This is a genomic window from Albibacterium profundi, assembly GCF_042159835.1.
Classification (GTDB): domain Bacteria; phylum Bacteroidota; class Bacteroidia; order Sphingobacteriales; family Sphingobacteriaceae; genus Albibacterium; species Albibacterium profundi.
On sequence record NZ_JBBVGT010000002.1, the window covers coordinates 57,672 to 173,014 of the forward strand.

At 41.2% G+C, this 115,343-nt stretch carries 97 protein-coding genes, 1 tRNA gene and 2 other RNA genes (1 of these 100 only partly in view); 50 read left to right on the forward strand and 50 right to left on the reverse strand.

The window, feature by feature from the left end:
* On the reverse strand, window positions 1-1,493 hold the 5' portion of the coding sequence (locus WKR92_RS01660; protein WP_375556094.1) for a glycoside hydrolase family 172 protein. The gene continues 433 nt to the left of window position 1, outside the view; 1,493 of the gene's 1,926 nt are visible here — the first part of the coding sequence; its start codon is at window positions 1,491-1,493; the stop codon falls past the left edge of the window.
* A gap of 755 nt (window positions 1,494-2,248) precedes the next feature.
* Window positions 2,249-2,324, reverse strand: a tRNA-His gene (locus WKR92_RS01665).
* 124 nt (window positions 2,325-2,448) lie between these two features.
* Here WKR92_RS01665 and xerD point away from each other — a divergent pair.
* The 4 genes from xerD to WKR92_RS01685 all read left to right on the forward strand — a co-directional run bounded on the left by xerD (window position 2,449) and on the right by WKR92_RS01685 (window position 6,769).
* Complete coding sequence (gene xerD, locus WKR92_RS01670; protein WP_375556095.1) at window positions 2,449-3,345, forward strand: site-specific tyrosine recombinase XerD; 897 nt, start codon at window positions 2,449-2,451, stop codon at window positions 3,343-3,345.
* Window positions 3,346-3,406: 61 nt separating this feature from the next.
* On the forward strand, window positions 3,407-3,742 hold the full coding sequence (locus WKR92_RS01675; RefSeq protein ID WP_375556096.1) for a hypothetical protein: 336 nt from the start codon (window positions 3,407-3,409) through the stop codon (window positions 3,740-3,742).
* Between the two features lie 74 nt (window positions 3,743-3,816).
* A complete protein-coding gene (locus WKR92_RS01680; RefSeq protein WP_375556097.1) occupies window positions 3,817-6,135 on the forward strand; it encodes a TonB-dependent receptor in 2,319 nt (772 codons plus the stop codon).
* Between the two features lie 46 nt (window positions 6,136-6,181).
* Window positions 6,182-6,769 (forward strand): hypothetical protein, encoded by a 588-nt coding sequence (locus tag WKR92_RS01685; protein ID WP_375556098.1) that lies wholly within the window; start codon window positions 6,182-6,184, stop codon window positions 6,767-6,769.
* Between the two features lie 65 nt (window positions 6,770-6,834).
* Here WKR92_RS01685 and WKR92_RS01690 read toward each other — a convergent pair whose 3' ends face one another.
* The gene (locus tag WKR92_RS01690) at window positions 6,835-7,407 is read right to left on the reverse strand and encodes a UbiX family flavin prenyltransferase (protein WP_375556099.1); all 573 of its coding nucleotides are present in this window, start codon (window positions 7,405-7,407) and stop codon (window positions 6,835-6,837) included.
* 40 nt (window positions 7,408-7,447) lie between these two features.
* Between WKR92_RS01690 and WKR92_RS01695 the strand changes: the two genes are divergently transcribed.
* A complete protein-coding gene (locus WKR92_RS01695) occupies window positions 7,448-8,272 on the forward strand; it encodes a sulfite exporter TauE/SafE family protein (protein WP_375556100.1) in 825 nt (274 codons plus the stop codon).
* 50 nt (window positions 8,273-8,322) lie between these two features.
* Window positions 8,323-8,973, forward strand: coding sequence for an ankyrin repeat domain-containing protein (locus tag WKR92_RS01700; protein ID WP_375556101.1), 651 nt, complete (start codon window positions 8,323-8,325; stop codon window positions 8,971-8,973).
* On the opposite strand, the gene WKR92_RS01705 is transcribed toward WKR92_RS01700, so the two are convergent.
* Together WKR92_RS01705 and WKR92_RS01710 are read right to left on the reverse strand one after the other, a co-directional pair.
* Window positions 8,970-9,188 (reverse strand): PspC domain-containing protein, encoded by a 219-nt coding sequence (locus tag WKR92_RS01705; RefSeq protein ID WP_375556102.1) that lies wholly within the window; start codon window positions 9,186-9,188, stop codon window positions 8,970-8,972. The two genes, WKR92_RS01700 and WKR92_RS01705, sit on opposite strands and share 4 nt — an antisense overlap.
* Before the next feature lie 27 nt (window positions 9,189-9,215).
* Entirely contained in the window at window positions 9,216-10,508 is a 1,293-nt protein-coding gene (locus WKR92_RS01710) for a DUF2851 family protein (protein ID WP_375556103.1), read from the reverse strand.
* Window positions 10,509-10,576: 68 nt separating this feature from the next.
* On the opposite strand from WKR92_RS01710, the gene WKR92_RS01715 reads away from it, so the two are divergent.
* Window positions 10,577-11,359, forward strand: coding sequence for a nitrilase family protein (locus WKR92_RS01715; RefSeq protein WP_375556104.1), 783 nt, complete (start codon window positions 10,577-10,579; stop codon window positions 11,357-11,359).
* A gap of 31 nt (window positions 11,360-11,390) precedes the next feature.
* Here the strand turns inward: WKR92_RS01715 and WKR92_RS01720 are convergent, their stop codons facing one another.
* Window positions 11,391-11,885 carry a hypothetical protein gene (locus WKR92_RS01720; RefSeq protein WP_375556105.1) on the reverse strand — a complete coding sequence of 165 codons (495 nt, stop codon included), beginning with the start codon at window positions 11,883-11,885 and terminating at the stop codon, window positions 11,391-11,393.
* A 79-nt stretch (window positions 11,886-11,964) separates the two neighbouring features.
* Here WKR92_RS01720 and smc point away from each other — a divergent pair, with 79 nt between their 5' ends.
* Window positions 11,965-15,492: a chromosome segregation protein SMC gene (gene smc / locus WKR92_RS01725; RefSeq protein ID WP_375556106.1), complete on the forward strand. Its 3,528-nt coding sequence runs from the start codon at window positions 11,965-11,967 to the stop codon at window positions 15,490-15,492.
* Here the strand turns inward: smc and WKR92_RS01730 are convergent.
* From WKR92_RS01730 to recR, 3 genes are all read right to left on the reverse strand, one after another.
* Window positions 15,489-15,767 carry a hypothetical protein gene (locus WKR92_RS01730; RefSeq protein ID WP_375556107.1) on the reverse strand — a complete coding sequence of 93 codons (279 nt, stop codon included), beginning with the start codon at window positions 15,765-15,767 and terminating at the stop codon, window positions 15,489-15,491. The genes smc and WKR92_RS01730 overlap by 4 nt on opposite strands.
* A gap of 64 nt (window positions 15,768-15,831) precedes the next feature.
* Window positions 15,832-16,650 carry an SDR family oxidoreductase gene (locus WKR92_RS01735; protein WP_375556108.1) on the reverse strand — a complete coding sequence of 273 codons (819 nt, stop codon included), beginning with the start codon at window positions 16,648-16,650 and terminating at the stop codon, window positions 15,832-15,834.
* A gap of 33 nt (window positions 16,651-16,683) precedes the next feature.
* Window positions 16,684-17,298: a recombination mediator RecR gene (recR, locus tag WKR92_RS01740; protein ID WP_375556109.1), complete on the reverse strand. Its 615-nt coding sequence runs from the start codon at window positions 17,296-17,298 to the stop codon at window positions 16,684-16,686.
* A gap of 108 nt (window positions 17,299-17,406) precedes the next feature.
* Between recR and WKR92_RS01745 the strand changes: the two genes are divergently transcribed.
* The 14 genes from WKR92_RS01745 (at window position 17,407) to queG (ending at window position 31,674) form a co-directional block, all read left to right on the forward strand.
* Window positions 17,407-18,117 (forward strand): LOG family protein, encoded by a 711-nt coding sequence (locus tag WKR92_RS01745; protein ID WP_375556110.1) that lies wholly within the window; start codon window positions 17,407-17,409, stop codon window positions 18,115-18,117.
* A gap of 18 nt (window positions 18,118-18,135) precedes the next feature.
* The gene (locus WKR92_RS01750; RefSeq protein WP_375556111.1) at window positions 18,136-19,332 is read left to right on the forward strand and encodes a PAS domain-containing sensor histidine kinase; all 1,197 of its coding nucleotides are present in this window, start codon (window positions 18,136-18,138) and stop codon (window positions 19,330-19,332) included.
* The gene (locus WKR92_RS01755; protein ID WP_375556112.1) at window positions 19,329-20,378 is read left to right on the forward strand and encodes a response regulator; all 1,050 of its coding nucleotides are present in this window, start codon (window positions 19,329-19,331) and stop codon (window positions 20,376-20,378) included. The genes WKR92_RS01750 and WKR92_RS01755 overlap by 4 nt, the downstream gene beginning before the upstream one ends.
* A gap of 75 nt (window positions 20,379-20,453) precedes the next feature.
* A complete protein-coding gene (locus WKR92_RS01760) occupies window positions 20,454-20,819 on the forward strand; it encodes a Rossmann-fold NAD(P)-binding domain-containing protein (RefSeq protein WP_375556113.1) in 366 nt (121 codons plus the stop codon).
* A complete protein-coding gene (gene hemN, locus WKR92_RS01765) occupies window positions 20,797-22,209 on the forward strand; it encodes an oxygen-independent coproporphyrinogen III oxidase (RefSeq protein WP_375556114.1) in 1,413 nt (470 codons plus the stop codon). Before WKR92_RS01760 ends, hemN begins: the two co-directional genes overlap by 23 nt.
* Before the next feature lie 11 nt (window positions 22,210-22,220).
* Window positions 22,221-24,617 (forward strand): heavy metal translocating P-type ATPase, encoded by a 2,397-nt coding sequence (locus tag WKR92_RS01770; RefSeq protein WP_375556115.1) that lies wholly within the window; start codon window positions 22,221-22,223, stop codon window positions 24,615-24,617.
* A 2-nt stretch (window positions 24,618-24,619) separates the two neighbouring features.
* Window positions 24,620-24,802: a cbb3-type cytochrome oxidase assembly protein CcoS gene (ccoS, locus tag WKR92_RS01775; protein ID WP_375556116.1), complete on the forward strand. Its 183-nt coding sequence runs from the start codon at window positions 24,620-24,622 to the stop codon at window positions 24,800-24,802.
* An 87-nt stretch (window positions 24,803-24,889) separates the two neighbouring features.
* Window positions 24,890-27,016: a cytochrome-c oxidase, cbb3-type subunit I gene (ccoN, locus tag WKR92_RS01780; protein ID WP_375556117.1), complete on the forward strand. Its 2,127-nt coding sequence runs from the start codon at window positions 24,890-24,892 to the stop codon at window positions 27,014-27,016.
* Window positions 27,017-27,044: 28 nt separating this feature from the next.
* Window positions 27,045-27,230, forward strand: a complete 186-nt coding sequence (locus WKR92_RS01785; RefSeq protein ID WP_375556118.1) for a hypothetical protein — start codon at window positions 27,045-27,047, stop codon at window positions 27,228-27,230.
* Between the two features lie 6 nt (window positions 27,231-27,236).
* The gene (locus WKR92_RS01790; protein WP_375556119.1) at window positions 27,237-28,163 is read left to right on the forward strand and encodes a cbb3-type cytochrome c oxidase N-terminal domain-containing protein; all 927 of its coding nucleotides are present in this window, start codon (window positions 27,237-27,239) and stop codon (window positions 28,161-28,163) included.
* Window positions 28,164-28,204: 41 nt separating this feature from the next.
* The gene (gene ccoG, locus WKR92_RS01795; protein ID WP_375556120.1) at window positions 28,205-29,581 is read left to right on the forward strand and encodes a cytochrome c oxidase accessory protein CcoG; all 1,377 of its coding nucleotides are present in this window, start codon (window positions 28,205-28,207) and stop codon (window positions 29,579-29,581) included.
* 1 nt (window position 29,582) lies between these two features.
* Window positions 29,583-30,011 (forward strand): FixH family protein, encoded by a 429-nt coding sequence (locus WKR92_RS01800; protein ID WP_375556121.1) that lies wholly within the window; start codon window positions 29,583-29,585, stop codon window positions 30,009-30,011.
* Entirely contained in the window at window positions 30,008-30,700 is a 693-nt protein-coding gene (locus WKR92_RS01805) for a sulfite exporter TauE/SafE family protein (RefSeq protein ID WP_375556122.1), read from the forward strand. The genes WKR92_RS01800 and WKR92_RS01805 overlap by 4 nt, the downstream gene beginning before the upstream one ends.
* Before the next feature lie 17 nt (window positions 30,701-30,717).
* Window positions 30,718-31,674, forward strand: coding sequence for a tRNA epoxyqueuosine(34) reductase QueG (gene queG / locus WKR92_RS01810; protein WP_375556123.1), 957 nt, complete (start codon window positions 30,718-30,720; stop codon window positions 31,672-31,674).
* A 6-nt stretch (window positions 31,675-31,680) separates the two neighbouring features.
* Here the strand turns inward: queG and WKR92_RS01815 are convergent, their stop codons facing one another.
* From WKR92_RS01815 to mtaB, 3 genes are all read right to left on the reverse strand, one after another.
* Window positions 31,681-32,724, reverse strand: coding sequence for an exonuclease domain-containing protein (locus tag WKR92_RS01815; RefSeq protein ID WP_375556124.1), 1,044 nt, complete (start codon window positions 32,722-32,724; stop codon window positions 31,681-31,683).
* A 200-nt stretch (window positions 32,725-32,924) separates the two neighbouring features.
* Window positions 32,925-33,500 carry a C40 family peptidase gene (locus WKR92_RS01820; RefSeq protein ID WP_375556125.1) on the reverse strand — a complete coding sequence of 192 codons (576 nt, stop codon included), beginning with the start codon at window positions 33,498-33,500 and terminating at the stop codon, window positions 32,925-32,927.
* Between the two features lie 2 nt (window positions 33,501-33,502).
* Window positions 33,503-34,822 carry a tRNA (N(6)-L-threonylcarbamoyladenosine(37)-C(2))-methylthiotransferase MtaB gene (mtaB, locus tag WKR92_RS01825; protein ID WP_375556126.1) on the reverse strand — a complete coding sequence of 440 codons (1,320 nt, stop codon included), beginning with the start codon at window positions 34,820-34,822 and terminating at the stop codon, window positions 33,503-33,505.
* A 61-nt stretch (window positions 34,823-34,883) separates the two neighbouring features.
* On the opposite strand from mtaB, the gene WKR92_RS01830 reads away from it, so the two are divergent.
* The 3 genes from WKR92_RS01830 (at window position 34,884) to WKR92_RS01840 (ending at window position 36,852) form a co-directional block, all read left to right on the forward strand.
* Window positions 34,884-36,008, forward strand: a complete 1,125-nt coding sequence (locus WKR92_RS01830; protein ID WP_375557946.1) for a CofH family radical SAM protein — start codon at window positions 34,884-34,886, stop codon at window positions 36,006-36,008.
* A 5-nt stretch (window positions 36,009-36,013) separates the two neighbouring features.
* A complete protein-coding gene (scpB, locus tag WKR92_RS01835) occupies window positions 36,014-36,577 on the forward strand; it encodes an SMC-Scp complex subunit ScpB (protein ID WP_375556127.1) in 564 nt (187 codons plus the stop codon).
* A 107-nt stretch (window positions 36,578-36,684) separates the two neighbouring features.
* Window positions 36,685-36,852, forward strand: coding sequence for a hypothetical protein (locus WKR92_RS01840; protein WP_375556128.1), 168 nt, complete (start codon window positions 36,685-36,687; stop codon window positions 36,850-36,852).
* 83 nt (window positions 36,853-36,935) lie between these two features.
* Here WKR92_RS01840 and WKR92_RS01845 read toward each other — a convergent pair whose 3' ends face one another.
* From WKR92_RS01845 to guaB, 11 genes are all read right to left on the reverse strand, one after another.
* Window positions 36,936-37,277 (reverse strand): helix-turn-helix domain-containing protein, encoded by a 342-nt coding sequence (locus WKR92_RS01845; protein WP_375556129.1) that lies wholly within the window; start codon window positions 37,275-37,277, stop codon window positions 36,936-36,938.
* A 62-nt stretch (window positions 37,278-37,339) separates the two neighbouring features.
* A complete protein-coding gene (locus tag WKR92_RS01850) occupies window positions 37,340-38,698 on the reverse strand; it encodes a UDP-N-acetylmuramate--L-alanine ligase (protein WP_375556130.1) in 1,359 nt (452 codons plus the stop codon).
* Window positions 38,699-38,700: 2 nt separating this feature from the next.
* The gene (gene prmA / locus WKR92_RS01855; protein ID WP_375556131.1) at window positions 38,701-39,552 is read right to left on the reverse strand and encodes a 50S ribosomal protein L11 methyltransferase; all 852 of its coding nucleotides are present in this window, start codon (window positions 39,550-39,552) and stop codon (window positions 38,701-38,703) included.
* A gap of 17 nt (window positions 39,553-39,569) precedes the next feature.
* The gene (tpiA, locus tag WKR92_RS01860) at window positions 39,570-40,334 is read right to left on the reverse strand and encodes a triose-phosphate isomerase (RefSeq protein ID WP_375556132.1); all 765 of its coding nucleotides are present in this window, start codon (window positions 40,332-40,334) and stop codon (window positions 39,570-39,572) included.
* 12 nt (window positions 40,335-40,346) lie between these two features.
* Window positions 40,347-41,552 carry a putative sugar nucleotidyl transferase gene (locus tag WKR92_RS01865; RefSeq protein ID WP_375556133.1) on the reverse strand — a complete coding sequence of 402 codons (1,206 nt, stop codon included), beginning with the start codon at window positions 41,550-41,552 and terminating at the stop codon, window positions 40,347-40,349.
* Window positions 41,553-41,645: 93 nt separating this feature from the next.
* Window positions 41,646-41,894, reverse strand: coding sequence for a type B 50S ribosomal protein L31 (locus WKR92_RS01870; protein WP_375556134.1), 249 nt, complete (start codon window positions 41,892-41,894; stop codon window positions 41,646-41,648).
* Window positions 41,895-42,010: 116 nt separating this feature from the next.
* Window positions 42,011-42,910: a histone deacetylase family protein gene (locus WKR92_RS01875; RefSeq protein WP_375556135.1), complete on the reverse strand. Its 900-nt coding sequence runs from the start codon at window positions 42,908-42,910 to the stop codon at window positions 42,011-42,013.
* 20 nt (window positions 42,911-42,930) lie between these two features.
* Window positions 42,931-43,404, reverse strand: a complete 474-nt coding sequence (gene msrC, locus WKR92_RS01880; RefSeq protein ID WP_375556136.1) for a free L-methionine (R)-S-oxide reductase MsrC — start codon at window positions 43,402-43,404, stop codon at window positions 42,931-42,933.
* Window positions 43,405-43,409: 5 nt separating this feature from the next.
* Window positions 43,410-44,381, reverse strand: coding sequence for a thioredoxin-disulfide reductase (gene trxB / locus WKR92_RS01885; protein ID WP_375556137.1), 972 nt, complete (start codon window positions 44,379-44,381; stop codon window positions 43,410-43,412).
* A gap of 84 nt (window positions 44,382-44,465) precedes the next feature.
* Window positions 44,466-46,094, reverse strand: a complete 1,629-nt coding sequence (locus WKR92_RS01890; protein ID WP_375556138.1) for an acyl-CoA carboxylase subunit beta — start codon at window positions 46,092-46,094, stop codon at window positions 44,466-44,468.
* Between the two features lie 36 nt (window positions 46,095-46,130).
* A complete protein-coding gene (gene guaB / locus WKR92_RS01895) occupies window positions 46,131-47,600 on the reverse strand; it encodes an IMP dehydrogenase (RefSeq protein WP_375556139.1) in 1,470 nt (489 codons plus the stop codon).
* Window positions 47,601-47,719: 119 nt separating this feature from the next.
* Here guaB and WKR92_RS01900 point away from each other — a divergent pair, with 119 nt between their 5' ends.
* Window positions 47,720-48,253: an RNA methyltransferase gene (locus WKR92_RS01900; protein ID WP_375556140.1), complete on the forward strand. Its 534-nt coding sequence runs from the start codon at window positions 47,720-47,722 to the stop codon at window positions 48,251-48,253.
* Between the two features lie 4 nt (window positions 48,254-48,257).
* On the opposite strand, the gene WKR92_RS01905 is transcribed toward WKR92_RS01900, so the two are convergent.
* From WKR92_RS01905 to gltB, 3 genes are all read right to left on the reverse strand, one after another.
* On the reverse strand, window positions 48,258-48,764 hold the full coding sequence (locus WKR92_RS01905) for a hypothetical protein (RefSeq protein ID WP_375556141.1): 507 nt from the start codon (window positions 48,762-48,764) through the stop codon (window positions 48,258-48,260).
* A 341-nt stretch (window positions 48,765-49,105) separates the two neighbouring features.
* Entirely contained in the window at window positions 49,106-50,569 is a 1,464-nt protein-coding gene (locus WKR92_RS01910; protein WP_375556142.1) for a glutamate synthase subunit beta, read from the reverse strand.
* A gap of 13 nt (window positions 50,570-50,582) precedes the next feature.
* Window positions 50,583-55,097: a glutamate synthase large subunit gene (gene gltB / locus WKR92_RS01915; protein WP_375556143.1), complete on the reverse strand. Its 4,515-nt coding sequence runs from the start codon at window positions 55,095-55,097 to the stop codon at window positions 50,583-50,585.
* Between the two features lie 313 nt (window positions 55,098-55,410).
* On the opposite strand from gltB, the gene ffs reads away from it, so the two are divergent.
* The 8 genes from ffs to WKR92_RS01955 all read left to right on the forward strand — a co-directional run bounded on the left by ffs (window position 55,411) and on the right by WKR92_RS01955 (window position 63,039).
* Window positions 55,411-55,509, forward strand: an RNA gene (gene ffs / locus WKR92_RS01920) — signal recognition particle sRNA small type.
* A 129-nt stretch (window positions 55,510-55,638) separates the two neighbouring features.
* On the forward strand, window positions 55,639-56,298 hold the full coding sequence (gene fsa / locus WKR92_RS01925) for a fructose-6-phosphate aldolase (RefSeq protein WP_375556144.1): 660 nt from the start codon (window positions 55,639-55,641) through the stop codon (window positions 56,296-56,298).
* A 15-nt stretch (window positions 56,299-56,313) separates the two neighbouring features.
* On the forward strand, window positions 56,314-57,285 hold the full coding sequence (locus WKR92_RS01930; protein ID WP_375556145.1) for a YpdA family putative bacillithiol disulfide reductase: 972 nt from the start codon (window positions 56,314-56,316) through the stop codon (window positions 57,283-57,285).
* 11 nt (window positions 57,286-57,296) lie between these two features.
* Window positions 57,297-58,439, forward strand: coding sequence for a 5-(carboxyamino)imidazole ribonucleotide synthase (locus WKR92_RS01935; protein WP_375556146.1), 1,143 nt, complete (start codon window positions 57,297-57,299; stop codon window positions 58,437-58,439).
* 10 nt (window positions 58,440-58,449) lie between these two features.
* Window positions 58,450-58,959, forward strand: a complete 510-nt coding sequence (gene purE / locus WKR92_RS01940; protein WP_375556147.1) for a 5-(carboxyamino)imidazole ribonucleotide mutase — start codon at window positions 58,450-58,452, stop codon at window positions 58,957-58,959.
* A 77-nt stretch (window positions 58,960-59,036) separates the two neighbouring features.
* A complete protein-coding gene (gene mnmA, locus WKR92_RS01945) occupies window positions 59,037-60,125 on the forward strand; it encodes a tRNA 2-thiouridine(34) synthase MnmA (protein WP_375556148.1) in 1,089 nt (362 codons plus the stop codon).
* A gap of 97 nt (window positions 60,126-60,222) precedes the next feature.
* Window positions 60,223-62,628, forward strand: a complete 2,406-nt coding sequence (topA, locus tag WKR92_RS01950; protein WP_375556149.1) for a type I DNA topoisomerase — start codon at window positions 60,223-60,225, stop codon at window positions 62,626-62,628.
* 6 nt (window positions 62,629-62,634) lie between these two features.
* On the forward strand, window positions 62,635-63,039 hold the full coding sequence (locus WKR92_RS01955) for a hypothetical protein (RefSeq protein WP_375556150.1): 405 nt from the start codon (window positions 62,635-62,637) through the stop codon (window positions 63,037-63,039).
* 5 nt (window positions 63,040-63,044) lie between these two features.
* On the opposite strand, the gene WKR92_RS01960 is transcribed toward WKR92_RS01955, so the two are convergent.
* The 6 genes from WKR92_RS01960 to hemF all read right to left on the reverse strand — a co-directional run bounded on the left by WKR92_RS01960 (window position 63,045) and on the right by hemF (window position 71,484).
* Window positions 63,045-64,091 (reverse strand): sialidase family protein, encoded by a 1,047-nt coding sequence (locus WKR92_RS01960; protein WP_375556151.1) that lies wholly within the window; start codon window positions 64,089-64,091, stop codon window positions 63,045-63,047.
* 15 nt (window positions 64,092-64,106) lie between these two features.
* Window positions 64,107-65,534: an alpha-L-fucosidase gene (locus WKR92_RS01965; protein WP_375556152.1), complete on the reverse strand. Its 1,428-nt coding sequence runs from the start codon at window positions 65,532-65,534 to the stop codon at window positions 64,107-64,109.
* Window positions 65,535-65,622: 88 nt separating this feature from the next.
* Window positions 65,623-66,798 (reverse strand): tetratricopeptide repeat protein, encoded by a 1,176-nt coding sequence (locus tag WKR92_RS01970; RefSeq protein WP_375556153.1) that lies wholly within the window; start codon window positions 66,796-66,798, stop codon window positions 65,623-65,625.
* A gap of 3 nt (window positions 66,799-66,801) precedes the next feature.
* Complete coding sequence (locus WKR92_RS01975; protein ID WP_375556154.1) at window positions 66,802-67,911, reverse strand: tetratricopeptide repeat protein; 1,110 nt, start codon at window positions 67,909-67,911, stop codon at window positions 66,802-66,804.
* A gap of 19 nt (window positions 67,912-67,930) precedes the next feature.
* Window positions 67,931-70,477 carry a DNA gyrase subunit A gene (gene gyrA / locus WKR92_RS01980; RefSeq protein WP_375556155.1) on the reverse strand — a complete coding sequence of 849 codons (2,547 nt, stop codon included), beginning with the start codon at window positions 70,475-70,477 and terminating at the stop codon, window positions 67,931-67,933.
* Between the two features lie 104 nt (window positions 70,478-70,581).
* Window positions 70,582-71,484 carry an oxygen-dependent coproporphyrinogen oxidase gene (gene hemF / locus WKR92_RS01985; RefSeq protein WP_375556156.1) on the reverse strand — a complete coding sequence of 301 codons (903 nt, stop codon included), beginning with the start codon at window positions 71,482-71,484 and terminating at the stop codon, window positions 70,582-70,584.
* 74 nt (window positions 71,485-71,558) lie between these two features.
* Here hemF and WKR92_RS01990 point away from each other — a divergent pair, with 74 nt between their 5' ends.
* Genes WKR92_RS01990 through WKR92_RS02010 form a run of 5 tightly spaced genes read left to right on the forward strand, consistent with a single transcriptional unit; the run spans window position 71,559 to window position 73,783 of the window.
* Window positions 71,559-72,029, forward strand: coding sequence for a DUF4442 domain-containing protein (locus WKR92_RS01990; RefSeq protein ID WP_375556157.1), 471 nt, complete (start codon window positions 71,559-71,561; stop codon window positions 72,027-72,029).
* 27 nt (window positions 72,030-72,056) lie between these two features.
* Window positions 72,057-72,491: a hypothetical protein gene (locus tag WKR92_RS01995; protein ID WP_375556158.1), complete on the forward strand. Its 435-nt coding sequence runs from the start codon at window positions 72,057-72,059 to the stop codon at window positions 72,489-72,491.
* Window positions 72,492-72,498: 7 nt separating this feature from the next.
* Complete coding sequence (locus tag WKR92_RS02000; RefSeq protein WP_375556159.1) at window positions 72,499-73,146, forward strand: SCO family protein; 648 nt, start codon at window positions 72,499-72,501, stop codon at window positions 73,144-73,146.
* Entirely contained in the window at window positions 73,136-73,567 is a 432-nt protein-coding gene (locus WKR92_RS02005) for a c-type cytochrome (protein WP_375556160.1), read from the forward strand. The genes WKR92_RS02000 and WKR92_RS02005 overlap by 11 nt, the downstream gene beginning before the upstream one ends.
* 42 nt (window positions 73,568-73,609) lie before the next feature.
* Window positions 73,610-73,783 (forward strand): hypothetical protein, encoded by a 174-nt coding sequence (locus WKR92_RS02010; RefSeq protein ID WP_375556161.1) that lies wholly within the window; start codon window positions 73,610-73,612, stop codon window positions 73,781-73,783.
* Between the two features lie 59 nt (window positions 73,784-73,842).
* On the opposite strand, the gene WKR92_RS02015 is transcribed toward WKR92_RS02010, so the two are convergent.
* Entirely contained in the window at window positions 73,843-75,078 is a 1,236-nt protein-coding gene (locus WKR92_RS02015; protein ID WP_375556162.1) for a BaiN/RdsA family NAD(P)/FAD-dependent oxidoreductase, read from the reverse strand.
* Between the two features lie 72 nt (window positions 75,079-75,150).
* Between WKR92_RS02015 and pncB the strand changes: the two genes are divergently transcribed.
* Together pncB and WKR92_RS02025 are read left to right on the forward strand one after the other, a co-directional pair.
* On the forward strand, window positions 75,151-76,329 hold the full coding sequence (gene pncB / locus WKR92_RS02020) for a nicotinate phosphoribosyltransferase (protein ID WP_375556163.1): 1,179 nt from the start codon (window positions 75,151-75,153) through the stop codon (window positions 76,327-76,329).
* Window positions 76,329-77,039, forward strand: a complete 711-nt coding sequence (locus WKR92_RS02025) for a class I SAM-dependent methyltransferase (protein ID WP_375556164.1) — start codon at window positions 76,329-76,331, stop codon at window positions 77,037-77,039. Before pncB ends, WKR92_RS02025 begins: the two co-directional genes overlap by 1 nt.
* Before the next feature lie 13 nt (window positions 77,040-77,052).
* On the opposite strand, the gene mutS is transcribed toward WKR92_RS02025, so the two are convergent.
* The 6 genes from mutS to WKR92_RS02055 all read right to left on the reverse strand — a co-directional run bounded on the left by mutS (window position 77,053) and on the right by WKR92_RS02055 (window position 88,152).
* Complete coding sequence (gene mutS / locus WKR92_RS02030) at window positions 77,053-79,662, reverse strand: DNA mismatch repair protein MutS (RefSeq protein ID WP_375556165.1); 2,610 nt, start codon at window positions 79,660-79,662, stop codon at window positions 77,053-77,055.
* Between the two features lie 44 nt (window positions 79,663-79,706).
* Entirely contained in the window at window positions 79,707-81,080 is a 1,374-nt protein-coding gene (locus WKR92_RS02035; RefSeq protein ID WP_375556166.1) for a sigma-54-dependent transcriptional regulator, read from the reverse strand.
* Window positions 81,081-81,110: 30 nt separating this feature from the next.
* Window positions 81,111-82,373, reverse strand: a complete 1,263-nt coding sequence (icd, locus tag WKR92_RS02040; RefSeq protein ID WP_375556167.1) for an NADP-dependent isocitrate dehydrogenase — start codon at window positions 82,371-82,373, stop codon at window positions 81,111-81,113.
* Between the two features lie 4 nt (window positions 82,374-82,377).
* On the reverse strand, window positions 82,378-84,519 hold the full coding sequence (locus WKR92_RS02045) for a cation:proton antiporter (RefSeq protein WP_375556168.1): 2,142 nt from the start codon (window positions 84,517-84,519) through the stop codon (window positions 82,378-82,380).
* A gap of 92 nt (window positions 84,520-84,611) precedes the next feature.
* Window positions 84,612-86,591 carry a polysaccharide biosynthesis protein gene (locus WKR92_RS02050; protein WP_375556169.1) on the reverse strand — a complete coding sequence of 660 codons (1,980 nt, stop codon included), beginning with the start codon at window positions 86,589-86,591 and terminating at the stop codon, window positions 84,612-84,614.
* 193 nt (window positions 86,592-86,784) lie between these two features.
* The gene (locus tag WKR92_RS02055) at window positions 86,785-88,152 is read right to left on the reverse strand and encodes a dipeptidase (RefSeq protein ID WP_375556170.1); all 1,368 of its coding nucleotides are present in this window, start codon (window positions 88,150-88,152) and stop codon (window positions 86,785-86,787) included.
* A gap of 107 nt (window positions 88,153-88,259) precedes the next feature.
* Here WKR92_RS02055 and WKR92_RS02060 point away from each other — a divergent pair, with 107 nt between their 5' ends.
* The 4 genes from WKR92_RS02060 to ssrA all read left to right on the forward strand — a co-directional run bounded on the left by WKR92_RS02060 (window position 88,260) and on the right by ssrA (window position 92,577).
* Window positions 88,260-89,489 carry an MFS transporter gene (locus WKR92_RS02060; protein ID WP_375556171.1) on the forward strand — a complete coding sequence of 410 codons (1,230 nt, stop codon included), beginning with the start codon at window positions 88,260-88,262 and terminating at the stop codon, window positions 89,487-89,489.
* A gap of 51 nt (window positions 89,490-89,540) precedes the next feature.
* A complete protein-coding gene (locus tag WKR92_RS02065) occupies window positions 89,541-89,882 on the forward strand; it encodes a hypothetical protein (protein WP_375556172.1) in 342 nt (113 codons plus the stop codon).
* 66 nt (window positions 89,883-89,948) lie between these two features.
* On the forward strand, window positions 89,949-92,099 hold the full coding sequence (locus WKR92_RS02070; RefSeq protein WP_375556173.1) for a S46 family peptidase: 2,151 nt from the start codon (window positions 89,949-89,951) through the stop codon (window positions 92,097-92,099).
* Window positions 92,100-92,210: 111 nt separating this feature from the next.
* Window positions 92,211-92,577: a transfer-messenger RNA gene (gene ssrA, locus WKR92_RS02075) on the forward strand.
* A 97-nt stretch (window positions 92,578-92,674) separates the two neighbouring features.
* Here the strand turns inward: ssrA and WKR92_RS02080 are convergent.
* The 10 genes from WKR92_RS02080 to WKR92_RS02125 form a co-directional block, all read right to left on the reverse strand.
* Complete coding sequence (locus WKR92_RS02080) at window positions 92,675-93,268, reverse strand: PDDEXK nuclease domain-containing protein (RefSeq protein ID WP_375556174.1); 594 nt, start codon at window positions 93,266-93,268, stop codon at window positions 92,675-92,677.
* Window positions 93,269-93,574: 306 nt separating this feature from the next.
* Entirely contained in the window at window positions 93,575-95,353 is a 1,779-nt protein-coding gene (locus WKR92_RS02085) for an SGNH/GDSL hydrolase family protein (RefSeq protein ID WP_375556175.1), read from the reverse strand.
* A gap of 15 nt (window positions 95,354-95,368) precedes the next feature.
* Complete coding sequence (locus WKR92_RS02090; RefSeq protein WP_375556176.1) at window positions 95,369-97,729, reverse strand: alpha/beta hydrolase family protein; 2,361 nt, start codon at window positions 97,727-97,729, stop codon at window positions 95,369-95,371.
* A 15-nt stretch (window positions 97,730-97,744) separates the two neighbouring features.
* Complete coding sequence (locus WKR92_RS02095) at window positions 97,745-98,602, reverse strand: phosphodiester glycosidase family protein (protein ID WP_375556177.1); 858 nt, start codon at window positions 98,600-98,602, stop codon at window positions 97,745-97,747.
* Window positions 98,603-98,644: 42 nt separating this feature from the next.
* A complete protein-coding gene (locus WKR92_RS02100; RefSeq protein WP_375556178.1) occupies window positions 98,645-100,060 on the reverse strand; it encodes a DUF4998 domain-containing protein in 1,416 nt (471 codons plus the stop codon).
* A 27-nt stretch (window positions 100,061-100,087) separates the two neighbouring features.
* Window positions 100,088-101,332, reverse strand: coding sequence for a DUF4998 domain-containing protein (locus WKR92_RS02105; RefSeq protein WP_375556179.1), 1,245 nt, complete (start codon window positions 101,330-101,332; stop codon window positions 100,088-100,090).
* A 32-nt stretch (window positions 101,333-101,364) separates the two neighbouring features.
* Window positions 101,365-102,552: a DUF5000 domain-containing lipoprotein gene (locus WKR92_RS02110; protein WP_375556180.1), complete on the reverse strand. Its 1,188-nt coding sequence runs from the start codon at window positions 102,550-102,552 to the stop codon at window positions 101,365-101,367.
* Between the two features lie 49 nt (window positions 102,553-102,601).
* Window positions 102,602-104,497 (reverse strand): RagB/SusD family nutrient uptake outer membrane protein, encoded by a 1,896-nt coding sequence (locus WKR92_RS02115; protein ID WP_375556181.1) that lies wholly within the window; start codon window positions 104,495-104,497, stop codon window positions 102,602-102,604.
* A gap of 11 nt (window positions 104,498-104,508) precedes the next feature.
* Window positions 104,509-107,703: a SusC/RagA family TonB-linked outer membrane protein gene (locus WKR92_RS02120; RefSeq protein WP_375556182.1), complete on the reverse strand. Its 3,195-nt coding sequence runs from the start codon at window positions 107,701-107,703 to the stop codon at window positions 104,509-104,511.
* Between the two features lie 404 nt (window positions 107,704-108,107).
* Window positions 108,108-109,523: a glycoside hydrolase family 140 protein gene (locus WKR92_RS02125; protein WP_375556183.1), complete on the reverse strand. Its 1,416-nt coding sequence runs from the start codon at window positions 109,521-109,523 to the stop codon at window positions 108,108-108,110.
* A 395-nt stretch (window positions 109,524-109,918) separates the two neighbouring features.
* On the opposite strand from WKR92_RS02125, the gene WKR92_RS02130 reads away from it, so the two are divergent.
* From WKR92_RS02130 to WKR92_RS02140, 3 genes are all read left to right on the forward strand, one after another.
* Entirely contained in the window at window positions 109,919-110,359 is a 441-nt protein-coding gene (locus WKR92_RS02130; RefSeq protein ID WP_375556184.1) for a lipocalin family protein, read from the forward strand.
* Between the two features lie 222 nt (window positions 110,360-110,581).
* On the forward strand, window positions 110,582-110,911 hold the full coding sequence (locus WKR92_RS02135) for a YegP family protein (protein ID WP_375556185.1): 330 nt from the start codon (window positions 110,582-110,584) through the stop codon (window positions 110,909-110,911).
* Window positions 110,908-112,044 carry a putative sensor domain DACNV-containing protein gene (locus WKR92_RS02140; protein WP_375556186.1) on the forward strand — a complete coding sequence of 379 codons (1,137 nt, stop codon included), beginning with the start codon at window positions 110,908-110,910 and terminating at the stop codon, window positions 112,042-112,044. Before WKR92_RS02135 ends, WKR92_RS02140 begins: the two co-directional genes overlap by 4 nt.
* 100 nt (window positions 112,045-112,144) lie before the next feature.
* On the opposite strand, the gene WKR92_RS02145 is transcribed toward WKR92_RS02140, so the two are convergent.
* Complete coding sequence (locus WKR92_RS02145) at window positions 112,145-112,621, reverse strand: hypothetical protein (RefSeq protein ID WP_375556187.1); 477 nt, start codon at window positions 112,619-112,621, stop codon at window positions 112,145-112,147.
* A 172-nt stretch (window positions 112,622-112,793) separates the two neighbouring features.
* Here WKR92_RS02145 and WKR92_RS02150 point away from each other — a divergent pair, with 172 nt between their 5' ends.
* Both WKR92_RS02150 and WKR92_RS02155 read left to right on the forward strand, forming a co-directional pair.
* On the forward strand, window positions 112,794-114,689 hold the full coding sequence (locus tag WKR92_RS02150; protein WP_375556188.1) for a tetratricopeptide repeat-containing sensor histidine kinase: 1,896 nt from the start codon (window positions 112,794-112,796) through the stop codon (window positions 114,687-114,689).
* Window positions 114,686-115,315 (forward strand): response regulator, encoded by a 630-nt coding sequence (locus WKR92_RS02155; RefSeq protein WP_375556189.1) that lies wholly within the window; start codon window positions 114,686-114,688, stop codon window positions 115,313-115,315. The genes WKR92_RS02150 and WKR92_RS02155 overlap by 4 nt, the downstream gene beginning before the upstream one ends.
* The last annotated feature ends 28 nt before the right edge of the window (window positions 115,316-115,343 follow it).

A 115,343-nucleotide genomic window follows, 5' to 3' on the forward strand; every position in this document is an offset into this window, starting at 1 on the left:
GCATAGTACATGGCAACCGATGTATAGTTTACTAATCGGTTGTTATCAGTCGGACCATGTTCTATATTATGTAGAATGTGATTCGAAAAAGGCATTTTATCACTAATAAACAGGCGATAACCACCGGTTCTTCCCATCGGTAAATTATATTCCAGACAACCGGTTAAAGGCGCACCTAAGCGCTCAACCCAACCACCGGGCTGAGCATACCAGCCTCCGTTAAAATAATCTTCGGAACCCGTACCATGCACAGTCATCTCACCGTCGATCTCTGTGTAGTCATCACCTTCAAAAAACTCTGTAAAGTGCGTGTAATCCGTTGCATGACCAATCATAACGGTGCCGACATAATGTCCCCTACCCCCTCCCTCCAAGAAGACATACGGTGAACCTAAAGCCGGCTCTTCATTCTTCCAGTATGCATAGAAGCGACCTTCATGCTCTGCGTCTCTTTTTTCATTATCATAGTACACAGTTGCCTGTATATCAATCGCATCTGCGTTGTGCCCATCACGATACACCAACTCAACCTTGGCGCTCTTATCAAAAGGCATTGGGATATAACTATATGCTTTCCCTGCGTCCGCTCCTATCAATAGACTTTCCATTGATGGAGAACCAAACGCAAAACCAAAGAAATCAGCGACAGGTACATATACCGCCGCCCGATCCTCATCATCCCAAGTAATCTTAAGGTCAATTTGCTTGTAAAGACCCGAAAATGCTTCCATAGGAGCTAGCTCAATGCCCAGCAAACGTCCTCCTTCATCGAGCTCTAAAATCGTTTCCGACGTGCCCGGTTGAAGTTTGATGTCATTTTCATCCGATTTAGTATTCGTTTCAGTAAAATCGGTTATCGAACGGCCATCTTTGCTCCATAGCTGAACGATTTTATCCAAAAGCTGTTGGTGTTGAGCAACCTGTTCTGGCTGATAACTCTCGACCTGATACTGTTTATCATAGGAACGAAATTGAATCTGATGAAAGAGGATTTTCTCCCCTCGGAAAACAATTTTACAACTCTCTTTATATGGGATAGGTAAATAGCTATAAAATCCGCCCACCTTTTGATCGGCAATTGGCGCTAAGAAAGGAGCTTGACTGTTATTAAATAAATCTCTAAAACGGATGGACATCGTAGGTTCCGTACTGCCGTCCAAATAAAAATCTAGCGTATCATCTGTCGGAGTAGGCGTCCAAATCCTTTCAATAATGCCCTGACCTTCTTCATCAAAAATCACCAGTCCACCAGTCGGTTCTTCGCGTATAAAGGAATAAGTGCCACCAAAACCGTCATCATTTCCGCCAGTGCGGTCATAGGATGAGATCTGTTTAACGACGGTCCCCTCCATATACTCAGGTAAGGATCCGACAGTATACAAGCGATTAAGTTCGCTCTCGAAGTTCACTGTTTTTTGTGCCGAGACTGAACAAGACGCCAGCGAGCAAACAACAAAAAAAACTGAAAATTTTCGTAGTAAAAATAGTTTCATAATCGATAGGTTAATTGTAGTTATCATAATGTTTTCAACACAACCCTATGTGCTTAATCGTTTAAGCATATAGGGTTAAAAAAAATAAAATTTGCTTCCTCTGATTTTTGAAGACCTCAATTTGATAAAATTTAGTTTTATTTGGCTTATACGTTTAAGCAAATTTAAAACATTCATTGATATAAACAAAAAAAATGTAACTTTTTAATATACATACTCAAACCTCAGCTCATTTGCTAAAAAGCCGGCTACATCCCTCACCCAGTTTCAGAACGTATCTAATCACCAATGGTGGCTACCAAGCATTTCTTTGGAAGCCACTGTAATCAACATTCAATATTCACGGCAAATGGCAACGAAAGCAACGAAAACCTCAAAGCACCGAGTATTACCTTCAAGGAAAAATATTAACTCAAATGAAACACGGACATCAGACGGATATTCGACGTATATAAATCGGATGCAGATGGTTAATATCCGTCGAATGTCCGTTGTATGTCCGTCCAATGTCCGTCTAAAGTTGACGTGTTAACATACGCTTAATTTGACAAAAAACTAAAAAATGAATTCGTTTTAATAGGGAAAATACCAGAGAACAAAAGATAATATGTTAACTATAAGGAAAGTTATCGTGCTCAGAAACAATATTTCATGCTTAGCATTTCATTTTATCCGAGAAAGTTTTGAGGACGATGAGAATTAGAGCTGAAAATAAAAAAGCCATTCACATATTCATGTAAATGGCTGATCATTAAGGGTGGAATACCGGGCTCGAACCGGCGACCTCCTGAACCACAATCAGGCGCTCTAACCAACTGAGCTAAAACCACCGTGTTTATTGGAATGCAAAAATAACTAATAATACTACATCTCCAAAATAATTTTTGCAGATCTATTAACAATTATTTCATCTAGAGCCATAAATAAAAGTTTATCCGTTAATTTGTAATAGCTTATGAATTGGAAGGTCGCCATAAATAATTTTAAACAGTACCTACAACTGGAGCGTTCACTTGCAAAAAACTCAGTGGAAGCTTATGTACGAGATATTGAAAAACTGGAATCTTACAGTCTAACGCAAGATATACTCAATCCACTTAAAGTTCAAACAACCGATATTCAACTATTTCTAAGATGGCTAGGAGAACTAGAGGTTCAAGCTACTTCGCAGGCTCGGATCCTCTCAGGTATTAAGGCTTTTTTCAACTTCCTCTTGCTTGAAGATGAGATTAAACAGAATCCTGCTGAATTGATAGAGGCTCCAAGATTGAGCCGAAAACTACCCGATTTTTTACGGGTAGATGAGATTGAGGAAATTATAAGTGCTATTGATCTTTCGAAACCTGAAGGAATGCGAAACAAGGCTATGATCGAGACTCTTTACAGCTGTGGCCTGCGGGTAAGCGAACTGATTAACCTAAAACTGTCGGACCTCTTTTTCGAAATCGATTTCATTAAAGTAGTAGGTAAGGGAAATAAAGAAAGACTGGTCCCTATTGGAAATGGCGCTAAGAAGTGTATTGATATATATGTCAATGAAGTTCGCAACCATCAGCCCATTAAAGCAAGTTTCGAAGACTTTGTATTTCTAAACCGAAGAGGTAGGGCACTCACACGTGTAATGATTTTTTTGATCATCAAAGAGTTGGTCGCAAAGACGACACTTACAAAAAACGTAAGTCCTCACACGTTCAGACACTCCTTCGCAACACACCTGATTGAGGGAGGCGCCGATTTAAGAGCTGTACAGGACATGTTGGGACATGAGAGTATCACGACAACTGAAATCTATACACACCTAGATAGAGCTTATCTTCAATCCGTCATAAAGTCCTATCACCCAAGACCTTAAACAGATAACACAAAAATTACTTGCAACTTAGTTTAATATACACAATATTTGTGGTGGTTATATGACAAAAGGCAGGATGTTCATACGTCAATTTTTTGCGTTGCTGGTTATTTTCACACTGGCATATGCGCAGACCTTGCTACTGATGCACGAAAAGCACAGTACGGAGCACCGTCATGACCTTTCTAATGAGGAGTCTTCTGCTCATGTATTAACTTTGAAGTGCGGTATCTGTGATTATATCTTTCATAAGCAATCAGATCCCGCTCTTATCTTAAGTCCCCAAAGCCTAACGATTACACTCCCAGCGATCGACCTCATAGTTGATCGTAGCTTTCCGGGAATCACACATCGACTTATTGGGCAACACCTCAATCGAGGACCTCCGCTAGCATAAGAAAAATCACTCTCATTATCAATGGCTTGCACTGCAATCACATTGACATTTCCTTATTGCTAGATATTACAACAATGATCTTACTAAAAAAGAGTTATATACTTTTTGCTATACTATTTATTCCATTTTTGTTATTCGCTCAAGATAAGTGCGAACTGACGATCAAAGGACGTGTACTCGACTCGGACACACAGCTTCCTTTGGCCGGCTCGTCGATCTATTTGGTCGAAAAAGAAGTGGCGACACAGGCCGACGGGCATGGATATTTTTCATTTCAAAATATCTGTACAGGCGACTACACGATTGAGATAACCAACTTAGGTTTCGAAACATCTGTGCAGACAATTCACGTTACAGCCAAAGACGAGTCTCATACATTCTTTATGGAACATGAAGGAGTTGTCCTGCATGACGTAAATGTTGTAGGCCATCAGCCAACACTTCGGACAACAGCAGCCAACACCACATTGGGACAAGAAGAATTGAACAAATCCAAAGGTGAAGTGCTCGCAGAAATCTTACAAGACATACCGGGCGTTACCATGATGCAAACCGGAGCAACAATTGCAAAACCGGTCATTCATGGCATGCACAGTAATCGTGTATTAATGGTAAACAATGGCATTAAACAGGAAGGACAGCAATGGGGTGCAGAGCATGCGCCGGAAATAGACCCCTTCATCGCGTCTGAAATTACCGTTATTAAAGGCGCAGAATCGGTTAAATATGGTGCAGAAGCTATTGGCGGAGTTATTTTGGTAGAACCTTCTCCTCTACCGATCAATGGTGGACTTTCAGGCAGTGTCGATTTGGTTGGAAGCACGAACGGTCGTGTTGGAACAGCTTCGGCTATGTTAGAGTCTGATTTTAAGCCATTACCTGGACTCTCATGGCGAGTCCAAGGAACTTTAAAGAAAGGTGGCAATTTGCAAACTGCCGACTATTATCTGAACAATACTGGTATTCGAGAAAGTAATTATTCCGCAGCTCTATCATACCGGAAAAGCAAGCTCCATTTGGATGCCTATTACAGTCATTTCAATACCGACCTTGGTATTTTTGAAGGTGCGCACGTGGGATCAGTCGACGACCTGAATGCGGCGATCGACCATGGCCGTCCCTTTACGGACGGTGCCTTTACGTATGATATCGACGTTCCTCGCCAGTCGGTTATCCATGATCTGGTGAAACTAAAAATACATAAGGACCTGAACGAAGGAACGCAATTGGATATCCAGTATGGATTTCAGCGCAATGCGCGACAGGAATATGATACTCGCAGAGGCGATCGAAGTTCTATACCAGCCCTCGACCTGGTACTGAATTCGCATAGTTTAGATGTTAGCTATGACCGGATCAATGCCAACAGCCTTCGCTCTCTATTCGGCATCAATGCTACGGCAATTATAAGCAACAACATCCCTGGTACGATGGCTACACCGATTATCCCTAATTACGACAGCTATGGATTTGGAGCTTTTGTTGTTGAACGATTGGTTAAGGAGAAATACGACCTAGAAGCAGGAATCCGCTATGACTTCAAAACGTTGGACGCCGCAGGATATCGCGGTAATGAGTTCTATGGCGGTCAACACGATTTTCATAATGTTTCCGGCTCTTTGGGTATACTTTGGCGTTTTCATCGGGACTGGAATTTGAAGAGCAATCTTGGATTATCTTGGCGTCCACCAACGGTCAACGAGCTGTATAGCGATGGCTTGCACCATGGTTCGGCATCGATTGAAGTCGGCGACAACAATCTAAAGAGCGAACAGGGTTATAAATGGATCAATACGCTGAGCTATTCGAAAGAAAAACTACGGATTGAACTCAACGGCTATGCGCATTATCTCAAAAACTATATCTACTTGAATCCTACGGGTGAGGTGGTGGAAAGTTTACGAGGCGCCTTCCCTGTTTTCCATTATGAGCAAACGGATGCACTTTTTATGGGTGCCGATCTCACAGCGTCATACCAACTCCCCTATGGTTTCCTGTACGGTCTAAAAGGGTCCTACTTATACGCGGATGATTTAGAGGCGACAGGAAACCTTCCGATGATCCCTTCTAACCGTTTAGATAACAAGCTACAGTATGCAAGAACCTTAGAAAGCAGTCGATTTTCTAATTTTTTCATTGAAGCCCAACTTCAAACGGTGTTTGAGCAAACAAGGTATAACAAAGAGAGTGATTTTACCCCAGCACCGGCAACTTACAATCTAGTTAACATAAATGCCGGCACAAAAATTAAATTGAATGAACAAACCGTTGGTATCCATGTATCAGCAAACAATTTACTGAACGTTTCTTATAAAGAATACATGAATCGCTTTCGGTATTACGCACATGATTTGGGCAGAAACATCAGCTTACGATTATCCTATAATTTTTAACTATTAACAGAAAAACAAAATGATTACCATTAAAAACACTTATACAATGAAAAAGAGTCAACTACTATCCATCCTCTCTTTAGCGCTGATCATCGCATTCAGCTTTTCTTCATGCTCAAAGGACGATCCTGTTCCAGAGATCGACCAAGAAGAATATGATGCAGCTGAATTAGAATTCGTTTCTTTGGAAACGATAAACGGTGAGCTAGTTGAAACCGACGAATCGGTAGTCATCACCTTTTCGCCGGATGGAAAATCGGCCCCTAGTCACTCCCACCTAACAGAAGGAGAAACTTATCGACTGAAAGTAACTTTATTTCATGACGGAGAATCGATTAACCAAGAGATCCTTGATGCAGGCGACGAACATCAGTTTTTCTTTGTCGGAGCACCTGATGGAGTATTCGACTATCGCTATGAAGATCAAAATGTTGGTTTGACCGGAGTCTTAACCGTGACAGGACACAGCGATGCGGCCTTCGATTGGAATATCGTTCTACGCCACGGCTTAAATAAAAATCACGCTGCCGCTCAAGAATGGGATAGTACCGACTACGTTCAAGCAGGTGGTGCTGATGATGTAAATGTTACAGCAGAATTGCATGTAACGGCGACTGGCGAACACGACCATTAATCACCTGATAAGAAATACCCAGAAGCAGGCACTATACTTAAGTCCTGCTTCTTTTTTTGTTTGTTTTATTGAGGTTCATCTCCCCACGCATAGCTTTTAATATCAAGACCGCTTAGCTTCAAAACCCGATCGATCACGGTAGCCGCCAATTCTTCAAAATTCGTGGGCAGACTATAAAATGAAGGGCTCGCCGGACAAATAACACCTCCCATTTCCGTAATCAGTTGCATGTTCTTTAAATGTACAAGGTTATACGGTGTTTCGCGTGCGACTAATATCAGCCGCCTACGCTCCTTTAGAATCACATCGGCCGCCCTACTTACCAAATCATTTGATATACCATTAGCAATACGACCAATGGTCCCCATGGAACAAGGACAGACAATTAGCGTATCAAAACCGGCAGATCCAGACGCAAATGGTGCGAAAAAATCGTTCTTCTGGTAGAATGTGAAACCATAGTTCTTATAATCCTGGTTTCCTAACTCAAGATTCCAGACCGCTTTAGCGTTATCAGACATGACAACTGCTACTTCCTCTATTTGCTGACTAATTTCCTTCAGACGATCAAACAATACCTTGGCATATATCGATCCACTCGCTCCGGTAACGGCTATTACAATCTTCTTTTTCTTCATCTAATTAAAATCTCGCATAAATATAGTTAGTTTTGTGAATATGACAGCCTTCCTATTGCTACTTCTCGGGTTAATAGTTGGCGGCTTCGGTACGATGGTCGGTGCGGGAGGTGGCTTTATCTTGGTACCAGTACTTCTTTTGCTTTATCCAGATAAAGATCCCGAGGTTATAACAAGTATTTCCCTCGCGGTTGTATTCCTAAATGCCTGTTCAGGTTCGATAGCCTATGCTTTTAAGAAGCGGATTGACTATAAATCGTCCTTGCTTTTTTGCATCACGGTACTGCCCGGATCAGTGATTGGCGCGATGTTGACCTCGTATATATCAAGAAACACCTTTAATGTTATATTTGGCTTAATGCTTTTGTCCTTGTCGATCATTCTGCTGATCAAACCGACCAAGAACCTTACGAAGCATAGTGATAAACGCAAGAAATCGTTTTGGTGGATGGCAAGATACCTAATTGATATTGACGGTGTTCGCCATTTATACCGCTATAACCTTCTCCTTGGCATTATCTTAAGCTTCTTTGTTGGTATCATTTCCAGTTTATTTGGAATTGGCGGGGGGGTGATCCATGTTCCGGCTATGGTTAACCTCCTGAACTTTCCGATCCACATCGCTACGGCAACTTCGCAATTTATTTTAAGTTTAATGAGTTTAAGCGGCACAGCAGTCCATTACGTAAAGGGCGATTTACATGAAGGTTTGTTTCAGGTGCTATACCTAGGTATTGGGGTCATTATCGGCGCGCAGATTGGGGCGCGGATATCCACAAAAATTAAAGGGAAGATAATTATCCAGAGCTTAGCTCTGACTTTGTTGATAGTTGCTCTGAGGATTTTATGGACGACTATATTTTAATATTTCTAAAAAACTATATTTTTGTTTGTATAAAAAAGTGAAAGAGCGTAATGAGTTTAAGTTTACTAGAAGAATATATTGAATCGGGAGATGCGGCGGCAATAGACAATCTACTGCATACCAATCCGACATTAGGTCGTCAGAACACCAGTCACGAAATCTCACCGCTGTTGTTAGCTTGTTATTATAACAAGCAAAAGATCATTAAAGTGTTGCTTAATCACATCCAGGATGTTGATATATATGAAGCGGCTGCAATTGGCTTAGAAGAACGAGTACAGGAGCTCATTGAACAAAACTCGAGTTTATTGTCATCTTATTCCCCCCATGGCTTTACAGCTTTGGGTATGGCCTGCCACTTTGGCAACGAGTCGGTCGTCAGGTATCTTCTTTTAAAAGGAGCAGATGCTAACCAAGCTTCAAACAATGGTTATTCTGTCAACCCACTCTATACGGCGATTAGTTCAAATTATGAAGCGATTGCCAAACTCTTAGTTGAAGGGGGCGCAGAGGTAAATGTTGTACAAGCCGGCAATCAAACACCATTGCACGCAGCTGCAGAAAACGGAAACATTGAAATGCTGATCTTATTATTGGAAAATGGTGCGTCTGTGGATGTAAAAAACGATAATGGCGACCGTCCTTCAGACGTGGCAGCCGGAAGAGGCCATCATGAAATAGCCAATATTTTACAGGTTTAAAAATCCCATAAACGGTTTCTAGTACGTTTTATATAATCGCGAATATCTAGTACAATACCCGCCAATAAATAAAATATAACTGGAAACCCTACAGCTAAAAATGAGCTATAAATAAAAAACAAGCGGATTTTTGATATAGAAATTCCCAAGCGCTCGCCGATATAAGAACATACCCCGAATGAACGCTGCTCTAAAAAAACCATTAATTTTTCCATTTTATCTATATTTATCTACGCGTAAATTTAAGCTTTATCGTGCTTTAAAATCTGGATGCCAACCTCACAATCTAAACAACGCTTAGCATTACAGTATACTGCATTAAGCTGCTTGATACCTTGCGTATCGGCAGCCGACTCGATGTCGATGCCTATACTCTGATAGTAGCGTACCAAACTGTTTCTCTCGGGACGCAGTTCTTCAAGGAATCGGATAGCCCTATCTGCATACTGTTCATCGTCAACGTAACGGCCATAGGCAAACAAGATTTGAACAATAGCATTCATTACAATCAGGTCAACCATTGAATCGCTCAACCCAGTCCGACGTAAAGACTTTGCTGGCTTCTGAAAATGAAAATGCTTCTCCCAATAGGGATTAACTTTCAGATTATCAAAGAGTGACCGCCACAAAAGTACATTTTCTGTTTCAATTATTTTAGTAAAAAATTGAGAAACCACACCGCACAGTCCGATAAATTGCGCTAATCTGACAGTCGGAAAATTGTGTGGTCGCATTCTAAGGAACCTCCACACCGTCGGAGCCATTGGCTTTAACTGGTGTATAGCTTTTAGATATTGATATTCTACTTTCAAGGATTGGAAATAGCTATCCCCTTTTTCCTCCTCCAACAAACCTGCCTGTCCAAACATCAGAGCTTCCAGACTGTGGATTTGATCTTTGTATTTTGACACCAACGTGAGCGGAACAGATCTGGCAAACTGTTCGAATGCATCGGCATTAATATTCAATCCAAAACTCCGAGCTAGCACAATAAAAGATGTGCGCTCCCAGTCGCCATTGGTTTCTTCCAATATCTGCAGTATATAGGAAGATTTAGACACCAGTCTTTCGACTAATACCCTACCGAGCCACTGTTGGATATAAAAGGGCTCTACAGACCTAATTAAGCCTTCGCAAGCTATTTTAAAACTATTTTCTGTTAATCCTCGATAGCGAAGCAGGGTTTCTGACGCGACTAATGGGCGTAAAACCAAAGTCTCAGGTATTGTGCCGTCATAGCGTCTAATCTCCACGTCATGATCGAAAACAACATGTAGGATCACGGAGTTAAAAGCAGCATCCGATTGGTGTTGATGACGATTCCAATCGGACGACTGAACGTGAATCTCAATGTTTCCGACCCAGTCTACCCCTTCTATCTCAATCAAGCTATTTTCGAAATCAGGGCCTTCATTTTTGTTGTGCTGCCCGATACGCCTTATTAGCAAACGCTTACCGGAAAGAGTATTGATATCGGTTTGTTTAAAAAGTCTATATTTCCAAATCAACTGAAGGACTTGTTCAGAAATCTTCATTTTAATAGTATTGCTCGTTTGGAGACTAAAATAGCAATTATCTGAATAATAAGAAGTACCTTTACATAATGGAACCATTAAAAATAACAACCTTTCAAGCTTATTTATTTTGGGAAAACACCGAAAAAAACCTTTCAAACCTTGGACTGAGATTATCGTCTCTTCAGACGTCTACCGATGTTATCATCTTACCTGAGATGTTCAATACTGGTTTCACCATGAATGTAGAGAAATGCAGTGAAGAAGTAGGTGGTACAACCATGAAATGGATGCTAGAACAGGCACAAAAATTTAATTGTGTGGTAACCGGGAGTCTGATCATTAAAGAGGATGATTTATATTACAATCGACTGATATGGATGCGTCCGGACGGCTCGTACGATCAATATAATAAACATCATTTATTCAGTTTATCGGGTGAAGAGAAAATATTTACGGCTGGAAACCAGAATATCACTTTAGAACTAAAAGGCTGGAAAATAAGACCTTTGATTTGCTATGATTTACGCTTCCCCGGCTGGTCACGAAATCATGCACCTTATTACGATATTTTGCTTTACATTGCTAGCTGGCCAGATTCCCGAATTGAACATTGGCAAAAACTAATACCTGCTCGGGCTATAGAGAATCAATCGTTTGTGATTGCTGTAAACCGGGTTGGTTACGACGGAAATGAAGTTTATCACTCCGGAGGGTCGATGTGTTTGTCTCCAACCGGCGAGGTGGTTTACTATAAACCCGAAAGCGAGGATCTATATACCTTTACCATCTACCCGAAAGATCTAATAAGTGCTCGGGAAAAGTTTCCCTTCTTAGAAGATGCCGATTCTTTTACAATTAAAAATTCTTAAGTTAAGTTATGTTTGATTTGATCAAAGTAACTCATGAGTAAGGGCGGTCTAAAATAGCTTTTGCTAAAACGGCTTCTCTTACGTCAAAGTCAAGTTCATAGTCTTGTAAGTTCAGATCGTCAAGCTCTTCCGTTTCCAATTGCACCAACTGCGGCGGCTTGCTTCGACCGTAACCTTGGCTTTTTAACACTTCTTTTTTCTCGGCCTTCAGCTTTTCCATCTCAGCATATTCACCTAGTTTCCGGTACTCGTCTAATAAACTCGGCGGCACTTCCGTTTTATATGGTTTTTTCTGATAATCTATAGGTTCAGAATAATCTGAGTAGTCAGTGTAGACCGGTTCGGGATTAACGGAAGCTTGTTGCGCAGGCGGCTGTGGTTTTGGTTCTGATGTTGTTTGTGCTGTAGGTTTACCTAGCTGTCGTTTAGCTGCCTTCTCTTTCTCTTTCTTAAAACCGGTATAAGCTTGAATAACAAAAAAAACGAGAGCTATGATAACGGGTATTAATTCTTCTACTATTCCCATGAATTAAAGATACAATTAATATTATTAAATTCGCAGTCCAATAGGTACACCTAAGAACTAGTTTAGTGAGAAATTATCCATGCAGCTGACGCGACTCGACATTAAAGGCTTTAAGAGCTTCGGCGACAAAACGACTATTCATTTCAATGATGGGGTAACGGCTATTGTCGGTCCAAACGGCTGCGGAAAATCAAATGTTGTCGATGCAATACGTTGGGTTTTGGGCGAACAGAGCACTAAGAATCTTCGTTCCGAGAAGATGGAGAATATTATTTTCAACGGAACCAAAACTAGAAAAGCAGCGCAGCTTGCTGAAGTTTCCTTGTCATTTAACAATAATAAAGACGTTCTTCCGACCTCCTACTCTCAGGTAACCATTACAAGAAAACTGTATCGTAGCGGCGAAAGCGAGTATCGACTCAATGATGTTCAGTGCCGATTGAAAGATATCACGGACCTATTCCTAGATACGGGTATTGGGTCGGATTCCTATGCAATCATCGAACTAAAGATGGTCGACGAGATAATCAACAATAAAGATAATTCCCGACGTGCACTATTTGAAGAGGCATCAGCAATATCAAAATATCGGATTCGTAAAAAACAAACCTTCAATCGCCTAAAGGATACGGAAGCCGATTTAAGTCGCATAGACGATTTACTAATCGAGATTGAAAAAAATCTAAAAAGTCTAGAATATCAAGCTAAGAAGACCGAGCGATATTACCGTCTGAGGGATCAATACAAGCAATTTAGTATCGCACTAGCTTCTTCTAAGATCAAGAATTATCACGACTCCCTTGGTCAACTGAAAAACAAGGAGAGCATCCAGATTAATCGAAATCAGGAGTTAACAAGCAGTCTATCGTCGCAAGAGGAAAAATTAAAATCATTAAAAGAAAAGCTGAACATAGAGGAAAAAAACCTGTCTGTTCAGCAGAAATCCTTAAACACACAAACGGCAACTATTCATCGCTATGAAACGGAGAAAAAGATCAAGAATGAACAGCTCCGTAATCTAAACGAAAAGAACGAGCGACTCAGTAAGGAATTAACCCAAGATAGGCAACAGCTCAACCATATCCAATATAGTCTCAAACGGGTCAACGAAGAGCTGTATACCGAAAGGGAAAAACTGAGCAGCCATGAAAACGACCTGCAGGCTAAGCTGAAGCTAGTGGACACCTTACGTGAACAGCAGAAAGTAGCTAAAAAAGACTTGGACCAAGTCATACACGAACGTAACGAAGCTCAGAACACCTTATACGAACTTGAAAAATCGGCCGCCGTCCTGCTCATTCAGATTGACGCACTACGAGAAGAAACGAAAGAGGCCAGCAGCGATCAACAAAGCAGAGAAAATGAACTCAACACATTTGAAAAAGCAATATCAGAACTTGAAGCCAAACTAGAAAGCCAGCAAAACAATTACGACTTTCTGGTACAGCAAGACCAAGGGCTTGAGCTTCAACTGGCTGCGTCAAAAGAACAGATAGAGACCTTAACCGGCCAATACAATCAGGAAAGCAGATTGCTGGATGCTAAAGAAAATGAGTACAACCTCTTAAAGTCCTTGGTCGACAACCTAGAAGGCTTTCCCGAGTCAATCCGCTTTTTAAAGAAAAATAAAAAATGGGATGTGAAAGCTCGTCTTTTTTCGGATATTTTATATTGTCAGGAAGCATACAGAATTGCCATCGAGAATTATCTGGAGCCTTATATGAGCTACTATGTGGTTGAAAGCTCTGAAGATGCACTTTCCGCGATTCAGTTGTTACATGATACGGCAAAAGGAAAGGCTGGTTTTTTTGTACTTGACCTTATTGACAAAGAAGATGCCAAGCAACCGAAGACTGATCAACTGGTATCGGCACTGACGGTAATCGATGTTGATTCAAAATACCAAGCTCTTTGCGCTTTACTTTTAAAGAATGTCTTTTTCGAACGAGAACATCATAAGTCAATATCTGATATCAGTTTACCGACTGATGACGCGGTTATATTAAGTAAAAGCGGTCAGATCGTTAAGAAAAAACACAGCCTGTATGGTGGATCGGTTGGTCTATTCGAAGGAAAGCGAATTGGACGGGCTAAAAACCTCAGTATTCTACAATCGGAAATTCAAAAAACAACTAAGAACCAAAAACTGATTGAAGGTTACCTAGCAAACGAAAAAGAGAAACTCAAGGCATTGACAGCTAACTTGCAAAAGGAGCAGATTCAAGAATTGTCAATACAAGTTAACCGGTTGAATAACGAATTGATTTCAATCAAGACCAAGCAAGAACAGTATCAAAGCTTTATAGCGCACAATCAGAGCCGCAAAGAAAGTATAGATAAAAAAATAAAAGAGTTGACGACTGAACTCGACGACCAGCGGATGAGACTAGAAAAACAGAAGAATGATGTAAGTCTTTTTGCCGGTCAGTTGGAGTATCTTCAAAAAGACTTTGATGAAGTTTCTGTCAACTACAATGAGCAGTCCAGTCAATACAATCAAGAAAATATAACTTTCCATCAACAGAAAAATCGCACTTCGAATCTGGAGAAAGATCTGGAATACCGGGAGATACAGCTGGAGAATATAGAAACACGAATTAAACAGCACGAGGAAGAACTGGAAAGAACTCAGCTTAGCTTGCGTGAATTGGTGAATAATGCAGACAATTCAGATGTGGACCTACAGGAGATGTACCAGCAACGAGAGCAACTAACCGAAGGACTCAATGAGCTGGAGAAAGCGTATTATTCACTTCGGAAGGAAATTAACGACGCGGAAGATCGACTGGCTCAAGAACGAAAAAATAAGGATCAGTCAGATTTGCTATTAAGTGAGTTTAAAGATAAAGTCAACGAAATCAATCTAGAGTTAAACGCACTGACAGAACGATTGTTGGTGGAATTCAATTTGGAAGCTGATGATTTAGAAGACCAAGAAACCATTGACTTAGACGAAGATCAGTTAAAGGAGAAAACCGCTCGTTTAAAAAGACAACTGGATGAATTTGGCGCCATTAATCCGCTCGCTATGGAGTCATTTAAGGAAATGGATGAGCGTTACCAATTTATCAAAGAGGAGAAGAACGATCTCTTAGAAGCAAAAAACACATTGCTAGAAACCATTAGGGAGATTGACAAAACGGCGAAGGAAAAATTTATGGTTGCATTTAACGAGGTGCGTGAAAACTTCATTACGGTCTTTCGATCGCTCTTCAGTGAAGAGGATACGTGCGACTTAGTGCTGAGCGATCCAGAACAACCTTTGGATTCTGACATTCAAATTATCGCCCGGCCGAAAGGGAAAAAACCCTTATCGATCAATCAGCTCTCTGGTGGGGAAAAAACGCTTACCGCCACAGCCCTGCTTTTCTCCTTATACTTACTGAAACCAGCACCCTTTTGTATATTTGACGAAGTGGACGCTCCTTTAGACGACACGAATATTGACAAGTTCAATAATATTATACGTAAGTTCTCAGATAGGTCGCAGTTTATCATTGTCTCACACAATAAGAAAACGATTGCCAGCACCGACATAATCTACGGTGTTACCATGGCGGAACAAGGTATTTCGAAGCTGGTAGCAGTTGACTTACAGGAGGTTTAATAGTCGATCGCTATTAGACTGCTAAGAGGCAAAAGAACTCCGGCCTTTATTTGTAAATATTTCTCGGTTAAAGACCACACAGTAGTTTCAATACGTTTAGGTCCATCATCTGTCATGAAGACAATATTGGCTTTCGACTTAAACTCGTTGCCTAAACGCAAGGCGTTCTCAAGTTTACGTCGTAAATCAGAGCTGTGATCAACAGGTGCATCAACAATATGATATTTATCTAAATCTTCTTTATTTATTAACTCTACAACTAATTCGTTCTCCATAATCAATATCTACTATCCTGTTTTTTTTGTTTTTTATTTATTAACCCTAAAATAACGAAAATTATTATTTTATTAAAGGATTTTTTTCCTTCGCAAATAAATCGAATACTTTCCTATCAACCCACGAAGGTATGATTTTGTTCATAAGAACGGCAAGTTTACCTTGCTGCGTCATAATCAGGGTTCTTTTCTTTTTGGATACGCCATTGACTATCACCGTGGCTACTTCTTCGGCCGTCATCATTTTCCCTTCTTCCATACTGGTTTCGCCATGCTGCTGCCCATTGACATCCAATGCTGTAGCTCGAATATTAGAAGCAGTAAAACCAGGACATGCAACCATTACATGTAATCCGGTTTTTAAGTTTTCTACCCGCAAAGACTCCATGAAACCGTTCATCGCGAATTTAGAAGCAGAATAGCCTGTGCGACCCGGAAGACCGCGGTAGCCTGCAATTGAGGAGACTCCGACTACTGACCCTTTGCTCTTTAGAAGCGCCGGCAGGGCGTATTTGGTACAGTATACGGTGCCCCAAAAATTAACATCCATGAGACTCCGTAAAACATCAAGATCCAGATCTTTGAAAAGGGCACGCATGCTGATACCCGCATTGTTCACTAACACGTCAATGCGATTGAATTCAGCTAGAGCTTGATCGACAAGTCGTTTACAATCTTCCTCGATGGACACATCACAGGCTACAGGGAGCACTCTCACTGAATACTGACTTTCAATTTCGGCGGCCAATTCATTTAGTGTCTGGTATTGTCTAGCAGCCAATACGATATCGGCGCCACGTGTAGCAAACTCAATAGCACAGGCTCTACCTATACCTGACGATGCACCCGTGACGATAACTACCTTGTTCTTAAAGTCTTCCAAGATTTAACAGTTTAGTATGTAATTTTAAAATGCTTAAGCGATGTTTCTTTCATACGGGATACGCGTTACAATGGAGCGCCCTAAGGTCACTTCATCCACGTATTCAAGTTCACCGCCAAATGCGATCCCTCTGGCGATGGTACTGATCTTAACACCTAGGTCTTTAATTTTCTTATATAGATAAAATATGGTCGTGTCCCCTTCCATGGTCGCACTGAGCGCTAAAATTATTTCAGAAACTTCTTCCTTTTGTACGCGCTGAATTAAAGCTTCTATACTCAAATCGGACGGCCCGACACCATCCATAGGAGATATCAATCCGCCAAGCACATGATAAAGGCCTCCGTACTGGTCAGTATTTTCAATAGCCATGACATCCCTTGTGTCTTCTACGACACAAATCAGGCTTCTATCGCGCTTTAATGAAGTGCATATCTCACATTGGTCCTGATCTGAAATATTATGACACTCTTTGCAATATTTAATTTGACTTTTCAGGTCAATAAGAGCATTGCTGAAACGTGTGACATCCTGTTCGGGTTGGTTGAGCAAGTGCAATACCAAGCGTAATGCGCTCTTTTGTCCCACACCGGGCAGGCGACTGAATTCGCTAACTGCATTCTCTAGAAGCTTCGAGGAAAAATTCATTTAACAAAGATATAAATTCTTGATAAAATCATTTTATTGAATTAGCACCGAAGTAGAGCCAGCAAATCAGAGGAAAATGATTAAATTAGCTCACTTTACAACATCATTATGACAGAACAAGGAGACGAAAGAATAAGAAGAGCATTTGAGAATAAAACTTGGCAAGAAATCAAGGTTACCGATTCATGGCAAATTTTCAAAATCATGGCTGAGTTTGTTGAAGGTTTTGAAAAGATGGCAAAGATTGGCCCTTGCGTGTCAATTTTTGGTTCTGCCAGAACTCCCCGAGATCATGTCTCGTATGAATTGGCTGAAAAATGTGCTCGGTTATTAACAGAACGAGGATATGGTGTAATTTCCGGAGGCGGTCCGGGTATTATGGAAGCCGCAAACAAAGGCGCTTATGAAGCCGGTGGAAAATCGGTGGGCTTGAATATCGATCTGCCATTCGAACAGTTTAATAATGAATTTATTGACAGAGACAAACTTATCGAGTTCAACTACTTCTTTGTCCGGAAAGTTATTTTCACTAAATACTCTCAAGGATATATCATTTTACCTGGTGGCTTTGGTACCATGGATGAGCTTTTCGAAGCAATCACACTGGTCCAAACCGGCAAAATGGCAAGGTTCCCCATTGTATTAGTCGGCAAGGAATATTATGGTGGTCTATTTGACTGGATTCAAAATACCATGTTAAAAGCCGGAAACATTAGTGAAGAGGACCTTAATCTATATCGGTTAGAAGACACGGCTGAAGATGCGGTTCAACATATCTTTAACTTCTACGAGAAATATCTATTGAAGCCTAACTTCTAAAGACTGATTATCTTTTACATGGAAAGTGCAAAACTGCTTAAAGCGATTATAGAAAATTCTAATGAAGGAATTATCACGATCGATGAAAACGGCATTGTAGAATCAATTAACCCAGGTGCATTGAAGCTATTTGGGTATAATAGTGGCGAGGTTATCGGAAATAACATTAGCATGCTAATGCCTGAGCCATACCGTTCGCAACACGATCATTATATACAACGCTATCTCAATACGGGTCAGAAGAAGATTATTGGGATTGGCCGAGACATCATCGCTCAGAAAAAAGATGGCACAACCTTCCCGATCTATCTGTCTGTTAGTGAAGTGGACTATGATGACAAAAAAATATTCACAGGCATCATACAAGACTTATCCAAGCAAAAAGAAGCGGAGGAAAAACTTAAAATCTATACAGAAGAGCTGGAAGAGATTGTAAAAGCCAGAACTGCAGACTTACAGCTATTGGTAGCCAAACTCGAAGATGCTAAAAATGATGTAAGTGATTCATTACAGAAAGAAAAAGAACTCAATCAGTTAAAATCCCGTTTCGTATCAATGGCTTCACATGAATTTAGGACACCTTTAAGTTCCATTCAGTTATCAGCCTCTTTGATCAACAAATATGCACTCAAAAATGATGTCAACGGCATTGATAAGCACACCACGAAGATTAAAAACTCAGTAGACCTACTTACGAGTATTTTAAACGACTTCTTGTCGATTGACCGTTTAGAAGGTGGAAAAATTGAGCCTACGTTTACGGAGTTCAACTTGGTGAAGTTTTCCGAAGAGATTATTGAAGAGATGCAGCCCATAGCCAAGCAAAACCAACATATTGTTTATCAACACAGTGGCGATAATGCAAATGTTACCCTCGATGCTAATTTACTGAAGAATGCTATTATTAACCTGATTTCAAATGCTATTAAATATTCAGGTGAAAATACATTCATCGAATTTAACACCTATACAAACAACGGAACGTGCATTATCGAGGTAAAAGATAATGGTATTGGGATACCGGATGAAGAACAAAAGCATCTCCTAGAACCGTTTTTCCGGGCGAACAACACAGGTAAGATTCCAGGCACTGGTCTGGGGTTAAATATTGTTAGACAATATGCGCAACTCATGAATGGTGATATTACATGGAAGAGCAAACTTGACGAAGGAACACTGTTTAGACTAACATTTAATCTACAAGGACAAGAATGAACAAAAGCAATAAAACGGTATTAGTTATTGAGGATCACGACGACATCAGAGAAAGCATCATTGAAATTCTAGAGATGGCTGATTACAATGTCATGAGCGCTGGAGATGGAAAGGCTGGCTTTGAGCTTGCGTTAAAACATACACCTGATCTGATTTTATGCGACATTATGATGCCGATTCTAGATGGTTACGGTGTTTTATATCTATTAGGAAAACATGAAGCGACTGCTCACATCCCCTTGATATTTTTGACAGCAAAGGTGGAACGAGCTGATATACGGAAAGCCATGGATATGGGCGCTGACGATTACCTTACGAAGCCTTTTGATGATATGGAACTCTTGAATGCGGTAGAATCCAGATTAAAAAAACGTCGTAATTACAATGTAGAGAGCGTTAAGCTAACAACCACCCAAGAACTTGAATCTGTTTTTGATGAGCTATCAGCTTCTGGAAAAACTAGAAAATACAAAAAGAAACAATTGGTTTACCAGGAATCAGACCCATCACTTTACCTCTATAAAGTTGTCAATGGTACATTAAGAAGCTTTCTTTTCTATGACGAAGGAAGAGAACTTACGACGGGCATATACACAAAAGGAGATTTCTTTGGTTATGATGCGATTTTAACAAACAACAAATATTACGAAAGCATCGAAACTATAGAAGACTGTGAATTGACTTTAATTAACGGTACTGACCTTCAGAATCTTGTTGCTAAACGCCCTGCATTAAATACTAAATTTGTTCACCTGCTAGCTAGCAATAATCAGCTTAAAAGTGAACGACTTTTGAGTTTCGCCTACAGTACGGTACGAAAACGAGTAGCAGAAACGCTTGTTTTCTATGCAGAAAAACTGAGCGACGATAAAAATCAAGATGAATTTAAAATCAGAGTTTTAAGAGACGATTTGGCTTCCATGGCTGGCACGGCGAATGAAACCGTTAGTCGTATTTTGGCAGACTTCAAAGATGAAAACCTGATTAAGAAAGAAGGAAACTCGATTCGCGTTATTGATATAAACCGGTTAAAGCAAGTAGTTTAAATAGTGATTAATATCACCTATTCATGTGACTAGTTCCATAAGAGATGTCCCCTTAGGGGTCTAACTTTGGGACAAATGAAAGCTATCGCTTATAGTATACAGAACCGGGAAAAAGTGTCTTTGGTAAAAGCTAACTCGAAAAGACACGAATTCCTTTTTATTTCTAATGATTTAAACGAAACGAACTTATACTTTGCTAGAGGTAAAGATGTACTTATTTTATTTAAGCTCGAAACCTTAAACTCTGATCTACTTAAACAGATAAAGCGGATTGGTATAAAACTCATTATAAGCAGAGACCATAATCCTTCATTGGAAATATTAGAACTTGCTAACCGGATCGGTATCCCGGTTAAGCACGTACAATGCAACTGGAGCGACGAAAAAAAAGCCCATCAAATCATCAATATTCTCGATTATGCATCAGACGGATTACCATGAGCCATCCAGCTCTAAGAAGAGTAGTGCCCTAAAAAACCTCGTAAGCAAATACAACATTGCGGCACCGCGTTATACGAGTTACCCAACCGTTCCCTACTGGGATATCGAAAACTGGGATAAAAACAGGTGGATCGATCGAGTGAAAATGACTCATGAAAAGTCTTCTAATGAAGGGATAAGCCTGTATATCCATCTCCCGTTTTGCGAAAGCCTGTGTACCTATTGTGGCTGCAATACCCGAATCACAAAAAACCATGGAGTTGAAATGCCCTATCTCATGGATGTTTTAAAAGAATGGGAGCTTTACAAGAGTCATTTAGGCGCCAATATTCTAATATCAGACATACATCTTGGTGGAGGAACACCTACATTCTTTAGTCCGGAAAATCTAAAATTCTTAATTGAAAACCTATTAGAGGACTGCAGAATTGGCAAGAACTCGGAATTTTCATTTGAAGCGCATCCAGCAAATACCACAGTTGAGCACTTACAAACTTTATACGACTTGGGGTTCAAAAGGCTAAGCTTAGGTATTCAAGATTTCGATCCCCTGATACAGTTTCTGATTAATCGCAAACAAACAGAAGCAGAAGTAGATTATGTGGTGAAAGAGGCGAGAAAAATTGGCTATACGTCGATTAACTTCGATTTGATTTACGGATTGCCCAAGCAGTCGTTAAAGACCATCCGTGACACGATAGAAAAAGTGGTTAATCTTAAACCAGATCGAATTTCGTATTACAGCTATGCACATGTACCATGGTTGAGACCCGGACAGCGCCATTATAACGAAAACGATTTACCTAAAAATGAAGAAAAGCTTCAGTTATACGAATTAGGGAAAGAAATCATTAGCCGAGCGGGATACAAAGATGTTGGCATGGACCACTTTGCGATAGCAACAGACTCCTTGTACCTAGCTTCACGAAATGGAAAACTGCATCGAAATTTCATGGGTTATACGGACCGCTATTCCCAATTAATGATCGGTTTGGGTGTTTCGTCAATTAGTGATTCGTGGCATGCATTTGCCCAAAACGTAAAAAAGAACGAAGAATACCATCGGTTATTGGCCGAAAATAAACTTCCTTTGATGAAAGGACATATTCATACGGAAGTGGATCTCATGTTGCGAAAACATATACTGGATATTATGTGTACGGGCGCTACAAATTGGAATCATTCTATATATTCTGATTATCGCACAATTATCTCAAAAATCGAAGAGGAATTATTATCTTTAAAGAACGATGGGTTGATCAATATCAGTGACTACGGTATTGAGGTTACGGAATTGGGACATTCGTTCCTAAGAAATATTTGTATGGCATTCGATAAGCGTCTGCATGATAACAGCCCAACTAAAGAACTTTTTAGCAGAGCTATTTGATCTACTAACGGATGGAAAAAAAAGTACTGTCAGAAAAATTAAGTTGTTATCATTGTGGAGACCCCGTCCGGACGACGCTTTACCAAGCCGATAATCATGCTTTCTGTTGTTTAGGATGCCAGACTGTTTATTCTATATTGAGCTCGAACAACCTTAAAAATTATTACAAATACAATCAACACCCGGGTAAAACTCAAAAGAAAAAGACAGAAAACCTAGCGTATCTTGACGAAGCTAAGATCATCCAGAAGCTGATTGATTATAAAGATGATGATTTTACGATCGTCACCTTTTACATTCCTGCTATCCATTGTAGTTCCTGTATTTGGTTGCTAGAGAATTTGTATAAGCTCAACTCGGCGATAAGCTATTCGAGAATTGACTTCACTAAAAAACAGGCTAATATTAAATTTAACCATCAGCAGGTTAGCCTCAAAAACTTAGTTCAATTATTGATTGAAATTGGCTATGAACCAATTATCACTCTACAGGACGTTGTTAAAGAAAAGAAAAAGATTAACCAAAACTCGCTGGTGAGAAAGATAGCGGTAGCCGGATTTTGTTTTGGTAACGTTATGCTATTCAGTCTGCCTGAATATTTTGGTTTAGGAAGAACAGGTCAAGAATACAGCCTCTTGTTCAACTATTTGAATCTGATTTTAGCATTACCTGTTTTACTTTATAGTGCTCGCGATTATTTCATCTCAGCATATCACAGCTTGAAAGTAAAGCAAGTCAACCTAGATGTACCTTTAGCACTCGGTATCCTTGTTCTATTTATACGATCAGCGATAGAAATTATCAGCAACAGTGGGCCAGGTTTTTCTGATACACTATGCGGGCTCGTTTTCTTTATCTTGATAGGTAAATGGATTCAAAACAGAACATTTTACCACCTCTCCTTCGAACGAGATTACCGGTCCTACTTTCCCGTAGCTGTAACTGTGATCAACAGCAACGAAGAGCGACCGGTTGAAATTTCAGGATTGGAAGTCGGTGATAGAATCTTAATTCGGAATAATGAGATTATCCCAGCCGACGCTATTGTTTTAAAAGGAAACGCAGCGATCGATTTCAGTTTTGTCACCGGTGAGAGCACACCGGTAAAGAAGGTATTGGGCGAAATTGCCTATGCTGGTGGACGACAGATTGGAGAGGCTATTGAGCTGGAAATTGTCAAACCCGTATCTCAAAGCCACCTGACACATCTATGGAATAATGAGAATGATAAACACTATGATCGGAAATTTCAGACATTCAGCAATTCAATAAGCAAGTATTTTACAACCGTATTGTTGTTAATAGCAACTAGTTCAGCTGTCTTCTGGTTGATTAACGAAGATGCGCCGAAGGCTTGGGCAGCATTTACGGCAGTTTTGATAATCGCTTGCCCCTGTGCATTAGCATTAAGCTCTCCTTTTACTCTTTCGGCGGCACTCAGTATCTTCGACAAGAACAAGCTATTTATAAAGAATACGGCGGCAATTGAACAGATGGCGAAAATAGATACCTTGGTATTCGATAAAACCGGTACGATTACTTCGCCAAACGCTCAACATATCCAGTTTGTTGGTAATCTGAATGAGAATGAACAAAAGAAAATAGCTTCCATCTGCCGAAATTCAAGTCACCCACTTAGCTTTCAAATCGTCAAGTGGTTACAAGTCGATGATTTCTCAAAAAATATATCGGACTTCCGAGAGACACCAGGCAAAGGCATTCAAGGAATTGTTGATGGAAAAGAGATTCTGGTTGGAAGCGCAAAGTTTACCGGTAACGAAGTAGTGGAAGATGGTGGAAGTCGGGTTTATATCTCAATCGACGGAGAGCGAAAGGGCTATTTTATAGTTAACCAACCATGGCGTGATGGCTTGTCGAAACTTGTTCATAAACTGAATGACAATTATGAATTACACCTTATTTCGGGAGATCAAGATAAGGACAGATTGGTCTTACATGATATCTTTCAACAAGAAAAGATGCACTTCAACCAATTACCAAAAAATAAATTGCGTTATGTAGCGGAATTGCAGCAACAAGATAAAGTGGTGAGCATGGTTGGCGATGGTCTGAATGATGCAGGAGCACTGAAAGCAGCAGACTTCGGCATTGCAATTAGTGATGACATTAATAGTTTTTCACCCGGCTGTGACGCCATTTTAGAAGGTAATGCATTGAAGCAGCTCCATCATTTTTTGGCATTCGCGAAAGATGCGATGAAGGTAATCTATTTGAGTTTCGCGATTTCACTACTTTATAATATAGTCGGCCTTTCCTTCGCAGTACGGGGAACGATGTCTCCCCTATTTGCAGCGATTTTAATGCCCTTAAGCACGATTACTATCATCAGCTTTACCAGCATCGCTACACATAGTTATGCAAGGAAAAATAAACTAAAGAACGGGTAACTATGGCAATAATATATTTTTTAATAGGATGTAGTATTCTGATTGCGTTGATATTTCTGGGAGCTTTCTTTTGGGCCAATAAGACCGGACAACATGATGATACTCACACTCCCGCGATCCGCATCCTCTTCGACGATGAAGTAGAAGAAGAACCGGACCTGCCCACTGAAGAGAAGAAAGAATGATAAATGTCACTTTCGCAAGCAATTTTAATCACCATAACATTTAGAACTTGACAATACTTTTACACAAATAATACAAAACACAGACTTATGCAAGTAGAAAAGTTCTCTTACGACAATAAGATCGTTAGAAATTTTGCGGTAGCAACCATTGTTTGGGGAATCACAGGTATGACCGTGGGTCTCCTTGCCGCTATTCAGCTCTTTTGGCCTTTTATGAACTTCGAGACGCAATACACTACCTTCGGTAGAATTCGTCCGATTCACACAAATGGTGTAATTTTCGCTTTTGTCGGGAACGCCATTTTCATGAGTGTTTACTATTCCATGCAGCGACTCCTAAAAACTAGGATGTTTAGTGACAAACTCAGTAAAATTCACTTCTGGGGTTGGCAGGCTATTATTGTTGCTTCAATTATCACACTTGCTCTAGGCTTTACAACCTCGCATGAGTATGCTGAAATGGAATGGCCGATAGATATTGCCGTAGTCGTTATTTGGGTCGTGTTTGGGATTAACATGTTTGGTACCATTCTTAAGCGACGAGAGCAGCATATGTATGTGGCCATTTGGTTTTTCATTGCCACATTTGTTACCATTGCAGTATTATACATTGTAAACTCTTTTCAGATTCCTGTTAGCGGATGGAAGAGCTATTATATCTATGCAGGAATACAAGATGCATTAGTCCAATGGTGGTATGGTCATAATGCAGTTGCATTTTTCCTTACAACACCATTCTTGGGAATGATGTATTATTTTCTTCCTAAAATGGCCAATAGACCGGTCTACTCATACAAATTAAGTATCCTCCATTTCTGGTCATTAATTTTTATTTACATATGGGCAGGTCCGCATCACCTTCTTTATACTGCTTTACCTGAATGGGTTCAGAACTTGGGTGTTGTGTTCTCAATCATGCTCATTGCACCTAGCTGGGGTGGTATGATCAACGGTTTACTTACGCTTCGTGGTGCGTGGGATAAAGTACGAAAGGACCCTAAGCTTAAATTCTTCGTCGTATCATTAACCTGTTATGGTATGGCCACGTTCGAAGGACCTATGCTGTCACTCAAGAGTGTGAACGCTATTGCGCACTTTACTGACTGGATTGTAGCACACGTGCACATCGGTGCACTCGGTTTTAATGGATTTATGGTTTTTGCCATATTGTATTGGTTGATCCCGAGAATCTATAAGACGGAGCTATATTCTGTCAAGTTAGCATCCATACACTTTTGGTTAGGAATCTTAGGTATTTTGTTTTATGCTGTGCCGTTGTATTGGGCAGCTGTGGTGCAAGGACTTATGTGGAAAGAGTTTACACCCGAGGGCACACTTCAATATGGAAATTTCCTAACAACGGTATTGCAGATCTTGCCGATGTATATGCTTCGCGCAGTTGGAGGTGCTTTATATTTAAGTGGTGTTATCTTAATGACCTTCAACCTCGTTAAAACGATTCGATCTGGCAAACTCGTGGCCAATGAACCTGCAGAAGCGATGCCTCTTCAGCCGGTGGTCAAAAAAGAACGTGGATTGCATAGACGATTGGAAAGAAAGCCGGCCTTATTCATGGTGTTATCACTTATTGCCATTCTAATTGGTGGTATGGTGGAAATGATGCCGACGTTTATGATCTCGTCTAACGTGCCGACGATCTCAAGTGTAAAACCGTATACGCCTTTAGAAATTCAGGGCCGAGACATTTACATACGCGAAGGATGTATGGGATGTCATACCCAGATGGTTAGGCCTTTCCGATCCGAAACAGTACGGTATGGTGAATATAGCAAAGCAGGAGAATATGTATACGACTATCCATACTTGTGGGGATCGAAAAGGACTGGACCAGATTTACATCGATTAGGCAATAAATACCCGAATAAATGGCACTTCGATCATATGCTTGACCCAACAATTACTTCCCCAGGAAGTGTTATGCCAGCTTATCCGTGGCTTATCGAACAGGACCTAGATTATGGTTCAACTCCTAATAAAATCAGGGCCTTGCAGAAGTTAGGCGTCCCTTATCCCGATGGCTATGCAGATATCTCGATTGAAGAGGCACGAAAGCAAGCTGATCAGATTACGGCCGACTTGAAAGCGAATCAGGTTCAAACCAGCAGCGATAAAGAAATCATTGCTCTAATTGCTTACTTACAACGCTTAGGTACGGATATCAAAGTGAATAGCAATGAGGTAACTGGAAATTAAGTAGAAAGACAACAAAACTAAATAGATCATGTTTAGACAAATAACAAACTTAAACGGTGACGAAAGGTATTTAATATTTTCATTATTAATCTTCCTGATATTTTTTATTGTCGTGGGCATTATGCTTATCCGAATGAAGAAAGACTATTCTGACCATATGAGCGAAATGCCATTGGAAGACAATGAGAATGAATTCACTAACCCGCAAGAATAATATACTATGAAATCAATTATTCTAGATTCAACAGCAGCAGCAACGGAGGCGGCATTGGAACCTATATTCGAGCTAAGTCCGATTAATCTCCTCATCATTGTAACATTAGTTCTTTTTGTTATTCTATTCGTCGGCGCGCTTGCCGTATTAAAATCACTGAAGACTTTGGTTCGGGTTACGATGCCGGAGTTAGAAGAAGAGCAAAAAGCACAAATTGCCTCAAAGTTGGAAAAAAAGAGAGACCGAAGAGCTTGGTGGAATAAAGTCGCCGGCCTAAATCCAATGGAGACTGAAGAGGAAATCATGATCGACCATGAGTATGATGGGATTAGAGAGTTAGACAACCCTACACCTCTCTGGTTTAATGCATTGTTTTATTCAACAATCGTCTTTGCAATAGGTTATATATTAGTATACGACGTATTCGGATGGGGAATGAATCAAGAAGAAGAATACTTGGCACAAATGGAGCTAGCAGAGGCAGAGCGACTAGCTTACTTAGAGGCGTCCGGTAGTAATGTTGATGAAAACTCGGTGACGGTAGATTTATCACCGGAGTTTGTCGCCGCTGGACAAGAGATTTATTTATTGAATTGCGGTATGTGTCACGGTAATCAGGGAGAGGGTATGATCGGACCAAACCTTACCGACGACTTCTGGATCCATGGTGGTGAAGTTGGTGATATTTTCAGAACGATCAAATATGGCGTCCCCGATAAAGGAATGGTGCCTTGGGAAGCTAACTTGACACCTGTACAGATTGCTCAAGTAGCAAACTATATCGTTTCCATCGTCGGCACCAACCCTCCGAACGCGAAACCTGCCGAAGGGGAAAAAATGGAGGGCCGTGCAAGCGACGCTGCTGGCGAAGCTAGCGCAGAAACGGAAGAAACCGTAGAAGAAACATCAACAGCACAAGAAACGTCGATTTAATTTGGCAATAAACATTAATTGGAAAGAGAGGGAAAGAGAAAATGGCAAGCTCGGAGTATCAGCCTACAATAAGCGAAAAAAGTTCACGTCCACTTTATGTTAAAAAACCAAGTGGAAAGCTCCTGAATTACAGGCAGTGGTTCGGCTATTTCTTAGTAATCATCTTTTTAATCATGCCATTTATTAAAGTAAATGGTGAGCCGTTTCTCCTATTCAATGTTATTGAACGAAAGTTTGTAATTTTCGGCACCGTATTTTGGCCTCAAGATCTACATATCTTCGTATTCGGCATGCTTATCGGCCTCGTATTCATCGTTCTTTTTACAGCAGTATATGGTAGAGTCTGGTGTGGATGGGCCTGTCCCCAGACTATTTTCTTAGAACTGATTTTTAGGAAAATCGAATATTGGATTGAAGGTGATGCTAATCAACAAAGAAAACGCGACCAAGGTCCGAACACGCCAGATAAGATATTCAAAAAGACGTTAAAACATATCATTTATTTTGTTATTTCATTTTTAATTTCAAATCTATTTCTGGCCTATGTAATAGGAGTTGATGCCTTATATCAAATCATTACCGAACCTGTGAGCCAACATATTGGCGGCCTCATATCAATGATTGTATTTACATTTATGTTTTACGGCGTATTTGCTTTTGTTCGCGAAATTGTCTGTACGCATATTTGTCCTTACGGGAGGCTACAAGGTGTTCTTCTTGATGATCAGAGCTTGGTGGTTGCCTATAATTATCAGCGCGGCGAACCCAGAGGTAAACTAAAGAAAGGTACAGAACAAGAACTGGGGGATTGCATAGATTGTACGCTATGCGTTCAGGTATGCCCTACGGGTATCGATATCCGGGACGGACTGCAGTTGGAATGCGTGAATTGCACAGCGTGTATTGATGCATGTGATAGCGTTATGGAAAAGATAGATCGTCCGAAACGCTTGATTGGCTTTTATTCTTCGAAACAAATTGAAGAAAACACATCAGAGAAGAACACACCCCGAATTATATCCTATTCGATTGTTCTTGTCGTTCTCCTAGCAATCTTTGGCTGGTTGATACTTTCAAGATCTGAGGTTGACGGCACTCTTTTAAGAGCCAAAGGAACGAGCTATCAGGTTAACCAAACTGAAGGAACCGTTAACAATTTGTATAATTTAGAGCTGATTAATAAATCTAATAACGTATTGCCTTTTGTCTTAGATACAGAAGATCCTAACTTTACCATTAAACTCGTTAATCCGAGGTCAGAGTTGAAACCGGGAGAGACCGCAAAATTTAGTTTTTTCCTGATCAACGAGTCTAAGAATATAACAACTTATAAAACAGATGTAAGAGTAAAAGTGCTTTCTGGTGATCGTACCTTGGAAACACTAAAAACAACTTTTATATCACCACCGGGAAACTAACATGAATTGGGGCGTAAAAATTTTCATTACCTTATTATTATTTGTCATTATCGCTGTCAGCACGGGGATCTATATGGTCAGCAACGACCACGATTCGCTCATCGAAGAGGACTATTACGAAAAGGGACTTGAATACGATTCTACCTACAATCATAAAACGAACGTGAAGGAATTAAACCTAGAACCACAGTTGGTCGTTGATAGCGGTTACATGGTCATCCAGTTTCAAGAAACTGGCAGCAATGGTCTATTGGCGTTGCGGCGAGAATCCGATTCATCACAAGATCTAGAACTCCCCTTTTCGACGAAAAGCAATGTTTTTAGACTCCCAATCGCTGACCTCAGTGACGGCAGATGGAATATACGAATTGACTGGAAGAGTCATAAGGGGGTTCCGCTGTTATTTGAAAAAAGTATATATATCCGATGAATGCTGACTATTTAGCTTTCTTTATGGGCCTGTTAGGCAGTCTCCACTGCGTTGCGATGTGTGGCCCCCTCCTGCTTGCTTTGCCGACAACCGGCAAGACCCATACTCAACTCGTGGTAAACCGCATCATCTATCAAATAGGCAGAATCCTCACCTATGCATCATTTGGTCTTATCATAGGCACGATTTCGGTCGGTGCCGAGTACAGAGGCTGGCAGCAAGGGCTAAGTCTCTTTACCGGAGCTTTGTTGATAACGATGGGCTTATTCACTCTATTAGGTCATCATTCAAACCGACTCATTGTAGTACAGCAGAGACTCTTTGCACCTCTATATAAAAAAATGGGCTATTGGCTATATAAACCTGGTGGAAATTTCCTAGCAGGTATGTTAAATGGTTTTCTTCCATGTGGAATGGTCTATATGGCACTGGCAACCGCTTTAAGTACAGGCAGTACGTTGGCGGGTGGTAAATTCATGCTATTGTTTGGCTTTGGCACATTGCCTCTGATGCTATTGACCGGAATAGCCGGATCCTATATCAAAAGATATATACCTTTCAATCTGTCCTCGTGGTTGCCTTTTCTTTTTCTGGTTATGGGAACCTGGTTCATACTTCGCGGTGCCGACCTTAACATCCCCTACTTGAGTCCGTTAATTTACCCCGAAGGTATGGTTACTTGTAATTAAGTGCCTACCTTTGCAAAATGTCTTCTAAAACAGAACGATATACAAAACTAATCAAAGATGAAGCCCAGCGTTTGGGCTTTCTCTCCTGTGGAATATCGAAGGCAGACTATTTGGAGCATGAGGCTCCCTACCTAGAAAATTGGCTCAAACAAGGTTATCATGGCCAATTATCCTATATGGAAAACCACTTCGATAAACGCCTGGATCCGAGACTCTTGATGGATGGTGCTAAATCTATTATTTCTCTTTCGTACAACTACTATACGAGTGATAAACAGACTGATCTCAATGCTCCTAAAATTTCAAAATACGCATACGGTGTTGACTATCACTTTATTATAAAAGAGAAACTCAAAGAGCTGCTCTCCTTTATTCAAGATCATATTGGTGAAGTATCCGGGCGTGCTTTTGTCGACTCCGCGCCGATCCTCGACAAAGCCTGGGCGGAAAAATCTGGTTTAGGATGGGTAGGAAAGCACAGCCTCCTTCTTTCGAAGAGCAAAGGTTCGTTTTTCTTTCTGGCGGAGTTAGTTGTCGACTTAGAGCTTGAGTATGAACAACATTTGGCGACGGATCATTGCGGTAGTTGCACACGATGCATTGATGCATGTCCGACAGGTGCGCTGCAAGGAAATAAGGTTGTCGATGCCAGTCGATGTATTTCCTATTTAACAATCGAGCTCAAAGATGAAATACCAACAGAGTTTAGTGGAAAAATGGATAATTGGATGTTCGGTTGTGACGTATGTCAAGACGTATGCCCGTGGAACCGTTTTTCGATTCAACATCAAGAACCAAGATTTACCCCCCACCCTCGTCTATTAGAGATGAATAAGAAAGAATGGGACGAAATAACCAAGGATACCTTCAATGAGATCTTTAAAAAGTCGGCTGTCAAGCGAGCAAAGTATACGGGCTTGCAACGAAACATCGCCTTTCTTAATTCTCACTCAGAAGACGACACCCAACATTAAAATCTACTATTTCTTAAATCTATCCTGCAAATTCTTTAACATGTCCGGTGTAATGGGCTTAGATGGCTTCTGTGAACGCTTATGATCCTTTCTGTAGTTCGTCGTCGGTTCATTTGCACGTGAAGTACCCTTTCCTGTGCCTCTATCTAACTCACCTGATGAGCGGGTAGACGCCTGAGGTTGAGGCCGCTGAGTATTATTTGACGATGCGGGTTGAGCCGCATGCTGCTCTCCTTCGCTTTTCGGAGCCTGTCGGCATCGGTTCCAGATCTGCTCAAGACATTTTTTAGTATACATTGGGAAGTCGCCACGCATCATCCAGGAATAGTAGCTAGGTTCAATTTTAAAAACATCCACTACTGCCTTGCCTTTGTGCTTCCCGAAACTAAACACTTCAATATTATCGCTGTTATATACCAATCTACCGGCAAAATCAACTGTACGATTTAGATTCGTAAATTTATGTAAAGCCTCAATATCATTGACCACCGGAACAGAAACATTACCACTTTTATCGGCCCACTCCTGACCTTCATATCGCTGAACCTGAGCTTTTAAAACTTCAAAAGTCGCTCTCACATCAGCTTCAGCTGAATGTGCGTTTACCAGCTCTTTATCACAGTAAAACTTGTAAGCCGCTTTTAAAGTTCGCTGCTCCATTTGGTGGAAAATATTTTGCACATCGACAAAAAACCGGTTTGCTATAGAAAAATCTGTATTAGCACGTAGGAACTCCTCCATTAATAACGGAATATCAAATTTATTCGAATTATACCCACCCAGGTCAGCGTCGCCCAGAAATTCTGCCAACTCAGCTGCTATCTCTTTAAAAGTAGGCGCATTGGCTACATCTTCATCATAAATTCCATGAACGACCGATGACTCATACGGGATAGGCATCTCAGGGTTAATACGCAGTGTTCTAAGCTCTTCCGCGCCGTCGGGATAGGCTTTCAATACACAAAGTTCGACAATCCTATCTGATGCAACGTTGACACCCGTCGTTTCCAAATCAAATATAGCTAATGGTCGTTTTAATTTTAAAGTCATGTGTTAGTTTAATAAAGGATAATAAAAGGAAAGATAGTCAATAAATTAGCCTAGAATTAATATCCCAAGTAAGATACCAATGATCATCACGGCATACAATAGCACCTCTGAGCTAGCGTAATAAATCAGGTGCTGCCATATAGTTTCCTTTTTCTTAGGTTTCATACAATACAAAAGTACAAATTCAATTCTTAATACGATTATAAAATGGATCCTCCGCGTGAAAAATATTTATAGTACCAAGGATCTTTTAGATTGCTGATGATCACTCCTTTCGATGTTGACACATGAACAAAGCGACTATTTCCCAAGTAAATGCCTACATGGTCAAACCTTCCTCCATTAAAATTAAAGAATATCAGATCACCTTCTCTGAGTTGATTCTCATATTTCCTTTTAACAATCTTAGACATATCTTCAGCGGTACGCGGCAATTCCTTTCCATACACTTCGTGAACGAGCTGCTTTGCAAAAGCAGAACAGTCAATTCCTCTTCTGTCCAGCCCTCCTAATCGATGAGGAATACCCATCCAGTTATCAATATACTGGTATAAGTCGATATTATCAATATCCGAGACATCTACACCAATAATATCCGCATACTTTTCGGCAATATTTCTATTGGTTTTCCCAGTCGACCGCTCCGCACGGTCTTTTCCAACGGGTGCATTTTTAGAATAAGACGGACCCACCCGTTCTGGCCGAGCTAGACAACTTGACAATACAGTTGCTGATAAAAATAAAATGCAACCTATTATGAAGTCTCTTCTGATCATGTCTAATGATGTAGTTCTTCCGTCAACTGCTCTATCTTAACGTGATTATTTTCACTAATTTCTGTCAATCGTGCTCCAACTATTTCGTTTACCAACAAAGGGTCATATGGAGTTTCAACTTTCACATAATTAGGTGTAAAGCCATGCATCAACCCGTTTTTTTCGTCCGATTCAAACAGTACTTCACCTTCTTTCCCTAACTGTTCTTCATAAAACAAACGTCTTTTTTTCTCGGAAAGTATATGGAGCATTTTACTTCGGTCTGAGCGACTGCTTCCTGGAACTGACCCTTCCATTTGCGCAGCAATGGTATTTTCACGTTCTGAATAAGTAAAAACATGTAGGTAAGAGACCGGCAGTTCATTTATAAATTTATAGGTTTCCAAGAAGTCTTCGCGCTCTTCTCCGGGGAAACCAACAATCACATCGACCCCTATACAACAGTCAGGCATCAATGCTTTAATTGTTTTCACACGTTCCGCATAGAGTTCTCTTTTGTACCGTCTCCTCATTTTTCCCAGAATCTTATTTGATCCCGACTGCAAAGGCATATGAAAATGAGGAACAAAACGTTTGGATGAAGCGACAAAATGAATAACTTCATTGGACAATAAATTGGGTTCGATTGACGATATCCTAAACCTTTTGATCCCTTCCACCTCATCCAAGGCTTTGATAAGATCTAAGAAAGTCTCTTCCCTCTTACCTTTATGCAACCCAAAATCACCAATATTAACACCGGTCAGCACAATCTCCTTGATACCTGACTCAGCTATTTCCTTTGCCTGCGTCACAATATCAGCGATATAACCACTGCGACTGGCTCCGCGCGCCAAGGGTATTGTACAAAACGTACAAGAATATTCGCAGCCATCCTGTACCTTCAAAAAAGTACGAGTCCTGTCGCCTATTGAAAAGGCTGGAACAAAAACATTGGTTGTTTCAATTGGCTCATTATGAATAATCGCTTTCGGTTGCTTTGTCAACTCATTGATGTGCTCAATAATATTAAACTTTTCAGCAGCTCCCAACACCATATCTACCCCTTTAATTTCTGCTATTTCTTTCGGCTTAAGCTGCGCATAACAGCCGACTATAGTTATATAAGCCTCCGGAGAATATTTTAAAGCTTCTTTCACAACCTTCCTACACTTCCGATCAGCATGATCCGTCACGGAGCAAGTATTTATTACGTATACATCCGCCCGCTCATTGAACGCAACCGGTTCATAACCTGCATCTTGAAATAATCTACCGATTGATGAGGTCTCTGAAAAATTCAATTTACAACCTAGTGTATAAAAAGCAACTTTCTTCGTCATAATATGCTGCAAAAATAAGAATTATTTAAGATAACTAACCTTCTTGCGTATATTTGTGATGATGAATACCAAAGATCTCTTAAAGAAAGCCTCTGATTTTCAATTCTTGACCTTAGAAGAAGGTCTCTACCTTTACCATCATGCTTCTACAGCAGAATTAATGTATACCGCAAATGAACTCCGAAAGATCCAGGTACCACACGGGAAAGTGACCTGGCAAATCGATCGAAATGTCAATACTACCAATGTCTGCATTGCTAACTGTAAGTTTTGTAATTTCTTTCGCCGACCAGGCCATGAGGAAAGTTACATCACCGATATCGAAACCTATAAGATCAAAATAGAGGAAACCTTTCGCTTTGGTGGAGATCAGCTTTTGCTTCAAGGCGGACATCATCCCGATTTAGGACTTTCTTATTATACAACATTATTTAGACAGCTCAAGGAGCTTTATCCTAGTTTAAAACTTCATGCCTTGGGGCCACCAGAAGTAGCTCATATATGTAAATTGGAAGATATGAGCCATACAGCGGTATTAAAAGCTTTAAAAGAATCGGGACTCGATTCCCTGCCGGGCGCAGGCGCAGAGATATTGAATGATCGTGTTCGCCGCCTCATTTCGAAAGGCAAATGCGGTGGAAAAGAATGGTTGGATATTATGGAGGCAGCCCACCAACTTCATATATCAACATCAGCAACCATGATGTTCGGACATATTGAAACTTTACATGAACGCTTTGAACATCTTGTATGGATTCGGGAAGTTCAGACCAAAAAACCCAACGATGCAGACGGGTTTATTGCGTTTATCCCATGGCCTTTTCAAGATGACGGGACTCTTTTAAAGAAAGTTCGTGGTATTTCAAACAATGTAACAAGTGACGAGTACATCCGCATGATCGCTCTTAGTAGGATCATGTTACCCAATATTAAAAACATCCAGGCCTCTTGGCTAACAGTCGGGGAGAAAACCGGACAAATATGCCTACACTCAGGAGCAAATGATTTCGGGTCCATTATGATCGAGGAAAACGTCGTGTCAGCGGCAGGTGCACCTCACCGCTTTACGTCACAAACCATCCAGAACGCGATTAAAAATGCTGGTTTCGAACCCCAACTTCGAAACCAACGCTATCAATGGCGCGAAATCCCGGCGACTATGGAAGAACAGGTTATTGATTATTGAGTATCATGATTGATCAACTTGAACAACAGATCGAAGCACTTATTTTTGCGTCGGAACAAAGTATTTCTACGAAAGAAATTAAAGAAATACTTCAGGCTACTTTTGAACAAGAAATTAGTATAGATGCCATCGACAAACACGTCAATGCAATAGAAGCTAAGTATGCCGAGGATCGTCACGCTATCGGGCTAGTGCGAATAAATGGCGGATTCCAGTTTCTTACGAAACCAACTTATTTCGCTGTCATTAACCAACTTCAAATTCACCGATCAAAGAAAAAACTTAGTCAGGCTGCCCTTGAAACACTTGCAATCATTGCTTATCAAGAACCCATTACCAAGCTTGAGATTGAACAGATCCGTGGGGTTAATTGCGACTATTCGATTCGTATGTTGTTAGAGAAGGAGCTAGTTACCATTCTCGGAAAAGCTGAAAGTGTAGGCAGGCCTTTACTCTACGGTGTGAGTCCTTTATTCCAGGATTATTTTGGAATCAATTCAAAATCAGAACTACCCAAATTGAAAGATGTTATCTCTGAGGAAAACTTCATAGGTTCTTCAAATGAGTAGCTGCCATGGACAGGCAATAAAAAAACAGAAAAATTTTTTAGGAATTTAATTCAAATACTTTGTACTTTTATAATAACAAATGCAACAGAAAAATTTTGAATTAATCTATGAAAACGCCGGGAAAACCTCTAAAATCGGATCGATTATCAGAGGGCTTAGACAAGAAGATGGAGCGCCAGGACACATTTGATGAGTTTGATGATGAACTGGATTTCGATGGATTCGACAACTTCGATGAGCTAAGCGATTACGATGATGATGACGATGATTATTAATCGTGTCTATCAAAAAAATTAGGTAGATTGATGCAAAAGCATCAATCTACCCTGAAATCTTTGTACACTTTTTAGCACGAATACTAATACTCTCCGCGAACTTTTCTCAACTCTTCGTAAAGTTCAATCACCTTCTTTTGCAACGCAATAATCTCTTCCTCTCTCCCATTCAATTTTTCTAAGGTCGTTTCCAACTCACTGTTGTACTTCTTTTGATCGTCTGCATCATTGTAGGTCAGTAATTCCACAATGCTTAGATCGAACAACTGTGAAATCTGATCCAATCTAGAGAGATTAACATCAGTAATACCGGTTTCTATCTTTGAGAAGGCAGGAATAGAGATGTCCAAACGTTTTGCAACATCTTCTTGGCTCCAACCTCTTTGGTGTCTTAATAATCTTATTTTCTTTCCGAGATTCTTCATGTATTATATAAACTGGATAAATATTTAACTAATGGTATTATAGCAAAGATACAATTAACAAGTTAAGAAATAAATACATCGGCAAAATTAACTACACTAATTCCCCCAAAATTAGCATAGCTCATAAACAATAAATTCTTCCCAGAGGAATCCATCTCTTTTAAATGGTCCTTTAAGCCCAACACGGTGTTAAAACAAACAATATCTTCGTTATTAAATGCTTTTCTTAGCAATTCGTCGCTCACCGGCTCCATATTCTTTTGCTTGAAGGATTCTTGATTAATGAAAATAATTGGAACATCCGCTTTGTTCATACTATCTTTATATCCCGAAAGAAAATTTTCGTTTAAACCAGCATTAGAAGGTAGTTCCATAATAGCTACTAAGGTCTTATCGGGATACTGTTCCTTTACGGCCTGCACAGATGCTGCGACTTTAGAAGGCGTGTGTGCAAAATCCTTATACACCACACTATCGTTATTACTGGTCACGAACTCAAGTCTTCGTGCTGCACCTTTGAACGATTTAATCGCATCATAAAACTCTTCGCGACTAATTCCAATCCACTCACATACGGTATAAGCGGCTGCTAAGTTCGACAAGTTATGGCGACCGAAGACCTGCAACGGTATCTCACCTACAGGAGTTGAAACTGATGTTTGGCCTTTATTAATGGTGAATTCCGGCGTCCTATATCCATGTTTATTAATATTCGAACTATCTTCAGCGACTAATTCCTGAACCTTTTTATCCTCTTTATTATAAATCAGTGTCCCTTTAGGTTCGATGCTCTTAATAAACAGGTTAAACTGATGCAAATAACTGTCGAACGTCGGATACACATCCACATGATCCCAAGCAAGGCCACTAATTAAAGCGATATTCGCTTTATAGAGTAAAAACTTGGGTCGTTTATCCTCGACGGAAGCCAAATAATCATCACCTTCAATAATAACAATCGGTGCATCCTTGGATATCCGTACAGAATTCTCAAAACCTTCCAATTCAGCACCCACGACATAGTCAAAGTCACGTTCCAACTCCTTAAGGACATGCATAATCATGGAGGTTATTGTGGTTTTTCCATAGCTCCCGCCAATGACCACGCGTGTCTTGTTAACCGATTGCTCGTAAATAAATTCAGGATAAGAATAGACGGTAAGTCCGAGCTCCTTCGCTTTTAAGAGCTCGGGATTATCCTCTTTGGCATGCATCCCCAAAATGACAGCATCGATTTGATCGTCTATTTTCTCCGGGAACCAGCCGTTTTCTTTCGGAAGTAAGGCATTTGCCTTCAAATTCGTATAAGCGGGTTCAAAGATATAATCGTCAGAACCGCTCACTATATAGCCTTTTTTTGCTAATGCTATTGCCAGATAATGCATTATACTTCCGCCAATAGCAATAAAATGGACCCGCATAGCTAGTCGTTTACTTTTTCAAATATAAATTTCGCCGCAACCCAGTTCTCCTTCTCTTTGTAAGAAGCAAATGAAAAACCAAGCTTCTCTGCTGCAGCCTTAAGCATGTCTAAATCCTCTCCATCGTAAAAACCACTGAGAAGTAAAATCCCACCTTGCGTAATTGCACGAGCATAATGCTCAAGCTGTTCTAACAATATATTACGATTGATATTTGCCAATATAATATCGAAATCACTGTCAGGAATAGCTTGGAAAGAACCCTCTAAAGCATACATATTCTCCACCTTGTTCAGTTGCATATTCTCCCGTGTGCTTTCCACACAGACGGGGTCATTGTCAATGGAAACAACTTCAGCTGCTAAAAGTTTGCTTGCTAAAATACTCAGTATCCCCGTCCCACAACCCATATCCAGCACCAACATGTCCTTTAACTCGGTTTCAAGCAAGCACTCCATCATCAACGATGTTGTTTGATGGTGACCGGTACCAAAAGCCATTTTCGGGTCAATCACAATTTCGTAGGGGAATTGACTCGCAGCCTCATGAAAGGTTGCGCGCACGTACACTTGATCTTGAATGACAATGGGCTGGAAATTAGACTCCCATAACTCGTTCCAATTTTGATGTTCTATTGAAGACATTTCATAATGCACATCAAATTCAGGATCTAAACTCAGCAGAAGTGTTTCCAATTCAACCGGATTGAAATTCACCTCAGGCACATATGCTTTGAAACCAGTGTCTGTCGACTCAAACGTATCAAAACCGATAGTAGCTAACTCGTTGATGAATAGATCCTGTTGCCAGTCGTTTGCCGGCTTGCAAATGAAATTAAACTCTAAATAGTTCATCAATATTTCTTATCCTACTAGTTCAAAACCTTAATGATGTCCACAAAATCTCTTGATTTCAGTGACGCACCACCAATTAGGCCACCGTCAATATCCGCTTGTGCAAAAAGATCCGGCGCATTCTTGGGGTTACAACTCCCCCCATAAAGAATCGTTGTAGCATCTGCAGTTTCTTGATCAAAGTTATTTGCAATTTCGTTTCTGATAAAGGCATGCACCTCTTGAGCTTGCTCTGGGGTTGCCGTCAAACCCGTCCCTATCGCCCAAACAGGCTCATACGCTAAAACAACCTGTTTAAACTCTTCTTCTGATAGATGAAAAACAGTCTCTTTCAACTGCTTCGACAAAACATCCCAAAAATCACCCGCTTCTCTTTCCTCTTTTGTTTCACCTATACAAAAGATAGGCTTCAATCTATTCTTAAGAGCCTGATCTACTTTAATCTCAAGTAGCTTTTCATCTTCTGCAAAATAAGCACGTCTTTCGGAGTGGCCCAATATAACGTAATCCGCGCCAGTCGACTTCACCTGCTTGGCCGAAACTTCGCCAGTATATGCACCGGCATCATGTTGACTAATGTTTTGAGCACCAACAGAAACTACAGCGGAATTTGCCGACTGTTTGGCGATATGATGCAAATGAATAAATGGGCTACATACAATGACTTGTTGGTCTCCTCGCGCTTCATCATTTACCATATTCAATATTTCTGAAAACAAACTTATTCCTTCTTCATACCCCAAGTTCATTTTCCAATTTCCGGCTACTATTTTTTTTCTCATATTAACTATTCTTTAATTTTTTCTGTATTTTGTTGTCAAATCAAAAACAAAGCGCAGGATCTCTTTTTCAATTTCGTCAAATTTACTATTACGTCTTTGAAAAACCAATTCGCAGGTCTGAAACATCTTGTCGATATCATAAATATTCATACCCTCGGAACCACCCCACGAAAAATCCGGCACAAATGTGGGCGGCATCCCCGCACCGAAAACATTTGAACAAATTCCAACCACGGTTCCCGTGTTAAATGATGTGTTGATTGCCGAACGCATATGATCTCCGATTATGACACCACAAAAGCCTAGACCTGTGTCTCTTCTGTCATCTAAGCCATAATGATACATTTTAACGGCTTGACTGTTATTTTTCATATTTGAGTTACTGGTTCCAGCTCCCAAATTACACCATTCACCGACAACAGCGCTCCCAAGATAACCATCATGTCCTTTATTGGAGTTGCCCCAAACAACGCTCGTATTCAATTCACCAGCGACTTTACAATGCGGCCCCACAGAAACATTGCTGTATATCTTTGTCCCCATCTTAACGATCGACTGCTCCCCTAAAGAAAATGCACCTCTAATAGAGCTTCCTTCCCAAACCTGGCTATTTTTACCCAGATAAATAGGCCCTTTAAGCGTATTAAAGTTAGCGCATTCAGCGCTTACTCCGTCATCTACAAAAATACGCTCGCCTAACACTCGGTTAGTCGAGCTCAGGTCAGCACTAGCCCTCCCTTTGGTTAGCGACTCAAAGTCTTTGTTCAGTTCAGCTTCATTATGCAGAAACAAATCTTCCGGATAACGGATCTGTGACACAGATCCGTGGTAATCAATCATTTCCATATCCGTAAAATGAAGTTGATCCATATCCAGTTCCAATAAACTATCGTTGGAATGCTCAGTGTATTTCAGAGCAATCACCTCTTGTTCAGTGCGTAGGCCTTGACCAACTTTCAAGTTCTCTATGGCATCTAACAGTCCTTTATCGGGCAATACATTGCCTCGGATCACTAAAACCGTACCCTGCGGAGCTATCAGAGAATATTTTTTGGCTAAATAATTTTCAGTAAGAAAGGAAACAGGTGCATGCAAATAGTTTGACCACTTTTCATCGATCGTCCAAATCCCCGTTCGCAAATTAGAAACCGGCCGGGTTAAGCTTAGCGGATATAGATTTTTCCGCCATGTAGCTCGATCATAAAGGACTACCTGCATAATTATTGGCCTTAGATTAGATTCAACAAAAACACTTAAAATTAAAAAGTCCCGGCAACAATACCGGGACTTTTACAAAAATATTTTAAGATCTTATTTCTTAGCGTAACGATTACGGAACTTGTCAATACGTCCCGCAGTATCAATTAACTTCATTTTACCAGTATAAAACGGGTGTGAAGTATGAGAAATTTCCAATTTAACCAACGGATACTCATTTCCATCTTCCCACTGAATCGTTTCTTTAGTTTCAATACAAGACTTGGTTAAAAAAGAATAATCATTTGACATATCCTTAAAAACCACTGGTCTATAGCTAGTTGGGTGCAAATCTTTTTTCATTGTATTTATATTTTTCTACTATTCTCTCCCTTATCAGGGCGCAAATATACTGTTTTTTAATATAATATATTAGAATTTTTAGTAAAATATTATATATAATGGCATCTAGCCCATTTTTATAATAAGTTCAAGTCCACTGCCACCTTAAACGTCTGACAATGTGCATCTACAATATGACGTATATCAGCTGAATACCCACCACCCATGCTAATTTGCACCGGTATGGCTCGCCGCTTACAATGCTTAAACACCAGCAGATCTCGTTTCTTACAAGCATCCATACTCAACTTTAACTTCCCCAACTTGTCTGTCGCCAAAACATCCACACCAGAAAGGTAAAAAACAAATGCTGGATTCACCTTTTCAAAAAGCTGCGCTAATATAACTTCTAATTGTTTTAGATAATCGTCATCCGTGACACCATCCGGCAAGCCAACATCCAGATCAGACCGCTCCTTCCGGAAAGGGAAGTTCTTTTCACAGTGCATAGAAAATGTAAAAACACGATCGTTATTTTCAAAAATATTAGCAGTCCCATTTCCCTGATGTACATCCAGGTCAATGATCAATACTTTTGAAATCTTCTCTTCATTGAGCAAATAAGTAGCAGCTATAGCTTGATCATTCAATAGACAAAAACCTTCGCCCCAGTCATAACCAGCATGGTGTGTCCCACCTGCAATATTAAAAGCGCAACCAGTATTAAGAGCATAGATTGCTGCACGACGAGTACCTTCTGCTATCCGCTGTTCACGCTCAATTAGTTCCTTGGAAAGCGGAAAACCAATGCGACGTACTTCCGCAGGTGATAGCGTCAAACCTAAAGCTCTTTTCCAATAAGCATCGTCATGGGTTGCAAATACAAAACGATCATCAATTACTTCAGGAGAAAAGAACATCGAAGAATCTGCAATCCCTTGATATAGTAATTGCTCGTAAATCAGCTCATATTTGATCATCGGAAAGCGATGACCGTCCGGTAAAGTATGTACAAAAATGGGATGATATGCAATCACGTCTTAACCCCGTTCATATCTTAGACCAACAAAGCCACAATCTGCCCAAGATAACGCTGATCCACCTCATCAAAATCATTGAGTTTGTAGCTATCGACATCCAGCACCCCGATTACCGTTCCGTTGCTGATGAGCGGAAGTACAATTTCGGATCGCGACAAACTATTGCAAGCAATATGACCTGGGAAGGCATCTACATCAGGAACGAGCAAGGGACGTGCTTCGCTCCATGCCGAACCACATACACCTTTACCTTTTTTAATACGCGTGCAGGCAATAGGCCCTTGAAAGGGACCTAAAACTAACTCATCAGTCGTATCAACTAGATAAAAACCAACCCAGAAAAAATCAAATTGTGTCTTCAGGGCGGCAGCCACGTTCGCCATATTAGCAACACGATTAGACTCGCCAGCCAGCAAGGCCTTCAACTGCGGCAATAGATTTCGATATTGTTCTTCTTTGGTACCTGAAACAGTAACTAAATTTTCCGACATCGTATTTAGTTTTCTACAAACTCATGTTCTTTTGCCGCAAGATAACGTTCAGCTTCCAATGCAGCCATACAGCCGGTACCTGCTGCCGTCACGGCTTGGCGATAAACGTGGTCCTGAACATCACCACATGCAAACACACCCTCAATATTGGTTTGCGTGCTATCATGCTTCGTTATGAGGTAACCGTTTGCATCCATATCGATAGAGTCAATAAACAATTCTGTATTAGGTTGGTGTCCAATGGCCACAAAGAAACCGGTTACGTCAATTGTTGACTCCTCGTTGGTCTGATTATTAATCACACGCACGCCGGTTACATTCTGTCCGTCGCCTAAAATCTCCTTCGTTTCGGTATGGTAATAGATTTCAATATTAGGTGTGCTTAATACACGGTGCTGCATTACTTTAGACGCCCGAAATTCATCGCGACGTACCAGCATGTGCACTTTCTTACAAAGCTTTGCCAAATACGTTGCTTCCTCGGCAGCGGTATCGCCGGCCCCAACAATAGCCACCTCTTGTCCTTTAAAGAAAAAGCCATCGCATACCGCACAGGCCGAAACGCCAAATCCATTATATTTTTGTTCACTCTCCAATCCCAACCACTTCGCACTGGCACCTGTCGCAATAATTACCGAATCAGCGGTAATCGTCTTGTTTCCATCAACAACTACGGTGTGAACTGAGCCTTTAAAGTCTACCTTACTAACATGTCCAAAGCGAATATCTGCACCAAAGCGCTCCGCTTGCTTCTTAAAATCTTCCATCATCAAAGGACCAGTAATTCCATCTGGATAACCCGGATAATTCTCAACATCATTCGTGGTGGTGAGCTGCCCTCCCATGACAATACCAGTATATAAGACCGGTTTCAGATCTGCGCGCGCAGCATAAATCGCCGCCGTATAACCTGCAGGTCCTGAACCGATAATCAGACATTTTACGTGTTCTGTCGCTTGTATATTTTCTTCAGCCATTATTTATAATTTTATGAAAAACAAAAGTAATAAAATTTAACCCATCAATTGTCGGTTAAACTTCAAAAGATACCCTATCAAAGCCTACGTTTGCAAAACCCCTACATTGAATTTTTGAGTAATCGGCGACTGATTCGCCGCCTCAATCCCCATCGAAATGGCCTGCCGAGTCTGCAGTGGATCAATCACGCCATCCACCCATAATCGTGCTGCCGCATAGTAAGGATTCGTTTGCAAATCATATCGATCCTTGATTTTGTTCAGCATCTCCTCTTCCTGTTCCGGGGTCAAAGCGTCGCCATTTCTTTTTGATTTTGCAGTCTGGATCTGCATCAAGGTCTTCGCAGCTTGCGCACCACCCATGACCGCAATTTTAGCTGATGGCCAGGCAAAAATCAATCGGGGATCATAGGCCTTACCACACATGGCATAATTCCCTGCACCGTATGAGTTACCGACAACAATCGTAAATTTTGGGACGACGGAATTTGCTACTGCATTAACCATCTTCGCTCCATCTTTAATAATACCACCCTTTTCAGAACGACTACCTACCATAAAGCCGGTTACATCCTGTAGAAATACCAAAGGAATCTTCTTCTGATTGCAATTCATAATAAAGCGTGTAGCCTTATCAGCCGAATCCGAATAAATAGCACCGCCAAATTGCATCTCACCGGTCTTTGTTTTTACGACGTTTCGCTGATTAGCGACAATACCGACCGCCCAGCCGTCAATCCGCCCCAATCCACAGATCAGGGTCTTACCGTAAAGCTCTTTATATTCTTCAAATGACGAATCATCCAGCAGGCGATGGATAATCTCTTTCATATCATAAGGTTCTTCTCGGGAGGCAGGAAGAATCCCATAAATATCTTCTTGTTTCTTTTTCGGTTCCTTGCTTTTTATCCGATCAAAACCCGCAGATTCTGGCGCACCGAGCATGCTCATAATGTTCTTAATAGAATCCAAACAAGTCTGATCATCCGGGAATTTATAATCAGTCACCCCTGAAATTTCACAGTGTGTCGTCGCACCACCCAGCGTCTCATTATCAACAACCTCTCCAATCGCAGACTTTACCAAATATGAACCCGCCAGAAATACCGATCCTGTCCCCTCCACAATCATAGCTTCGTCACTCATAATCGGCAAATAGGCGCCACCTGCCACACATGAGCCCATAATAGCAGATATCTGCACGATTCCTTCTGCACTCATCTTCGCATTATTCCTAAAAATGCGCCCAAAATGCTCTTTATCCGGAAAAATCTCATCCTGCATCGGAAGAAACACACCCGCTGAATCGACCAAATAAATGATCGGCAGACGATTCTCCATGGCAATTTCCTGTGCGCGAAGGTTCTTTTTAGCCGTCATGGGAAACCAAGCACCCGCTTTTACAGTTGCATCATTAGCCACCACAACACATTGCCGGCCAGAAACATAACCGATACCAACAACCACACCGGCTGACGGACAGCCACCTTGCTCTTCGTACATACCATGTGCAGCCAAGGCACCGATTTCCAACCAAGGTTTATCTTGGTCTATTAAATATTCTATTCTTTCGCGGGCCAGCATCTTTCCTTTTGCCCGTTGCTTTTCAGCGGATTTCTCCCCTCCTCCTAAGAATACCTTTTTCAAGGTATTCTTAAGATAGGAAAGTTGTTGCTTATTAAAATCTTCGTTCTTATTAAACTTCAGGTTCATGACCGAAGATAATTCTATTTTTAGAGAAATAGAATTTTATCTGCTATAATTCGGAGCCTCTTTGGTGATCGCTATATTATGAGGATGGCTTTCACGCAATCCAGCACCGGTAATTTTTACAAATTTTGCCTCTTGAAGTTTCTCGATGGTCCCAGCGCCGCAGTAACCCATACTCGCTTTTAAACCACCAACATACTGATAAACTACCTCAGCAAGAGTACCTTTATAAGGAACGCGTCCCACAATTCCTTCAGGAACCAATTTTTTGATATCGTCTTCTACATCTTGAAAATAGCGGTCTTTCGAACCCTGTTCCATCGCTTCAATGGACCCCATTCCACGATAGGATTTAAATTTTCGCCCTTCATAAATAATCGTTTCACCGGGAGCCTCTTCTACACCGGCAAAGAGCGATCCGGCCATAATGGTACTTGCTCCAGATGCGATAGCCTTGGCAATATCACCTGTTTGTTTAATTCCGCCATCTGCGATAATCGGAACTCCGCGACCTTTCAATGCTTTGGCACATTCGTAAACAGCATATAGCTGAGGAACACCCACACCCGCGATGATACGTGTTGTACAAATCGAACCCGGGCCGATGCCTACTTTGATCGCATCGGCACCAGCGTCCGCCAATGCGGTCGCAGCTTCGCCCGTAGCTACATTTCCAACAATTACCTGTAACTCCGGAAATTTAGCCTTTACTTCTTTCAATTTATCGATCACCCCTTTGGAATGACCATGTGCTGTGTCAATGGTAACCACATCTACACCTGCTTCAACCAACGCAGCGATACGATCTAAGGTATCAGGTGTAACCCCAACGGCTGCTCCAACACGCAAACGTCCGTGTTCATCTTTCGCCGCACTCGGGAAGTGTTTAAACTTTTGGATATCTTTAAACGTAATCAAGCCTTTTAAAATTCCGTTCCTGTCAACAACCGGTAGCTTTTCTATCTTATGGTTTTGCAAAATTTCTTCCGCTTGAACCAAGTTGGTTCCTATTGGTGCTACAACCAAATTATCTTTGGTCATCAAGTCCACAATCGGAATATTCATATCTTTTTGGAAACGTAGATCGCGGTTGGTTACAATACCCACCAACTTGTTTTGTTCATCAACTACCGGAATACCGCCGATCTTGTTTTCTTTCATGATCTTAAAAGCATCCTGAACAATTGCCTTTTCATTCAAAACGACAGGGTCTTGAATCATACCACTCTCCGAACGCTTTACTTTTCTGACTTCTTGAGCTTGAGCTTCAATCGTCATGTTTTTATGCAACATCCCAATTCCTCCTGCCTGTGCTAACGCAATCGCTAGATCAGACTCAGTGATGGTATCCATCGCCGCTGATATTAATGGAATATTAAGTTGAATTTTTTTAGTAAGAAAAGTTCGTGTGTCCACATCGCGTGGTAAAACTTCTGAATAAGCCGGTACTAATAATACATCGTCGTAGGTAAGGCCTTCTGCTACGAATTTTTGTGGATCTAACTGCATGGCAAAACGATTTGGAGTTATTTTTTGCCGGGCAAATTTACTGAGAATATTCGGTAATTAAAAGAGTCATCGTATTCCATTCCGTCAAAATACTTTCATATTTTTCTATCTTTGCCCCCATGCGTAAACTATCGATGGATGAATTGAACCGTCCGACTATAGAACAGTTCAAAAATAGAAAAAAATTACCAGTTGTTCTCCTTTTAGACAGTATTCGCAGTCTACACAACGTAGGTTCTATATTCAGAACAGCAGACGGCTTCGCTATTGAGAGAATAATACTTTGTGGCATTACCGGCCAGCCACCTCATCGGGAAATAGAGAAAACCGCCCTTGGTGCCACGCAATCAATCGATTGGTCCTACGAGAAAAATATAATCAATGCTATTTCCCACCTACGGAAAGAAAATTATCAGATCATAGCTATCGAACAGGCCGATAACAGCCTTTATCTTGATGAATACCAACCTAAAGCCAACAAAAAATATGCATTGATCCTAGGCAACGAAGTGAACGGCGTATCCGACGAAGCCATGGAAATGATCGACAATTGCATTGAGATCCCGCAGTTTGGGACGAAGCATTCACTGAATGTTGTTGTCTCCGCAGGAATCATCCTTTGGGACTTCTATGCCAAAATCACAAAAGGCTAAAGGGCTATTGCTTATCCAAGGTCATTTCGAAGAACTGGAACCAGTTCTCCCCTTGTTTCATCTCACCGATCTCTTTCCATTGCCCCTTTTCGTTTAAAAAGATTATATAACGCATATTACCCATCGGATACCAGTAGAATTTATCTTCAATGAGCTCAGCCTTGAATTTTCCATTCATGCCATTTGCCAAATACGATTGGAACGAATAGCTCTTATCTTTCTTGTTGTAAGTTACGATTGCTAGTGCATTATGGATCGTCCGATCACCATCCATTCCTTTCCCTTCAATAAGCAAAGCTGTCCCATCCAATTTAAAGCTAATATCTTCAGTCTGTGAAAAAGAATTCTTTTGTCCATCCTGCCCCATCATCCAACCTTCACCTTTCCATTTTCCTTCAATGAAAGCAAGTTTTGAGATAGCTTCTTTAGCTTCCTGATCGGTTCCACCCATCTGGGCAAACGTGCAAATGCTGATTAAACAGCATGACAGTAATAAACTGACTGATTTCATAATATTGGTTTTTGGTGTAAAAAGTTGAAGACAAAGTAAGGAAAAGCAATAATAACTTCATGTTTTTTATATGAAGTTATTGTTACCAATTATAACAATTACTTAACTATCAAATACATCGACAGGCAACAGAAAGATCTCGTTTCTAATAAACTATATAAAAACTGTCTTTAAACAGCCTTTATACAGTGGTCAAACAGACCTTTTACCTCTGTTTAGTGTCTGTTTAACCACTGTTTGACCACTGTTCTTCTTGAATAAGTTAAAAACTTTTTCTTTAGATAGAAAAAGGCCATGTTTAAACACGGCCCTTTTCTATCTAAAGAAACACAAACACATATTTAAGCTACCGGCAAAGCGTCTTTGGTTTCGAGCTCAGAGACGCCCATTAAGAATTCATCTACCTTTCTGGCACATTCACGACCTTCGGAGATGGCCCAGACAACAAGCGACTGACCCCGACGCATATCTCCCGCAGCAAAAATCTTATCAGCTGAAGTCCGATAACTACCTTCCTGAGCCTTTACATTTCCGCGTTGGTCATATTCCAATCCCAATTCATTAAGAAGTCCTTCATGCTGTGGATGCAGGAATCCCATAGCCAAGAGCACTAGATTGCAGGGAATTTCACGTTCCGACCCTTCAATTTCAGTGAATTTGACAGGGCGGCCGAGCTGGTCCTTTTCCCATTCTAGATCGACCACCTTCAAGGCTTTCAACTTACCCTGTTCGTCAGCAACAAATTCTTTGGTGTTAACCGACCAGTAGCGTTCGCAACCTTCTTCATGCGACGTAGTTGTCTTCAAAAGCATCGGGTAGGTTGGCCAAGGCATCGCTTCTGTGCGACTAGCAGGCGGTTGAAACATGAGCTCAAACTGGGTAACCGATTTAGCGCCTTGACGATTTGAAGTACCCACACAATCCGAACCTGTATCACCTCCACCAATAACAACAACGTGTTTATCGGTGGCCAAAATATCCTCTTGCTCAAAACTAGAGCTTCCAACTCGCTTATTTTGCTGCTTCAAAAAGTCCATCGCAAAATGCACACCTTTTGCCCCTCGGCCCTGAATTGGGAGATCCCTCGGTATTGTGGATCCACCAGCTAAAACAACAGCATCAAAAGCATTAAGTTCTTTTGCGGTTATGTCTTTGCCAACTTCTGTATTGCAGATAAATACAACACCTTCCTCTTCCATGATATTGATCTTCCGATCGATCACCCATTTATCCAGTTTAAAATCCGGGATCCCGTAGCGCAACAAACCGCCCGGTTTATCATCCCGTTCAAAAACGGTAACCTGATGACCGGCCTTACTTAGTTGAGCGGCAGCTGCCAAGCCCGCGGGACCAGAACCAACCACAGCGACACTTTTTCCACTATTAATCAATACACGTTTTGCTTTTGCATAACCTTTTTTGTATGCGATCTCAGCAATATGTTTTTCGATCTCCTCAATGCTTACCGGCGAGCGGTTAATTCCTAACACACAAGCCGACTCGCAAGGTGCTGGGCAAATTCGACCTGTAAATTCCGGAAAATTATTCGTGGAAGACAAAATCTCATAAGCTTCTTCCCATTTCCCTTTGTATACCGCATCATTAAACTCTGGAATCACATTCCCTAGTGGACAGCCCGAATGGCAAAATGGAATTCCGCAATCCATGCATCGTGCGGCCTGACGATTCAATTCATCATCAGTCAGTGGTTTTACAAATTCGTTTGAATGTTTTAATCGTTCTTCTACTCGTTCTTTTTCAGGAGCCTTTCTATCAAACTCCATAAATCCTGTTATTTTTCCCATGGTTCCTGTTTCTTTAATTATTTACCAATGATTTAGCTAATAAAACCTGCTTGTATTCACGAGGGAACACCTTGATGAAGAACGGTTTGGCGTCCTGCCAATGATCTAAAATATGTTTTGCTAAATCACTATTCGTTAGTCGTATATGTTTCTTTAATAAAGAGATGATTTCTGTTTCATCCTGCGTATCCAATTTTTCAAGATCAACCATCTCACCATTGCACTTTTCATGAAACGTTCCAGACACATCGTAGATCCAGGCGATACCACCGCTCATCCCAGCTGCAAAATTCCGACCTGTTTCTCCGAGCACCAAGACGCGCCCACCGGTCATGTATTCACAACCGTGATCACCTAAACCTTCTACCACGGCAGTTGCTCCCGAGTTTCGAACAGCAAAACGTTCTCCAGCTTGTCCACGTACAAAGAGACGACCCGACGTAGCTCCGTATAAAGCCACATTTCCAATGATGATATTTTCGCTTGCATTGTACATGCTCTCTTCACGCGGATAAATAGCCAGTTGCGCCCCTGATAAGCCCTTACCCACATAATCGTTGGCTTCACCCTCTAGTTCGAAAGACAAGCCTTTGGTTGCGAAAGCACCAAAACTCTGACCGGCGTAGCCATTGAACTTATAGTTTATGGTATTATCAGGTAATCCTTCTGAACCATGCATTTTTGATACTTCATTTGACAGAAGCGTACCGATGGTTCTATCCGTATTTTTCAGGTCAAAAGTTCCAAAAACCGGTGTTTTACTTTCTAAGGAATCTTGAGCCTGTTTAAGTAGTTCCCAGTCCAAGATGTCATCCATCTCATGATCCTGCTGCTCCGTATTATAGAGCGCTTTCGGATCTGCGTCATGCGCTACATAGAGAACATCGCTTAAGTCGACATGGTCAATTTTCCAGTGCGATATATTTTCTTTACGTTTTAAGAAATGTGCCTTGCCCACCATTTCATCAACCGTTCTAAACCCTAAAGAGGCCATAATTTCCCGCATCTCCTCTGCGATAAACTGGAAGAGATTAACAATATGTTCTGGTTGTCCGGTAAACAGTTTTCTCAGTTCCGGATCTTGGGTGGCCACTCCTACCGGACAGGTATTCAGATGACATTTACGCATCATAATACATCCTCCTGCCACCAAAGCGGCAGTTGCCACGCCCCACTCTTCTGCACCCAAGAGTGTGGCGATGGCAATATCTTTAGCCGTTTTCATTTGTCCGTCGGCTTGAAGTACCACGCGACTGCGTAAACGATTCTTCACCAAGGTTTGATGCGTTTCTGCTAGTCCTAACTCCCAAGGCAAACCAGCGTGCTTAATAGAACTCATGGGCGAAGCACCTGTGCCACCGTCATATCCTGCAATAAGAATAACATCAGCATGCGCTTTAGCAACACCGGCAGCGATGGTTCCGACCCCTGCTTTAGAAACTAGTTTCACATTGATACGCGCCGCGCGATTCGCATTTTTCAGATCGAATATCAATTGTTTTAAATCTTCGATAGAATAAATATCATGATGTGGTGGCGGAGAAATCAGCCCTACTCCCGGAGTGGAGTGACGCACCTTCGCAATCCAATCATCCACTTTATGTCCAGGGAGTTGGCCCCCTTCACCCGGTTTAGCACCCTGCGCCATTTTAATCTGCAATTCATCGGCCTGACTCAAATAATGAGATGTGACGCCAAAACGTGCGGAAGCAATCTGTTTTATCGCAGAGCGCATCGAGTCCCCGTTTTCCATCTTTTCATAACGGATTTCATCCTCTCCGCCTTCACCAGTATTACTTTTACCTCCAATACGATTCATGGCAATTGCCAATGTGCTATGCGCTTCATGAGAAATGGATCCGAAAGACATAGCTCCGGTGGCAAAACGCTTCATGATATTCTCGATCGGCTCAACCTCCTCTAACGGGACAGGTGTCCGGTGATAAGCAAACTCAAGAATATTCCTTAAGGTAAAGTATTTACCGTTTTGCTGACTAATGGCTGCCGAATAAGATTTATAGCTTTCATAATCGTTTGTACGACACGCTTTCTGCAACAAGTGCACCGTATCTGGGTTGAACAAGTGAGCTTCACCGCGTCTTCTCCAAGAGTACAAGCCTCCTTCCGGCAGTAGGTTTCCTTTTTTATTCGATGTAAAACCTCGTTTATGTTTAATAAGCACCTCTTTAGCAATCTCATCTAACCCTAAACCTTCAATTCTGGAAACAGAACCGCAGAAATAACGATCCACCACCTCTTTATTAATACCTAGAATCTCAAAAATTTGAGCTCCATGATACGACTGTAGGGTCGATATTCCCATTTTTGAGAATATTTTAAGCAGTCCGGCGCAAATAGATTTCACGTAGTTTTTTTTCAGATCCGCCCATTGCAAGTCGGTTTCCAGCGACCCCTGTTCTTTTAGTGTACGAATAGAAGCTAACGCCAAATATGGATTAATCGCCGTTGCTCCAAATGCAAGCAAGCAAGCAAAGTGATGTACCTCCCAAACGTCGCCTGCCTCTACAACCAAACCAACTGAACCACGGCGACCGACTTTAATCAGATGATGGTGAACTGCCGAAACAGCCAACAACGAAGGTATTGCCGCATGCTGGGAGTCGATAGCCCGATCCGACAAAATAATAACTTCAAAGCCATCCTTAACAGCATCTTCCGCATAATGACAAAGGCGATTTAGACCATCTTCTAATGCGCCTGGCGTTTCGTCGGCACGAAAATACGTTTGAAGAGTCTTAGCTTGGAACACCCCCGTGTCAATGCTTCGTAGTTTTTCTAGCTCTTTGCTCGTTAGCACCGGATGCTCAAGTGCTACACAATGGCAATGCATTTTATTTTCATCGACGACATTACCGCCGTTACCGATAAACGTAGCCAAGCTCATCACCAGTCGTTCACGAATAGGATCGATTGGCGGATTGGTCACTTGCGCAAAATATTGTTTAAAATAGCTTGAAAGATGTTGTGCTTGATCGGATAAAACCGCTAAAGGAACATCCGTGCCCATAGCACCTATCGGCTCCTTACCATCCAGGGCCATGGGAATTAATATATCTTGTATATCTTCTCTGGAATAACCGAAAGTTTGTTGATAGCGATAAACAGATTCCTTTGCTAAATAGGTAAACGTAACTCTTGGTTCTGCCAAATCATCCAGTCGAATCTTATATTGATCCAACCAGTCAGTATAGGGTTGCTTATTCGCCAGTTCAGCCTTTACGGTTTCATCACTGCTAATCTCCCCTTTTTCCATATCAATTAGGAAGATTTTCCCAGGTTGTAGTCGCCCCTTCTTGATAACCAGCTCTTCCTTTAACGGCAATGCTCCGGTTTCAGAAGCGACCACTACTCTGTCATCGCTTGTCACGGAGTATCGCAGCGGACGAAGGCCATTACGATCCAACATGGCACCGATCATTTTACCATTTGTAAAGCATAATGCCGCTGGACCATCCCATGGTTCTACCAAGGTCGCATGAAACTCATAAAAAGCTTTCTTTATCGGATCCATTTGCGTATTGCCATCCCACGCTTCGGGAACCATCATCAACATGACGTGAGGTAGCGAGCGACCGCAATGCATCAAGAGTTCCGCAACATTATCTAAACAAGCAGAATCCGACTGACCTTTATCAATGACTGGCAGAAGGATCTCCATTTCCTCTTCCGAAAAATATGGTGATATTAAGGACTCCATCCCAGCATAAAACCAATTCAAGTTTCCGGTCAGGGTATTGATTTCGCCATTGTGAGCGACGAAACGAAAAGGTTGCGCCAGACGCCAGGAAGGAAATGTATTGGTTGAAAAACGCGAGTGAACCAAACCAAAGGCAGAAACAACACGTTCATCATGTAAATCTGTAAAATAGGCACGAACTTGAGCTGTCGTTAACTGTCCTTTATAGACGATAGTTTGACACGAGAGGGAGGTAACATAAAAGTGTTCCTGCGTCTCCTCCGCAGTCTTCTTTATTTCCTGAACAATAAGTCTACGCAACACATAAAGTTTGCGCTCAAAATCTTCCGTTGTCTTAATATCACGCGGACGCTCCACAAAAAACTGAACAATGGACGGCTCTACACTCAAGGCTGTTACTCCAATACCTTCCGGATTAACCGGAACATCACGAAAGCCCAAAAAGTTAAAACCCCTATTAATGGCAGCCTCCTTAATAAGCGATCTGCAATGAGCATTCCCCTCTTCATCCTTCGGCAAAAATGCCATACCAACACCGTAATGACCCGGCTCTTTTAATAAAATATCTAAAGCAATACACTCATCCCATAAAAACTGGTGAGGAATCTGAAAGATAATCCCTGCTCCATCTCCACTATCAGGATCACATCCGCATGCTCCACGATGCTCCATATTCTCTAACATTACCAATGCATCAACAATCTGTTGATGCGATCTCTCTCCTTTTACATGAGCCACAAAGCCAACACCGCACGCATCATGCTCAAATTCAGGACGATACAAGCCTTGTTTCTGTTCTAATTTATTCATTGTTTTAATTTGCATTCAATTCAATTCGATTTGCTAATTTATCATTATTTTATTTAAAAAATTACACTTTCTGTATTTTTTTTCATTTTTTTTATAAAAAACGTATATTAAATGGTTTATTTTGAATTTTTATAAATTAGATAAAAAATAGGCTCAATAATTAAAAATGAACTATATTCTAGCTATTTTACATCGACCCTGCCAAGCAGTGAGGGCGATTTCGGCAAAAAAATTAACTGCAAGGAAGCCAGCCTAATAGCAATAAAAGTGCTTTTCATTATGCTAATATCACTTTTATTGCTACTTTTGCGGTGGGTAAGTCTTTTACGACCAGCTCCCTTTGAATCCCCCAGGGCGGGAACGCAGCAAGGGTAAAAGGTTGTAGCGGTGCGATAAAAGGGGCTTGCCCATTTTTTTTTACCCCCATTTTTAGATTTACTATTCTTTCCGACAATAGGTTATAAATTCATAATATTATTGGTTAAATTTGTTCACGAATTCTTTAGGGATTTTTATAAAATTTAGATCAAAAAAACAATCGATGAAATTTTTTATTGACACAGCCAATCTTTCTCAGATTAAAGAAGCGCAGGATTTAGGTGTTTTAGACGGTGTTACCACCAACCCAAGTTTAATGGCCAAAGAAGGCATTAGTGGGGATGAAAATGTGATTAACCATTATAAGGCTATTTGCGACATCGTGGATGGTGATGTAAGTGCAGAAGTAATTTCCACTGATTATGACGGAATTATTAAAGAAGGTGAGGCATTAGCGAAACTTAATGAGAAGATCGTTGTGAAGGTTCCCATGATTAAGGACGGTGTGAAAGCACTGAAATACTTCAGCTCTAAAGGGATCAAAACCAATTGCACATTGGTATTCTCAGCAGGTCAGGCTTTACTAGCAGCCAAAGCGGGTGCTACTTATGTATCCCCTTTTATTGGCCGACTAGATGATATATCAACTGACGGATTATCATTAATTGAAGATATTCGTATGATTTATGATAACTACGGATTTGAAACACAAATTTTAGCAGCATCTGTAAGACACACAATGCATATTTTAGAATGTGCAAAAATTGGTGCAGATGTAATGACAGGACCTTTGTCAGCTATTTTAGCTCTTCTTAAACACCCATTAACGGATAGTGGTTTAGCACAGTTCTTAGCCGACCATGCAAAAGCATCGGGCAAATAATCATTTTAATTATACATGCGAGTCAGTAGCTTAATTGATGTACTAATAATAGGCGGCGGCCCCATTGGATTGGCCTGTGGGATCGCCGCAAAAAAAGCTGGTTTGTCGTATTTGATCCTTGAAAAAGGATGTCTTGTAAATTCTCTTTTTAATTATCCTCTTGGAATGACGTTCTTCTCAACTGCCGAAAGGCTTGAGATCGGAGGTCTACCATTTGTGAGTATTAACCCTAAACCAAAACGTGCGGAAGCACTGGAATACTATCGGCGAGTATCGCTAAATTATGACCTAGATATACATCTTTTTGAAGAAGTAGAGAACGTTGTCAAAGAGACTGATCTGTTCCACGTTAAAACTAGTAAAAACGCGTACCAAGCCAAGAATGTGGTTGTTGCGACGGGTTTCTATGACGAGCCGATGATGCTGAATATCCCTGGTGAACATTTAGAAAAAGTACGGCACTACTACCGGGAGCCTCATTATTATGCTAATCAAAACGTAGTGGTGGTGGGTGCTAGCAATTCATCGGTTGATGCCGCGCTGGAAACCTATAGAAAAGGTGCTCACGTCACCATGGTGGTGCGAAGGCAGGAAATCGGACAACGAGTGAAATATTGGGTACGACCTGATATTTTGAATCGGATTTCAGAAGGGTCTATCCAAGTCTACTTTTCCAGTAACCTAACAGAGATTCGCGAACAGGAAGTGGATATGATGACGCCGGAAGGAAAAATAACTATTCCGAACGATTTTGTGCTGGCCTTGACGGGATATCAACCTAATTTTTCATTTTTGAAGAAAATAGGTATTGAGACTCAAGATGAAATAAGCAAAACACCGGCTTATAACCCGGTGACGATGGAAACGAATGTAGATGGGATTTACCTTGCGGGTGTGGTTTGTGGCGGATTGAATACCCATTCGTGGTTCATAGAAAATTCGAGAGTCCACGCAGACCAAATTATTCAAGCGATAAAAAATAAATAAACAAACAATAAATGGCAAAAGAGTTTTATAGCGATTTAAGACTGGGGATTCTTGGCGGCGGTCAATTGGGTCGTATGTTAATCCAAGAAGCAATTAACTTTAACGCTAGTGTATCTGTTTTGGATCCTGATGTAAACGCACCCTGTAGAAAGCTGTGTGATCATTTTGAAGTAGGTGCTTTGAATGATTTTGAAACGGTATATAACTTTGGAAAGCGTGTTGACTTGCTGACGATTGAGATAGAGAAGGTCAATGTAGACGCGCTTGAAAAACTAGAAGAAGAAGGCGTGGTGGTATATCCGCAAGCTCGCATTATTCGGTTGATTCAGGATAAAGGATTACAGAAGGAATTCTTTAAACAAAATGATATTCCAACGGCTCCGTTCCAACTTATTTCTTCACGAGAAGATTTGAAAGCAACACATTTCAATCTTCCTTACATCCAGAAATTACGTAAGGATGGATATGACGGCCGTGGAGTCATGAAGATATTATCAGAAAATGATATCAACACGGCTTTTGAAGCGCCAAGCCTCATTGAAAAATGGATCGACTTTGAATTGGAGATCGGTGTAATTGTAGCGCGCAACGAAAATGAAGAAGTGAAAGCTTTCCCGGTTGTAGAAATGGAGTTCAACCCCGATGTCAACTTAGTAGAATATCTAATTTCTCCTTCCACCCTTCCTTTGGAAGTTCAACAAAGTGCGGAACGACTCGCTATAAAGATTGCTGAAGACCTTCAAATTATCGGTTTACTTGCCGTTGAAATGTTTTTAACGAAGGACGGGGAACTGCTGGTTAATGAACTAGCTCCTCGCCCACACAATAGTGGTCACCACAGCATTGAAGGGAATGTTACTTCGCAGTTTGCTCAACATCTGCGCTCTATTTTCAACCTTCCATTAGGAAGCACAAAGGTAATGAGCAATGCTGTCATGATCAATCTACTAGGAGAGCCAGATTTTCAAGGGCTCGCTAAATACACAGGCTTAGAGGAAGTTTTAGATATGGACGGTGTATACGTACATTTATACGGAAAAAAATATACCAAACCATTCCGTAAGATGGGCCATATCACGATTGTTAATGATAATCGGGAAAAGGCTATTGAAACAGCAAGAAAGGTTCAAAAAATTATTAAAGTAATTGCTTAAATAGAAGATCATGTCAAATCACCAACTTGCCGAAGTTGCCATTATTATGGGCAGTAAATCTGACTTACCTGTGATGCAGGATGCGGCAGATATATTAAAAGAGCTGGGTGTAACGTATGAAATAACGATTGTTTCTGCACACCGTACACCCGAACGGCTGTTTGACTTTTCAAAGAACGCGGCTTCGCGTGGACTGAAAGTAATCATTGCTGGTGCTGGTGGCGCAGCACATCTCCCCGGCATGGTTGCTTCAATTACGCATATTCCCGTTATCGGTGTGCCAGTCAAATCATCCAATTCTATTGACGGTTGGGACTCCGTATTATCTATACTGCAAATGCCCAATGGTATTCCAGTAGCAACGGTAGCACTGAACGCAGCAAAAAATGCAGGTATATTGGCAGCGCAAATCCTAGCTACTTCTAATGAACAGCTTGCACAAAATCTGGTTCATTATAAAGATCAGCTGAGGGAAAAAGTAGAGGAAACTGCGAAGGAAGTTGAGAAACAAAACAAATAAGTTTTGACTTTCAGCTGAACATTCAACGATGAGGATCTATTTTTTTGACTTACCTTTGCAAATCCAAAATTAATACTATGAGCAAAAGAGGAAGAGTTTTAGTGGCGATGAGCGGCGGAGTGGATAGCTCGGTAGCAGCTGTTATGCTTCATGAACAAGGTTACGAAGTGATCGGCCTAACTATGAAGACATGGGATTATGCTTCTTCAGGTGGCTCATCTAAAGAGACTGGATGTTGCAGCTTGGATAGCATTAATGATGCACGAGCATTAGCGGTAGCTTATGGTTTTCCTCATTACATTTTAGATATACGCAACGAATTTTCAGGTTCCGTTATAGACAATTTCGTTGAAGAATATATTGCAGGTCGCACCCCCAACCCTTGTGTGTTATGCAATACGCATATCAAATGGGAAGCTTTATTAAAACGAGCAAATCATTTAGATTGTGAATTTATCGCAACGGGGCATTATGCTAATATCCGGGTACATGACAATGGTCGCTATGTAGTGTCTAAGGGGAAAGACGAAAACAAGGATCAGTCTTATGTACTTTGGGGCGTGTCGCAAGAAAACTTAGCTCGGACTCGTTTCCCTTTAGGAAATTTTAGCAAAACGGAAATTAGACAAATGGCTGAAGATATGGGTCAACATGAGTTGGCTACCAAATCAGAAAGTTATGAAATATGTTTTGTTCCCAACAACGACTATCGGTCGTTTCTTCGTCATCAGGTTGCAGACTTAGATGAACGGGTTGGCCCAGGGAACTTCACTTTGAGCGACGGTACGGTGGTGGGGCAACATGAAGGCTATCCCTACTATACCATCGGTCAGCGCAAAGGCTTGGGCATTGCTTTAGGTCGCCCGGTATTTGTTCTTCAAATCATCCCTGAAACCAACACGGTAGTGATTGGTGATGAAATCGAACTGCAACGTTCAGCTGCCGTTGTCAGAAACATTAACATGGTCAAATATACATCGTTAGACGAGCCTATGGAAGCGGTGACGAAGGTACGATACAAAGATGCAGGAATGACCAGTACACTAGTTCAGAACGGCGATACAATGCAAGTCGAATTTCATCATGCTGTGAAAGGAATAGCGCCCGGCCAATCGGCTGTTTTCTATGAAGGAAACGACTTAATAGGCGGTGGTTTTCTAGCTTAGAGCCGATATTGAATTGCAGACCACCTGCGATAAAATATTTGTATTCATTTGAAAATACCTTTTTAATTGCCTTTATTTGCAAAAACCAACATCATTAATGGCAAAGAATTTACTAATTGTAGAGTCACCCGCAAAAGCGAAAACAATCGAAGGATATTTAGGAAAAGATTTTTTAGTCAAGTCCAGCTATGGCCACATCAGAGACCTGGTAAAAACGGATGAGGCTATCGATGTAGACAATAACTTCGAACAGAAATACGAAGTTCCGGCAGACAAAAAAGCTGTAGTTAGTGAATTAAAAAAATTAGCAAAAGCGTCAGAAATGGTGTGGTTAGCTTCCGATGAGGACCGCGAGGGAGAAGCTATTTCATGGCATCTATTCGAAACACTAGGTTTGGATGAGAATAAAACCAAGCGTATTGTTTTTCACGAAATTACGAAGCCGGCCATTGTTAAAGCTATTGAAAACCCAAGAAAGATTGACTACAATTTGGTATATGCACAACAAGCAAGACGGGTGTTGGACCGCTTGGTTGGTTTTGAACTTTCACCGGTTTTATGGAAAAAAGTAAAGCCTTCCCTATCTGCCGGACGCGTGCAATCGGTAGCCGTTCGTTTGTTGGTTGATCGTGAACGGGAATATAATCACTTCGTTCCGTCTGCATCATTTAAAGCAGTCGGGATCTTCAATACGGGCAAACCGAAGGAGCTTTTCAAAGCCGAACTGGCGAAACGCTTCAATGAAGCGAAAGATGCTGAGCAATTTCTAAAAGATTGTTCGAATGCAGATTTTAAAATTAAATCGCTCGAAACAAAACCGGGCAAGCGTTCACCCGCTGCTCCGTTTACTACGTCTACACTACAGCAGGAAGCCAGCAGGAAGCTTGGTTATTCGGTGGCACGAACGATGCGCGTTGCACAACGACTTTACGAAGCTGGGTATATATCCTATATGCGTACTGACTCAGTTAATTTGAGCCAAACAGCAATTGACGCTGCTGAACAGGAAATTAAAGGAGCTTACGGCGAAAAGTATCATAAAAAAAGACAATATAGAACCAAATCATCTGGAGCTCAGGAGGCTCACGAAGCCATTCGTCCGACAAATTTCGCAAACCATACGATACAAGGAGAGCCAGCTGATAAACGTCTTTACGAATTGATTTGGAAGCGTGCTATCGCGTCCCAAATGAGTGAAGCGGAATTTGAGAAAACGACTGCAAAACTCTCTATTTCGACTCGTCCGGAAGAACTAATTGCGAACGGCGAAGTAATGAAATTTGATGGTTTTCTGAAAGTGTATTTCGAATCAACCGATGAAGAGTCAGAGGTTAATCTGGACGACAACAGCGATAATGCGTTACTGCCTCCACTGACTATCGGCCAAGAGGTTAATCTTGATGAGATGAGTGCTACACAGCGCTTTACGCGACCGCCTGCACGCTATACTGAGGCGAGTCTTGTTAAAAAAATGGAAGAATTGGGTATTGGACGTCCTTCGACTTATGCGCCGACGATCTCGACTATTCAGAATCGTGGCTATGTAGTGAAAGAGGATCGGGATGGGAAACCAAGAAATTATCAAGTATTTACACTAAAAGATAAGGAAGTTACATCGGTCACTAAAACTGAAATAACTGGGGCAGAGCGGGGTAAATTGTTTCCGACGGACATTGGTGTCATGGTAAATGATTTTCTTGTTGAGCATTTTGAGGATATCGTTGACTTTAACTTTACAGCGACCGTCGAAAAACAATTCGACGAGATTGCACAGGGGTTAAAGGAATGGACAAAGATGTTAAAGGATTTCTACGGACCGTTTCATGACGATGTAGAAAACACTTTAGAAACTGCTGAAAGGGCTAGTCATGAGCGTGAATTAGGAGTTGACCCTGAGTCGGGCAAGAAGGTAATTGTTCGCGTTGGTCGCTTCGGCCCATTGGTTCAGATAGGCACTGCAGACGACGAAGAAAAGCCACGCTTCGCCAGTCTACGTACTGGTCAAATGATTGAGACAATTACATTTGAAGAAGCCATGGAGCTTTTTAAGTTGCCTAAAAAGGTCGGTAGTTTCGAAGAAAAGGACATGACCGTGGCTATCGGTCGCTTTGGTCCTTATATACGTCACGACGGAGCTTTCTACTCGTTGCCAAAAGGTAGAGACCCGCTTGATGTAGAAGAAGATGAGGCTATTGAAATCATTCGCGTAAAACGGCAAAAAGACATTGATAAAATCATTAAAACTTTTGATGAAGATCCAGATGTTCGAGTTGAAAATGGACGTTGGGGTCCGTTTATACGCTTCGGAAAACAAAATATCAAAATTCCGAAGGATAAAGTTGCAGAAGACTTGACCTTTGAGGAAATTAAGAAACTTGCGGATGAGCAACCGGCTTCTAAAAAAGGCAAGGGTGCAACAAAATCTGCAAAAGCGACGGCTACAAAAAAGAAGGCATCTGTTAAGAAAAAGACGGTCAGTAAAGCGAAAGCAAAGGAAAGCTAGTTAGCGATGAAAAAGGATTTACCAGAAAATATTGTCGAAGACATAAGCATTGCTGTCAGCTTAGAAAGCGAGACCCCCGAGACTAAAAGTTGGAGTGTCTATCTAATTAATCGGAAAAGGGAAACTCTCAAAAATGTATTGGTAACATCCAAAGGTTATGATGTAAGTGACGGTAAAGATATTAAAACCAGTATTCTACGGCATTTCATTGGTGATGTTGAGGCTAATTCGTTCGCTCTTATCGAACCGATAGATGATGCACTGTTTGGTCTTACGAATGAATATTGGCTAAGTTATTATATTGAAGGTGTGATCTACGATAAAAAGTTTATCTTTTTGCCTGAAAGCGTCGTTGACGAAAACTTCATTAAACTACCGATTCTAAATAAGCCCGGCGTACTGGTTGGCTAACTTCCCTACCGCTCTCTTAAGACCACATGCTTGATATTCTTTCTATCAAACGTATAGGTAATATGAATTTTATTCTGCGAATCGAGAAAGATGGTTGGGTAGCTAAATTCGCCCATCGTTTTGTTTTCAAGTTCCAGAATATCAGTCCATTCTAACCCGTCTATCGAATACGCAACATTCAATTGGCTGCGTCCTTCCCACCAATCTTTACCCGGTGTATCTGGGTTGTATACTATTAAAAAGTAATCGTTAACACGAATTGCATCGGTAGCCGAATTAGGATTGATTAAGTTAGTCGGTGTTAAACTCGACCAAGTAAGCCCACGATTTTCCGACCATGACGACATGACCTTTCCCTCTCTGCTACGACACAGAACTTGAAGTCGATTATCAGGATGAACCAGAATACTTGGTTGTATAACATTAAACTCGGATCCGTGGTCTATTGGATGCACCGTCCAGTTCATCTGTTGTTTATCACTCCTTTCTATATGGGCAGTCCATCTACTCTCGGTAAGTTCGACACTCGAAGGCGCCAACACAGTACCATCTGTGAGCTCAATCGGTTTGTTTTTAATAGGGCCGAGAATACCGTCCGGAAGTCTTCGTTCGCTCCCCCAAGTCTTTCCTCCATCGTCAGAAACTTTAGTCATTCCCCACCATTCACGAGGATTGGGCCCGACTTTATAATAAAGAAATATGCGCCCCTCGTCCTCCGGACGAAATAGCACAGGATTCCAACAGGGAAATTTAAGTGAGTCACCGACCCTACCATCCGCCAGCACCCTAGGCTGAGACCAACGCTCCCCGTCGTGCAAACTACCCCAGATTGCAACGTCTTCCGCTCCTTCCCCGGAGCCGCCAAACCAGCTGACGAGCAAATCGCCACTGGACGTTTCCTCAATTGTAGAAGCGTGGCATTGATCGAAAAATAGCCCTTCTTCAAATATGAATTCTTCGCTTTCTAGAACCAGGTCCGGCACTTGTTCATAATTATTACAAGCCATCGTAAAAAAAACAGCTAAGAAAAGATAGCTAATATTCAATTTCATTAAAAGCTCCTCTAATTATTCAGATATCAACTGGATAACCCCAGCATACTGAAGTTTTATATTTGGACTGTCTATCACTATTTCGTTATTCTCATTTGTCCACTGCAATTCTCCCGTATACCCTAACACTTTCACTTCCGTTGGAACGAAACCTGAAGGCAGTGGAAACTTAAATTGGGTGGGCTGTTGGTACTTGCTACCCTCTGAAAGATGAAAAACGTTAACCACTTTTTGATCCTTACTTCGCGTATAATAATAGTCGCCTTTGTGATAAGGTGCGACAGCACGTGTAGCAAAGACCGCACTCTCATTAATATTCATCCATGAGGCTAACTCCTCCAAACGATCATATGCCTCTTGATCAAAATCACCATTTGGACCGGGGGCAATGTTCAACAAATAATTACCGCCTCTAGAAATAATCTTCACTAAGGTTTCAACAATAGTTTTGGCCGGCTTATACTGGTCATTTGGAACGTACGAAAATGAATTCCCCATAGTGATACAGCTTTCCCACGGAATACCTAAAGGTTGTTCGGGAATCGACTGTTCCGGAGTAACATAATTCTCCCACTTGCCGGGCACCGTACGATCAACGACAATAATACCAGGCTGGTTTTTACGTGCCATAGCACCAATTTTATCCATGTCAATATCTTGTTCCACTTTAATAGTCCGTTGCCATTCAACCGATGGGTCAATAGTATTAAACGGACGTACCCACCCACCATCCAGCCAAAGTATATCTACCTGTCCATAATTGCTTGTTAATTCATTAATCTGATTGAAGGTGAAGTTTTTAAACTTCTCCCAGCGTTCGGGATATTTTTCCGGATCATAATTTACATTTCGATCCTTTGGTGGGAAATAAGGCCACCAATAATAATCAGTATGCCAGTCGGGTTTAGAAAAATAGGCTCCTATCTTGAACCCATCTGACCGGAATGTATTAAAAATCTCCTTTGTGACGTCCGCTTTAGGATTTGTAGAAAATGGTGTTTTAGGTGATGTGATCTTATAATCGGATTCCTGAGTATCAAACATAGTGAAGCCATCGTGGTGTTTGGTGGTAAATACAACGTATTTCATTCCTGCGGCCTTTGCTGCATCTGACCATTTGGCGGGGTCGAAGTCGGTCGGATTAAAAGTTGTCTGCAAGTTCTCGTAATTCTTTACGTATTCAAAATACGTTTCACCATGCTCAGGTTTCCGTTGCGTCCAACCTTCATCCTCAGGACATAATGACCAGCTCTCAACAATACCCCATTGACTGTAGGTACCCCAGTGCATAAATAAACCAAATTTCATATCCTGCCATTCCTCAAGATTTTCCACTACCAGCGGGTCTGATGGCGCTTGATATCCGTCGGACACATTATGAGCTTGCGCATAGCAAAAGTATGATATGACTAAAAAAATGAACGTTATCAAAGGTCTTTTCATAATGAAGGCTGTTTCACCTTAAATATACTAAAAAAGGGGAGCCGTCATCTAGACAGCTCCCCTTTTTTAGTAATCTAAATTATAACTCCTAATTCAGAGATTTAATCTTCTCATCCAATTCGGCAACTTTTTCTGTATTCTCCTTCAATTGGTAATAAGTCTTTAGGTTCTGCCACGCGACAGAAGAGGTAGGGTCGATTTCAGTTGCTTTTTGCAAAAACGGTAATGCATCATCAACCAATTTGTTTCCTATTTTAGCCTGCTCGTTGTACTTCTGTTGCTCATTAGCAGGCAGTTTACTAGCCTCTCTGAAAACCTCGATACCTTTGTTTAACATTAATCCGCCAAGATTAATATAGGCATTCACAGATTCAGGGTCTAATTCAATCGATTTTTTATAGGCAGCTTCCGCTTCATCATTTTGACCACTAGCTCCTAATGCGATCCCGTGATAATAATGCAATACAGCATTCGATGGATCTTTTTCAATCTGTGATGAAATATCCGCGATAACTTCTGCTTCGTTTCCTGCCTGCAGGTTCAACTCAATATTTTGAGTAGCCAGTTCCTGATTTTCCGGGAACTTAGTCGATCCTTCTTTTGCATATTTAATTGCAGCGGTTGTATCGCTCTGCATCAAATATAAACGAGAAAGATCAAGGTAAACTTGAGAAAGACTAGAAAAATCGTCATGGGCTAAAAGCGTTTTATACTTCTCAATTGCATTAGGATAGTCCTGTGCGTTGATAGCAGCTAAACCCGCGTAATAAGAGAATAGCGTATCACCCGGCAAATATTCCAAACCGGCGTTGAACGCCTCATAAGCAGCAGCAAAATCCTGATTTTCAAAGGCTTTAACCCCTGTTGTTAATTCTGCTTGAGCAAGTGTTCTAGCCGCAACATCTATGTTTCCTGCTTGCTCTTCAGCTCCTTCACCGGCTTTTGCTTTTTCGATTGCTGCAAGTGCTTTTTGCTTATACTCATCAGCTCCACCTGTTGAGTCTAACAGCACGTAGTCTGAATACACCAATGCCAAGTATGTCCATGTTTCTGACAAATCTTTTGTCTTGTCGTGCTGAGAGGCTTTTTCCAAAGAAGTTTTCGCGTCTTCTAGGTCGTTTACGCCTAATGCAGCGCTACCTATTTGTTTAACCTCGTTAAACTTGCTGTAGCTCGCTTTACCTCTATTCAGTTCACCCTTTTGTGCAAATGCAAAAATAGAGCAAAACAAAGAGGCAATTAATAGTAGTGATTTAATTTTCATGTGTTAATTGAATGTGTTCTGATTTAATTGATTACTTACTCGTTCATATTGGATAGTATCACCGGATTCGTTGAATAATATAGCCAGTGATCTCAATGCATTAAGTGAGTTAGGGTCTATTTCATTAGCTTTTAACAAGTACTTTTCTGCCAATTCTTGTTTTTCGCTTGCGGTGGTATCGTCAACAAAGTCGCCTAAATATAGTAAACCCAACTCAAAATTAGCATTATAGTTATTATCGTCAAGTTCCAACGTTGTTTTATAATACTGTTCCGCTTGTTTACGGTTTCCTGTAACTTCATACGTGTAACCGGCAAGGTAATTTAACTCAACATTCTCCGGCTCTAAACGGATTGCATGTTCTATTAGCGGCACAACTGCGTCATATGATCCATTGGCGGCATAAATATTAATAATCTGAAACAGAATATCCTTGTTGTCAGGATATGAGTCTGATCCGGTCAGCAACGTATTAAGTCGTTCGTTCTGATTATCGGCCTTATTGTATAAATTCGCCAATATCAGCACATCATCAGCATCAGTCGTACCCTTGTTCTCCAAATATGCTTGGTAGTACAAGATAGCCTCCTCCGGCTTATCAAGCTGCGAGGCAAGTACCGATAAATTATGCTTTACGTTAATATCGCCTTTACTCAACGTATCTACCTGCTTTAGATGACTATAAGCTTCATCGTATTTATTGTTATTAAGTGCTCGACGACCGAGAATTAAATGTGCATTTCCGAGCTTTCTATGGATGTATGTAATTTGAGCGTCGTTTTCATAGTTCAACTGCTCATCATCTAATTTTGCTAAAGCAAATTTAGCTTCTTCAATCGGATCTCTTGTATACTTCAACGTCCGATTGGAATCTGCCACTGCTAATGCACTATAAACCAATGCGCGCAAAAGATTATTCTTATATGCTACTGAGTCGCGACGTTCTTTGTAGGCATTATCCGAAAACTTTTTAGCATTCTCTAAATGCTTAAAATCGGCAGTCTTTGCATACATCGCAAAACTGTTATTCCCTTCTTTTTCATCCGATTGTGCCCATGCAACGTTTTGTCCCACTATAATTAGGACAAAAAGCAGTAAAAAAAATCTTTTCATTTCACAAATTGGCATTTTATTAATCCTCCGTTGGTGTACCTGATTCCTCACCAGCATCAGCAACATCACTTTGTGTATCTTCTTCCACATCCTCATCTTTCTCCACTTTCGCTACCGATGCTATCTGATCATTTTTATTCAAGTTAATGAGCTTCACTCCTTGAGTAGCGCGGCCCATAACTCGCAACTCTTGTACCGAAATACGGATTACGATGCTTGACTTATTAATAATCATCAGGTCATCTTGATCCGTAACATCCTTAATTGCAACTAATTTACCAGTTTTTTCTGTAATATTAATTGTCTTTACACCTTTTCCACCTCTATTCGTTATACGATAGTCTTCAAGATCGGTTCGTTTACCATAACCATTCTCAGAAACTACCAGAATTGTAGATGCACTATCATTGACACTAATCATGCCAATGACTTCGTCTTGATCATGTGCAAGCCTAATTCCACGTACACCAGCAGCTGTACGTCCCATTGGGCGTACGGTTGACTCATTAAATCGGATAGCGCGCCCAGAACGTAAAGCAATTACAATCTCACTTTCTCCGTTTGTCAAATTCGCTTCGATTAATTGATCACCCTCATGAATATTAATTGCATTAATACCATTAGCACGTGGACGCGAATAGGCCTCTAGCGAAGTCTTTTTGATTGTACCACGCTTAGTACACATGATAATGAAGTTATTTTCTAAATATTCCTGATCTTTCAGGTTTTTTACCTTAATATAGGCTTTAACCTTTTCTTCCTTCGGAATATTAATAATATTCTGCAGTGCTCTACCTCGAGATACTCTTGATCCTTCAGGAATCTCGAAAGCACGGAGCCAGAAACAACGTCCGGCATCAGTAAAGAATAATAAATAATTATGTGCGGTTGCAGTGATGATATGCTCCGTAAAATCAGATTCTTTGGTATTAGAACCCAATGCACCTTTACCTCCGCGATTTTGCAATCTATACTCGCTTAATGGCGTGCGTTTTACATAGCCCTCATGCGAAATGGTGATAACGATTTCCTCATCATCGATGAAATCTTCCATACTCATATCACCAGCAGAGTGAACAATCTGAGATCTGCGTTCGTCACCGTATTTCTCTTTAACCTCTAAGAGTTCATCCTTGATAATAGACATCCGCAAGCTTTCATCAGCTAAAATAGACTTCAAATATTCAATCGTCTTCATCAGCTCAGCATACTCTTCCTTGATCTTATCACGTTCCAGTCCTGTTAAACGTCTCAGCGTCATATCCAGGATAGCTCTAGCCTGAATGTCAGACAGACCAAACTTTTCCATCAATCCGGTACGCGCTTCATCGGGAGTGTTTGACGCACGAATTAACTTAATTACTTCTTCAATATGATCTAGAGCGATTAATAACCCTTCAAGTATATGTGCTCTTTTTTCAGCCTCAGCAAGTTCAAACTTAGTTCGTCTGATTACAACTTCGTGACGATGCTCAACAAAGTGATGTATAAGATCCTTTAAGTTCAACATCATCGGTCTCCCGTGAACCAAAGCGATATTGTTTACACTGAACGAGCTTTGTAATGCTGTATATTTAAATAAGTTATTAAGAACAACGGAAGCATTAGCATCGCGCTTAATATCATAAACGATACGCAAACCTTCGCGGTCAGATTCGTCGCGAATAGAAGATATACCCTCAATCTTCTTCTCGTTGACAAGCTCAGCCGTTCGCTCAATCATTGTCGATTTATTTACCTGATAAGGTATTTCGGTAACGATGATTTGTTCACGGTCATTCTTAGTCACCTCAATTTCCGCCTTAGCACGCATAATGATGCTACCACGGCCGGTTTCAAATGCACTCTGAAGACCTTTATATCCGTAGATTATACCACCAGTTGGAAAGTCAGGACCTTTTATATATTGCATTAACTCAGGTATCTCAATATCTCTGTTATCAATATATGCAACCGTGCCGTCAATAACTTCAGAAAGATTATGCGGAGCCATATTCGTAGCCATTCCCACCGCAATACCTGAAGCCCCATTAACTAATAAATTAGGAATTCGTGTAGGAAGAACTGTTGGCTCATGTAGTGTATCGTCAAAGTTTAGCTGAAAATCAACCGTCTCTTTGTTGATATCAGCCAGCATGTCCTCTGCAATCTTTTGTAGACGAGCTTCCGTGTAACGCATCGCCGCAGGTGAGTCTCCATCCACCGAGCCAAAGTTACCCTGACCATCAACTAGTGTATATCTCATACTCCAGTCCTGAGCCATTCTAACCATGGTTCCGTATACCGATGAGTCACCGTGTGGGTGATACTTACCCAATACGTCGCCGACTATACGCGCTGATTTCTTATAAGGTTTGTTACTCGTCACCCCAAGATCCAACATTCCGTATAATACGCGACGATGCACTGGCTTCATTCCGTCACGCACATCAGGCAATGCTCTTGAAACAATAACCGACATTGAATAATCAATGTAAGCCGATTTCATTTCATCTTCAATATTGATTGGGATTATACGATCGTTAGCTGGTACTAAATTGTTTTCGTTTTCTGTTTCGTCAGCCATATATAATTAGTTCAATTAAACTATATGCTCATACATTATGAGCGTTGCGAAGTTAGCAAAAATAAGCATATTTAGCGAATTGAAAAGTGCTTTTGAACCGCATTTTATAAAGAAATCCAGTCAATCCCTTTCTTTAGAAGGCTGAGGGTTTTCTCCTCGTTACTACCGGGTTTCGGTGTAAAGTTATAAGCCCAATTCGCATGAGGGGGCAAGCTCATTAAAATAGATTCAATACGTCCGTTGGTTTCTAAACCGAATTTCGTTCCGGCATCATAAACCAAGTTAAATTCGACATACCTTCCTCGCCTAATAAACTGCCATTCTTTTTCGTTTTCACCAAATTTTCGATCTTTATTTCTATCTATCAACTCGCGGTATATCGGGACAAAGGAACGACCAAGATCCTCAGAGAATTTAAATATATCGTCGTAAGTCAGTGATGTCTTGGCTGGTGTCAACCGATCATAAAACACTCCGCCTATCCCGCGAGTCTCATTTCGATGCTTAATAAAGAAATACCTGTCCGCCCAATCTTTAAACTCCGGGTAAAAACCAGGAGAATAGTGATCACAAGTCTCCTTTAATGATCTATGAAAAAACGCGGCGTCATCCTCATCAATATAATGGGGAGTTAAATCAATACCACCACCAAACCAACGTGTCTCATCATTAAGTTCAAAATAGCGAATATTCATATGAATGATAGGAACCCATGGACTTTTCGGGTGAATTACGATAGATACTCCAGTCGCAAAAAACTGGTCGTCGTTTACTCCGAAGGACTTCTTGATGGGATCGGGAAGCGTACCATGTACTGCAGAAAAATTTACCCCTCCGCGCTCTATGATGTTTCCGTCTTGTATGATTCGCGTTCTACCACCGCCGCCCCCTTCTCGTTCCCACAACTCCTCTTTAAATTTACCTAAGCCATCTGCATTCTCCAATCCTTGGCAAATCTCGTCTTGAATTCGTTTATAACTTTCAGCTACTTTATCTTTAAAGTCCATGTAAGCAAATATCCGTTAATTTTTGAAAAGAAAGAAATAGAGATTTACAGCACTTCTCTGTATATTTGATAGCTATGCGGGTATCTGAAAATGTACTGAAATGGGCTATGCGTTTCTATCCGCCCTTATTCTTCCAAAGAATATGGGTAAAGAAATTTCACAAAGGTTTCCGCGGTGTCGATGTTAAAATTCATCATAGTATTCTGAATCGAAATTATAATGGATCAATCTTCGGCGGAACAATTTTCTCGGCAACCGATCCGTTTTACGCTATCCTTTTTGATCAAATTTTAAAAAGTGAAGAGCGTAAGGTGTTGATTTGGTTAAAAAGCGCACATATCGAATACAAGAAGCCTGCAAGAAAGAATCTAAACTTTTCGATTTCCATTACATCAGAACAAATACAACACGCCAAAGCCGACTTGGACAACCTTGGCAAACATGTCATCTGCTTCGAATTTGACCTGTTTGATCGTGACGGCCTGCTATGCGCCTCTGTCAAAAATGAAGTCTACATCCGCAACTTAAACGACCCTAAATATTAGTTTGTATATTTGTCTAAAAACAAGAACATGAAACATTCTCCGCTCCTTTTATTACTTGCTGTTGCTTTGTTTGGAGCTTGCAACCAGACACCAGATGCCAACCGTCAGCTTCAAGACGAAATGATCGCTATACATGACGAGGTAATGCCTATGATGGGCACATTTGTTCGTGATATTCAAAAGATTGATACAATATTGCTTAATCTGGATGATTATAAAACTGCTAACCCTGATTTAGACACTGCTCAGCAACGCGTAGAGCTTACCGAACTACAAAATCGACTTGAAAAAGCACATGATTCCATGAACGACTGGATGCATGACCTCAATCTTAACTTCGAGGGAAAATCAAACGATGAAATAAAAGCCTACCTAGAAGTCGAAAAGACCAAAATGGAGGAAATTAAACAAGAATTCATCGACGTATCTGAGACCACCGAACGAACATTGGATATCTACTAACACTAAAATGAAAATCAAATATATCCCCGTTATTGCCGTAACTTTATTAATTATCAGCGCGTGCCAATCGACTAATTCTACGGAAACTCTACCCATATTAGGCTCTCGTGAACCCGTAGAAAAAGAGGTTGATGGAGAGATTGATACCGATACCTTATATCATAGCATACCCGAGTTTAGCTTTTTAAATCAGGACAGCACGATTATAACCGGTGAAACTTTCGCTAACAGCATCTATGTAGCCGACTTCTTTTTTACCTCCTGTCCAAGTATTTGTCCGATCATGCATAGGAACATGCTAAAGGTATACGAGAAATACAAAGGAAACCAAGAAGTTATGTTTCTATCTCATAGCATTGACACAAAATACGATACACCAAGCGTGTTGAAAGATTATGCCGAAAAGCTTGGGGTATCGGGTCAACAATGGCAATTTGCTTCAGGAACACGTGAGTCTATCTATGGCATCTCTCCTTCTTACATGGTTTTTGCTGAAGAAAACGAAGCAGCTCCGGGTGGCTTTGAACATCAAGGATGGTTTTTACTTATTGATAAAGACAAACATATCCGTGGAGCCTATAATGGAACTGAGGAGGCAGAAGTGGAACAACTGATGTCTGACATGGATATACTTCTAAAAGAATATGAGAAATAAGTTGGTATACGGCCTTATCGTCGGCCTAATATCAGGAATTGTCATCTCTTCTTGCAAGAGTGGCTCCCAAATCGACCAAGCACGTTATTATGTTAACGGAAAGACGGCATATGAAAAACATTGTCAGAACTGTCACGGAGCGCTAGGAGAAGGGTTGGGCTTGTTAATTCCCCCCTTAACTGACACCAGCTATATTTCCGCAAATAAAAATAAGTTGGCCGCAATAATTAAATATGGCATGGAGGGACCTGTTACGATAAATGGTCAGTTATATAATGAGAAAATGCCCGCGGAGACTCATCTAACTCTTATTGAGATCACCTATATCATCAATTATATTGGCAACTCTTTTGGCAATAAGATTGGCCTTTATACGCCCGAACAAGTCCAGCAAGATCTTATTGAACATCGGCCTAAGTAAAAACATTTATGACCTTGCGGTGTTTTAAAAAGAAAACATATCATGAAGGATCATAAAGACATAGAAGACAATTATCCAGAAAATCAGCGTAACCCTGGACCTTCTGAAGAAGCTGTTAAAGAAAAGGATGATAAATCCGCAAGTAAAACACTGAACTGGGTGATTATAGTTGCCGTCGTGGTTTTAGCGATCATTATTTTCATGTACTATTATTAAGGGGTATTTTATTGGAAACAGAACCTGTTTATCGGCAACAGAATCTATGAATCGGGTTATCAGATTCTGTTGCCGATAGCGTAACCAGACGCCCAAGCCCATTGAAAATTGTAGCCCCCTAACCAGCCCGTCATATCCACACACTCTCCGCCGAAGAACAACCCTTTTACCTTTTTTGACTCGAGCGACTGCGAATCCAATTCGTGAGTAGCCACTCCTCCTCTCATTACTTCAGCCTTATCATAGCCCTTGTCTCCCGCAGGTTTAATTGTGAATTTATGAATCGTCGAAGCAACTAGCTTTGCTTCCACCTTACTCATCGACGCTATTTTTTTGTCTAAAGGCAGATATTTACCTAGAGCCTCCGCCAACTTTCTTGTAAAATGATCTTGTAAAACATGAAGTAGCAAACGCTTACCGCCTTGACTTCTTTCTTTGGCAATTATATCGGCGATTGAGTCGCCCGGCAGCAAATTGATCACAATTGGCTCACCAATTCGCCAGTACGAAGAAATTTGCAAAATAGCTGGACCACTTAAGCCCCAATGTGTAAAGAGAATATTTTCCTTAAAGCGAACAGTTCCAACTGATACCTCGGAAAAAACAGTATTGCCGGCTAAATCCGCAAACCATGGATGATCCTTACCTGTAATAGTAAGCGGAACCAAGGCAGGTGCAGTTTCTATCAAATCTAGACCAAACTCCCGGGCAACCCTCAGCGAAAAATCGCTTGCACCTAATTTTTTAATCGGCAGCCCACCGCTAGCCATAACCACTTTACGCGATTCAAGAGTATGTTCAAGACCATTCCATTCATATTTCAGGGCAAAAAGATCTCCCTTCTTGCTAACCTGAGTCACATTTGCATTCGTTTCTAGACGTCCACCGTACTTTCGTAAAAGATTAAGGAATACTGCCACAACATCCTTGGCTTTATTACTTATCGGGAATAGCTGTCCTAATGTCTTTTCTTTTCCGACGATTCCGTTCCTTTTAAAAAAAGCAACCGTATCATCAACGCTCCACTGGCTGAACACCGACTGCGAGAACTCCCGGTCAGCTGAAATGAAATTGTCAACAGTAGTATACAGATTGGTATAATTGCAGCGTCCTCCTCCTGAAATCAGAATCTTAGCGCCGGCTTTTTCATTTTTTTCAAGAACGAGAATTTTCTTTCCATTTTTTGCAGCTTGTACACCGCACATCAGGCCGCAAGCACCAGCTCCAACTATAATCGCATCGTATATCATGGAATTTAACATTTGAAAACCACGAAGATAGATAATCACAAACATAATTTATATTTTTAGCTTTATTTTAAATTCGAAGGATCCTGAACAAGGGGCTATCGATAGAGCAATAATTTTATGGCGAAATCTCCGATATTTTCAATCTTGGACAATGACTTTTACAAGTTCACGATGCAACATGCGGTTGTCCAACTTTTCCCTAGAGCAAAAGCCAAATACCAGTTCATCAATCGCGGTAAGCATCCGTTTCCTGATGGCTTTGGAGAATTATTAAAAAAAGCCGTAAAAGAAATGGAAGGTCTCAAGCTTTCCAAAGAAGAGAAGAACTACTTAGAAAACACATGTCCATATTTGACTCCCACTTATCTTGATTTCCTACAGGGTTATCGCTATGATTCAAACGAAGTAGAGGTATCGCAAAAAGGTTCAGAGTTGTCAGTAAGGGTGTCGGGGCTATGGTACCGGACAATTATGTGGGAAGTTCCAATAATGAGTCTGATATGTGAATTGTATTATGAAACAGGTGGTCAACAGCGTATCAGCGATGAAGACGTAATCATCACAGCAAGAGATAAAATAAGCAAATATAGTACGCTCGGCATTAGCCTAGCAGAATTTGGAACTCGGAGAAGACATTCTTATCAGGTGCACGATTTAACTACAAAAACATTAGTTGAATCCGGAAAAAGCACGTTTATAGGCACCAGCAATGTACACTTAGCCATGAAACATCAAACAAAACCCATCGGCACACATGCGCATGAATGGTTTATGTTCCACGGAGCGAAGTTTGGGTTTAAAATGGCCAACCTTCTCGGACTCGAAAACTGGTCCGATGTTTACCGAGGCGACTTAGGAATCGCTTTATCTGACACCTATACAAGCGAGGTCTTTTTTAGTCAATTCGACAAGAAGTTCTCAAAACTTTTTGATGGTGTCCGCCATGACAGCGGAGACCCTCTCGAGTTTGCAGATATGACCATTCAACATTATGAAAACAATGGGATCGATCCAAAAACGAAAACCATCATCTTTTCCGATGGCTTAAACTATGAAAAAGTAGAACGCATAGCCAAATACTGCCGTGACCGTATTAGAATCTCTTTTGGTGTAGGTACGAGTCTGACAAATGATGTTGGTTTAAAACCGATGAATATTGTCATAAAGATGATTGAAGCTCTCCCAGAGGAAGGCGCCTGGACCCCAGTTATCAAGTTATCTGATGAAAAAAACAAACATACAGGTGACTTGGAAACAATAGAACTTGCAAAAAAACTTTTAGATATTAATAGTTAATGAACTATCCTGATGTGTACGGCGAAGCACTCGATGATTACTTTCATGATCGCTTCGACGAAAATTTGATTCTCTATACGAACAATCGTGACCAGGAAACGATGCCGGTCGACCTATTCTTCCGAAGTGCAGAAGAACTTCCCGATCAAGAATTAATTGCTCTAGCACTCTGCGACGGCAAGGTCCTTGATGTTGGCGCTGGTGCAGGAAGTCACAGTCTCTACTTACAAGAACAAAACATGGAGGTAACCGCTTTAGAAATCTCCTCCAAAGCCTGCCAGGTCATGAAACAACGTGGTGTAAAACAAATAGTCAATGAAGATATCCTGTCTTACTCGGGCGATAAGTACGACACCATTCTGTTCCTTATGAATGGAATTGGACTAGCTCAAACTGTAGACGGCTTGATCAACCTATTTAATCATTGCAAAACACTTCTAAACCCTGGAGGGCAGCTGTTGTTTGATACATCTGATATCGACTATTATTATCAATCTGAAGAGTTACCCAAACCAGCAGGTCACTATTATGGTGAGATTCACTTCCAGTACGAATACAAAGGCAGAAAAGGACAACCTTTTGGATGGCTATATATCGACCAAAACGAATTAATTAAAATCGGTCACCAATTAGGCTGGGTTGTACAAATACTTGATGAAGATGATCATTACCAATACCTTGTTCGCATGGAATTAAAAGCAACATTCTAAGGAAGATTTAGTCTTAGTTCTTTAGTACTCGTTGAATCTCATCCAGTTTCATTAAGGCTTCTACTGGCGTCAAGGTATTAACATCTAAATTATTGAGAAGATCACGAATCTTTACAAGAACCGGGTCGTCTATTGAAAACATTTGTAACTGATAGGCCTGCTTCTGAACCTTTTTCAGACTGTTCTTTATATCTTCACCACCTGTCCGCTCCTGTTCTAGGCGCTTCAAAATTTCATTCGACCGTTGAATAACTGCTGTTGGCATACCTGCCATCTTTGCAACGTGAATACCAAAACTATGCTCACTCCCACCCGGCACTAATTTTCTCAAGAAAATAACTTTATTATTAATTTCCTTAACAGCAATATTATAATTCTTTATTCGGTTAAAACTATTCGTTAGTTCATTGAGCTCGTGATAGTGCGTAGCAAACAATGTCCGAGCTTTCGCAGCAGGATATTGGTGTAAAAACTCAGCAATCGCCCATGCAATGGAGATACCATCATAGGTGCTCGTCCCTCTTCCTATTTCATCAAGTAAAATCAAGCTCCTCGGGGAGATGTTGTTTAATATACTGGCCGTCTCACTCATCTCCACCATAAAAGTAGATTCACCACTAGACAAGTTATCAGATGCTCCCACCCGTGTAAATATCTTATCGGTTAATCCTAATTTAGCTACCTTAGCAGGCACAAAGCAACCCATTTGAGCCATCAATACTATCAATCCCGTTTGACGTAACAAGGCCGACTTACCAGCCATATTCGGACCAGTGATAATAATGATTTGCTGGGTCTCATTATCTAGAAAGACATCATTTGTAATATAATCCTCACCCAAAGGCAAGGTTTTTTCAATAACCGGATGCCTCCCTCCTTTTATATCGATAATCGTCTCTTTTGTTATTTCCGGCTTCGTATAATGATTCTTTCGTGCGATTAACGAAAAATTCAGTAATACATCGAGTTGTGCAATCAACTGCGCATTTAATTGTACCGGCTTTATGTACTCAACCAGTGAACGAAGAATATCAGCATATATCTGATTTTCAAGCGCGAATATCTTCTCTTCCGCACCTAAAATCTGCTCTTCATACTCTTTCAGTTCAGCCGTTATGTAGCGCTCAGCGTTAACCAATGTCTGCTTCCTTTGCCATGTTTCTGGCACTTTGTCCTTGTGAGCATTCGTCACTTCCAGATAGTAGCCGAAGACATTATTAAAAGATATTTTCAATGATGGTATTCCCGTTGTTTCTGCTTCCCGCTTTTGAATTTCTAATAAAAAGTCTTTACCTCCATAAGCGATGCTGCGCAATCTATCCAGCTCCTCACTAACCCCTTCGGCAATGACATTCCCCTTGGCAATCGCAACTGGCGGTTCAGGATGGATCTCACTCTCAATCTGATCACACAACATGACGCAAGAATTTAGCTGATCCCCAATCATCCCCAATGACTTTGAATCAATGCCTTGAATTGTCTCCTTAATAGCCTGAATGGCATATAAAGATCGCTTCAACTGAACAATCTCTCGAGGATTCGCTCTTTGTAAGCCGATTTTGCTGATCAGTCGCTCCAGATCTCCAATCTGCTTAATTTCAGTCAGCAGCGTACTTTGTAAGTCTTCATTGTTCAAAAGAAACTCAACCACTTCCAGTCGACCAGCAATGGGCTTCTGATCTTTCAATGGCATAACAATCCATTTCTTCAGTAACCGTGCGCCCATCGGCGACGATGTATGGTCCAATATGTTTAAGAGCGTGACCGCGTTCTCGTTGTGTGAATCAACAAGCTCTAGGTTACGAATCGTAAAGCGATCCAACCACATATAGTTTCCCTCTTCTATTCTAGAAATGGTGGAAACATGTTGTAAATTGCGATGTTCAGTTTCATTTAGATAGTGTAAGGCAACACCCGCAGCCACCACCGCTAAACCCAGTTTCTCAATTCCAAAGCCCTTCAACGTTGTCACCTCGAAATGCTTTAATAGTAACTCTTTTGCATAATCACCCGTATACGGCCATTCGTCTAGGGTATAGGTATAAAACTGCGTTCCAAATATTTCTGTAAACTGTTTAAAACTCGCTTTATTTAAGATGATTTCATTCGGACTATAGCTCTGCAACAATTTATCAATGTACTCCGCACTTCCTTGAGCAGCCAAAAACTCACCCGTTGAAATATCGAGAAAGGAACAGCCGATGTATTGCCTTTCAAAATAAAGAGACGCTAGATAATTATTCGACTTTTGCTGAACAATGTTATCATTATAAGAGACGCCCGGTGTCACCAATTGCGTAACACCTCGTTTTACAATAGTTTTTGTCGTTTTCGGATCTTCCAGCTGGTCGCATATAGCCACACGTAGACCTGATCTCACCAACTTAGGCAAGTAGGTTTCTAAAGAATGATGAGGAAAGCCAGCCAAGGCTACTTCCGATGCTGTACCATTACCTCTCTTCGTTAAGACAATACCTAATACCTCAGCAGCCTTGATCGCATCTTCACCAAATGTTTCGTAGAAATCCCCTACGCGGAATAATAATAATGTTCCTGGATATTTAACTTTAATGCTATTGTATTGTTGCATTAAAGGTGTCACTTTCTTTTCTTTCTTTGCCAATACTTATAACTTAAATTTTAAAGAGATAAAAACTATGTGACTTTTTAAAGAATTTGATATTTATCAAGCTTGTTATAAAGTGTTTTCCGATCTATATTCAAGAGCTGAGCAGCTTTGCTTTTGTTGTATTTAACTTTTTGTAGAACATCAATTATCAACTGTCGCTCATGAGCTTCATTTTTTGATTTTAGATCATCACCGGAAATATCATAAGAATCTTCATTGCTCGTGTTCTTAATCGAAAGCACCATTTCCTCTGGCAGCGCGGAGACTTCCGCAATTGAACCACCAGTCAACAATACCATTCGTTTCACTACATTCTTCAACTCCCGCAAATTGCCTGGCCAGTCATAGGCTGAGAATACAGACCAAACCTCTTCGCTTAAATTTTCAACATTCCTTCCCAATTCTTCATTTGCTTTTTCAACAAAAAATTCAGTAAACAAACGAAGGTCATTACCTCGCTCACGTAATGGAGGAACCAATATTTCAAATTCATTGATACGATGATAAAGATCTTCCCTAAAATCACCACCCGAAGAACTTCCTAAAAGATCATCATTCGTCGCAGCGATCACCCGCACATCAACCTTAATCTGCTTGTTGGCACCAATAGGCTGAATAACACGTTCTTGGAGCGCCCGCAATAGCTTCACCTGTACATCGTAGCCTAAATTACCAATTTCATCGAGAAACAATGTTCCACCTGAAGCTTCCTCAAACTGACCTCGCTTATCTGCTAATGCACCTGTAAAAGAACCCTTTACATGCCCGAACAATTCGCTAGCAGATAACTCTTTTGACAACGTTCCGCAATCAATAGAAACAAAAGATTTATCCGAGCGTTTACTCTTTTCATGTATAGAACGCGCCACATACTCCTTACCTGTTCCACTTTCACCCCGAATCAAAATCGACATATCTGTGGGAGCTACCAAGTTAATATACTCCTGTAACTTGTTAGCTATCTTACTCTTTCCTTGTATATATTCAGGCGAGCTAGAAGTAAGTTTATGAGTCTTTGATTTCTCTTGAACAGCCGCGGGTTTGCCTACTTCTGGATTTTCCAATGCGCCTTTAAGAATCATAAGCAATTCTTCCGGGTTTACGGGTTTCGTAATATAATCATAAACCCCTTTTCTCATGGCTTTCACCGCAGTTCGGACATCGCTAAAACCTGTCATTATGATTGCTGGGATGTTAAGACCCTGATCACGCGTGTAATCTAATAATTCAAATCCGTTTCCATCTCCCAGTCTATAGTCTAGCAACAACAAATCATATTTATTATTCTTAATCGCTTCGAGCCCACTTGCAATCGAGAACTGTGCATCAACCTGATATTGATGTTTCTTTAAATAATTTTCAATAATAGTAGAAAACGTTGCATCATCTTCTACTAATAATACTTTAACCATAAATATTTTCCCTTTCGACCAAGATGGTGATTACTGTATATGTCTAACAATTTCGTCTGCAAACTCGCTAGTTTTTAACAAAGTTGCATCATCCATTTGGTTATAAAAATCAATCGTCACTTTTTTGCTTTGAATAGTCGCCGCCACAGAGGACTTGATTAACGCTGCAGCTTCTATCCAGCCTAAATATTCAAACATCATTACCCCACTCAATATAACCGACGATGGGTTCATTGTGTTTGTGTTTGCAAAACGAGGCGCCGTTCCATGCGTTGCTTCAAAAACCGCATGCCCCGTTTTATAATTTATATTTCCTCCAGGTGCAATCCCTATGCCGCCGACAATCGCCGCCAAAGCATCTGAAATATAATCACCGTTCAAATTTAACGTAGCTATTACGGAATAATTCTGCGGATTCAGAAGTATTTGTTGTAAAAAATTGTCTGCAATAACATCGGTTACAATCAGTTTTCCAGCTTTCGAAGCTTCTTCCAACTCCTCATTCGCTTTTTCTTCGTTGAATTCTGCTTTCGTCTTTTCCCATTGCCCCCATGTATAAGCTCTGTCCGAATATTCTTCCTCAACTAACTCATAACCCCAGTTCTTAAACGCACCTTCAGTAAACTTCATTATATTACCTTTATGAACTAAGGCTAAGGAAGTCTTCTTGTTTTTCAGTGCATATTCTATAGCCGCTCGGATAAGTCTCTTAGAGCCCTCTTCAGATACCGGTTTGATACCGATCGACGGGTTAAATTCAAACGAGTAAGCAACCTTCAATTCGTTAGCCAGAAAGTCTCTGATTTTCTTCGCTTCCAACGAATCTCCCATGAATTCAATACCCGCATAGATGTCTTCAGTATTCTCACGAAACAACATCATGTCCGTTTTCTCAGGATGCTTTACAGGTGACGGAACTCCTTTGAACCATTCTATCGGGCGGACACATGCATATAAATCCAGTTCCTGACGAATCGCCACGTTCAACGAACGAATCCCACCACCAACTGGTGTAGTCAACGGCCCTTTGATCGACACGATATACTCTTTCATGGCATCGATGCTTTCTATTGGCAACCATTCACCCGTTTCATCAAAAGCTTTTTGTCCAGCTAATATTTCTTTCCATTCAACTTTTCTCTGTCCTCCATAGGCCTTTTCTACTCCGGCATCAAAAACCCGTACCGCTGAATGCCAGATATCCGGTCCAATTCCATCCCCAATTACAAATGGAATTACCGGCCGATCAGGAACTTGTAAACCTTGCTCTGTTTTACTGATTTTAGCTGCCATTGAGTTAATCCTTTCTTAAAATATTAGTAAAGCGTTTCGTTAAGTTTTCCATGGTCTCCAAGCCTGGTGCATAGGGGGCGTGGTGAACATCAGTCAAATCTATTGTACTTCTATTTCTACGACTCGGGTAAATTAGCAATAAATTATTTGACGGGAACATATCACTAACCCGGCGGGGAAATGAATCAAAATGGTGATCGTATGAAACATCTCCGGCTCTTGCCAATACAAATACGGCAAAATCTTCAGGTTCGATGTATTTACTTAAATCTTGCATTTTTTCATAAAAAAGTGCATTCTCGAAGTTAATATGGATGCTAACTTTTCTCTTTTGTATATATTTTTCGATTGCGATTTGTGTCCTTGCGTTACATATGCATTTCACAGGTAAGCTTAATTCCTGAGTAAGCAAAATAACTTTACTTAGCCAATATTGGAAACCTTTTTCCGCTTCGGCCATCGGCGGCACAAATAAAACAATTCGCTTATGACCCACAACAGGTTGCTCGACACGGCACATGAATAAACTCACATCTGTCAAGTTGAGTATACTTTCTGCCTTACCACCTACTAATTTATCAATTATGCTGGTTTTACTTGGCCAGCCTATAAGAATGCCAGTGGCAAGAATCTCCTTTGACGCCCTACTAATACCGCCTGCAATATTATAGTCGATTGTCGTCATAATATTAACCTCTGTTTCACTTCCCGATGCATATTTTGCTATCGAATCCAAATTCTTTCTGGCCTTCTTCAGATTTATTTCTGCCATTTCATTGTTAGGAACCACCGAAAGAACAGTCAGCGGATGCGGAGATTTTTTACTTTGGATTAATGACGCTACGTCCAAAAGCGTCTGCATATTATTTAAATTGGCGATGGGTAGTATAATATTTTCCTCGGCATTTTCATCTTTGGCGTTGGGCTCAACATCGATATCTCCTTCCAATACAACCTTCTTAGAGGCCGCTTCAGCAGCAAAGGTTGCAATTACGCAAGATACCAATATTAGCAAAATTGCTCCGTTAAGAACATTCTCTCCAACAATGTCATTTTGGAAGCCCACCATGATCACTGCCAAGGTTGCTGCAGCATGAGATCCACTCAAGCCGTATATTAATTGACGCTGAGCTGCAGAATATTTGAAAATCTTTTGCGTAAGAAAAGCTGCAGACCATTTACCTGATATAGAGACGGCGATCAGGGCTAAGGCAATTAAAATGGCACGGGAATCATTAATCAGTACACTAACATCAACAAGCATACCCACGCTGATGAGGAAGAAAGGAATAAATATCGCATTCCCGATAAAATCAATCCGGTTCATAAGAGCCGATGAATGCGGTATAAATCGGTTAAGCGCCAATCCCGCCATAAACGCGCCAATAATCGGCTCGAGCCCACATACTTCCGCAATAAAAGCGGCGAAAAAAACAATTGAAAGAACAAAGATATAATGCGATGTTTTTTCAGCCTCCACCTTTTTAAAGAACCACTTAGCCACCCGAGGGATGATTACAAACATAATAACGAGAAAGATCGAAAATGAAATCCCCATTTGCAACCAAAACTCCCCATTTAGCGCTCCTGCGGAGAAGCCCACGATGACCGCCAACGCTACCAATACGGCCGTGTCTGTCAAAATCGTTCCCCCAATCGCGACTGCAACAGCTTCATTCTTCGCTATTCCGTAACTTGTTACCACAGGAAAGGCTACCAAGGTATGCGTAGCCATCATAACTGCGATCATAATACTAGCAGCAGGATCATAGCCAAACACAAAATGGAACATTGGATAGGCAAAGATAACAGGAACTAAAAAAGTAAAAGATCCAAAAGTCAGGCTCTTATATTTACTTTTCCCAAAGTCATTCATGTCCAACTCAAGACCAGCCACGAACATGATATATAGCAAACCAATAGTCGAAAACAAGTCGACCGCTATATTTCTTTCAAGAATATTCAGTGCATGAGGGCCTATAATAACCCCTGATACGATCAAGCCAATGATCGCTGGAATCTTTATCTTCCGCAAGAGTATTGGGGAGAGCAAGATTATAAAAAGGATGAGCGCAAATATTAAAACTGGATTTGATAAAGGCGTTTCAAATGCATGTCTTATATGTTCTATAAATCCCTTATCCATAAATTTTTTCTAGCGTTAATTTAAAAACTACTATAGCACAACCTAGTGCGTTATGTTGTTTTCAAAGATAGAAAAAATCGGTAAAGTCTGGCTTACGCAGTCTCCTGTTTTTCTTCTAATTCACCGTCTATTATTTCATAAGGAGAGTTCTTACTCAGGAACTCAGGAACGATTCGTTTCATTTTCCGAACAATCGCTTCATTATTATGTCGTTCGTTAATCGCAAGCAATTCAACAATGTTTTTGCTGGTCTCTGCAAAAGGATAGCTTACTACTTTTGCTATACTAATTTTCTCATGATGGGTTGGCATTGTGAGTTCTTTTACGTTCAAAAGTTCCTCATACAGTTTTTCACCCGGCCTTAATCCTGAAAATACGATATCAATATCTTTGCCTTCTTCTAAATCAGACAACTGAATCATTTTCTTCGCAAGATCTAAAATTTTGATTGGCTTACCCATGTCAAAAACGAAAATCTCGCCCCCATTACCCATGGTTCCAGCTTCTAATACAAGCTGAACTGCCTCTGGAATAGTCATAAAGTAACGTGTTATTTCCGGGTGAGTCACTGTTATTGGCCCTCCCTTCATAATTTGACTTCTGAACCGCGGTATTACCGATCCGTTCGAGCCTAATACATTACCAAAGCGTGTTGTTATAAAACGTGTTTTGCTTTCAAGATTTCCGTTCCTGGAAATCTCATGCTTCATCAAACTATCCACCACCTCCACGGTATGCTGACCAGCATTCAGTGATTGAATATAAATTTCAGCCAATCGTTTCGAAGCACCCATTATATTGGTTGGATTTACTGCCTTGTCGGTTGACACCATAACAAATTTCTCCGCACCATAACGGACCGCTAGATCAGCGATTATCTTTGTTCCCAATACATTCGTTTTCACCGCTTCAAACGGATTACTCTCCATCATCGGCACATGCTTGTAAGCAGCAGCATGATATATCATTTGCGGACTAAATTCCTCAAATAAATCCTTCATCCGTTTCGAATCCCGAACGTCGGAAATTTCAATTTGTATCGTTGCGTCCGGAAGACGGTCTCTCAACTCCAATTGTAGCTCATGCAAAGGAGATTCAGCTTGATCACATAAAATAAGGAGTGATGGATGATATTGTAAAACCTGTCGGACTATCTCCGAACCTATAGAGCCGGCCGCACCAGTTACCAATACGCGCTTTCCTTTTAAGTCGGCACTCACTCTACTTTGATCTATCTTGATAGGTTTGCGTTGAAGCAAATCTTCGATTCGAAGGTTCTGAATTTGCTTTCTATCTAGCTTTCCAGAAAGCCATGTTCCCGCAGGAGGAACGGTGATGACTTTAATCCCAAGTCTGAGCGCACGCTCAATTACTACTTTTTTATCACGTTCACCTAGCCGTTCATTGATAATTACCAACTGATCAATTTTCTTTCTCGATTTTAAAACAGGGAGTTCCTTAAAGTGGTACACCCGTTTCTGCTCCATATATGAATTCAGACGAGTTCTGTCGACATCAACAAAGCCTTCCACCACATAATTGACTGCGGATGTATTTTCAAGTGCTTGTTTAACCAAAATTGCATTTTTGTCTGATCCATAGATAAGTACCCTTACTGTTTCCCGCTTTCCATAACGCCTGATCAGAACATAAAAAGCAGCCTTCGCAAAGATACGAAGCATAATCAACAGCGATGATGTGATAAAGAAATTGATGATAAGAACACTGAGTAAGTGTCGCGAAGTTATCTTGAGGACGCCTTCTATGAACACCATATTAACAACAGCATAGAGGATGCTAAATGTTAAAACTGCGGCAAATATCCGCAGCATATCCTGGGTGTTGGAATAACGTAATAGTCCCGTGTGTAAGCGCATGAAGAACACAGTAGGCACAGCAAGAGCGCAAAAAATACCCGTATAAATCAGGTAGTGCCCCCTAACCATATCACTGAACTCAAACCGCTCGACAATAAAATATGAAAAGGTAAATGACCAGCTGATGATAACCATATCAACAACAAAAATCATCCATTTCGGAAGCGTACGTCCCTGGAGTAGAAATTCTTTCACATTAAAGTTTTTACGTTGACAACCAAAACCTTCTATCCGCCATCACTGAACAAAAATTTAAGCAAAAAGTGTACCATCAACACTTACACCCTATCCTCACATCACTACCCGAAAACAAAAATAAGCAGAAAATGTTTTTAATCTTCTGCTTATCTCATTTTTTATTGCTCGTTTTATTTAATGCTAATTAACACTAGCTCAATTCATTGAAATATTTATAGAACAATGGGATGGTTTCTATACCTTTTAAGTAGTTAGCAATATCATATTTCTCGTTAGGAGAGTGTAAATTATCACTATCTAAACCAAAGCCCATCAGAACCGTCTTAATTCCCAACTCTTTTTCAAAAAGAGCTACAATCGGGATACTTCCTCCGCCTCTTGTCGGGATCGGTTCCTTACCAAACGATTCAGCAATTGCTTTAGCTGCTGCCTTATACGCCACACTGTCTGTGGGTGTTACAACTGGTTCTCCACCGTGATGAGGACTTACCTTCACCGTCACATAATCTGGTGCAATGCTTTCAAAATGCTTTTTGAATAACTGCGTTATTGTTTCCGAATCTTGGTTTGGAACCAAGCGCATTGAGATTTTTGCGTTGGCTTTTGAAGGAAGTACTGTCTTTGCTCCTTCTCCAATATAACCGCCCCATATACCGTTAACCTCCAAGGTAGGCCGTATACCCGTTCGTTCCAACGTTGTATATCCTTTTTCACCCCAAATCTCCTTGATACCTAAATCCTCCTTGTATGTCTCCAACTCGAAAGGAGCCTCATTGATCTGCTTACGTTCACTATCAGAAAGCTCGGCTACATCATCGTAAAAACCCGGAACAGCAATATGGTTGTTTTCATCATGTAGTGATGCAATCATTTTCGCGAGAATAGTCGCCGGGTTAGCAACGGCACCGCCGTAAACCCCCGAATGCAGATCACGGTTTGGCCCCGTCACCTCTACCTCCACATAGGATAATCCCCGTAAACCAGTCTCCAACGAAGGGTTTTCTAGGCTAATCATAGCCGTATCTGAAATCAACACTACATCGGCACTCAAGCGTTCTTTGTTGTTTTCAACGAACACGCCCAAGTTTTCCGACCCTACTTCTTCTTCCCCTTCTATCATGAACTTAACATTGCATCCAAGTAAGCCTTTTTCTTGCATCAGTTCAAATGCCTTTACATGCATATAGAATTGACCTTTATCATCGCAGGCACCGCGAGCAAATATTTTCCCATCTCTTACCGTTGGTTCAAACGGAGGTGTATCCCATAGCTCAAGCGGATCTGGTGGTTGCACATCATAATGACCATATACTAAAACAGTTGGCTTCGACTGGTCAATAATTTTCTCACCATATACAATAGGATAACCCGCCGTTTCGCAAAGTTCAACTTTGTCGGCTCCAGCACTTTTTAACTTTTCAGCTACAAATTCGGCCGTTTTAATAACATCATCCTTATACTTAGGATCTGCACTTACCGATGGGATACGCAGCAGTTCAAACAGCTCATCCAAAAAGCGCTGTTGATTTTCCTCCACGTATTTTTTTATTTCTTGCATAGACTATAAATTTTTAAATTCAAAGGTAAGAAATTGTGCCGAGAACCTTTACGATACAAAAAAACACCTAAGTTTGTAACCCGAACCTCTTCTCGGCAGCATTAGGTATGAAAAACTTTTTACGCTTATACATAGGTGCCTACAGCGGATTATCTCAGCCCGCTTGGATGCTATCGCTCGTCATGCTGTTAAATCGGATGGGCGCAATGGTCATACCATTTCTTGGCCTATATATGACGGAACACCTTAAGTTCTCCTTGGAGGAAACCGGACTTGTTCTGAGCTTTTTTGGAATCGGAGCAATCTCCGGATCTTATATTGGAGGGCGGTTAACGGATCGAATTGGTCATTTTAAAGTGCAGGTATCGAGTCTTTTTCTCAGCGTTCCTTTGTTTTTTATCGTCCCCATCCTCCAGACACCGCTCCAGCTCAGCATGGGCATCTTGGTTTTAAGCTTAGTGACCGAAATTTTCCGGCCTGCAAACTCGGTGTCCATTGCCTACTATGCTAAAGCAGAAAATCTAACCCGTGCACTATCACTTAATCGGATGGCCCTAAACCTTGGCTTTTCGATTGGACCAGCAGTGGGTGGTTTCCTAGCTGCGCTATCGTACAACTGGCTTTTTTATGGAAACGGACTCAGCGCGGCGCTCGCTGGTTTTGTGTTCTATGCCTATTTCCGTAGAAGGAAAGGCAATGAGCGGTTTTTAAAAAAAGACAAACAAAAAAAGGAATTGGAAAACATAAATGACGCAAACATCACTAACCGATCGCCTTACAAAGACAAATACTTTATACTATTCAGCGCTTTGTGTTGTATTTATGCCATATGCTTTTTCCAATTGCTCAGCACACTACCTTTGTTTTACAAGCAGGTGTTTCTCATAAAAGACAGCGGCGTCGGGCTCATCCTGGCGTTTAACGGCTTTGTAGTTTTCTTACTCGAAATGTTATTGGTTCACTTAGCAGAAAAAAAGATGACCACCTTCCAATCGATCGTTTTCGGAACCGTTCTTCTTAGTATCTCTTTTGCTTTATTATTAATTCACAGTGGGATGTGGGTATTGTTCGTTGCCATGTTCATTTTCAGTGTATCAGAAATCTTCGTCCTTCCTTTTACATCAACCGTCGCGCTCAAACGTGCCCATAAATCAAAGCAAGGCGCCTATATGGGCCTCAATGGTCTTGCTTTTTCAGCCGCGCATATTGTTTCTCCTTCCCTTGGAACACAAATCGCAGCCAACTATGGCTTTGATGCTTTGTGGACGTCCATCGCACTCGTATCCATATTTGTCGCCGTCGGATTTTATTTTCTGAGAAATAAATTCGCGGTTTAAAACAGAAGATCGACTACATTGTTATCTTAATTATGCAAAAGGGAGGATACCATGAATACAGAAAATGACAGCAAATACGGCCGACCAGGCAAAGAGGTTCACGATAGAAACGAAAACGAACCAAACTGGGGAAATGACCATCGCAAAGTAAATCCTGGAAATGAGCAAGAACGTGCCGAAAACAGGAAGGAAAGTGCAGAAAAGCATGAAGAAGCCAACGAAAATGAGGAGTCGAAAGATAGCACGCACCCAGATCACAAGAAAGATAGCCAAAGCAACCAAAGCAAAGACCCTACACGTAAAAACGAAGCAAACCAAGGAGCAAGCGATCTGCGCACACGTACCCGAACTCACTTCCGTCGTGAGGGCGACGGACGTCCAGAAGCAGAATAATTTCGTTTAATGATTTTGTTGTGAGTATTATTTAATGCAATTTTGACGCATTAAATAATATATCATATGAAAAAAATATTTCTATTTATTTTACTCGCTGCCACTACCTTTTCTGTCAAAGCAGATGAAGGCATGTGGTTCTTAATGCATATAGAGCGCCTTAATGAGCGCGACATGCAAAAGATGGGCCTTCAGTTAACCGCCGAAGAGATCTACAGCGTAAATAACTCTAGCCTCAAAGACGCTATTGTACAATTCGGAGGAGGCTGTACCGCAGAAATGGTATCTAGCACCGGTTTGGTAATGACCAATCACCACTGTGGGTACGGAGCTATCGCTGAGCTTTCTACTCCGGAGAACGATCACTTAACCAATGGTTTCTGGGCTAAGACACGAGCTGACGAGCTAAAACCCAAATCACTTTCTGTTCGCTTTTTTATTCGTATGGACGATGTGTCGGAGCGTATCCTTAGCAAGGTAAATGATGAGATGAGCGAAGCAGAGCGTAAAAAAGCGATCAATCAAGAGATTGCTTTAATAGAGCAAGAAAACAATGAAGATGGCAAATACACCGTATCTGTTAAGTCGTTCTATCAAGGCAATGAGTATTACTATTTTGTATACCAAGACTATACAGACGTTCGCTTAGTAGGTACACCCCCAAACAGCATCGGTAAATTCGGTGGAGATACAGATAACTGGGAATGGCCACGCCATACCGGAGACTTCTCTTTGTTCCGCGTATATGCAGATAAAAACGGAAACCCAGCAGAATATTCTAAAGACAATGTGCCTTTAAAGCCTAAACATCACCTTCCTATCAGCCTAAACGGATTTAAAGAGGGGGATTTTGCCATGATCTTAGGATACCCAGGTCGTACCAACCGTTGGATGCCATCAGCAGGAATTTCCCAAAATGTGAATTATGCTTACCCCGCTTGGGTTGAAGCATCTAAGACCGGCATGGATGTAATGAAAAAGTACATGGATCGCGATCAAGCTATCCGTCTGAACTATGCATCTAAATATGCTGGTGTTGCTAACTATTGGAAAAACCGCCAAGGAATGATTGATGCTTTGAAACAACATCAAACAGCTAAAACCAAAGCTGCAACGGAGGCCAAGTTCAATAAATGGGCTAACAAACGTAAAAACCGTGAGAAATATGGCAATGTAATGCAAGTCATTAATGACTACTATGCTTATACCAATGAAATGGCACGTCATGACAACTACATATCGGGTGGTATTTTGCGTAGCAGCTCTCTAGCTCCACTACCCTATGTAATTGGAAACGGCATCACGTTTTACATCCAGCAAAACGATGCTAAAAAAGCAGAAGTATTACCTAAGTTGCTAGAACAGGTAAACAACTCGTACGAAAAGTTACATATGCCGCTTGAAAAGGATCTACTTATTGCGCTTTTAAACCTCTATGTAGAAAAAGGTGGTGACGAGTTAATCGCTCCTGAAATTGCGGCGATCGCTAAAGAAAATAATGGCGACTTTACCGCATATGTTAACAAAGCATTTGAAACAAGTATCTTTGCCGACAAAGCTAAGCTGTTGGCATTCATCGAAAACCCAGATGCCCAAACTCTGCAAAGCGACCTGCTATACCAATTGTCAAATGACATCATCAATCGCTATCGTTATGTTTCAGACGAAACAAAAGAGAAACAAGCTGGATTTGAAAAAGCATATCGCTTAATGGTACAAGGTATGCGTAAAGCAAACCCAAAGACCAAATATTACCCTGATGCTAACAGCACGCTACGTCTATCTTATGGAACAATCCGTGCTTTGCCGGAAGACCCAAGTAATGACGCAGCTATCAACAACTATACAACCTTAAAAGGAACGATCGCAAAGTACAAGCCAAACGATCCAGAGTTTGATTTGCCACAAAAGCTAATCGACCTTTACGAGGCGAAAGACTTCGGTCAATATGCCGACAAAGAAGGTTATATGCCGGTAAACTTCCTATCAGACAATGACATCACAGGCGGAAACTCAGGTTCTCCTGTATTAAATGGCAAAGGCGAGTTACTAGGTTTAGCGTTCGACGGAAATATCGAAGCGATGGCTGGAGACGTAATCTTCGACCCAGAATTACAGCGTACCATCAGTGTAGACATTCGCTACGTATTGTTTATCATCGACAAGTTTGCCGGTGCAAGCCATATTATCGACGAATTTACCTTAGTAAAAGATTAATACAAAGCATCGGCAGAGAAGCCTCGATGCATGAATCAAATAATTTCATCTGGCAGTGAACCCTATTCACTGCCAGATTTTTTTTGTATCTTTGTATCCTTAAATAACCATGGGGTCGACCGGAATTGACAGGATGGAGACGGTTATGTAAGCATGCAGCGCGTTGTTAGTCTAGCGCTATAATCTGAACTTTCAACTTTTTAAATGGCGAAAATAACTACGCCTTAGCTGCCTAATTTAGAATTAGAATAGCTTTTGTCCAGTCTGGGTTTTGTTCTGTAGCCTAGACAAACGGGCACCGATTTATGGAACTAGCTGCTTCAAAGCTGTGGTGAAGTAGCGAAATAAAGCAGATAAGGGTATGGTATAGGTAAGCAACCAACCTTCCATATCTCGAAAACCCAATGGAAGCTAAGCATGTAGAAAGCATATACAGTACCATGTTTGGACGAGGGTTCGAATCCCTCCGACTCCACTTAGACAACTGAAAACAAACTAGTTGCAGAATTAACACCCAAAATTACACCCAGTATTTTTGGGTGTTTGTTTTATCAAACATTTATTTTATCATCCTTTTATAGTGCATATTCTACCACCTCATCTTTTCCTTTGCAGAGCAGCACTCCGATACTTGGTTTTTCATGGGGACGTTTCACATCTCTATCCAATGCTTCTAAGTAGAAATTGAGTTTACCCAAAAATTCTGGCTCAAAATCCTCAATCTTTAATTCAAACAGCACTAAACACTGTAAATCTCGATGGTAAAATAATAAGTCGGTATAATAGTCTTTATTGCCTACTTGCAAACGGTACTGATTCCCCATGTACGTGAAGCCCTTTCCGACTTCCAATATAAATCGCTGTAAATTAAGTGTTATTGCTTTTTCCAAGTCCTTTTCCGTATGCCCATCAGGTAAATCTAAAAATTCAAACATATACGGATCACGGAATAAATCTTTTGGCAATCCTGATGTCGTGGAAGATATCAATTGATTTGACAACATCGTGCGCTCAAAAGTTGCCGTATTTAGTTGTCGTTCCAATTCTCTTACCGACAATTTTTGAGTAATAGCCTGCAGAAGATAGAAGAGGCTTTCCTCTGCGGTTTTGGTCTTGCTGAGAATGTGTAAATGTGATGACCATTGTATTTGTGTCAACACTGTTGACACAAACTTTTCATACAATTTATCAGGGGTGTATTACTATCTAAACTCCACCGTGTTTCCCAAAATCTTGCGAGTTTCGAAGATTGGTATATAAACTGTCTTCTTCCTCAATTCTAGGATATATCATTTACGTTGACTGATACACCCTTCTACTCATTCAGACGGAGGCCACTGAATCTTCACGTTATGGACATACTGGAATGGCTGTTTGAGTATGTGCACCTGCCGACCACTACGGGTCCACCACGGGGACACCCTATACAACTCTAATACAAAGCCAAGCCATAATAATTTATAAAAGCGGTTTCCCTAACCAGTCACACCATTCTCTTCCAAGATTTTCATAATTCGTGGTTCGATTACTCGCAGCATACGATCAAAGCCCAAATCTGTCGGATGTGTACCGTCTACCGAACCTTCATGGTCATCACCCATAAACTCGTCGGACGGAATAAAATAGAGCTTTTCAACACCCGACTGCTTTAACTTTTCGAACTCCTTGAGGATATTTTCATTTTGTTGTTGAACCTTAGCTCGCGTTCTAAGGTTAAAGCTCCCACTTTCGCGGAACAAGCTTTGCATGATGATAATTGGCGCATCGGGATGCTTTTCACGAATGGTACGGACTAAGTACTCCGTACGTTCAGTAATTTCCTCGGGCGTACTATTCGGCACACAATCCAGAATATAAGCGTCTGCTTCCATTTCCCCAATCATGTCGACTACGGGTTTTTCCATTTTGGCGCTAGCACCCATTCCAAGATTCAGAAAGTTGAGGCCGGTTGATCGCGATAGCCTTGCGGGATAAGCCATACCAGGTCTGCTTGCAGCTGCTCCCTGAACAATACTTGATCCGTAAATCAATACCCTTTTCTTGAAAGGTTGTTCACCTGCACGGATGTAAGCATCATTCTCTACACCAATAGAAACGCTGGTTGCTTCATTATATAGCGGTAAATAAAGCAAGCATTCCTTCTCAGAATCATCCATGTAGCGAGCTATCGTAGTCGCGGCACACTCCTCACCAGAACGAGGACGTGCTACGCCGGCATAGACCCATTTGCCGTTCTTTTTTATATATAGATCCATCCCTCTGTATGCCACCCTCGTCATGGTCGCCGATGTAGTGGTACCCATCGTGCACCATTTCGCGGTAATCTGCGTACTATTGGTCACAAATGAAATGGCTAAACCAGCCGAGTGAACAACCCGCTTTTTCACGTTCGCCGGAAGATCGGCATATTTCAAGGTATCTACTCGTTGAAAGAGTTTTGGCGTGGGTTTTATTTTCCCAACTAGGGTCAAATCCTCCGCAGGGGTATAGGTCATTTTTCCTCGTTGCACGACTTCCCGCTCCAATGTTCTTATTCTCACATTTCGGAACTGAGCACCATCATTATGGTCTTGCAATAAGACTCTACCGCTTTTAGTCTCTCCGTAATTTTCATATTGCTTGAATTTCGTACTGGCAACCCGTTCTCGAAAATCAGCTGAGCTCCGATCATAATGTAATACACGTACACCATTCAGCCAATGTTCAACCATATTCGCTCGAACGATAATACGACCTTTATTCCAAGCACCAGCTCCTAAAAAGGTCTTCCCTTCCGGCACATACAGCAAATACAAGGATGCCGTACTGGTCTCCGGACTCTTCCCCCCCGCCACACTCGCATGTTTATCATCGTCTATTAACTGATATTCTGGGCCATTCCAACTGAGCTTGCCTTTTTGATCGCGCAGCTCGGTAACCAAATATTTAATTCCCGTATTGGCTGAATCACTTAGCTTGAATTCAAATTCTAATTCAAAGTTCTCGTACGACTTGCGGGTCATGATATCACGACCTTTCCTACCGGGTTCAAGTGTCAATATGCCGTCCTTCAAGTGCCAGCCCTTCGTCGGAAATTTCGAGCTGGATACACGGGTCCAATTTTGCTCCAACTTTCCCTCGTCAAGCAAATCCTCCCATTGGCCAGGTTTATACGTATCTTGTGCCAAAACCATCTTGGGACTAAGCGCTACGAAGCCCCATAAAACAAGAGCTATGGAAGCGTAAATAAAATTAAATTTAGTTGTCGAACTCATATCGATAATGAAAATTTAGGGCTGACTTTTCTCTTCGTCCTCTAATAATCCGCTAAAGAATTCACCTACCGTGTCATGTAGTTCCCTAGGTAAGCGATTAATAACGTCAGCAGGGTACAAGGTAGTTATTCTATCAGGAAACTCGTATGTGCGATACAGTCTTTTCACAGGTTGCAACATATCTTTAAGCGCAGGCAGATCGGTATGTCGATCTAATTGAGGAGCAATTAGAAACACAGGCTTGGGTGCAATAACCGCTAAAATTTCCCCAAAATCTAATGGCACTTCTTGAGGTCGATCAACAAAAGCGCCTAGACGCGGTATAAAACCATAAAGATGGGAGTAGTTGCTAATAGAAGGATGTTCTGGCTCAGAGGCTCTCCAAGGTGAAAAAGCTGCGACGGTAGCAACACCGGCCACACGGTCATCCAAAGCAGCTGTCATCAACGAAACGCTGCCACCGATGGTATTTCCCAGCAAGTAGACGCGCTGATCATCTAGATAATCAAGATCTTCAACAGCATCGATAGTCCCTCGTACATCGCGAATCATTTTACCCATTTTTGACCAGTTAGGGTATCGATCATAGAAATGTTTCGCCTCCCAGATCCGTGTACCGAAGCCATACATATCAATAGCCATGACGGCGAAACCTCTTTTCACAAGCGATTCAAAAAGATCTCTGGTTTCTCTACGACCACCTCGATCATGTCCCTTAACAAAGCCGGTAGAATATGCATATTGGTGCAAATAAATAATCACCGGCATCTTCCCGTTTTTTTGGGTAATAAACTCTCCGGACTTATCGGCCGGGCAATACAAAACAGCCGGCACATGATCGCCTGTAGCCGAATAAGGACCTAAATAAATCTTTTCAGCGCCTCTGACTTCCGGTTCGGGGTTGATGCTATAAATCCAATCACGCTTAGGCGGCGTCCACGATCCAACATCCTGTGCACGTACTCCCGATGGCTCGTCTCCCAAAATCCAATTTAAGTTCTTTAGAATCCGTTCTTTATCGGCTTCAAATTGATCCAAATTGCTGTATTGGTCTCGTAAACGGACAGGTTCGATACGTGCCGCATCGCGAACTTGGTCTGCATGCGATTTTTCCCAAACCGCATAGTTATAAGGATAGTACAGTTCATTCTCCCAGTCTAAAGACAAGCGACCAAATTGTATATCCAGGAAGTCGATGGTCTGCTCGACATCTCGTGCCGCCACGGAATGAGGACCCATGCGAGTCAGAACACCAATATGATCAGATGCACCCAAAAAATCGTAAACTGTCTTGACTGAATAATAATTTTGCTCGTTAGACCAAGAATTCAGTCCGCGCTCAACGATAGAATAATGAAACAATAAAGGTCGCGGTGCAATCAAGGCTGCCAAGGAGTTTTGATCGATTGGAAGCTTGCCCTCGCGCCCGGAAAAGAAACGTAAGCGAGGATGGAACCAATGCCCGTTCCAAGCCATTACGTAATCCAACGTTTCGCTGGCATATTGAGGATCACTATAACGCCAAGGCATATCCCCGCCGGTACTCGAACTACTAGATACCACCGCCGATATGCGCTCATCAAAAGCGGCGGCCCATAGCGATTGCTTTCCATTTCTAGAGTGCCCTGTAATGGCTATTTGATCTTTGTTGACTTCATCTCGAGTGTATAAATAGTCTACCACACGCGAAGCCCCCCAAGCTCGTCGCATTAACAAACTAAAATCGTAATCCGGGTAAAGGAACATATAGGGATCCGTATCATCTTTCAAATCCGCGCCGGCATAAACACAACCAATATATCCGCGTTTCACTGCCAATTGTGCCCAGTCGCGATGGTTCCATTGTGTCATAAATACAGGCATCGGCCCTTCTCTATCTGGGATAATCAATTCAACGGTCATTTTCGCTTGTTGATTAGGGCCGAAGTTTAACTCTATCATTTGTACTCGCGTACCATCTTCTTGTGTTTTGTCCGACAATACATTGGCAATTACATTTCCCGGTGCTGGCGGCGCCACACCCGAAACCCAATGCTGGTATTGCGCCTTGATCCAATCTCGTTGCTTCCTCCATTCATCGACAGAACGAATACGGTGCGCCTCCCCTTCTTCATAGCGTATCAATGGGTCCGGCAAGTTGGGTACCGTACGCATTTTTGAAAAATCAGGGGGCAGTTCGCCTGTCCGCTGTAGCCAGTCCATCCAGGTACTATCTTCTACAGACACCCTGCGGGTATTAGCTCGAAAGCGTTGGTCTATGTTAATTTCTAAAATCTGTTGGAGGTATTCCTGCTTTCGTTTCAAAGAATCTTGGGCGAGGCAATCTGCCACCAAACAGTTCCATATCAAAAACACAGAGATCCATCGTATCATCATATCCTTGCTGTTTTATTAATTGCCAGATGGCACATATAAGAAATTCGGTCGGGCACGCTCTATTGTGCCTTTTTTATCTATTTTCTTTGTAACCCGTTCGCCTTCTGCCATTACCGTAACACTGCCACCTCCATCAATCATAAAGGCGAACTTCACACCTTCTTTTTCCAGTATATTAATTAGGTCCTGAATCGTCATCCCCTCACCGTCGAAACCGCGACCGCCGCAACTTAAAAACACCAGATCAAGGTTGTCGTATTGAGCAATTACTTGTCGAGGGTGCTTTTCTTTGTAACGCCGATATACTTTTCGAACGCTTTCATCAACAGCTTGGTGATCTATTATCAATGGTATAAATCCTGAAATGGCATTATCTGTTCCATCCTTTATGATATCTTCCGCCTCTATCCCCGGAGGATAAGAGACTAAAGTATTATCTTCTTTGATTCCTAGGGTATAAGACGACCTTGGCAGTTCTTGTTTGATCACACCGTCAATAATCTGTATACCTGTTGGCCAGCGTTTTACTACCTGTCCCGATTCCGATTTCTTAGCTCTGGCTGTAGAGCCATTAAACGCTAACAAGGCGTTGGTTCGTGCAGCAAACTCGCTACCTGTCTCACCTTCAGGCTTCGCAGCAAAAGCAGTTTTCAGCTTCACTAAATCGCCCGAGGGATTCAGGTGTTTAATTCGCGTCAGATAATAGTAGGTATCCGAATTAGGATCGAAATATTTATTAATACTATAGATATCCTCCGTATAAAGTTCTTCGATATGTTTCTGATTTTGTGTCGTCTGCGCATGACTGTACTGAACAAACAGCATACAAACTATGCATAAACCAAATGTGTCAACTCTAAATTTTCTCTTCATCACATGTAATTTTCATTAAAACAATTCCGATAGCTCGCTATCTTATTCAACATATAGAAAGGTAGGGCGCTTCCGTTCTTGTGTACCATTCTTATCTATTTTCCAATTGATAAACTTTTGGTCGACTACGAGCGAAGTACTTCCGCCGCCGTCCAAGTTGTAAGCGAACTTAACGTTTAAATCCTTCAAAATCTGAATGAGCTCCTCTCCCGTCATCCCTTTCCCACCGAAACCTCTGCCGCCCGTCGTTAAAAACACAATATCTAAATTCTCCAATTGGGCGATAACCTGACGAGGGTGTTTTACGGCAAGATTCCCAACATAGCCAAGGATTTTGTCGGACACGCGCTCGTAATCCAATATTAGCGGAACAAAGGCTGTTACCGCATTTTTAGTACCGGTGGCTAATATCTCCTCAGCGGTAGTTCCGGGCTCGAATACAAACAACTCGTTATTATCCTTGATCCCTAAGGTATAGCGATTATCCCGAGGTTCGTTATTTATAATTTCACCGTCAACGATGGCAACTGTCGACGGGACATTGTTCTTCATTTTATTACCTTTAAACTTGACTTGTGTTGATGCATTAAATGCAAGCTTACTGTTGGTTCGTTCTGCAAATTGCCTAACGGTTTCGCCTTCTTCCTTTACAGTATGAGCAAGCTGAAGTTTGATGAGTTGTCCCGATTGATCCCGATGATGAATTTTGGTCAGATAATAGTAAGTCTCAGAGACTTCATCGTACTTTAACTGATAGGAATAGCTGGGGCCTACCTGTGCGGTTTGATAGTCTGTATAAAAAGTGTCAATCGAAGTGGCGTCTGGTAAATAAGCCGAACGGTATTCGAAAGCCTGTGTGCTATTCGTGCCCTTAAGCGTATCGAGCGTACTTGTTCCTGAAACAAAATGTACAACAGCATTCCCTTCTGAATCTGTATATCGCACCTCTGTTCTTAGCAAATCCTGCCGCGAAATGCTCCAACTCAATTCAATGCCATTTTTAAGAACTCTACTGTCTTTAAAGGAATTCTGTTCAATACCTGACTGATATTCCGGACCATAAACTGTAGCTCCCGTCGAGGATTTAGGAGACACATTCCCCTCTTCGTCATACAAATAGAGATCGACTAGGTAATTTCCTTCCTTCATTTCATCCAACAAGACTCGAACACGCTTATCATTGTCCGCCCTTGGCACCGAGTTGCGGATCGAACCTCTATCACCCTGGGAATACCAGATCACCTCATAGGTACTTGCTTGGTTATCAGCTGATGGTATCCAGCTAATTTCCATACGCTGGTTACCGCTATGTGCAAGCAACGAGTCTGCATTAGGAATATCTATCTCTATATCCTCTTTGTCTCCTGCAACTTCCTTTTTATCACAACCCAACAAACTAGGGGTCAATAAAAAATAGATAAGTAAACTAAACATGTGGCGGATCGATATAACCTTCATTTTCAACATTTTTTTCAACAACTGGTCTTAAGGAAACGCCCAGAAAGTTAACTCTCCTATCCATACATAATATGGATCACTACCCTGCCACACATCAATCACCTTAAAGCGTATATAGCGATAGTTGTTGTCCTGTGATTCATCGAAAGTAAACTCGTGACCTTCAATTCCCCTATCAATATCCTCCTGAGTTAAGTCTTCGCCACGCGGCAAACCAGAAGGTCGTTTTATTTCATAGGTGCCTAGCTTCGTCCATTTCGACCAATCGCCATCTTCAGTAGGATCATTACTTCCCCACACTTCAAAATGTATCGGTGTTCCTCTATTATAGAAATATGCATAGTTGTTTCCACCCGAATAATCATTCCATCTGAACTTCGTAAGATCGACTGTTTTACCAAGATCTATTGCAAATGATGAAGGCATGTCGGCTTTAACCGTAGCGTAGGGCCTAGAGGTTGTACTTCCATCCCACATCAAATCAGGAGACCGGTTACTATAATGTGATTCCCACGCATCATTATCCAAGGGAAGAATTGAAAATCCACTCTTATCCACTTCCAGTCCAGTTTTTACAAGCGTCATCGTTGAGTATTCTGAATAAAAGGTGTCTATTGCAGTGGAATCAGGCAAAAACACTGTGCGATATTTTATTTTTGCCTCGTTTTCTACGGCTTTAACATTCGGCAGTGTATCGATTTCAGTATCAGAAGATACAAATTGGGTTGTTAATTCACCGGTAGTCCGATCTAAATATTCAAACTCCGTACGGACAGCATCCTCACTTGCGTTTGTCAGCTCCAGAGTAATGCTACTGCCAGGTGCCCATTCGGCGTTACGAACAATACGAGGCAGCAATGAGTTTTTATATATGTCACCATAAGAATGCCCTATGACTTCTGTTTGTACAGATTTCGTTCCACCCTCTCCGAACATATACACTTCAAAATAGTGAACGCCTTCATCTAAATTATTGACCATTACACGGATGGTATCTACTTCATCGGTTTTCTGAACATTCCCTTCTAGTGAGTCGCTTCTACTGTCCCAATAAACCTTATAACTGCGCACTTTTGGATCAGACAAAAGAAGCCAACTCAATTCAATTCTGTTTTCACCACTATGTGCTTTGATTGAGTCTGCCCGAGCTACGTAGACCGTTTCTCCGTTTTCGACGAATTGTCGGTACGTATCATCCATTTTCTTACAGCCGATTACACATGTGGTAATCGCCACAATCAGGAAGAGATATAATGTATTATTTTTTCTCATGATCTTCGTTTTGAAAAGTAAAAACATATTTTCTATTGCTGAGCCTGCCCCCATAATGTCAATTCACCTAACATCACACTACGTTGATTCCCCCAAGTTTGATTCGTTTTAAAACGTATATACCTGTAAGCTGTTCCGCTAAAAGGAAACGAGAAATTATCACCCTCAATCGCTGCATCCAAATCTTCCGCCGTTATATCGCCGACCGGAAGACCCGACGGCTTAACAGAGGTATTTTCTATCAGAAGAGTCCAGTTCTCCCAGCTACCATCTTGGCTTGGGTTATTACTTCCCCATATTTCGTAAACTTTCGGTGTTTCTCTCGAGAAAACGCGTGATGTATTCCCGCTCCTATAGAAGCCTTGAACATTACCACGACTAAATACGGCGGGCTTGCCTAGATCTATTGTTACCCATTGAGGCAAGACGACCATTGTCGGATCCGTCGTGTACGGAGATGTTGAAATCGACTCATCCCACATCAGCGAAGGTGCACGATTTGAATAAAGTGGCTTATAAGCATCATTATCCAATGGATGCGCTTTCCATAACGTTTTATCCAGCATTTCTTCAAAAATAGGCGTCAAGGTCTGATAAAGCGTATCTGAGTAATTCTGCCATTCATCCCTTACAACAAAGGCAAATTCTGTTTCCACAGAAGGTAATCCGTGAACAGAATAATCAATATCCAGCATACTGGTATAATTCCGATCGTAAATTCCCCATTCACCCACTGAGTCTTTTACTAGCGTGTAAATCACATATTCATTCTCGGTTTCATTCGTTAGCTTGATGTTTACACCTCCAAAATCCTTTTCGATCTTCATAGATTCAAACATAAAGTGTATGGGAGCCTCTAACGGTTTTATCGTCACTTCAATGGGTTCCGACTTCTGCTGAGAACGGTTAACCACGTATAAGTTGACCGTCCGTTCATCCGTCGTATAAAATCCATTGAGCTGCATATAGTTCTTATAAACAGATGACTTAACTTCCTGACTCCCTTTGCCGTCAGTCTCAAATTCAGCTACAACATAGAGCGCATTCGGATCATCGGGAAGCGAATAGCTAATCCTAGCGGCACCCGGAAGGTTTTCAACCTTTATGCTGCTAATTGCTCCCGGACTTCCTTCTGAATCCACAAGGGGACCATTCTCGTATTCTTCACAAGCTATCATACAAACCATCATGACGGCAATGACATAAAATAATCTCTTCATAATTTATAAACTTGAAGTTAGTAGATTGATGTAGTGTAGTTCATCAACCTTACCAACCGGGGTTTTGAATCAAATTCGTATTAACAATTAAATCACGTTCTCTTATCGGCCAGAAATAGTCTCTAAAGTTGAATTTTTGATCGAATAAAACCTTCGTACGGTAATAGCCCTCGGGGGTTTCCTGTGTATCATCCCAGCCTGTAACCGCTCTATTCAGTTCCACTGGTGCAGTTTTCCACCGTTTTAGATCCCAATATCGTTCACCCTCAAAAGCAAGCTCTATTGCCCGCTCACGGTGAATGATTTCTCTGAACCCATCCTGGCTCGCATATTTCCCAGGCGTGTTTGAGTAGTTATCCCAAGAGTCCTGCACCGTCGGCAAATCTGCTTTAGCACGTATCGCATTGATATATTCAAACGCTTCTTCGCCAGGACCTCCTTGTGCTTCATTTAACGCTTCTGCATATAAAAGATAAAGATCTCCAAGCCTTAACATAACCCAAGGATACCATGTACCCGGATAAGTACCGAGTTGCGCAACATTCGTATAATTCACAAGCTTTTTAACGTAATAACCTCCGGGAGAGTGAGAATGTGGTGCTGGAATTCCGGCATACTCTCCAAGCTTCGCCTGTAACCAATACAAGTCGTCGCTATCAAACTTCCCGTTGCCGTACCATATACCGCCGTCGAAACCTAAACCACCATAGAAGCGCGATTCTCGGTCGAAATTGAAAGACACCGAGGTGTAACCTTCTTTTATTTCGTATATATCTTCTTCACGCCCTTCTTTTAGTTCGAAACGACCGTTGTAATCCCAGGTTTTGTCCTGATCAATCGGCAATCCGTTCTCGGTGTAAAATAGAGAAGCAAAATTTAAAGTTGCCCCGTAAAACCCATAGGTTGCCTTCCAGCCAATCTGTGCATCTTCAAGACCCACCGGATGCATATTTTCTTGCAAAGCCTTTGTTGTGCTATTCGTATTCGCCCAGATAATTTCCGGATTCCATTCCTCCGTCACAGAGCCGCGATAGTTCATCTGAGTTTTTAATTCCTCAGATATATCGGTAATCTGATAACCCGGAACGAAGTTGTATAACTCATAACCTAAAAGGTGCGCCGTATCAATAGCTGCTTTACATGCCGCTGCCGCAATTTCCCACTTTTTAGGATCATAGGTCTGATTGAATAATTGTTCTCCATCTTTATCGATAAAACCGGCGTAGTCGGTATTCCCATTAAATAATGGACTAGCCGCATAGGTCAAAATTTTAGCCTTCAGGCCGAGCTCGATTGGCATTGTGATTCTTCCCAATTGCTCATTTCTATCCTCGACTTGTGGCCACAGATCACCGTGTGCTTCGTCAAGCAGTTCGACGATGTAGTTAAAGACGCTATCTACAGGATCGCGTGAAACGCGAACTTCTTCTGCCGATGCATCAACAGGGATATTTTCTCTCATAATCGGGATTGGCCCGTACATGCGCAGTAAATAGAAATGATAATAGGCTTTCAACACTTTAACTTCGGCGGCCCATTGCCTTTTTTCATACTCATCCATATCCGGTACTAAGTCGATATGCTCTAGAAATATATTACACTGACTAATAGCAGTCCACAGCTCGGTCGCGGCGCTGTTGCCGTTCCAATAATCATTGTACGGGCTGTTCGTATTCTGCTGACCGGCCGCAATCATAAAATTGCTGTGCGTATAGATCGGGTTCAACCACATTTCACCGGCGCCAAATCTTGCCGGATCGCTTGCAGGACTACCCAATCTCGGTAGAAATGAATAACAGGTAAACAAATACTTTTCTGCAGTGGAGCGCATTCTAAATGCATACTCCAACGTCGCAACATCATCAGGAACAACGTCTAAATACTTCTTGCAAGATGCCGTACCTAATAGTACGATTACGAGGAAACTAACAATATAAAATCTCATTTTATCTTAGATTAAAAGGATAAATCAACTCCGACATTAAACACACGTTGTACCGGATACCCCAAGCCATTGCCGCCCATTTCGATATCCCATAACTTAAAATGTGAAAAGGTGAACAGGTTTGAGGCGTTGACATAAAATCTTAATTTATTTAGGTGCAACTTTTCAACAGCTCGCTGAGAAAGCGAATAGCCAATTTCTGCTTGCTTTATCCGTAAAAACTCGCCATTCCGTAACCACCACGTACTTCGCTGTACGTTATTGGCGTGATTTTCTGTGCTCAACCTTGGCCAAAGCGCATAGACATCCGGATTCTCGACAGAGTAATGGTCGTCAGCGAAGGCCTTCATGATCTGTTTACCATTAACAAATGGTTGAACAGCGCTGGGATCAATCCAAAATGATGAGTATCCCGATCCTTGGAAGAACGCAGACACATCAAAGGATTTCCAACCGAATGAGAAACCGAATCCGTAGATTATTTCAGGTCGTGTTGGATAACCAATTGGTACTTCGTCTAAATCTGTGATTTTCCCATCTCCATTGACGTCTTTATATTTTATATCGCCTCCGATATTCGGTGTACCAAAATCCTGAGGTGGTGAATTGCTAACATCTTCGTCATCTACGAATAGCCGTTCGGCAATAAATCCCCAAGGTTGAGCAATTGAATAGCCGATTTTCGACTTCCACCATTCCTTTTCATAAATCGGCTCCTCATAGACTTTAAACTCACTATGAGCATACGTAAAGTTGCCGTGAACCTGTAGCCACATTTGACTACCCATCTGGCGATCCCAGTCAAACTGAACATCTACCCCTCCGCCTTCTGTTTCTCCGACATTCGCAACTACATCGGCAGTAAGCCCCATCGTCGACGGAATATCGGCCCGTTCCATTAAGATATTATTTCGTGTATCTTTATAAATATCAGCCTGAATATTGATTTCGTTAAACAAACCAAGCTCAAGCCCTAAATTTAGCTTCTTCACCGTTTCCCAGGTGATCTGGTTATTAGCATAGCGCGTTACGTTGATACCATTTCTGGAATGGTTCACCCGTTCACCAAACGTGGAGCCGCGATTACCGGAATTCATATTTACTTCTGAGAGATAGAAGAAACGATCTCTGGACGACCCAATCTCATCGTTTCCAACATAACCATAGGTACCCCTGATTCGAAACTCATTAACAACCGATTCGAGTGGCTTCCAAAAATCTTCGTTGGACACTGTCCACGCCACCCCCACCGAGGGGAAGAAACCAAAGCGATTCGCTGCATCAAAACGTTCTGACCCATTGTAACCGAAGTTAAAATCGAAATAATATTTCTGATCATAGGCGTAAGTTGATCTGCCGGATATACCAAAGTTCCTGTGTGGCAACGATAGCTGCAAGCTAGAAGCCCGAGCGTTTAATGCCGATTGCAAGATGGACACAACCATACCGCTAACGTGATGCTTCTCGCCAAAGGTCCGGTCATAGTTTAAAGATGATTGGAAATAAAACCGGGTATTCTGCTGGCGATTATCATCGTCCACTTGAAAGCTCAGAAATTCTGTCCCTGTTGTTTCATTAATCGGATAGATGCTGTACTCGCCCGTTCTATTGTCGTGAGAAATAATCTCATAATAAAATGGATTATAGGAACGTAGCATATCAAAGCGCGATACCCGATTGGTATTAAACATCGACCTGAATGTCAACCCTTCGGTTAAGAAGGAGAAATCTTGGTTCAGTTCCATTTGTGCGAACATCAAGGAACGTGTATAATCTTTGTAACCTCTGACCATATCCGCATAAGGATTCCGCGAAGGGCGATCAGGGTCGGATGTTCCGCCAAACATAATATGATGAACATGGGCATGTTCTGCATCCTTCGGATAATAAGGCACAAAGTCTACAGGATTCGAGCGGATCACGCGATTATAAAGTGCTTGCCCGCCGTCAATTGGGCCGTTATAATCATCGAAATTACCATTTAAACGAACAACCAGTTCGGTCGACTTCGTCAAATTCACGTTTACGTTCGCTCTCAGGGTATAACTTTTCAAATCAATGTTATTATTGAAATTGTTGATCCCATTAACTCGCAAAACGCCATTGTCTTGAGCCAACGAACCTGAAACATAGTAGCGTGCAACTTTACCACCGCCGCTTACGTTCAGGTTATATCTATGATTTAAGGTATAATCTTTAAATAACATCTCCCGCCAGTCGACCGCCGGATAGAGGATAGGAAATTTCCCTTCGCGGGTAGCGTCAATTTTCTCGTTTCGATAATAAGGTTGAGCAAACGAATTCCTCGATAATAAAGCTTCATTATATAGCTCCATAAAGGTAACCGGATCAGCTAGTTCCACACTCGTCGTAGGAGAAGACACCGAGCCTTCGGCCCGAAATGCAATCCGTGGTCTACCCTCCTTACCTTCTTTCGTTTTAATCAAAATAACACCATTCGCCGCACGACTGCCATAAACTGCGGTTGCTGTCGCATCCTTTAGAACCGAAAAACTCTCAATATCATCAGGACGTAGCCTAGCTAGCTCAGTTACACCAAACTCTACTCCGTCAATCAAAATTAAGGGATCTTTTTTACCAGTCCCGAAAGTAGACACTCCTCTGATAAAGAAATCGGCGTTATCTTGGCCCGGCTCCCCGCTACGTTGAAAACCAATGATTCCGGCAACCCGACCGGCTAATGCAGTTGTTAAGTTACTAGAAGGTACGCGCAATTCAGATGGCTTCACCGTCGTAATGGCGCCTACGACATCCGATTTTTTCTGGGTTCCAAAACCGATAACCACGGTTTCGTCTAACGTGGATGTCGCAAATGACAATTGAACATCGATAACGGTTTTGTTCTCGATCGCAATTTCCTGAGCGTCAAAGCCCACCATACTAAAAACCAAAACAGCTCCCTCAGGTACCTGTAATATATATTGTCCGTTTAAATCGGTCGTAGTCCCAATGCTATTATTGTTTTTTACATGCACAGTTACCCCCGGCAACGCCATCCCGGCACTGTCGGTCACTTTACCGTATACTTCACGGTCTGCGAAAAGCGCCGACTTCGCCGTGTGTGACGATAAGCCAACAGACCGGCTGTCGGGAGTAAATCCACTAGCTCGTCCTTCTGGAGCGTACAGAATCAATAGCGAACTGAAAATTATCAGAAACTTACACTTTGAATAAATATTGACCATAGTATCATAATTTAAATATGGAAGACAGAACAATTTTAAAAATGGTTACGTACCCGTTAATGGGACAAATATAGTTTTCCGTTTAAATGAATTAGAGCATAATTCAAAACATAACGATTACTTCATCTAAAATTAACCTATCCTATTTGAATTGTTTACGTACCCGAACCTTAATAATTATTATGAATGAAGAACATTATATTTTTAATATTGATCGTTAAAATATAAAAAACCGATTATTCTACTTAGTTATTTTTTCTTATTAGTTTTCCTTGGTTTCGGAGTCTTCTGTCGACAAATTTTAGCGGGTATTCTCTTTTCGTTCGCGTACCCGTATAATTGATTCTTGTCACTAAGATAGGATTATTTTCAGAAAATCAAGAAATAAATCATTTTTTCTCCTCTCACTCCACATGCACCACCAGCACCCAATCTTGCTGTGTATCAGTGGGTGGAGTAAAACTTTGAATGCCGCTGCTCGCTTCGTTTTTACTCCGATAGTACTCTCCGGTCGAAGGATTGAACCAATGTACAAGCTTTTTACCAGCTGCCAAACGGTCAAGATTAACCTGAATCAACTTAGGTTGTGGAAGATGAATTAGAGCATAGGTATCTTCCTCGTTCCGTGTCGCCAGTATCAAATCGCGATAATCACTACCTCTCTTAGACGCTATGAGCAGACTGTCCTCCATCCGATGCATATCAGCCTGAGAAAGAATTAAATCTTTTAAGTGGTGAATTTGGTTCGCAACTTCCGAGTCAAGCGCTTCTTTCCAATGAACTAGGGTATCACCGGTGAATACAGGTGCGTTCAGAGCAGTATCCAGAAACTGCCACACAGAGTGATGTCCATATGTGGTACCAACGCCGCCAGCAAATACGCCACGGTACATTCGAATTCGCACATCCGCCGAACTGAAATAACCCCTTCCCTCCTTTGTCCACTTGCCATCCCAGGGATTTACAGGATGATTTTCATAGCATGGCTCCATGTCCATGACCGGTTTGTCGGGGTAATTTTGCAAGTCGCTTCTGATGTAATCCCAAACCGGATAAGAACGACTGCCATGGCCACTTTGAATGGCATACATGGACAACCAATCTTCATCGTCAAACCATGCGGAACTACTTTCGCCGCTTCCACCCGTATGGTAGGTAATGAACGTCTTGTCTCCACAGATATCCGTAATCGCTTTCGCCATAGCCCGCCAAACGGGTCGATCGTCATGACGTTGACCATTCCGTTCATAAAAACCCGGACGGTCACCGCCCAGAATCCAGATAATATTCCATTGATCTTGATAGCGTTCTGCTAGCTTTTTCATATAGGTATATGCGCTGTTCTCGTCAAAAACACGAGGTCCACTCCCCCATTCATAAGCGACCTTGTCACCCCAAGTGGGCAACATGCCTATATACAAGCCACGTTTGGCCGCCGCTTTAACAACAAAATCGACATGATCCCAATAGTCGTATTCCTCAGCATCTGCGGGATTATTCCCCTTAGTCACTGCCCACTCCAGTGTATTCAGATTAGAGAAGGGGACATCACCGTAGCGGTTATCCTGCTTTAAACCGTCTAATTCCGCTAATACAACCGCTTGAATCACATTAAAACCTTGTGATTTTCGTTTATCTAAGTAGTAAATAATGTCTTCTCGAGTCATTCTATGAAACAGCTCCCACGCTGTATCCCCCATCCAAAAAAATGGCTGACCGGTACGGGTATCTTTTAGGTATTTATTTGACTCATCAACTATCATCTGCGCTGTAACCAAGGTCGTCACACAAATAAACACCAACGTTAAATAGTATTTCATCCGATTTCAATTTTTGATTAAACCCATCTCATCTTGCTAAATAAAACACGAAATCCGCTCCAACACTTTCGTCGCAGTTAAATGCAGCTCCTACCAATTCAATTAAATACGCTGTCAACACGAAATTTATTTCGCAAAAGATCCCCCATAGTTTCTAGCATAAGTTACAGATAAATAACGAAAATCCTTTAGTTTTCGACGGACATCAGACGTGTCAACCGATTAAAGTCCGTTAAATATCCGTTTAAGGTCCGTTGGACTTACGCTCTAATTTAAAGCATATAATTGGATTGTTGGCGTTTTCTTTTAACGAAAGTTGGCGGATATATGCGAAATCGGATTTTGGTACGTTGTTAGAGGTGACAATCTGTTTATTTAATAACCCAAAAAAATCTATGAAAAAATTCATATTTTTTGTGCTGATCGCAGCGACCCCTGCAATTTTCTTTTCCTCTTGTAGTAAAGACGAGGACACCAAACCTAGTCTAGTAGGGACTTGGTATATTTATCAAACAAGTATCGTTATCGATGATGAAACGGTTCATACAGAAGTGATGGAAGGCTGTGAGACTGAAAGTAATTTCTATGTTTCAGAAGATTACGCTGCGGTATATCGAGACGTTAATTGCAATGGATATACAAGTATGGAAGGAAGATATGACCCTGAATTGAATCAATTAATCCTGAAACAAGATAATAACGATTATTTTTTCGACCTTGAACAAAACAATGGCGAATTACTGGTAAGTATAACGTATACAGTAATCAGCGATGGTGTGGAAGTGGAAGAAACGGAAGTATTTCATTGTAAAAAAGGTGAACCTATGCTAGAATAACATCAAAACAAAGAATTTACACTATCCCAGAATACTTGTGGGTGGGTAATTGCAAAATAGCCCATTTTGAGTACAGATGTACCGGGCTATAATATTCCACAAATAAAAACACAACGATCTTGGAAACGACGACTGATATGATAAAAAGATCACTTATTTGAAAAATTTTATTATTTTTAGACCAGTTCGAAATCTAAATTTGAATAATCAAAACTTATTTTTATGGGAAAATTTGAAATCAAAACCAGAAAAAACGGGGAGTTCCAATTCAATTTAAAAGCCTCTAATGGTCAGGTAATTCTTAGCAGTGAAGGCTATAGTAGCAAGTCAAGCTGTCTTAATGGTGTTGAATCAGTAAGAAAGAACTCACAAGACGAAAACAAATTTGACAAGAAGACCTCAAGCAATGGGAAGTACTACTTCAATTTAAAAGCTACAAATGGTCAAATTATTGGCAGCAGTGAAATGTATGAATCTGCTTCCGGATGCGCTAATGGCATTGCGTCTGTTAAAAAAAATGCACCGGATGCCACGGTCGTTGAACTTGAATGATATCTGAGCCCACTTATCTAGCCGCAAAGATGGTTTCCTCTGCTTTGGAGGACCACTTTGCGCAACAGATCCTGCCTGGCGAAAAGACCAAGAGAAATCCTTTAGCACCTGATCAGTTTGTAATTGAAGGCATTATTGATAGTGCTTTTTGGGCTAGTCTGCGACATGAAGAAGGTTATGTGCCTAAGATATCTTTGGCTTTTCTCCCTCCAACGGTCGGTGAAGACAATTTAATATTTTCTGATAATCAGCGGTTAACACCGCATAACTTGGTTAAATTATCACCAGCAGTCATACGCCCTGGGGTTCATTTAGGGATATGGAAAGATGATGATAATTTATTCATCTGGGGGACAACGCACCGTGTCCCAGCTTCTTGCTTTGTTCTGGAGGTAATTGAGGCGGGCTTACTCATTGTTAAGCAAAAAAACATTGATATCGGTGCTAAGTTCATTAATATCGCGATGTTGAGAGGTAATCAGATTAAATTGGTAGATGAGAAACAGTGGGGACTTTTTAATGATCGTCCTGATATATTGACCGCTCTATTGGGTTTTCCGGTTTCGCCAGAACAAGGTGAAAACGCCAACATCTTGGTCGAATTTGCACTAGCTATGCGACGGCACGGACGTGGTGCTTTGATGCTGATTGTTCCAAATCATCATGATCTTTGGTTGAAGTCTATTGTCCAGCCTATAAGTTATCAATTTGATCCTCCCTATTCTGTCATCCCAGATACACTGGAGTCTGATGATAGTACATTAACGAATGGGTATCAGGGACGACTCAGACGTTCGATCGACTCAATAGCTGGTTTTACAGCTGTAGATGGTGCGACCGTCGTTACACGCAATCATCGGCTTTTAGCCTTTGGTGCGAAGGTAGCACGAATGGATGGACGAAAGCCCGTTAAACAAATTTTATACTCGGAACCCACTACCGGCGGGAAGCGAGAACTCCGCAGCATTGGCGATCTTGGGGGAACGCGACATTTGGCTGCCGCCCAGTTTGCATACGATCAACACGATGCTTTAGCGATGGTTGCGTCGCAAGATGGGTATTTTACAGTTTTTGCTTGGTCTGATGAACTTGAAATTGTCCATGCTCATCGAATTGATATGCTCTTGATGTAAAAAGCCCCCATCTGCCGAAATGGACGAAAAGAAAACCATTCCAGCAAGCGAGAGCCTTAAACGACAACCTTACGTAAACTTGAGTATTGTTCTTATGCTTTTATTTAAATACATAACGAAACCCAATTCCAAAACGTCCGGGAAGGAAGTCGCTACCACCATCATATAATGCCAGCCTAGGACGCCAATCGAACGACATAGCAAGCGGTGCATTGGTAATTTTATAATCGAGCCCCAAAGTCCCAATCAAGGAAATTTCCGAATCCGAATTGGCAAAAGAAATAGCGGGTCCAGCACCCAAATACCACTGAAGCCCGTTTGCACCGGATATGCCTTGATGATATTGATAAAGTCCTTGAATAGATGTAAAACTATCGTCAAAAAGCACAGCAGCTTCTACTGCACTATTGGCAGAGAAAAAATGCTTGATGTGTGGTCCTACCAAAGTAATCCCATCTCCGAAGTCAATCAATAATCCTCCGCCAGTTCTATACTGTGCTTGTGCATTACTAGATAACATAATAGCTGCGGAACAAATAAAAACAGCTACCCAATGTGTAATTTTTAATTTTTTCATGGTTTGGTCTTTTGATTTAATATCACAAATTTAGATGCTATACGACACTGCTACAATCCTGCGATTTAGGGAAATCTACATCCCCCTTTTTGGGGATTTTAGCTTTTAACGCGCCGAAAGCTACGGAGCTATCAAAAAACCTTATAAATTTACTGGATAAACGACTTATACTTTGACAAAAATACTCGTCCATATTCTTTTACTGTTCAGCTGCTTGTCCGCATCCGCACAGAGCATCGATAGCTTGATGCGTTTAGCCGAACTCGAACAATCCGAGACAGAAAAAGCCAAATTGTTGTTGGAGATATCGGACTACTGGTCGTATACCGACAGCACAAAAGCCCTCCGGTTTCTAAACCAAGCGAAGGAACTCGCTGAAGGCAATGACTACCTAGAAGCCGTTTCCATTTTTTATGAAGCAGGGGTTTACTTCGATCACGATATTGAGCGATCACAGCGACTTTACATGAAAAGCGCTGAACTTTTGGCTAAGTTCAAAACAGAAGAAGCTTATGAATATAAAGCTAGGCTCTGGCATAATTATGCAACACTGGATCAAGTAAGTGGCAATGATCAGTCCTTCTTGGATATAACATTGAAATACTGCATCCCTTATGCAGAGCGCTCTGGAAATAATATTTTGCTATCAGGTTATCTATCCGATGTAGGCATGGTCTTTTACAACCATAAAGCTTACGACAAGTCGATCGACTACTACAACCAAGCTATCAATCTCCTGAGCAAAGAAAAGAACGACGGTGGCAATCTCCCTCGAGCGTATGTCAATATGGCTCAGTCTCAGATATACCAGAATGAACTCAAGGGAGCTAAAGAGTCTTTGGACCACGCCTATACATTGCTGAAAGATTTTCCGGAGTCGAAAATCTTCGCATTTTACTATATGGTAAAATCGATGTATCATCGATATAATAAAGATGTAGAGCAGTCGCTTCAGAGCATCAATGAAGGTATTAAGCATGCGACCAAACTTCATGCGGACTATGACCTGTTAGGTCTTCAATATGAAAAGTATCAGGTTTACAAACTAGAGGGAAATTACACCGCGGCAAAAACCCAGCTAGAAAGTATTTTGGATAACAAAAAGTATAGCGGCCTGACCAAAAATAAATTGGCTTTTTTAATTGAATTAGCGGGAGTTGAAAAAATGCTTGGTGATTACAGGCGTGCTTACGAGCTAATCGAAGAGCATCGCTTATTGAGCGATACATTCCATGCTGAAAACACGCGTGCGAAGATAGCGAGGATGGAAGCCATGTACAGGACTTCCGAACAAGAGAAAGAGATTCTACAGTTACAAAATAAACGTCGAATAGAATCGATGCTCTTATGGGGTAGTATCTTTTTTATCATCCTGCTCAGTTGCATTTTCTATTATGCATTGAGGCAACGAAAGCGCCGTAACCAACAACAATTACATTCGTTCGAACAACAGCGCGAGATTGAAGTTGCCCATGCCCTAATGGAGGGTGAAGAACAAGAGCGATTGAGGCTGGCGCGTGATCTTCATGATGGTCTCGGAGGTATGATTACTGGGATTAAAATGAAACTAGACACAAAAGCGAGGATGATGGAAGATGAGGACCTAACCAAAGCGGTAGAGCAGTTAGATAGCACACTTTTGGAATTACGACGGACGGCGAGAAATTTAATTCCTGAAAACCTATTGAAATATGGACTGGAAGATGCATTAAAAGATTTCTGTCAGTCGCTTAATACAGAAGAAACTCAAATTACGTTTTATTGCAACAACCTATCGCCCATCCGTGATAAAAATACGCAGCTTGTATTATATCATATTATGCTCGAGTTGGTGAACAATGCTATTCGTCATGCAGAAGCCACTCATATTTTATTACAATGTACTTTGGAGGGCGATTTGCTGCTCATTGACGTAGAAGACGATGGTAAAGGTTTTGATCTGGAGACAACAAAACGTAACATGGGCCTGAATAATATTGAAATGAGAGTCGCCTACCTCGAGGGTAAAATGAATATTGAATCGCAACGCGGTAAAGGAACCACAATAAGTATAGAGTGTCATATATGAAAAAGATCCGAATCATAATCTGTGATGACCATCCGCTCATAACGGAAGGAATACACAGCTTTATAGTCCAGAAAGAAGACATGGAAGTGGTTGCCACAGCAAATAGCGGTGCCGAATTAATGGATGTTCTGCAAAAAAAGCATGCTGACATTTTATTGCTTGATGTTAATCTGCCTGATGACAATGGGGTCGATTTATGCGTGGAGGTTAAAAAGCAATATCCAGAGATGAAGATTTTAGGGCTCAGCAACTTCAACGAAAGGAGTGTTATTGTCCGGATGCTGAACAATGGTGCTTCAGGTTATTTAGTAAAAAGTGAATCGGTACAGGTAGTGGAGCAAGCCATACGTCATATCTACGAGGGTGGTGTATACTTTGGCAAAGAAGCTCAAAAAACGCTGACCTCATTAACAAAAACCGAATTATTGGAAATACCGCCGATCACGAAACGCGAAAAGGAAGTACTCCAATACCTCGACGAAGGATTAACCTCACCAATGATTGCCGAAAAAATGTTTATTAGCTCGTTGACAGTCGACAGCCACCGGAAAAATTTATTGCGAAAATTTAACGTTAGTAAAACGATTAACCTCTTACAAAAGGCCAAAGAACTCGGGATTATCTAAACTTCTCTATGTGATGTCCTTTTTCTTT

Excerpts from the sequence above, each read along its gene's own strand:
- xerD (WP_375556095.1), top strand. The coding sequence starts at position 2,449 with ATGAATTGGAAGGTCGCCATAAATAATTTTAAACAGTACCTACAACTG.
- WKR92_RS01675 (WP_375556096.1), top strand. The coding sequence starts at position 3,407 with ATGACAAAAGGCAGGATGTTCATACGTCAATTTTTTGCGTTGCTGGTT.
- WKR92_RS01680 (WP_375556097.1), top strand. The coding sequence starts at position 3,817 with ATGATCTTACTAAAAAAGAGTTATATACTTTTTGCTATACTATTTATT.
- WKR92_RS01685 (WP_375556098.1), top strand. The coding sequence starts at position 6,182 with ATGAAAAAGAGTCAACTACTATCCATCCTCTCTTTAGCGCTGATCATC.
- WKR92_RS01690 (WP_375556099.1), bottom strand. The coding sequence starts at position 7,407 with ATGAAGAAAAAGAAGATTGTAATAGCCGTTACCGGAGCGAGTGGATCG.
- WKR92_RS01695 (WP_375556100.1), top strand. The coding sequence starts at position 7,448 with ATGACAGCCTTCCTATTGCTACTTCTCGGGTTAATAGTTGGCGGCTTC.
- WKR92_RS01700 (WP_375556101.1), top strand. The coding sequence starts at position 8,323 with ATGAGTTTAAGTTTACTAGAAGAATATATTGAATCGGGAGATGCGGCG.
- WKR92_RS01705 (WP_375556102.1), bottom strand. The coding sequence starts at position 9,188 with ATGGAAAAATTAATGGTTTTTTTAGAGCAGCGTTCATTCGGGGTATGT.
- WKR92_RS01710 (WP_375556103.1), bottom strand. The coding sequence starts at position 10,508 with ATGAAGATTTCTGAACAAGTCCTTCAGTTGATTTGGAAATATAGACTT.
- WKR92_RS01715 (WP_375556104.1), top strand. The coding sequence starts at position 10,577 with ATGGAACCATTAAAAATAACAACCTTTCAAGCTTATTTATTTTGGGAA.
- WKR92_RS01720 (WP_375556105.1), bottom strand. The coding sequence starts at position 11,885 with ATGGGAATAGTAGAAGAATTAATACCCGTTATCATAGCTCTCGTTTTT.
- smc (WP_375556106.1), top strand. The coding sequence starts at position 11,965 with ATGCAGCTGACGCGACTCGACATTAAAGGCTTTAAGAGCTTCGGCGAC.
- WKR92_RS01730 (WP_375556107.1), bottom strand. The coding sequence starts at position 15,767 with ATGGAGAACGAATTAGTTGTAGAGTTAATAAATAAAGAAGATTTAGAT.
- recR (WP_375556109.1), bottom strand. The coding sequence starts at position 17,298 with ATGAATTTTTCCTCGAAGCTTCTAGAGAATGCAGTTAGCGAATTCAGT.
- WKR92_RS01745 (WP_375556110.1), top strand. The coding sequence starts at position 17,407 with ATGACAGAACAAGGAGACGAAAGAATAAGAAGAGCATTTGAGAATAAA.
- WKR92_RS01750 (WP_375556111.1), top strand. The coding sequence starts at position 18,136 with ATGGAAAGTGCAAAACTGCTTAAAGCGATTATAGAAAATTCTAATGAA.
- WKR92_RS01755 (WP_375556112.1), top strand. The coding sequence starts at position 19,329 with ATGAACAAAAGCAATAAAACGGTATTAGTTATTGAGGATCACGACGAC.
- WKR92_RS01760 (WP_375556113.1), top strand. The coding sequence starts at position 20,454 with ATGAAAGCTATCGCTTATAGTATACAGAACCGGGAAAAAGTGTCTTTG.
- hemN (WP_375556114.1), top strand. The coding sequence starts at position 20,797 with ATGCATCAGACGGATTACCATGAGCCATCCAGCTCTAAGAAGAGTAGT.
- WKR92_RS01770 (WP_375556115.1), top strand. The coding sequence starts at position 22,221 with ATGGAAAAAAAAGTACTGTCAGAAAAATTAAGTTGTTATCATTGTGGA.
- ccoS (WP_375556116.1), top strand. The coding sequence starts at position 24,620 with ATGGCAATAATATATTTTTTAATAGGATGTAGTATTCTGATTGCGTTG.
- ccoN (WP_375556117.1), top strand. The coding sequence starts at position 24,890 with ATGCAAGTAGAAAAGTTCTCTTACGACAATAAGATCGTTAGAAATTTT.
- WKR92_RS01785 (WP_375556118.1), top strand. The coding sequence starts at position 27,045 with ATGTTTAGACAAATAACAAACTTAAACGGTGACGAAAGGTATTTAATA.
- WKR92_RS01790 (WP_375556119.1), top strand. The coding sequence starts at position 27,237 with ATGAAATCAATTATTCTAGATTCAACAGCAGCAGCAACGGAGGCGGCA.
- ccoG (WP_375556120.1), top strand. The coding sequence starts at position 28,205 with ATGGCAAGCTCGGAGTATCAGCCTACAATAAGCGAAAAAAGTTCACGT.
- WKR92_RS01800 (WP_375556121.1), top strand. The coding sequence starts at position 29,583 with ATGAATTGGGGCGTAAAAATTTTCATTACCTTATTATTATTTGTCATT.
- WKR92_RS01805 (WP_375556122.1), top strand. The coding sequence starts at position 30,008 with ATGAATGCTGACTATTTAGCTTTCTTTATGGGCCTGTTAGGCAGTCTC.
- queG (WP_375556123.1), top strand. The coding sequence starts at position 30,718 with ATGTCTTCTAAAACAGAACGATATACAAAACTAATCAAAGATGAAGCC.
- WKR92_RS01815 (WP_375556124.1), bottom strand. The coding sequence starts at position 32,724 with ATGACTTTAAAATTAAAACGACCATTAGCTATATTTGATTTGGAAACG.
- WKR92_RS01820 (WP_375556125.1), bottom strand. The coding sequence starts at position 33,500 with ATGATCAGAAGAGACTTCATAATAGGTTGCATTTTATTTTTATCAGCA.
- mtaB (WP_375556126.1), bottom strand. The coding sequence starts at position 34,822 with ATGACGAAGAAAGTTGCTTTTTATACACTAGGTTGTAAATTGAATTTT.
- WKR92_RS01830 (WP_375557946.1), top strand. The coding sequence starts at position 34,884 with ATGAATACCAAAGATCTCTTAAAGAAAGCCTCTGATTTTCAATTCTTG.
- scpB (WP_375556127.1), top strand. The coding sequence starts at position 36,014 with ATGATTGATCAACTTGAACAACAGATCGAAGCACTTATTTTTGCGTCG.
- WKR92_RS01840 (WP_375556128.1), top strand. The coding sequence starts at position 36,685 with ATGAAAACGCCGGGAAAACCTCTAAAATCGGATCGATTATCAGAGGGC.
- WKR92_RS01845 (WP_375556129.1), bottom strand. The coding sequence starts at position 37,277 with ATGAAGAATCTCGGAAAGAAAATAAGATTATTAAGACACCAAAGAGGT.
- WKR92_RS01850 (WP_375556130.1), bottom strand. The coding sequence starts at position 38,698 with ATGCGGGTCCATTTTATTGCTATTGGCGGAAGTATAATGCATTATCTG.
- prmA (WP_375556131.1), bottom strand. The coding sequence starts at position 39,552 with ATGAACTATTTAGAGTTTAATTTCATTTGCAAGCCGGCAAACGACTGG.
- tpiA (WP_375556132.1), bottom strand. The coding sequence starts at position 40,334 with ATGAGAAAAAAAATAGTAGCCGGAAATTGGAAAATGAACTTGGGGTAT.
- WKR92_RS01865 (WP_375556133.1), bottom strand. The coding sequence starts at position 41,552 with ATGCAGGTAGTCCTTTATGATCGAGCTACATGGCGGAAAAATCTATAT.
- WKR92_RS01870 (WP_375556134.1), bottom strand. The coding sequence starts at position 41,894 with ATGAAAAAAGATTTGCACCCAACTAGCTATAGACCAGTGGTTTTTAAG.
- msrC (WP_375556136.1), bottom strand. The coding sequence starts at position 43,404 with ATGTCGGAAAATTTAGTTACTGTTTCAGGTACCAAAGAAGAACAATAT.
- trxB (WP_375556137.1), bottom strand. The coding sequence starts at position 44,381 with ATGGCTGAAGAAAATATACAAGCGACAGAACACGTAAAATGTCTGATT.
- WKR92_RS01890 (WP_375556138.1), bottom strand. The coding sequence starts at position 46,094 with ATGAACCTGAAGTTTAATAAGAACGAAGATTTTAATAAGCAACAACTT.
- guaB (WP_375556139.1), bottom strand. The coding sequence starts at position 47,600 with ATGCAGTTAGATCCACAAAAATTCGTAGCAGAAGGCCTTACCTACGAC.
- WKR92_RS01900 (WP_375556140.1), top strand. The coding sequence starts at position 47,720 with ATGCGTAAACTATCGATGGATGAATTGAACCGTCCGACTATAGAACAG.
- WKR92_RS01905 (WP_375556141.1), bottom strand. The coding sequence starts at position 48,764 with ATGAAATCAGTCAGTTTATTACTGTCATGCTGTTTAATCAGCATTTGC.
- WKR92_RS01910 (WP_375556142.1), bottom strand. The coding sequence starts at position 50,569 with ATGGGAAAAATAACAGGATTTATGGAGTTTGATAGAAAGGCTCCTGAA.
- gltB (WP_375556143.1), bottom strand. The coding sequence starts at position 55,097 with ATGAATAAATTAGAACAGAAACAAGGCTTGTATCGTCCTGAATTTGAG.
- fsa (WP_375556144.1), top strand. The coding sequence starts at position 55,639 with ATGAAATTTTTTATTGACACAGCCAATCTTTCTCAGATTAAAGAAGCG.
- WKR92_RS01930 (WP_375556145.1), top strand. The coding sequence starts at position 56,314 with ATGCGAGTCAGTAGCTTAATTGATGTACTAATAATAGGCGGCGGCCCC.
- WKR92_RS01935 (WP_375556146.1), top strand. The coding sequence starts at position 57,297 with ATGGCAAAAGAGTTTTATAGCGATTTAAGACTGGGGATTCTTGGCGGC.
- purE (WP_375556147.1), top strand. The coding sequence starts at position 58,450 with ATGTCAAATCACCAACTTGCCGAAGTTGCCATTATTATGGGCAGTAAA.
- mnmA (WP_375556148.1), top strand. The coding sequence starts at position 59,037 with ATGAGCAAAAGAGGAAGAGTTTTAGTGGCGATGAGCGGCGGAGTGGAT.
- topA (WP_375556149.1), top strand. The coding sequence starts at position 60,223 with ATGGCAAAGAATTTACTAATTGTAGAGTCACCCGCAAAAGCGAAAACA.
- WKR92_RS01955 (WP_375556150.1), top strand. The coding sequence starts at position 62,635 with ATGAAAAAGGATTTACCAGAAAATATTGTCGAAGACATAAGCATTGCT.
- WKR92_RS01960 (WP_375556151.1), bottom strand. The coding sequence starts at position 64,091 with ATGAAATTGAATATTAGCTATCTTTTCTTAGCTGTTTTTTTTACGATG.
- WKR92_RS01965 (WP_375556152.1), bottom strand. The coding sequence starts at position 65,534 with ATGAAAAGACCTTTGATAACGTTCATTTTTTTAGTCATATCATACTTT.
- WKR92_RS01970 (WP_375556153.1), bottom strand. The coding sequence starts at position 66,798 with ATGAAAATTAAATCACTACTATTAATTGCCTCTTTGTTTTGCTCTATT.
- WKR92_RS01975 (WP_375556154.1), bottom strand. The coding sequence starts at position 67,911 with ATGAAAAGATTTTTTTTACTGCTTTTTGTCCTAATTATAGTGGGACAA.
- gyrA (WP_375556155.1), bottom strand. The coding sequence starts at position 70,477 with ATGGCTGACGAAACAGAAAACGAAAACAATTTAGTACCAGCTAACGAT.
- hemF (WP_375556156.1), bottom strand. The coding sequence starts at position 71,484 with ATGGACTTTAAAGATAAAGTAGCTGAAAGTTATAAACGAATTCAAGAC.
- WKR92_RS01990 (WP_375556157.1), top strand. The coding sequence starts at position 71,559 with ATGCGGGTATCTGAAAATGTACTGAAATGGGCTATGCGTTTCTATCCG.
- WKR92_RS01995 (WP_375556158.1), top strand. The coding sequence starts at position 72,057 with ATGAAACATTCTCCGCTCCTTTTATTACTTGCTGTTGCTTTGTTTGGA.
- WKR92_RS02000 (WP_375556159.1), top strand. The coding sequence starts at position 72,499 with ATGAAAATCAAATATATCCCCGTTATTGCCGTAACTTTATTAATTATC.
- WKR92_RS02005 (WP_375556160.1), top strand. The coding sequence starts at position 73,136 with ATGAGAAATAAGTTGGTATACGGCCTTATCGTCGGCCTAATATCAGGA.
- WKR92_RS02010 (WP_375556161.1), top strand. The coding sequence starts at position 73,610 with ATGAAGGATCATAAAGACATAGAAGACAATTATCCAGAAAATCAGCGT.
- WKR92_RS02015 (WP_375556162.1), bottom strand. The coding sequence starts at position 75,078 with ATGTTTGTGATTATCTATCTTCGTGGTTTTCAAATGTTAAATTCCATG.
- pncB (WP_375556163.1), top strand. The coding sequence starts at position 75,151 with ATGGCGAAATCTCCGATATTTTCAATCTTGGACAATGACTTTTACAAG.
- WKR92_RS02025 (WP_375556164.1), top strand. The coding sequence starts at position 76,329 with ATGAACTATCCTGATGTGTACGGCGAAGCACTCGATGATTACTTTCAT.
- WKR92_RS02035 (WP_375556166.1), bottom strand. The coding sequence starts at position 81,080 with ATGGTTAAAGTATTATTAGTAGAAGATGATGCAACGTTTTCTACTATT.
- icd (WP_375556167.1), bottom strand. The coding sequence starts at position 82,373 with ATGGCAGCTAAAATCAGTAAAACAGAGCAAGGTTTACAAGTTCCTGAT.
- WKR92_RS02045 (WP_375556168.1), bottom strand. The coding sequence starts at position 84,519 with ATGGATAAGGGATTTATAGAACATATAAGACATGCATTTGAAACGCCT.
- WKR92_RS02055 (WP_375556170.1), bottom strand. The coding sequence starts at position 88,152 with ATGCAAGAAATAAAAAAATACGTGGAGGAAAATCAACAGCGCTTTTTG.
- WKR92_RS02060 (WP_375556171.1), top strand. The coding sequence starts at position 88,260 with ATGAAAAACTTTTTACGCTTATACATAGGTGCCTACAGCGGATTATCT.
- WKR92_RS02065 (WP_375556172.1), top strand. The coding sequence starts at position 89,541 with ATGAATACAGAAAATGACAGCAAATACGGCCGACCAGGCAAAGAGGTT.
- WKR92_RS02070 (WP_375556173.1), top strand. The coding sequence starts at position 89,949 with ATGAAAAAAATATTTCTATTTATTTTACTCGCTGCCACTACCTTTTCT.
- WKR92_RS02085 (WP_375556175.1), bottom strand. The coding sequence starts at position 95,353 with ATGAGTTCGACAACTAAATTTAATTTTATTTACGCTTCCATAGCTCTT.
- WKR92_RS02090 (WP_375556176.1), bottom strand. The coding sequence starts at position 97,729 with ATGATGATACGATGGATCTCTGTGTTTTTGATATGGAACTGTTTGGTG.
- WKR92_RS02095 (WP_375556177.1), bottom strand. The coding sequence starts at position 98,602 with ATGAAGAGAAAATTTAGAGTTGACACATTTGGTTTATGCATAGTTTGT.
- WKR92_RS02100 (WP_375556178.1), bottom strand. The coding sequence starts at position 100,060 with ATGAAGGTTATATCGATCCGCCACATGTTTAGTTTACTTATCTATTTT.
- WKR92_RS02105 (WP_375556179.1), bottom strand. The coding sequence starts at position 101,332 with ATGAGAAAAAATAATACATTATATCTCTTCCTGATTGTGGCGATTACC.
- WKR92_RS02110 (WP_375556180.1), bottom strand. The coding sequence starts at position 102,552 with ATGAAGAGATTATTTTATGTCATTGCCGTCATGATGGTTTGTATGATA.
- WKR92_RS02115 (WP_375556181.1), bottom strand. The coding sequence starts at position 104,497 with ATGAGATTTTATATTGTTAGTTTCCTCGTAATCGTACTATTAGGTACG.
- WKR92_RS02120 (WP_375556182.1), bottom strand. The coding sequence starts at position 107,703 with ATGGTCAATATTTATTCAAAGTGTAAGTTTCTGATAATTTTCAGTTCG.
- WKR92_RS02125 (WP_375556183.1), bottom strand. The coding sequence starts at position 109,523 with ATGAAATACTATTTAACGTTGGTGTTTATTTGTGTGACGACCTTGGTT.
- WKR92_RS02130 (WP_375556184.1), top strand. The coding sequence starts at position 109,919 with ATGAAAAAATTCATATTTTTTGTGCTGATCGCAGCGACCCCTGCAATT.
- WKR92_RS02135 (WP_375556185.1), top strand. The coding sequence starts at position 110,582 with ATGGGAAAATTTGAAATCAAAACCAGAAAAAACGGGGAGTTCCAATTC.
- WKR92_RS02140 (WP_375556186.1), top strand. The coding sequence starts at position 110,908 with ATGATATCTGAGCCCACTTATCTAGCCGCAAAGATGGTTTCCTCTGCT.
- WKR92_RS02145 (WP_375556187.1), bottom strand. The coding sequence starts at position 112,621 with ATGAAAAAATTAAAAATTACACATTGGGTAGCTGTTTTTATTTGTTCC.
- WKR92_RS02155 (WP_375556189.1), top strand. The coding sequence starts at position 114,686 with ATGAAAAAGATCCGAATCATAATCTGTGATGACCATCCGCTCATAACG.